86 protein-coding genes (1 of these 86 cut by a window edge) are annotated in these 86,934 nt (G+C 28.8%); 39 read left to right on the top strand and 47 right to left on the bottom strand.

Annotation, left to right across the window (positions count from 1 at the left end; all coding sequences use genetic code 11):
• The 11 genes from truB to CRV01_RS12795 all read left to right on the top strand — a co-directional run.
• A partial coding sequence (truB, locus tag CRV01_RS12845) for a tRNA pseudouridine(55) synthase TruB (RefSeq protein WP_129008741.1) occupies positions 1 to 656 on the top strand: 656 nt, incomplete at its 5' end.
• On the top strand, positions 653 to 1,429 hold the full coding sequence (locus CRV01_RS12840; protein ID WP_129008704.1) for a 4-(cytidine 5'-diphospho)-2-C-methyl-D-erythritol kinase: 777 nt from the start codon (positions 653 to 655) through the stop codon (positions 1,427 to 1,429). The genes truB and CRV01_RS12840, both read left to right, overlap by 4 nt.
• Positions 1,416 to 1,886, top strand: coding sequence for an SsrA-binding protein SmpB (smpB, locus tag CRV01_RS12835; protein WP_129008702.1), 471 nt, complete (start codon positions 1,416 to 1,418; stop codon positions 1,884 to 1,886). Before CRV01_RS12840 ends, smpB begins: the two co-directional genes overlap by 14 nt.
• 167 nt (positions 1,887 to 2,053) lie before the next feature.
• Positions 2,054 to 3,520, top strand: coding sequence for a cytochrome-c oxidase, cbb3-type subunit I (gene ccoN, locus CRV01_RS12830; RefSeq protein WP_129008700.1), 1,467 nt, complete (start codon positions 2,054 to 2,056; stop codon positions 3,518 to 3,520).
• A gap of 16 nt (positions 3,521 to 3,536) precedes the next feature.
• Positions 3,537 to 4,220: a cytochrome-c oxidase, cbb3-type subunit II gene (gene ccoO, locus CRV01_RS12825; protein ID WP_129008698.1), complete on the top strand. Its 684-nt coding sequence runs from the start codon at positions 3,537 to 3,539 to the stop codon at positions 4,218 to 4,220.
• Positions 4,221 to 4,229: 9 nt separating this feature from the next.
• A complete protein-coding gene (locus CRV01_RS12820; RefSeq protein WP_129008696.1) occupies positions 4,230 to 4,454 on the top strand; it encodes a CcoQ/FixQ family Cbb3-type cytochrome c oxidase assembly chaperone in 225 nt (74 codons plus the stop codon).
• Position 4,455: 1 nt separating this feature from the next.
• A complete protein-coding gene (locus tag CRV01_RS12815) occupies positions 4,456 to 5,349 on the top strand; it encodes a c-type cytochrome (RefSeq protein WP_129008694.1) in 894 nt (297 codons plus the stop codon).
• Between the two features lies 1 nt (position 5,350).
• A complete protein-coding gene (locus CRV01_RS12810; protein WP_129008692.1) occupies positions 5,351 to 5,596 on the top strand; it encodes a DUF4006 family protein in 246 nt (81 codons plus the stop codon).
• A gap of 103 nt (positions 5,597 to 5,699) precedes the next feature.
• A complete protein-coding gene (locus tag CRV01_RS12805; protein ID WP_129008690.1) occupies positions 5,700 to 6,326 on the top strand; it encodes a hypothetical protein in 627 nt (208 codons plus the stop codon).
• A gap of 12 nt (positions 6,327 to 6,338) precedes the next feature.
• On the top strand, positions 6,339 to 6,908 hold the full coding sequence (locus tag CRV01_RS12800; RefSeq protein WP_129008688.1) for a FixH family protein: 570 nt from the start codon (positions 6,339 to 6,341) through the stop codon (positions 6,906 to 6,908).
• Entirely contained in the window at positions 6,892 to 9,243 is a 2,352-nt protein-coding gene (locus CRV01_RS12795; RefSeq protein WP_129008686.1) for a PD-(D/E)XK nuclease family protein, read from the top strand. Before CRV01_RS12800 ends, CRV01_RS12795 begins: the two co-directional genes overlap by 17 nt.
• 137 nt (positions 9,244 to 9,380) lie before the next feature.
• On the opposite strand, the gene CRV01_RS12790 is transcribed toward CRV01_RS12795, so the two are convergent.
• From CRV01_RS12790 to plsY, 6 genes are all read right to left on the bottom strand, one after another.
• Positions 9,381 to 10,613 carry a porin gene (locus CRV01_RS12790; RefSeq protein ID WP_129008683.1) on the bottom strand — a complete coding sequence of 411 codons (1,233 nt, stop codon included), beginning with the start codon at positions 10,611 to 10,613 and terminating at the stop codon, positions 9,381 to 9,383.
• 96 nt (positions 10,614 to 10,709) lie between these two features.
• Positions 10,710 to 11,804, bottom strand: a complete 1,095-nt coding sequence (prfB, locus tag CRV01_RS12785; protein ID WP_129008681.1) for a peptide chain release factor 2 — start codon at positions 11,802 to 11,804, stop codon at positions 10,710 to 10,712.
• A gap of 4 nt (positions 11,805 to 11,808) precedes the next feature.
• The gene (locus CRV01_RS12780; protein WP_129008679.1) at positions 11,809 to 12,456 is read right to left on the bottom strand and encodes a cytochrome c; all 648 of its coding nucleotides are present in this window, start codon (positions 12,454 to 12,456) and stop codon (positions 11,809 to 11,811) included.
• A gap of 123 nt (positions 12,457 to 12,579) precedes the next feature.
• Positions 12,580 to 13,791 (bottom strand): porin, encoded by a 1,212-nt coding sequence (locus CRV01_RS12775; protein WP_129008677.1) that lies wholly within the window; start codon positions 13,789 to 13,791, stop codon positions 12,580 to 12,582.
• Between the two features lie 232 nt (positions 13,792 to 14,023).
• The gene (locus CRV01_RS12770; protein ID WP_129008675.1) at positions 14,024 to 14,338 is read right to left on the bottom strand and encodes a dihydroneopterin aldolase; all 315 of its coding nucleotides are present in this window, start codon (positions 14,336 to 14,338) and stop codon (positions 14,024 to 14,026) included.
• Between the two features lie 56 nt (positions 14,339 to 14,394).
• Positions 14,395 to 15,018 carry a glycerol-3-phosphate 1-O-acyltransferase PlsY gene (gene plsY / locus CRV01_RS12765; RefSeq protein ID WP_129008672.1) on the bottom strand — a complete coding sequence of 208 codons (624 nt, stop codon included), beginning with the start codon at positions 15,016 to 15,018 and terminating at the stop codon, positions 14,395 to 14,397.
• A 156-nt stretch (positions 15,019 to 15,174) separates the two neighbouring features.
• Between plsY and nadA the strand changes: the two genes are divergently transcribed.
• The 13 genes from nadA to ribD are packed head-to-tail and all read left to right on the top strand — an operon-like array spanning position 15,175 to position 27,001.
• Entirely contained in the window at positions 15,175 to 16,164 is a 990-nt protein-coding gene (gene nadA, locus CRV01_RS12760; RefSeq protein ID WP_129008739.1) for a quinolinate synthase NadA, read from the top strand.
• A complete protein-coding gene (gene nadC, locus CRV01_RS12755) occupies positions 16,161 to 16,982 on the top strand; it encodes a carboxylating nicotinate-nucleotide diphosphorylase (protein ID WP_129008670.1) in 822 nt (273 codons plus the stop codon). The genes nadA and nadC overlap by 4 nt, the downstream gene beginning before the upstream one ends.
• A 39-nt stretch (positions 16,983 to 17,021) precedes the next feature.
• Positions 17,022 to 18,011 (top strand): bifunctional oligoribonuclease/PAP phosphatase NrnA, encoded by a 990-nt coding sequence (locus CRV01_RS12750; protein WP_129008667.1) that lies wholly within the window; start codon positions 17,022 to 17,024, stop codon positions 18,009 to 18,011.
• Complete coding sequence (locus CRV01_RS12745) at positions 17,992 to 19,365, top strand: M23 family metallopeptidase (protein ID WP_129008665.1); 1,374 nt, start codon at positions 17,992 to 17,994, stop codon at positions 19,363 to 19,365. The genes CRV01_RS12750 and CRV01_RS12745 overlap by 20 nt, the downstream gene beginning before the upstream one ends.
• Positions 19,362 to 20,267, top strand: coding sequence for a UDP-3-O-acyl-N-acetylglucosamine deacetylase (gene lpxC, locus CRV01_RS12740; RefSeq protein ID WP_129008663.1), 906 nt, complete (start codon positions 19,362 to 19,364; stop codon positions 20,265 to 20,267). The genes CRV01_RS12745 and lpxC overlap by 4 nt, the downstream gene beginning before the upstream one ends.
• The gene (locus tag CRV01_RS12735; RefSeq protein ID WP_129008661.1) at positions 20,264 to 20,716 is read left to right on the top strand and encodes a hypothetical protein; all 453 of its coding nucleotides are present in this window, start codon (positions 20,264 to 20,266) and stop codon (positions 20,714 to 20,716) included. The genes lpxC and CRV01_RS12735 overlap by 4 nt, the downstream gene beginning before the upstream one ends.
• Before the next feature lie 11 nt (positions 20,717 to 20,727).
• Positions 20,728 to 21,609, top strand: a complete 882-nt coding sequence (thrB, locus tag CRV01_RS12730; RefSeq protein WP_129008659.1) for a homoserine kinase — start codon at positions 20,728 to 20,730, stop codon at positions 21,607 to 21,609.
• Positions 21,610 to 21,643: 34 nt separating this feature from the next.
• A complete protein-coding gene (locus CRV01_RS12725) occupies positions 21,644 to 21,922 on the top strand; it encodes a DUF448 domain-containing protein (RefSeq protein ID WP_129008657.1) in 279 nt (92 codons plus the stop codon).
• Positions 21,912 to 24,557 carry a translation initiation factor IF-2 gene (gene infB / locus CRV01_RS12720; RefSeq protein WP_129008655.1) on the top strand — a complete coding sequence of 882 codons (2,646 nt, stop codon included), beginning with the start codon at positions 21,912 to 21,914 and terminating at the stop codon, positions 24,555 to 24,557. The genes CRV01_RS12725 and infB overlap by 11 nt, the downstream gene beginning before the upstream one ends.
• A 12-nt stretch (positions 24,558 to 24,569) precedes the next feature.
• Positions 24,570 to 24,929, top strand: coding sequence for a 30S ribosome-binding factor RbfA (gene rbfA / locus CRV01_RS12715; RefSeq protein WP_129008653.1), 360 nt, complete (start codon positions 24,570 to 24,572; stop codon positions 24,927 to 24,929).
• Complete coding sequence (gene rimP, locus CRV01_RS12710; RefSeq protein ID WP_129008651.1) at positions 24,926 to 25,354, top strand: ribosome maturation factor RimP; 429 nt, start codon at positions 24,926 to 24,928, stop codon at positions 25,352 to 25,354. Before rbfA ends, rimP begins: the two co-directional genes overlap by 4 nt.
• A 13-nt stretch (positions 25,355 to 25,367) precedes the next feature.
• Entirely contained in the window at positions 25,368 to 25,994 is a 627-nt protein-coding gene (locus CRV01_RS12705; RefSeq protein WP_129008649.1) for a LysE family translocator, read from the top strand.
• Positions 25,994 to 27,001: a bifunctional diaminohydroxyphosphoribosylaminopyrimidine deaminase/5-amino-6-(5-phosphoribosylamino)uracil reductase RibD gene (gene ribD / locus CRV01_RS12700; RefSeq protein ID WP_129008647.1), complete on the top strand. Its 1,008-nt coding sequence runs from the start codon at positions 25,994 to 25,996 to the stop codon at positions 26,999 to 27,001. Before CRV01_RS12705 ends, ribD begins: the two co-directional genes overlap by 1 nt.
• A 391-nt stretch (positions 27,002 to 27,392) precedes the next feature.
• On the opposite strand, the gene efp is transcribed toward ribD, so the two are convergent.
• The 7 genes from efp to pheS form a co-directional block, all read right to left on the bottom strand.
• Positions 27,393 to 27,956, bottom strand: coding sequence for an elongation factor P (gene efp / locus CRV01_RS12695; RefSeq protein WP_129008645.1), 564 nt, complete (start codon positions 27,954 to 27,956; stop codon positions 27,393 to 27,395).
• A gap of 11 nt (positions 27,957 to 27,967) precedes the next feature.
• Positions 27,968 to 29,551, bottom strand: coding sequence for a phosphoglycerate dehydrogenase (gene serA, locus CRV01_RS12690; RefSeq protein WP_129008643.1), 1,584 nt, complete (start codon positions 29,549 to 29,551; stop codon positions 27,968 to 27,970).
• 12 nt (positions 29,552 to 29,563) lie between these two features.
• Complete coding sequence (locus CRV01_RS12685; RefSeq protein WP_129008641.1) at positions 29,564 to 31,216, bottom strand: 30S ribosomal protein S1; 1,653 nt, start codon at positions 31,214 to 31,216, stop codon at positions 29,564 to 29,566.
• Between the two features lie 72 nt (positions 31,217 to 31,288).
• Positions 31,289 to 32,122: a 4-hydroxy-3-methylbut-2-enyl diphosphate reductase gene (locus tag CRV01_RS12680; protein ID WP_129008639.1), complete on the bottom strand. Its 834-nt coding sequence runs from the start codon at positions 32,120 to 32,122 to the stop codon at positions 31,289 to 31,291.
• A gap of 278 nt (positions 32,123 to 32,400) precedes the next feature.
• A complete protein-coding gene (aroA, locus tag CRV01_RS12675; protein WP_129008637.1) occupies positions 32,401 to 33,681 on the bottom strand; it encodes a 3-phosphoshikimate 1-carboxyvinyltransferase in 1,281 nt (426 codons plus the stop codon).
• Between the two features lie 10 nt (positions 33,682 to 33,691).
• Positions 33,692 to 36,007 (bottom strand): phenylalanine--tRNA ligase subunit beta, encoded by a 2,316-nt coding sequence (gene pheT / locus CRV01_RS12670; RefSeq protein ID WP_129008635.1) that lies wholly within the window; start codon positions 36,005 to 36,007, stop codon positions 33,692 to 33,694.
• A complete protein-coding gene (pheS, locus tag CRV01_RS12665; protein WP_129008633.1) occupies positions 36,004 to 36,996 on the bottom strand; it encodes a phenylalanine--tRNA ligase subunit alpha in 993 nt (330 codons plus the stop codon). The genes pheT and pheS overlap by 4 nt, the downstream gene beginning before the upstream one ends.
• 98 nt (positions 36,997 to 37,094) lie before the next feature.
• Here pheS and CRV01_RS12660 point away from each other — a divergent pair, with 98 nt between their 5' ends.
• Entirely contained in the window at positions 37,095 to 37,427 is a 333-nt protein-coding gene (locus CRV01_RS12660; RefSeq protein WP_129008631.1) for a histidine triad nucleotide-binding protein, read from the top strand.
• A gap of 33 nt (positions 37,428 to 37,460) precedes the next feature.
• Here the strand turns inward: CRV01_RS12660 and accA are convergent, their stop codons facing one another.
• From accA to CRV01_RS12620, 8 genes are all read right to left on the bottom strand, one after another.
• Complete coding sequence (gene accA, locus CRV01_RS12655) at positions 37,461 to 38,399, bottom strand: acetyl-CoA carboxylase carboxyl transferase subunit alpha (protein ID WP_129008629.1); 939 nt, start codon at positions 38,397 to 38,399, stop codon at positions 37,461 to 37,463.
• Positions 38,400 to 38,441: 42 nt separating this feature from the next.
• Positions 38,442 to 39,695 carry a beta-ketoacyl-ACP synthase II gene (locus CRV01_RS12650; RefSeq protein WP_129008627.1) on the bottom strand — a complete coding sequence of 418 codons (1,254 nt, stop codon included), beginning with the start codon at positions 39,693 to 39,695 and terminating at the stop codon, positions 38,442 to 38,444.
• 136 nt (positions 39,696 to 39,831) lie between these two features.
• Positions 39,832 to 40,062, bottom strand: coding sequence for an acyl carrier protein (gene acpP / locus CRV01_RS12645; RefSeq protein ID WP_114839973.1), 231 nt, complete (start codon positions 40,060 to 40,062; stop codon positions 39,832 to 39,834).
• A 62-nt stretch (positions 40,063 to 40,124) separates the two neighbouring features.
• Entirely contained in the window at positions 40,125 to 40,868 is a 744-nt protein-coding gene (fabG, locus tag CRV01_RS12640; protein ID WP_129008625.1) for a 3-oxoacyl-ACP reductase FabG, read from the bottom strand.
• Between the two features lie 85 nt (positions 40,869 to 40,953).
• Positions 40,954 to 41,709, bottom strand: a complete 756-nt coding sequence (locus CRV01_RS12635; protein ID WP_258238413.1) for a 7-carboxy-7-deazaguanine synthase QueE — start codon at positions 41,707 to 41,709, stop codon at positions 40,954 to 40,956.
• Positions 41,696 to 42,229, bottom strand: a complete 534-nt coding sequence (locus tag CRV01_RS12630) for a 6-carboxytetrahydropterin synthase (protein WP_129008623.1) — start codon at positions 42,227 to 42,229, stop codon at positions 41,696 to 41,698. Before CRV01_RS12630 ends, CRV01_RS12635 begins: the two co-directional genes overlap by 14 nt.
• Positions 42,230 to 42,232: 3 nt before the next feature.
• A complete protein-coding gene (gene queC, locus CRV01_RS12625) occupies positions 42,233 to 42,910 on the bottom strand; it encodes a 7-cyano-7-deazaguanine synthase QueC (protein ID WP_129008621.1) in 678 nt (225 codons plus the stop codon).
• Positions 42,903 to 44,129 carry a molybdopterin molybdotransferase MoeA gene (locus tag CRV01_RS12620; RefSeq protein ID WP_129008619.1) on the bottom strand — a complete coding sequence of 409 codons (1,227 nt, stop codon included), beginning with the start codon at positions 44,127 to 44,129 and terminating at the stop codon, positions 42,903 to 42,905. The genes queC and CRV01_RS12620 overlap by 8 nt, the downstream gene beginning before the upstream one ends.
• A 72-nt stretch (positions 44,130 to 44,201) precedes the next feature.
• Here CRV01_RS12620 and CRV01_RS12615 point away from each other — a divergent pair, with 72 nt between their 5' ends.
• On the top strand, positions 44,202 to 44,606 hold the full coding sequence (locus CRV01_RS12615) for a hypothetical protein (RefSeq protein WP_129008617.1): 405 nt from the start codon (positions 44,202 to 44,204) through the stop codon (positions 44,604 to 44,606).
• Positions 44,607 to 45,278 (top strand): 16S rRNA (uracil(1498)-N(3))-methyltransferase, encoded by a 672-nt coding sequence (locus CRV01_RS12610; RefSeq protein ID WP_129008615.1) that lies wholly within the window; start codon positions 44,607 to 44,609, stop codon positions 45,276 to 45,278.
• A 46-nt stretch (positions 45,279 to 45,324) separates the two neighbouring features.
• On the opposite strand, the gene CRV01_RS12605 is transcribed toward CRV01_RS12610, so the two are convergent.
• The 7 genes from CRV01_RS12605 to CRV01_RS12575 form a co-directional block, all read right to left on the bottom strand.
• Positions 45,325 to 45,720 (bottom strand): hypothetical protein, encoded by a 396-nt coding sequence (locus CRV01_RS12605; RefSeq protein WP_129008613.1) that lies wholly within the window; start codon positions 45,718 to 45,720, stop codon positions 45,325 to 45,327.
• Between the two features lie 39 nt (positions 45,721 to 45,759).
• Positions 45,760 to 46,644, bottom strand: coding sequence for a c-type cytochrome (locus CRV01_RS12600; protein WP_129008611.1), 885 nt, complete (start codon positions 46,642 to 46,644; stop codon positions 45,760 to 45,762).
• A complete protein-coding gene (locus tag CRV01_RS12595; protein ID WP_129008609.1) occupies positions 46,644 to 47,891 on the bottom strand; it encodes a cytochrome bc complex cytochrome b subunit in 1,248 nt (415 codons plus the stop codon). Before CRV01_RS12595 ends, CRV01_RS12600 begins: the two co-directional genes overlap by 1 nt.
• A 10-nt stretch (positions 47,892 to 47,901) precedes the next feature.
• Positions 47,902 to 48,405, bottom strand: a complete 504-nt coding sequence (locus tag CRV01_RS12590; RefSeq protein WP_129008607.1) for a Rieske 2Fe-2S domain-containing protein — start codon at positions 48,403 to 48,405, stop codon at positions 47,902 to 47,904.
• A 148-nt stretch (positions 48,406 to 48,553) separates the two neighbouring features.
• Positions 48,554 to 50,032 (bottom strand): threonine synthase, encoded by a 1,479-nt coding sequence (gene thrC / locus CRV01_RS12585; protein ID WP_129008605.1) that lies wholly within the window; start codon positions 50,030 to 50,032, stop codon positions 48,554 to 48,556.
• A gap of 9 nt (positions 50,033 to 50,041) precedes the next feature.
• Complete coding sequence (gene argB, locus CRV01_RS12580; protein WP_129008603.1) at positions 50,042 to 50,947, bottom strand: acetylglutamate kinase; 906 nt, start codon at positions 50,945 to 50,947, stop codon at positions 50,042 to 50,044.
• A 66-nt stretch (positions 50,948 to 51,013) separates the two neighbouring features.
• On the bottom strand, positions 51,014 to 52,837 hold the full coding sequence (locus CRV01_RS12575) for a GGDEF domain-containing protein (RefSeq protein ID WP_129008601.1): 1,824 nt from the start codon (positions 52,835 to 52,837) through the stop codon (positions 51,014 to 51,016).
• Positions 52,838 to 52,945: 108 nt separating this feature from the next.
• Between CRV01_RS12575 and CRV01_RS12570 the strand changes: the two genes are divergently transcribed.
• Entirely contained in the window at positions 52,946 to 55,672 is a 2,727-nt protein-coding gene (locus CRV01_RS12570; RefSeq protein ID WP_129008599.1) for a RecB-like helicase, read from the top strand.
• On the opposite strand, the gene CRV01_RS12565 is transcribed toward CRV01_RS12570, so the two are convergent.
• From CRV01_RS12565 to CRV01_RS12545, 5 genes are all read right to left on the bottom strand, one after another.
• On the bottom strand, positions 55,669 to 56,235 hold the full coding sequence (locus tag CRV01_RS12565) for a thiamine phosphate synthase (protein ID WP_258238412.1): 567 nt from the start codon (positions 56,233 to 56,235) through the stop codon (positions 55,669 to 55,671). The two genes, CRV01_RS12570 and CRV01_RS12565, sit on opposite strands and share 4 nt — an antisense overlap.
• Before the next feature lie 121 nt (positions 56,236 to 56,356).
• On the bottom strand, positions 56,357 to 57,043 hold the full coding sequence (locus tag CRV01_RS12560) for a F0F1 ATP synthase subunit A (protein ID WP_129008597.1): 687 nt from the start codon (positions 57,041 to 57,043) through the stop codon (positions 56,357 to 56,359).
• A gap of 88 nt (positions 57,044 to 57,131) precedes the next feature.
• The gene (gene ilvA / locus CRV01_RS12555; protein WP_129008732.1) at positions 57,132 to 58,340 is read right to left on the bottom strand and encodes a threonine ammonia-lyase; all 1,209 of its coding nucleotides are present in this window, start codon (positions 58,338 to 58,340) and stop codon (positions 57,132 to 57,134) included.
• A gap of 102 nt (positions 58,341 to 58,442) precedes the next feature.
• Complete coding sequence (metE, locus tag CRV01_RS12550) at positions 58,443 to 60,719, bottom strand: 5-methyltetrahydropteroyltriglutamate--homocysteine S-methyltransferase (protein ID WP_129008594.1); 2,277 nt, start codon at positions 60,717 to 60,719, stop codon at positions 58,443 to 58,445.
• Between the two features lie 198 nt (positions 60,720 to 60,917).
• Positions 60,918 to 61,271 carry a hypothetical protein gene (locus CRV01_RS12545; protein ID WP_129008592.1) on the bottom strand — a complete coding sequence of 118 codons (354 nt, stop codon included), beginning with the start codon at positions 61,269 to 61,271 and terminating at the stop codon, positions 60,918 to 60,920.
• Between the two features lie 129 nt (positions 61,272 to 61,400).
• Here CRV01_RS12545 and trmD point away from each other — a divergent pair, with 129 nt between their 5' ends.
• The 5 genes from trmD to CRV01_RS12520 all read left to right on the top strand — a co-directional run bounded on the left by trmD (position 61,401) and on the right by CRV01_RS12520 (position 66,862).
• A complete protein-coding gene (gene trmD / locus CRV01_RS12540; protein ID WP_129008590.1) occupies positions 61,401 to 62,090 on the top strand; it encodes a tRNA (guanosine(37)-N1)-methyltransferase TrmD in 690 nt (229 codons plus the stop codon).
• Positions 62,091 to 62,144: 54 nt separating this feature from the next.
• A complete protein-coding gene (rplS, locus tag CRV01_RS12535; protein WP_129008588.1) occupies positions 62,145 to 62,501 on the top strand; it encodes a 50S ribosomal protein L19 in 357 nt (118 codons plus the stop codon).
• 202 nt (positions 62,502 to 62,703) lie between these two features.
• Positions 62,704 to 65,343, top strand: a complete 2,640-nt coding sequence (locus CRV01_RS12530) for a methyl-accepting chemotaxis protein (protein WP_258238411.1) — start codon at positions 62,704 to 62,706, stop codon at positions 65,341 to 65,343.
• Positions 65,344 to 65,422: 79 nt separating this feature from the next.
• Complete coding sequence (locus CRV01_RS12525; RefSeq protein ID WP_129008586.1) at positions 65,423 to 66,016, top strand: DedA family protein; 594 nt, start codon at positions 65,423 to 65,425, stop codon at positions 66,014 to 66,016.
• Between the two features lie 15 nt (positions 66,017 to 66,031).
• Complete coding sequence (locus tag CRV01_RS12520) at positions 66,032 to 66,862, top strand: hypothetical protein (protein WP_129008584.1); 831 nt, start codon at positions 66,032 to 66,034, stop codon at positions 66,860 to 66,862.
• Between the two features lie 4 nt (positions 66,863 to 66,866).
• Here CRV01_RS12520 and CRV01_RS12515 read toward each other — a convergent pair whose 3' ends face one another.
• Genes CRV01_RS12515 through CRV01_RS12505 form a run of 3 tightly spaced genes read right to left on the bottom strand, consistent with a single transcriptional unit; the run spans position 66,867 to position 68,852 of the window.
• Complete coding sequence (locus tag CRV01_RS12515; RefSeq protein ID WP_129008582.1) at positions 66,867 to 67,337, bottom strand: threonine/serine exporter family protein; 471 nt, start codon at positions 67,335 to 67,337, stop codon at positions 66,867 to 66,869.
• Complete coding sequence (locus CRV01_RS12510; protein WP_129008580.1) at positions 67,337 to 68,116, bottom strand: threonine/serine exporter ThrE family protein; 780 nt, start codon at positions 68,114 to 68,116, stop codon at positions 67,337 to 67,339. Before CRV01_RS12510 ends, CRV01_RS12515 begins: the two co-directional genes overlap by 1 nt.
• On the bottom strand, positions 68,109 to 68,852 hold the full coding sequence (locus CRV01_RS12505) for an SdiA-regulated domain-containing protein (protein ID WP_129008578.1): 744 nt from the start codon (positions 68,850 to 68,852) through the stop codon (positions 68,109 to 68,111). Before CRV01_RS12505 ends, CRV01_RS12510 begins: the two co-directional genes overlap by 8 nt.
• A gap of 209 nt (positions 68,853 to 69,061) precedes the next feature.
• Between CRV01_RS12505 and CRV01_RS12500 the strand changes: the two genes are divergently transcribed.
• Positions 69,062 to 69,298 carry a hypothetical protein gene (locus CRV01_RS12500; protein WP_129008576.1) on the top strand — a complete coding sequence of 79 codons (237 nt, stop codon included), beginning with the start codon at positions 69,062 to 69,064 and terminating at the stop codon, positions 69,296 to 69,298.
• Positions 69,298 to 69,474, top strand: a complete 177-nt coding sequence (locus tag CRV01_RS13765) for a hypothetical protein (RefSeq protein ID WP_164970063.1) — start codon at positions 69,298 to 69,300, stop codon at positions 69,472 to 69,474. Before CRV01_RS12500 ends, CRV01_RS13765 begins: the two co-directional genes overlap by 1 nt.
• Positions 69,475 to 69,486: 12 nt before the next feature.
• On the opposite strand, the gene gshB is transcribed toward CRV01_RS13765, so the two are convergent.
• Both gshB and CRV01_RS12490 read right to left on the bottom strand, forming a co-directional pair.
• On the bottom strand, positions 69,487 to 70,518 hold the full coding sequence (gene gshB / locus CRV01_RS12495) for a glutathione synthase (protein ID WP_129008574.1): 1,032 nt from the start codon (positions 70,516 to 70,518) through the stop codon (positions 69,487 to 69,489).
• A gap of 47 nt (positions 70,519 to 70,565) precedes the next feature.
• Positions 70,566 to 73,334: a transporter substrate-binding domain-containing protein gene (locus tag CRV01_RS12490; RefSeq protein WP_129008572.1), complete on the bottom strand. Its 2,769-nt coding sequence runs from the start codon at positions 73,332 to 73,334 to the stop codon at positions 70,566 to 70,568.
• Positions 73,335 to 73,488: 154 nt separating this feature from the next.
• On the opposite strand from CRV01_RS12490, the gene CRV01_RS12485 reads away from it, so the two are divergent.
• Genes CRV01_RS12485 through CRV01_RS12470 form a run of 4 tightly spaced genes read left to right on the top strand, consistent with a single transcriptional unit; the run spans position 73,489 to position 75,715 of the window.
• Positions 73,489 to 73,821 carry a hypothetical protein gene (locus CRV01_RS12485; RefSeq protein WP_129008570.1) on the top strand — a complete coding sequence of 111 codons (333 nt, stop codon included), beginning with the start codon at positions 73,489 to 73,491 and terminating at the stop codon, positions 73,819 to 73,821.
• A complete protein-coding gene (locus CRV01_RS12480; RefSeq protein ID WP_129008568.1) occupies positions 73,808 to 74,434 on the top strand; it encodes a type III pantothenate kinase in 627 nt (208 codons plus the stop codon). The genes CRV01_RS12485 and CRV01_RS12480 overlap by 14 nt, the downstream gene beginning before the upstream one ends.
• On the top strand, positions 74,412 to 75,029 hold the full coding sequence (hisG, locus tag CRV01_RS12475; protein ID WP_129008566.1) for an ATP phosphoribosyltransferase: 618 nt from the start codon (positions 74,412 to 74,414) through the stop codon (positions 75,027 to 75,029). Before CRV01_RS12480 ends, hisG begins: the two co-directional genes overlap by 23 nt.
• The gene (locus CRV01_RS12470) at positions 75,020 to 75,715 is read left to right on the top strand and encodes a class I SAM-dependent methyltransferase (protein ID WP_129008564.1); all 696 of its coding nucleotides are present in this window, start codon (positions 75,020 to 75,022) and stop codon (positions 75,713 to 75,715) included. The genes hisG and CRV01_RS12470 overlap by 10 nt, the downstream gene beginning before the upstream one ends.
• Positions 75,716 to 75,719: 4 nt before the next feature.
• Here the strand turns inward: CRV01_RS12470 and CRV01_RS12465 are convergent, their stop codons facing one another.
• The 9 genes from CRV01_RS12465 to CRV01_RS12425 all read right to left on the bottom strand — a co-directional run.
• The gene (locus CRV01_RS12465) at positions 75,720 to 77,063 is read right to left on the bottom strand and encodes a diguanylate cyclase (protein ID WP_129008563.1); all 1,344 of its coding nucleotides are present in this window, start codon (positions 77,061 to 77,063) and stop codon (positions 75,720 to 75,722) included.
• Between the two features lie 9 nt (positions 77,064 to 77,072).
• Positions 77,073 to 78,035 (bottom strand): tryptophan--tRNA ligase, encoded by a 963-nt coding sequence (trpS, locus tag CRV01_RS12460; RefSeq protein ID WP_129008562.1) that lies wholly within the window; start codon positions 78,033 to 78,035, stop codon positions 77,073 to 77,075.
• Between the two features lie 65 nt (positions 78,036 to 78,100).
• The gene (locus CRV01_RS12455) at positions 78,101 to 79,378 is read right to left on the bottom strand and encodes a TAXI family TRAP transporter solute-binding subunit (protein WP_129008561.1); all 1,278 of its coding nucleotides are present in this window, start codon (positions 79,376 to 79,378) and stop codon (positions 78,101 to 78,103) included.
• 79 nt (positions 79,379 to 79,457) lie between these two features.
• Entirely contained in the window at positions 79,458 to 80,009 is a 552-nt protein-coding gene (locus tag CRV01_RS12450) for a manganese efflux pump MntP family protein (protein ID WP_129008560.1), read from the bottom strand.
• On the bottom strand, positions 80,003 to 81,181 hold the full coding sequence (locus CRV01_RS12445; RefSeq protein ID WP_129008559.1) for an MFS transporter: 1,179 nt from the start codon (positions 81,179 to 81,181) through the stop codon (positions 80,003 to 80,005). The genes CRV01_RS12450 and CRV01_RS12445 overlap by 7 nt, the downstream gene beginning before the upstream one ends.
• Positions 81,150 to 82,388 carry an MFS transporter gene (locus CRV01_RS12440; protein WP_129008558.1) on the bottom strand — a complete coding sequence of 413 codons (1,239 nt, stop codon included), beginning with the start codon at positions 82,386 to 82,388 and terminating at the stop codon, positions 81,150 to 81,152. The genes CRV01_RS12445 and CRV01_RS12440 overlap by 32 nt, the downstream gene beginning before the upstream one ends.
• Positions 82,385 to 84,163 carry an ABC transporter ATP-binding protein gene (locus CRV01_RS12435; protein WP_129008557.1) on the bottom strand — a complete coding sequence of 593 codons (1,779 nt, stop codon included), beginning with the start codon at positions 84,161 to 84,163 and terminating at the stop codon, positions 82,385 to 82,387. The genes CRV01_RS12440 and CRV01_RS12435 overlap by 4 nt, the downstream gene beginning before the upstream one ends.
• Positions 84,156 to 85,946: an ABC transporter ATP-binding protein gene (locus tag CRV01_RS12430; protein ID WP_129008556.1), complete on the bottom strand. Its 1,791-nt coding sequence runs from the start codon at positions 85,944 to 85,946 to the stop codon at positions 84,156 to 84,158. Before CRV01_RS12430 ends, CRV01_RS12435 begins: the two co-directional genes overlap by 8 nt.
• Before the next feature lie 107 nt (positions 85,947 to 86,053).
• On the bottom strand, positions 86,054 to 86,934 hold the 3' portion of the coding sequence (locus CRV01_RS12425) for a TonB-dependent receptor (RefSeq protein ID WP_129008555.1). Its footprint extends 1,207 nt past the window's final position; only the last 881 of its 2,088 coding nucleotides appear in the window; the start codon falls outside the window, past its right edge; its stop codon occupies positions 86,054 to 86,056.

The following is an 86,934-nucleotide window of genomic DNA, read 5'->3' as shown; positions in this document are numbered from 1 at the left end:
TTTTTAACTATATTAAAAAAACTCCTAAAACTTACAGAGCTGTTATTTGGCTAGGAACTACATCTGAGTCCTTAGATATAGAAAATGTTATCAGTATAAATGATGAAAAAAGATTAGATGTAAATCATATAAAAAAAGAGATTAAGAATCTAGTTGGAATACATGAATATTATCCCCCTAAATTTTCGGCAAAAAAAATAGATGGAAAAAGAGCTTATGAAATAGCAAGGGAAGGCAAAGATGTAAAAATGAAAAAGTCTTCAATGGAAATTTCTGATACAAAGTTTATCTCTTATAATCATCCTTTTATAACTTTTGAAGCAACAGTTAGTGAAGGTTCATATATTAGAAGTTTAGCTCAAATATTACTTGAAAGATTAGATGCAAAAGGAACGCTTTCATATTTAAATAGACTAAATGAAGGAATGTTCTTTTATGATAATGAAAAAGATTTAAATCCCCTTGATTTTATGGATTTAGAAGAGAACATTTATACTGGAGATAAAAGCTTTTTTGAAGATGGTAAAAAGATATCTTTAGAATTTTTAGAAAAAAAAGAAGAGAATACATATATAGTTAAGTTTGAAGAGTTTTTTAGTATAATCCAAATTATTGATAATGAAGTAAAATATCTTCTAAATAAGGTGAAACTTTGATTGTTACAAAAAAGTCATATGCAAAAGTTAATATCTTTTTAAAAATAGTAGGCAAAAGAGATAACTATCATGAATTAGCCTCTAGATTTGTACGGGTACACTCATTATATGACTTAGTATCTTTTGAAGATGAAGCTTGCAAAGAGTTTACTCTTGAAGGAAACTTTGGGTGTGAATTAAAAAAGAATACTATTTATAAAGCTTATTTGCTTTTAAAAGAAGTATCACCAAAAGTTGAAGAGTATTTTAAAAATAAAAAAGTAAAAGTTGAAAAAAATATTCCTGAATTTGCAGGTCTTGGTGGAGGAAGTTCTAATGCTGCTACATTTATACTTATGGTAAATGAAGAGTGTAATTTAGGGCTTACAAAAGATGAATTATGTAATTTAGCAGTTAAAATTGGAGCGGATGTTCCTTTTTTTGTGTATGAGTATGATAGTGCAAATGTATCAGGAATTGGTGAAAAAATTGAAAAATTTGACGAAGAAGTATTAAATATAGAAATAATCACACCAAATATAAAATGTGATACAGGACTTATTTTTAAGGCATTTAGAGAAAAGTTTTATAAAGAATCAACAGATGAAGAAATACTTAAGCTTTTTAGTCAAAAATCAGTAGAAATCATAAAAGAGTATAGCATAAGCGCAGCAAATGATTTATATAAGCCTGCAAAATCAATTAAAAAAGAGTTAGAAAAATTTGAAAAAAAAGATTGGTTTTTTAGCGGAAGTGGAAGCTCTTTTTTTAAGGTAAATAATGTCAAAAAATAAAGAAAAGAATTTAACATTTAAAAATAAAAAAGCATATCATGATTATGAAATATTAGATACTTTAGAAGCCGGAATTGAGTTACAAGGAAGTGAAGTTAAAGCAATAAGAGAAGGTAGAGTAAATTTAAAAGATTCTCATGTACGAATTATTAAAAATGAAGTATATGCCTTAAATATACATATTACTCATCTAAGTACTGCACACACGACCTTTAGACCAGATGAAAGAAGAAGTAGAAAACTATTATTACATAGAAAAGAGATTAATAAACTCTATGAAAAAGTTACTAAAGATGGATTCACTTTAATTCCAACAAAACTATATTTTAATCACAAAAATATGGTTAAAATTCAAGTAGCAGTTGCCCGTGGTAAAAAGCTACATGATAAAAGAGAAGATCTAAAACAAAAGACTCTAAAAAGAGAAGCACAACAAGCATTAAAAAACAACTTTTAATGCTGCTTCAATAATCAATATCATTATGCAAATAAAAGTTTTGCAAAATTAAAGAAAACTTAAAAAAAAAACTAAAATCTTAAGCTTAATTTTATAGCCCTTTAGCTAATATTTGAAGATAAGTGACAAAAAAGTGACTTGTATAAAAAATTAGTAGGAGGAGATTGATGCAAAACGGTGCACAAATCGAGTATGATTACTCAATTGCAAAAGCCTTTACATTTGCAACAATTCTGTTTGGTATCATTGGTATGACTATTGGTGTTGTACTAGCGTTTCAACTTGCGTTCCCAGGTTTAAATAACCTAGCAGGTGAATATGGTACTTTCAGTAGATTAAGACCTTTACACACAAACGGTGTTGCTTTTGGTTTTACTCTTAGTGGTATCTTTGCAACATGGTATTACATTGGGCAAAGAGTTTTAAAAGTATCTTTAAAAGAGTCTCCATTTTTAATGGGAGTAGCAAAGTTACACTTTGTACTTTACTTCATCACTATTCTTTTAGCTGTTGTAACATTATTTATGGGTATTACAACTTCAAAAGAGTATGCTGAGTTAGAATGGCCTTTAGATATCTTAGTTGTTGTTTGGTGGGTATTATACGGTATCTCTATTTTCGGTTTAATCGGAATTAGAAGAGAAAGAACTTTATATATCTCAATTTGGTATTTCATAGCTGGTTTCTTAGCTGTTGCAATGTTATACCTATTTAATAATATGGAAGTTCCAACTTATTTTGTATCTGGATATGGTTCATGGATTCACTCAGTGTCAATGTACTCTGGTTCAAATGATGCTTTAGTACAATGGTGGTATGGACATAATGCAGTTGGATTTGTATTTACAGTTCCAATTATTGCAATGATTTATTATTTCTTACCAAAAGAATCTGGACAAAATGTTTATTCATATAAATTATCAATCCTAGCATTCTGGGGATTAATGTTTGTATATTTATGGGCAGGTGGACACCACTTAATTTATGCAACTGTTCCAGATTGGATGCAAACAATGGGATCTGTAATGTCAGTAGTATTAATTTTACCATCATGGGGATCAGCAATTAATATGCTTTTAACAATGAAAGGTGAATGGCAACAATTACAAACAAATACTCTGATTAAGTTCATGATTTTAGCATCAACATTCTATATGTTATCTACAATCGAAGGACCAATTCAGTCTATTAAATCTGTAAATGCGATTGCACACTTTACTGATTGGATTCCAGGACACGTACACGATGGTGTATTAGGATGGGTTGTATTTATGGTTATGGCAGCACTATACCATATGGCACCAAGAATGTATGGAAGAGAGATTTACTCTAAGTCGTTAATGGATACGCAATTCTGGTTACAAACAACTGGTATTGTATTATACTTTACTTCAATGTGGATTGCAGGTATTACACAAGGTATGATGTGGAGAGCATATGATGAATATGGTTCATTAGTATACTCATTCATTGATACTGTAACTGTTTTACAACCATACTACACAATTAGAGCTGTTGGTGGATTATTGTATCTAATCGGATTCTTTATGTTTGCATATAACATGTATAAAACTGCAACATCAGGTAGAGTACTTGATAAAGAACCAGTAAATGCTACACCAGTAGCGGCTTAAGAAGGAGGGTGTAATAATGTTTCATTGGTTTGAACAAAGACCGTTTTTCTTTGCGGTATTAGTATTTATATTTATTGCATTTGCAGGGATTATTGAAGTTATTCCTGATTTTGCAAAACAAAGTAGACCAACTGTTGGTACAAAACCATACAGTGTATTAGAGTTAGCAGGTAGACATGTATATATTAAAGACTCATGTAATGCTTGTCACTCACAATTAATTAGACCATTTAAATCAGAAACTGATAGATATGGTATGTACTCTTTATCTGGAGAGTATGCTTATGATAGACCATTCTTATGGGGATCAAAAAGAACTGGACCAGATTTAATGAGAGTTGGTAATTATAGAACTACTGATTGGCATGAATCACATATGATGAATCCATCGTCAGTTGTACCTGGAACTGTTATGCCAGCATATCCACATCAGTTTACAAATATAGCTGATTTAGATACTGCATACGCAGAAGCATATACTGTTAAAACTATATTTAATACACCATATGATCAAGATCTAGATGGTGATGGAAAAGTTGACGTAGAGTTAGGTGATTATGAAAGTGCAATTGCAAAAGCTAAAGAAGATGCTAAAGCAATCGCTGCTGACATGAAAAACCAAGCTGTAAAAGATGCCGTTGCAAACGGTCAAGTTCCTGAAATTGTTGCATTAATTGCATATTTAAATTCTTTAAAATAAGAGGTTAAAATGGATCAAGAGACTCTTCTTACTATCCAAGGTTACGCGAAATTTTTCCTAATCTTAGTGGTGTTTATTGTGTTTTATTCGTATGCTTTTTCTATTTATAGAAGACAAAAGAAAGGTGAAAGAGATTTTGAAAAATATTCAAATTTAGTTCATGATGACACAATAGAGTCAGATCCTCTCGAAAATATAAATAAAGAAGAAAAGAATAAAGAGAAGGAGAAATAATATGAAATCTATGGTAATAGGTGGTATTATTCTTATCATTGCTTTAATCTCAGGAACATATTATGTTGCTGGTGATGCTTTTAGCTTTGGTGAGGATTATATTAATGACCTTACAATGTTAGCTGCAGTTGCAATTATTACTATTACAGTATTTGTTGCACTTAAGTATGTTAACCAAATGAAAAATGATACTGCTAGCGGTGAATTAGCAGAAGATAACTGGGATGGTATTGGTGAATATAAAAATCCTATCCCAACAGGTTGGGGATTAGCATTTATTGGTACTTTAGTTTGGTTGTTTTGGTACTGGACAATCGGTTACCCAACAAACGGATTTTCACAAATTGGACAATATAATGAAGAAGTAAATGAGTATAACTCTAGATTTTCTTCAAAGTGGGAAAACCCATCAAATGAAACTTTAGTTGCAATGGGTGAATCTACATACCTAGTACAGTGTGCACCTTGTCATGGTGTTGATGCTGAAGGTATCAATGGTAAGGCTCATAACTTAACAAATAGAATTGCTAAAAATCAAGTTGAGTATGTAATTAAAAATGGTGCAAATAACTTCACTGAGGCATATCCAGCAGGGATGCCACCAATGATGTTAACTGATCAAGCTGATATTGATGCAGTAGCTTCTTATGTAGCAGGTGGCTTCAAAGGTGAACAACCAGCAGCATATTCAGTATGTGCTTCTTGTCATGGAGCAGATGGTAAAGGTATGCCTTACGTTGGTCCAAACATTGTTGAGTATGATAATGCAATCGTATCTACTGTTTTAGAAAATGGTAAAAAAGGTACAATTGGTATGATGCCTTCATTTAAAGGTAGACTAAATCCTACTCAAGAAAAAGCAGTAGCTGCTTATATTAGAAGTTTAGGAGAGTAAGATGGCAGGAAATTCACAAATGAACGAAAATGAAAGAGGGCTTTTTTCTCTTCTTCATGGTATCACGGGAATGTTAATTGCTACAGTTTTACTTCTAACAATTTTAGGAGTATTAACATACGGAGCGATTGTAGTTCAACAAAATGAATCTACAAACTTTTATAAAATCAATCAAGATTTAGATGGATTAGAAGCAAATAGTGCTGATAATAATAAACATTATAATCTTGTTGGTAAACCTCAGTAAGGAGAGATAAAATGGATAAAATTATAGGAATATTACTATTAGCTTCGGCTGCGTTATCTGCATACTTATCTTTCTTTGACTCATCTAGAGTTTTTGTAGGTTAATGAAAAATTTAAACTTTATTAAAGTAGTAGTGTTATCACTACTACTTTTCTTATCTTCAAATTTATATGCAAGCAAATTTGTTTTAAGTTCTGATGGATTAATTGATCAAAGAGCTATTGGAAAAATAGATGAAATTGGTAATGAAACATCTTCGAAATTAGGTGTAAATATATATGTATATGCAAAAAGTACTTTAGGACTTGACCCAAATATATCAACAAAAGATAAAATTAAATATATAAAAGAGTATGAGGCTGAAATTACACAAGCATTACACAAGCCTTATGTTTTACTTACAATGGCAATTGAAGATACTCATGTAAATTTAATTGTATCTTCAAGTTTGAAAGAGACTGTTGATAAAAATGATATTTTGAATAGCTATGTTGTACCATTACTAGCATCAAAGGATAAAAACTCTACTTTTGCAAAAGCTAGTGCAGCTATCTTAAATGGATATGCAGCTATTGCAGATACTATTGCAGAATCAAAAAATATCAAACTTGAAAGTAGTATAGGAAGTTCAGGTAAAGTAGCAGGAACAGTTTGGAAAGTCTTTATGTATTCATTAATTGTAATTGGACTTTTACTTTATGTTTATGCAGTTCTTAGAAGAAAAAAATAGGATAAGAAATTTATGAAAAAAAGAAATTATTGGCCATTATTTTTTGTTGGAATTTTTTCATTTACATTTTCTATGATTGTTTGGACTATTTACTCAGCAGTAAATACTCCAGTACATGAGGATGAAACTTTTTTAAAAAAATATCAATATTTAGATGAACATTATAATGATGTAGTTACATCAAATAAATCTTTCTTGTCAAAATATGATTTCGAGATTGTATTTAATGATAAAAAAGAGTTTGGATTAGTAATTGATGATATGTTTAAAGGGCAAAGGGTTATTGAAAAGACTTCAGCTCATAAAAAAAGTTTTGTAAAAGGCAAAAATAAAGTAGCAATAATAGTAAGAGATAAAGCAGGTAATATTGTTGATAACTTAGGTATTAATTTTAGAGTATCAAGACCTACTAATCATAAGTTTACAATGGATTTTAAAACAGAAGATTTTAAATTTGAAGATGGAAAATATATTAAATATTTTGAATTACCATTAAAAGGTAATTGGAATGTTACTGGAAATTTCAAAGCTTCAGATGATATTGGATATTTATATATAAAGTCTGATGCTACAGAGCAATAAACTATTAATATTTCCTACTTCTAGATCAATAAGAGAGTATTTAGATAAAGATAATCTATCTAATACTCTTCTTCCTTCAATTATTACAATAGATGAATTCTTTAAAAAATCACTTTTTTTTGAAAATAAAAAGATAATAGATGAAGAACAAAGATTTTTATATCTTAATGAAGCTGTAAAGGATGTAAATTTAAATGCTTTGGGAATATCATCTAGCTTCAATGCTTTTTTAAAACAAAGTGATTATATTTATAGGTTTTTTTTAGAGATTTCAAGTGAAAATGTAAGTATAGAATCGATAATTACAGCTGATACATACTCTTATTATGAAGAACATTTAGAAATTCTAATTCAAATATACAAAAACTATTTAAATATTTTAGAAAAAAATAATGCAGTTGATAGAATAAATATGCATTTGCACTTTAAATTAAATAAAGATTTTATAAGTAGATATAAAAATATTAAATTATACTTTGAAGGATATTTTACGCAATTTGAGTTCGAAATCGTAAAAGAGATTTCAAAACTTATAGAGCTAGAGATTGAGTTTATTTATAATGAATATAATAAAAAGTCTATAAAAAAGTTTGTAGATTATGGGTTTGAATTAGAAGAGGGGAGAAAATATATTATAAATTTAAGCTCAAAAACTACAGTTTTTGAGGCTATTTTAGAAGAGTATCTTGATAGTATAGAGATAAAAGGTTTCTCTTCAAGAATAAATCAAATTGCATTTGTAAAAGCTTCTATTGTAAATTTTATCAATAAAGGTCTAAATCCATCTAAAATAGCACTTGTTTTACCTGATGAAGGTTTTGCTAGCTTGTTAAGACTTTTTGATAATGAAGGCTATTTCAACTACGCTATGGGTATTGATATTAAAACTTCAAAACTTTATAAAGCACTTGATGCAATTAATACATCTTTATTTGATGATGAAATAAAAGTTTTTAAAAATATTGAGTATTTAAATATTGATGAAAATTTCTATAAAGAGATTTTTTCAGATGCTTCTAAATCTTATATAACAAAAGAGAAATTTAATAAAATATGCGAATATTTAAAAAGCCTTGAAGATGATAATGAATTACTTGAAAAGTTTGATGAACTGTGCTTTAGATACGAAAAATTAGTTTTTTCTCAAGAGGAACCAATACTTTTAAAAGATGCAATGAAGATTTTCTTTCAAAAAGTATCATCTATTACTTTAGATGATGTTAACTCTGGTAAAATCACTGTCATGGGATTACTTGAAAGTAGGCTTATTAACTTTGAAGCAGTAATTATTTGTGATTTTAATGAGTCTTTAATTCCTAAAAGAAGTTTAAAAGATAAGTTTTTATCTACAGCTTTAAAACAAAAAGTTAATCTTCCCACTTCAAGTGACAGAGAAGATTTACAAAAGTATTATTACAAAAGATTGATTTCAAATTCTAGAAATTTAGCAATTTCATATGTTAAAAATGATTCTAATCAGATATCTAGATTTGCAAATAAGCTATTTGATATAAAAATAGATGAAAAGTTATATGATAATGAGTATAAACATATTTTATACTCTCAAAACAGATTAAAACATTTTAATGAAAAAATAGTTTTAGATATAGACCTTTCAAAATTAGTATGGAGTGCAAGTTCTTTAAAAGAGTTCTTAGAGTGCAAAAGAAAGTATTACTTAAATCATATACTTAAAATAAAAGAACATAATATCTCTTTAAAGCCAAAAGGATATGAATTAGGTAATATCATTCATAATACTTTAGAAGAGTACTACAATCAAGATATGAGAAGTTATGAGATATTACTTGATATTTTTAATAAAAATAGAAGTGAAAATCCATTTTTAAATCTTGATTTAGAAATTTGGAAGAAAAAATTAAAAGATTTTGTACAACTAGAAGAAAAAAGATTTGAAAAAGGTTTTAAAATTTTAGCATTAGAAAAACCATTTTTTTGTGAATATGAAGGAATTAAACTTCAAGGTAAAATTGATAGAATTGATATTTTAAATGATGATTATTTTGTATTAGATTATAAAACATCATCAAATTTAAAAGTTAGTACAAAAAGAACTTATGAAAAAGCAGTTGATTTTCAACTAGAATTTTATTTTTTAGGTGTAGAAAGTTTATATAAGTCTAATAATATAAATACTTTTTATTATGATTTATATAATATGAAACTGCTAGAAGAAGTAGTATTAAATGAAAAATTAGAGTTACTTAAAAATATATTTTCAGAGTTTAAAACAACAAGTGTAAATTTTGAAAAATGTGATAATAATCAAACTTGCCAATACTGCATTTATAAGACAATTTGTGATAAAGAATAGTTTTTATACAGTTTAGTAATATATTATTTGTGATTTACTGATAAAATATAAGTCTCTTAAGTTTACAAATTTGACATAAAAAAAGGCTTTGGTTTAAACCAAAGCCTTTTTTATTTGTACTATAATTTTCTAAATGATTAGAAAGAGTATTGTACGTGAAGTCTTCCCATAGAACCATCTTCTTGGTCACCAGCATTATCAACATCTAACTCACCAAATCTTACATAAGTAGCTAAGTTTTTAGACATTTGATATTTAACTTGTGCATAGATTTCATCAGTATCTTCACCAGCTGCAGAATCTTTGTAGTCAGCTTCAGAGTAGAATAAACCTACATTAATTTTATCAGTTACATCTGCAGTTGCATGTACATATAAGTATTCAGTATCAGCAGAACCATCAGCAGTTACTCTCCAGTGGTAATCCATATTAGTTTTAGCCCCTGAATCTAAGTAAACCATACCACCATCTTTTCCAGCTTCACCATATGCAGCGAATGCAGAGAAGATACCCATTTTAGCACCTAATCCAATTTGCCATAATTCTTGATCATCAGTACCAATTACAGATGCAACTAAACCATTTCTATCAGCTTCTAATTCAGAGTATCTTGCAAATGGAGATAATTTAACACCACCTACTTCGTAGTTAGCAGATAAACCAATAGTATATGAATCAAACTCATCTGCTAAGTCAGCATAGAATGCATCAAGAGTAACACCTGAGAATGTTGCCATTCCACCAAGTACATAAATATCAGCAGCACCTAATGCAGAAGCAACTGCAGCAATTTCATTATCATTGCTTCCACTTGCATCAGTATCAGCAATATTATCTAAGTGACCTTCACCACTTACAACATCACCTAAGTTAGTTTGGTTAAAGTAAGCACCAACTAGAGTTGCAGGACCAACATTATATACTGCAACAGCACCAGTACCAGTTGCTTCATTACCCATAGCATCTCTATCAATAGTCCATGGAGTAGCAATAGCTTGTTTACCAACAGTAACAGATAAGTTTTCAACACCAGTATAAGTGAAGTTTACTTCTGAAAGTTCAGCATCAACATTTGCATCACCAGTAGTTGAAGTTCCAAGACCTACATTACTTGTAGCAGAACCCATAATAAATCTAGTGTTTGCAGTAACATCATCATTAACTTTAGAAGATAAGTTTACACCAATTTTATAATTATTAGTTGCACTGTTCTTTGCATCACCAGCTTGATCTTCATAGTCATTATATCTGTATGCTACTGTACCAGATACATCTACATTTTTAATAGCTTCTGCTAAAGGTTGTGCAGATGCAGCAGTTCCTGCAACTGCCAATGCAGCTACTAAACTCATTTTTGCGAATTTTTTCATTTTGTCCCTTTTTATTTAAAATTGAATTTAATTATACAAGAAAATTATTAAAAAATTATTAAAAAAGTGTAAAAAAAATATACAGTTAACAATTTGTTAACTTTTTTGAGATATTAAAACATCTTCTATGATTTTTGTGATATCTCCATCAAGTATTGCATCAACATTTGAGTATCCAATATTACTTCTTGTATCTTTTACTTGTTGATAGGGTTGTAAAACATAAGATCTAATCTGATGACCCCAGCCTATTTCACTTTTTTCTATTCCACTTTTTTCTGCTTGTTGTTTTTCTAGTTCTAGTTCATAAAGTCTTGATTTAAGCATTTTCATAGCACTTGCTTTATTTTTATGTTGAGATCTATCATTTTGACATTGCACTACAATACCTGATTCAATATGGGTTATTCTTATAGCACTTTCTGTTTTATTTACGTGTTGTCCACCAGCACCACTTGCTCTATATGTATCAATTCTTATATCTTTATCTTCAATTTCAATATCAATATTATCATCAATCTCTGGACTCACCATAACAGAAGCAAAAGAAGTATGTCTTTTGGCATTTGAATCAAAAGGAGATATTCTAACAAGTCTATGTATTCCATTTTCAGCTTTTAAATAGCCATAGGCATTTTCACCTTTGACTATAAAAGAGACATCTTTTATTCCAGCTTCTTCTCCATCTTGATAGTCAAGAAGTTCGATTTTGAAGTTTTGTCTTTCTGCCCATCTTAAGTACATTCTATAAAGCATACTAGCCCAATCTTGTGACTCAGTACCACCAGCACCAGGATGTATAGAAACAATTGCATTTGAAGAATCATCAGGAGAACTTAACATTACAGCAATTTCAGTTGATTTTACTAACTCTTTTAACTCTTCTGCTTCTTCAAATAGAAGTTCAAAAGTATCTTCATCATTCTCTTCATTTGCTAATTCAAAAAGTTCCTTACTACCACTTAGAGCATCATTTGCTTTATTAAACTTACTTAAACTACTAAGTATTCTATTTTTTTCAATGCCTATTTTTGTAGCTTGTTCTACATCAGACCAAAAGTTTTGGTCTGCTTCTAATTCTTCAATCTCTTTAATTCTATTTTCTAGCTCTTTTGGCTTTAAAATATTTTTTATATTTTCTAACTTGGTATTAAGAAGTTTTAGTAATTCAGAGTATTCATAATTATCCATATAATTACTTATTTTCTCCAGTTGATTTTTCTTTCTTTTCTTTTAAGTTTCTTAAATATACATATACATTTTTTACATCTTTGTCACTCATAAGTGTTGCATATGGTCTCATTACAAATGCCATACCTCTATCATATGTACCATTGTTATAGCTTTGAATTGAAAGCATGAAATCTTGAAGATTTAAACTATTAATTGGTCTAGATATACCTTTTGCTTTTAACTCACCATTTTTACCATGACATGAAACACATTTAGTATTATAAAGTTTTTCTCCAGATTTACTTTTTCTAATATAAGCTTCTTTTTTCTTTATCGCAATTTCTTGTTTTTTTCTTTCTTCAAGCCTATTTAAAATTTTTTCTTCTAAAGCTTTTTCATTTATTGAAGATAAGTTAGCTTCCTCTTTTTTAAATACATAAATATAGTTTGTCCCATTTTTTGTTTTATCTATATTTATATCTGCAACAGACCAACCCTCTTTTTTCATGTCTTGAACTGATTTTTGGTTTTTACATTCTCCGCCATTTAACGCAGTAGTTTCAATAGTAGCCATTGATTTATGGTTTTCTTTAAAACACATTGTTGTTTGTGCAGTTGCAATAGTTGCAGTTAAAATAGAAGTTAATGCAATGCTAGATAGAAGTTTCATTTATATCCTTTTATTAAATTGAGGATATTATAGCAAAGATAAGATAAATAATAATTTTAAGATAAAAAAAAAGCTAGAGAGAAACCTCTCTAGCTTTAGGAAAAAGTATATTAAACTTTCTTATTAGAAAGAGTATTGTACTTGTAATCTTCCTCTTACATCATCGATGTCATCGTTTCCATCAATTTCTTTTTCAAATGTACCATATCTTACATATGTAGAGAAGTTTTTAGACATTTGGTAAACAAATTGTGCATATACTTCTGTTTCATCTACATCAGTTGTTGTTTCATAATCCATATCAGAGAAGTTAGCAGAGATATGTAATGATGGTAATGCTTGAACACCAATAGAAGCGTTTACAAAGTCTGCATCTTTTTTACCGTTTGGATTCATATTCCAAGTTTGGTATGCAGTTTTTGCGTCGTTATCAAGTGCTACTAAACCACCTTCTGAATCAGTACCAGCAAAACCTAATTTAGCATCAAAGATACCTGCTTTTGCAGTTAAGATAACTTTCCATAACTCATTGTCAACACTAGAATTATCTAAATCTAAAGAAGTATATCTTGCTTCGATACCTAATTTAGCAGCATCCATATCAAAGTTAGCTTTTGCTCCAACTGTAAATGTATCAAATACATCATCCATATCTAAATACCAACCGTCTAATGCTACAGGACCAATATTACCCATTAATCCTACAGTTGCAACATCAGTTGCTCCAGTTGCATTATTAACTCTAGCATTAGCTTCAGCTTGAGTTTCTGCACCAACTGGTGTAGCATCATCTACTTCTAGATTTGAAGTACCTAAGTTAGTTTGGTTAAAGTATGCAGCAGCTACAGTTACAGGTCCTAAATTTGTTAATGCTAAGATACCAGTACCAGTTTGCTCATTTCCATCAGCGTCAACAGCTACAGTCCATGGAGTAGTTAAACCTTGCTTACCTACGTTAACTGTAGTATTAGCAATTCCAGTATATGAGAAGTAAACATTTGATAATTCCACATCAACATTTCCATCTCCACCATTTTGAGTGTTTAATGAAGCAAAACCATTATCTGCTCCACCAATAATAAATCTAGTTACTGCAGTAACATCATCATTTACTTTTGCTTTTGCAGTTAAACCGATTTTATAGTTATTGCTTGTTCTTGAACCGTTGTTTGAAGCAGTAGCTGAAGTATCATCATTGTTATAATCATTGTATCTATATACAACAGTACCAGATACGTCAACATTTTTAATAGCTTCTGCTAAAGGTTGTGCAGATGCAGCAGTTCCAGCTACAGCTAATGCAGCTACTAAACTCATTTTTGCGAATTTTTTCATTTTGTCTCCTAAGTTTACAAATTTGTAATCAGTTAGCCGGACGCGCGAACAATCTACTAGTAGACCTTTCCGGATCACCGTTGGACAAATTTTACTGCACTAAAAATAAAAGTTTTCTTAAATTGGTCTTTTACTGACCTATTGGTGGTAAATTTAAGCTTATTTTCAAATACATATAAAAATTATATTTTTTTATAAAAAATAATTATTATACATCTTGTAAAATTATATTTTAATGTTCAATAGAAACTATGCAATTTTTTAAGATATCTGGTTTAGAGATTTTAATTTTTAAGTTCTTTATAGGATAATTTTTATTTAGATATTTATCAACGTTAATTACCGCATTTTCAAGAAGTTCAAATTTTTCTTTTTTCATGAATTCTTCTACTTCTGAAGAAATTTTAGAGTAATCAATAAAGTTTTCTTCATTTAAAAAATCATATTCAAAAGAGATATCAATAACAACTTTTTGTTCATTAGTTCTTTCGAAATCTAGTATGCCAATTATGCATTCGAATGTCAGTTTTTCTATTGATATTTTCATGATGTAACCTTTTTGTAACCTTAAGTAAATTTAAGAATAATGAAGAAAAAAGTAGATTAAACTACTCTTTTTTCTTCTCCCTTGATTAATCTTACAATATTTGGGATATGTTTATAATAAATGATAACTGCAATTAAATACATGGGTGCATTACTTCCAACATTTAGCCCATTATTTAAAAATAGTGCTGCAATAACAACTGCTGTAAGACCTAGTAATGATGATAAAGATGATACTTTAAGTACCTTTGCACAAAAAATCCAAACAATAGCACCAATAAGTGTTGGAATAGGAATAAGGATTAAAAATACTCCAAGCCCTGTTGCTACGCCTTTGCCTCCTTCTAATCCTAAAAAGATAGAATAACAATGACCTAAGATAGCTAATACAGCAATAGCCCAAAGTGTAGAAGCACTTGCATCAAGCATCATTGCAATTAAAAGAATAATAGTTCCTTTTAATGCATCTAAAATAACAGTTGTTACACTTAGCTTCTTTGCTAAAGAAGGATTTGTTTCTTTTACTACTCTTAATACATTTGTTGCACCAATTGAACGACTTCCATGTTCTTTGATATTTACACCTGCAAAAACTTTTGCAAGTAAAAGTCCAAAAGGAATAGAACCAGCTAAATATGCAACAATATAAAATAGAATATTAAAATTAAATAGAAAATCCATTAAAAACCTTGAAATTAAATTTGAAGCTGAATTATACCTAAAGTTTGTTTAATCATTTTTGCTTTAATAAGTTATAACAAAAATTTTGATATATTCCCATTAAATTATTTACAGATACATTATAGATAAAATAAAAGGCAAAAGTTGAACTTAAAAATGGATTTAAAAGAAGAAATCTTAAAACTAAAAGAAGAGTTAGATGTAACTTTAGTAGCGCACTTTTATCAAAGAGATGAAGTTTTTGAATTAGCTGATATTACAGGGGACTCTTTAGAATTAGCAAGAAAAGCAAAACAAACAGATTCAAAATATGTAGTATTTTGTGGTGTAGGTTTTATGGGAGAGAGTGTAAAAGTTCTTAGTCCTTCAAAAACAGTATTAATGCCAAAGATTGCCTGTTGTGCAATGGCAAGAATGATTGATGAAGGTTATTATGAAAAAAACCTAAAACAAATCAATGAAGCGGGAATACCAAATGAAGATATTCTACCAATTACTTACATCAATTCAAGTGCAGCCGTAAAAGCAAAAGTTGGTGAAATGGGAGGTATGGTTTGTACTTCTTCAAATGCTTATAAAATTATTGAAAAAGGTTTAGAGTCTGGAAAAAAGATTTTCTTTGTACCAGATAGATGTCTTGGTCAAAATTTTGCAAAACAGATGAATCTAAAATCAGCAGTTGTTGGTGATGGAAGTGATTTAAAGCAAGCAGATATTATTTGTTATAATGGTTTTTGTTCTGTACATCAGTTATTTACTGTTGATGATGTAGAGTTCTATAGAGAAAAATATCCAGATATTTTAGTTGCAGTTCATCCAGAGTGTGATCCAAGTGTTTGTGATGCAGCTGATTTTGTAGGTTCTACTTCTCAACTGATTCAATATATCAAAGATTTACCTCTTGAGCAAAAAGTGGTTGTGGGAACTGAGTTTAATATGGTTAATAGACTAAGAGAAAAAAATACTTATATCTTAAGCTCTACAAAACCAGAATGTCCAACAATGAATGAAACAACATTAGAAGATGTTTATAAAACATTAAAATCAATTAAAGATAATAATATTAGTGAAGAGACATTAATAAAAGTAAATGATGAAACAATTAAATGGGCAAGAGTTGCTCTACAGAGGATGCTTGAAGTATGATAAATATTAAGAAGTTTGTTAAAAATGCCATTATAGAAGATAATGGAAGAGGGGACTTATTCTTTGATGTAGCTCCTAAAGGTAAATTTACTGCAAAGGCTATTGCAAAAGATGATGGAATTTTAGCAGGTGAACTTTATGCAAAAGCCTTAGCAAAAACTGAAAAGTTTGATTGTAAATTTTTAAAACATGATGGTGATGTTTTAAAAAAAGGTGATGTAATAGCAAAACTTGAAGGTAAAGCTTCAATTCTTTTATCAAGTGAGCGAACTTTTTTAAATATGCTTCAACATGCATCTGGAATTGCAACTATGGCAAATAAATTTGCTAGTAAGATTGAAGATTTAGATGTTGCTTTACTTGATACTAGAAAAACAAGACCACAGCTTAGAGATTTTGAAAAATATGCAAGTAGAATAGGTGGAGCTATTAACCACAGACTTGGGCTTGATGATTGTTTAATGATTAAAGATACTCATATGAGAACTATTACAGATTTAAGTGAGTTTATTAAAAAAGCAAGAAAAAGAATCTCTTGGGTAACAAAAATTGAGATTGAGTGTGAAACTTTTGAACAAGTTAAAAATGCAATGGAAGCAGGAGCTGATATTATTATGTGTGATAATATGGAGCCAGCACAGATAAAAGAAGTAGTTAAATTTAGAAATGAAGAACATCCTCATGTTTTATTAGAAGCTAGTGGAAATATTAATCTGGAAACTGTTAGGGATTATGCTTTAACAGGAGTTGATGCTTTAAGTTCAGGAAGTATTATTCACCAAGCAACTTGGCTTGATTTTTCAATGAAATTTGACTAATTTACTATTGGTTAACAGTTTAAGAGTATAGTAACAAACATGAAAAAAGACTTTATCCTTAATAATAAAATCAATATGACAGATTATGCAAAAGCATTAGCGCTTATTGAAAAGAGTAGATATATATTAATAGTTACTCACGTAAATCCAGATCCAGATTCAATTGGTTCAGCTTTAGCATTGTCAAATTTTTTGCAGGAAAATAGAATTAAACATAAAGTATATAATGTTAGTTCTGATCTTCCTCAAAATTTAGATTTTATTCCAAGGTTTGAAAAAATCACAGACCAGCTCCCAAAATTTTATGATTTGGTTATTTCTTGTGATTGTGGAACTTATGCAAGACTTGGTTTTGATGTTCCAAAAGATATCCCAATTATTAATTTTGACCATCATCAGTCAAATAATAATTTTGGAAAAATAAATATTGTTGATCCAATGAAAAGTTCAACTGCAGAGATTGTTTATGATTTTTTCAAACATAATGGTCTTTATATTACAAAAGCTAGTGCAACAGCACTTTATGTAGGTATTTATGATGATTCTTTGGCATTTTCTTTAGGAAGATGTGATGAACTAACTTTTGATAAAGTTAATCATCTTGTTGAGTTTGGAGCAAGCCCTTCTGAAATAGCAAATAAACTTCTTAGACGTGATTCTTTAGCAAAATATAGAATTATTCCAAAAGTTTTAGAAAGTCTAGAGCTTTATAAAGAAGGTGAAGTTGCTTCAATTTATGCAAAAACAAAGTGGTTTAAAGAAACGGGAGCTCATAATAGAGATTGTGAAGATGCTCTTGATATGATTATGAGTATGCATATTGTAAAAGTTGCATTTTTTGTAAGGGAAGTAAATGGTGTATCAAGAATCTCTTTAAGATCAAAGGGAAAAATTGATGTATCAAAAGTTGCAGGAAAATTTGGAGGTGGCGGCCATTTTAATGCAGCAGGTTGTACTTTAGATACAACTGATATAGAAAAAGCCAGAAAAAAAGTTTTAAAGGAAGTTTTTGAGACGACAAAAAAATAGTTTTGGAAAAATAGTTATCTTTTTAGTTTTAGCAGTTGTTGCAGCAGGTGCTGTATTTGTATTTTTATCTCCACAGTTTGAGAAACAAGCTCCAAAGATTATTTCAGAGAGTAGTCTGTTTTGGAATGGTAAAGATAAGATAACAATTTCTTTATCCGATGAAAGTGGAATCAAAGAGTATAGTGCTTATTATGTTGGAAATAATGGACCAGTTGTAATTAATAGTCAAAAAATATCTTCAAAACAAACAAATGTGACTTTTAATTTAGGTGATATTAGATTAAACCCAAATGCTAAAAGTGTAAAGATTATTGTAGAAGCTACTGATAGAAGTAGTTGGAACTTATTTCAAGGTAATACTGTTTCAAAAGAGTTTATCTTTGATGTTGATAGAAAAAGACCTATTGCAAATGTTATTACAAACTCATACAATATTAGAAAAGGTGGTAGTGCCGCTGTTGTTGTTGAAGTAAGAGATGAAAACTTAAGTGATAAGTATATAACTTTTAATAATGAATATAGGTTTGAATTAATTCCATATAAAAAAGAGAATTTTTATGTTGCAATTATTGCTTGGCCTGTTTGGGAAGAAGATTTTTCAAGGGTAAATTTAGTTGCAGTGGATAAAGCAAATAATACAACAATTTCAAAAGTTCCTCTTTATATAAAAGATTTAAAAATTAAAAATGACAAAATAAAAATTAGTAAAAACTTTATAGAAAGAAAATCAATTCCTGTATTACAAAGAAGTGATTTTGAAGTTCCAACAGCAGATGCTGATATTTTTATAAAACAAAATAGAGATTTAAGAGTTGATAATGTATCAACTATTAGAAAAGCTAGTTTAGAAAATATGTCAAAAGAGATGGTAGGTGATTTTGACCTAAAACCATTTAGAAGACTTAGTGGTTCTAAAACTTTTGCAGGTTTTGCAGAAAGAAGACATTATTATTATGAAGGCAACAAAATTGATGAAGCTTGGCATTTAGGAATGGATTGGGCAAGTATAAAACATGCTACAATTAAAATATCAAATGATGGTAGAGTTATTTTTAATGATTATTTGGGAATTTATGGAAATACTTTAATCATCGATCATGGGTTTGGAGTACAATCTTTATATGCTCATACAAGTAAATCTTTTGTGCAAAATAGTGAAGATGTAAGAGCAGGAGATAAGATTGCAACAACGGGAAGTAGTGGAGCTGTATTTGGAGATCACTTACATTTTGGAGTATTAGTTCAAGGAATTGAAGTAAATCCTTTAGAGTGGATGGATAGAAATTGGATAAAAACAAGAATTTCAAATATTCTTCAAGAAGCAGATTATGCAATTAAAAGTAGTAAAAAATGAAACAACGTACAATAGCAAATAGTGTAGAAATAGTTGGAATAGGGCTTCATAAAGGAGTCCCTGTAAAAATGAAGCTAGAACCTTTAGATTCTGATATGGGAATAGTTTTTTATAGAGAAGATGAAGGTGTTACAATCCCTCTAAAAATAGAGAATGTTGTTGATACAAAAATGGCAACGGTTATAGGAAAAGATGGAGTTGTTATTTCAACTATTGAACATTTATTATCTGCTGTTTATGCCTATGGAATTGATAATTTAAGAGTTATTATTGATAATGATGAGGTTCCAGTTCTTGATGGTAGTTCGTCTGGTTATTGCATGCTTATTGAAGAAGCAGGAATAAAAGAGTTATCAGCTTCAAAAAAAGCAATTAAAATAAAAAGAGATGTTGAGATTACAACAGAAGATGGGAAAAAAGTTGCTTTAAAACCTTCAAATCATATTATTTATGATTTTTCAATTGACTTTGACCATCCAGTTATTGGAGAACAAGAGTTCAGGTTTGATTATTCAATTGAAGAGTATAAAGAGAATATCAGTAGAGCTAGAACTTTTGGCTTTTTACATGAAGTTCAATATTTAAGAAGCCAAGGTTTAGCACAAGGTGGAAGTTTAGAAAATGCTATTGTTCTTGACCAGTCAAAAGTTCTTAATCCAGAAGGTTTAAGATATAGTGATGAATTTGTTAGACATAAAATCTTAGATGCAATAGGTGATATGGCTTTACTTGGTTATACTTTAGTTGGTGAGTATGGTGCTCATGCAGGTAGTCATTATTTAAATCATTTACTTACGAAAAAAGTATATGAAAGCGAAGAAAACTATGAAATACTAGATTTAGAAGAAGCAAATGAAGAAGCACAAGTATTTGAAATGGCATACTCTAAGGTTCAAGCTTGACAGAAGTTTTAGTTATTAGTATCTCAAATCCTCTTTTATTAGGTGTTTATGAAGATAAAAAGTTAATAAAAGAGTTAGAAATAGAAGGTATGACTTCTGATGTTTTGCCTGTAACTTTTGAAAAAATAATTAAAGAGTATGAAATAAATAGAATAAGTTATGTTAATACGCCTGGCTCTTATATGGCTATTAAGGTGGCATATGTATTTTTAAAAACATTAGCAATTACAAAAAATATAGAATTTAGAGCTTGTAGTGGCTTTGAATTTAATGAAAACAGCCCCATAAAAGCATTGGGTAAAAAATACTTTATAAATTCAAATGAAGGTATTAAAGTAGATTTTTTAGATAAAGATACTAAAATTGCAGACTTTAAATTGCCAAAGCAACTAGAAAATATTATTTTTAGTGAAGAGACTTTGCCAATATATAATTTACCTGCGGTATAAAAGGAAATAGATTGAGAATTAGCGTTCCAGCAACAAGTGCTAACTTAGGACCAGGGTTTGATACTCTAGGATTAGCAATATCGTTACACAATCAAGTAACAATTAGACCTTCAAAATTTCACAGTGTGTCATTAAGAGGTGAGGGTTCAAATAACCCAGTATTAAAAGATAACAATATGTTTATTGCTATTTTTAATGATTTTTATCATAATCTATCTAGAAAAAAAAGACATTTTAGATTTGAGTTTACAAATGAAGTACCTTTATCAAGAGGATTAGGAAGTTCATCAGCAGTAATTGTTTCAGCAATTGCAAGTGCATATGCAATAGAAGGTATTAAGCTTGATAAACAAAAGCTTTTAAATCTAGCATTAGCTTATGAAAATCATCCAGATAATATTACTCCAGCAGTAATGGGTGGATTTAATGTAGCTACTGTTCAAGATAATGAAGTTAAATTTATAAGAAAAACTTTACCAAAATCTTTAAAAGCTATTGTAGTAATTCCAAATAGACCAATTTCAACACAATTAGCAAGAAAAGCTTTACCATTTAAGTACTCTAAAGAAGATGCAACTTTTAATATTTCTCATTCTTCTTTATTAACGGCAGCCTTTATGACTGAAAATTGGGATATGTTAAGAACTGCATCATTAGATAAAGTACATCAAAAATATAGAATGAAACAGATGCCCGAACTGTTTGATGTACAAAAAACTTCACTTAAACATGGTGCTTTAATGAGCACTCTATCAGGATCTGGTTCAACACTTTTTTCTATGTGTTTAAGAGAAGATTGTCAAAGAATTGAGTCTGAACTTAAAAAAAGGTTCCCTCATTTTAAAGTTCTATCAAGGAATTTTGATAATGATGGTGTTAGAGTAGAAGATTAAAAATAATAAGTTTAAGTAAAAATTAGGTATTATATTGACTATTTTGAAAAAACCCATTAGAACATGTATTGTTTGTAGAGGTAAATTTGAACAAAGCTTGTTACTAAGATTTAAATGTAAAGATAAGAAGATTCAAGCCTTTGACAATATGGGAAGAAGTTTTTATATCTGTAAAGAGTGTATTTCATTTTTAGAAGATGAAGACATTAATTCTAAAAATTTAAAAAAACTTGAAAAGGCACTTTTTAGAGAGTGTAAAAATAAAGATAACTACATAGGACAACTTAAGGAGATTTTAACGCATGTCAGATAACGTAAGAGTATATGAAATTGCTGAAGAAGCAGGAGCTAGTAGCACAGAAGTAATTGCTAAAGCTAAAGATTTAGGGATAGAACTTAAATCACCTCAAACAGCAGTTTCTTTTGAAGATGCAGAAGAGATAGCAAACTACATTATGACTGGTAAGAGTTCAAAACTTGCAAAAAAACCAGCAGCTAAAAAAGTAGTGAAGAAAAAAGAACCAGTTAAAAAAGAGACTGAGTCTAATAAAGAAGAAGAAAAAAAAGAAGAAGAGGCACCAAAAGAGACTGAGGTTGCAGAGAAAAAAGTAGAAAAAGAAGAAGAGACAAAAAAAGAAGAGCCAAAAGAAGAAAGCGTTAAAAGTGTGGCTCCAAAAAGAGTTGTTCCAAAAAGAAGAGGCTTAAAAATCATTAAAAAGAAGAAACCAAAAGAAGAGACAACTACGTCAATTCAAACTTCTTCTTCAGATATTGATGGTCAACCTAAAAAAGCAATGAAATCGCTTAGTGAAATTTTAGGTGGAAATGAAAAGCAAGAAGACAAAAAAGAGACTGCAGCTCAAAAAGCAGCTAAAAAGAAAGAGAAAAAGAAACAACCTCCAAAAGCACATGACCATGGTAAAGTTATTGAATTAGAAAGAAATTCTCAATCTGATTTCTCTAATGCAAGTGATGAATCATTACTTGGGGAAGAAGTTGTTTTATTAGATATGGACTTATCTGAACATTCTAAATTCTTAGAAGAGAATAAACCAAACAATAATAATGATAAAAAACAAAGTAGATCTTCTAGACCTGCTGCATTTGGTAATAGACCACAAGGTTTAAAAAGAAAGAAAAGAAAGAAAAGAATTAAAAGAACTGAAGAAGAAGTAGAAATTACTGAAGTAACAATTCCAGAAGATGTAAGGGTTTATGAGTTTGCTGAAGCTTGTGGAAAATCAGCATCAGAAGTAATCACAGTATTATTTGGTCTTGGAATGATGGTTACTAAAAATGACTTCTTAAAACAAGATGAGTTAGAAATTCTTGGGGAAGAGTTTGGTATTGAAGTAACTGTTAAAGATGCTTTAGAAGATGCAAACTATGTTGAAGATTATCAAGAAGAAGAGATTGATGAATCTAACTTTGAAACTAGACCTCCTGTTGTTACTATTATGGGACACGTTGACCATGGTAAAACTTCATTATTAGATAAAATTAGATCTTCTAAAATCGCTTCAGGAGAAGCTGGTGGAATCACTCAACATATTTCAGCTTATACAATTGAACAAAATGATCAAAAAATCACTTTTGTAGATACTCCAGGTCACGCCGCGTTCTCTGCTATGAGAGCAAGAGGTGCTGAAGTAACTGATATTGTAATTATTGTTGTTGCAGCTGATGATGGTGTTAAACAACAAACTGAAGAAGTAATTTCTCATGCAAAAGCATCTGGATGTCCTATTATTGTAGCAGTTAACAAGATTGATAAAGAAGCAGCAAATATGGATATGGTTAAAGCTCAAATGGCAGAGAGAGAAATGACTCCTGTTGATTGGGGTGGAGATATTGAATTTATTGGTGTGTCTGCAAAAACAGGAGAAGGAATTGATGATTTACTAGAAAACATTCTTTTACAATCTGAAATTCTAGAACTAAAAGCTGACCCAACTGCAAAAGCAAAAGCAACTGTGGTAGAATCATCTTTAGAAAAAGGTAGAGGACCTGTTGCAACTGTTATTGTTCAAAATGGTGAACTAAAAGTTGGTGACAATATTGTTTGTGATACTACATTTGGTAGAGTTAAAGCAATTACAAATGATATGGGAAAACAAGTAAAATCACTAGGACTTTCTGAAACTGGTTCGGTTTTAGGTTTAAATGATGTTCCAGCAGCTGGTGCAATTTTAGTAGCACAAGAGTCTGATAAAGAAGCAAGAGAAATTGCTACAACAAGAGCAGAACATGCAAGAGCTAAAGAGCTAAGTAAATCAACAAAAGTATCATTAGAAGAGATGAGTGGATTAATTGCAGAAGGTAAGATCAAACAACTTCCAGTAATTATTAAAACGGATGTTGGTGGTTCTTTAGAAGCAATTAAAGGTTCATTAGAAAAAATCCAAAATGAAGAAGTAAAAGTAAAAGTAGTTCACGCTGGTGTTGGTGGAATTACTGAGTCTGATTTAATTCTTGCTGGTGCATCAGATGGATGTATTATTTTAGGATTTAATGTAAGACCAACTGGTTCTGTTAAAAATAAAGCAAAAGCTGATGGTATTACTATTAATACTTACTCTATCATTTATGACTTAATTGATGATATTAAAGATACACTTTCTGGTATGATGAGTGCAGTTATTAGAGAAGAAAATACTGGACAAGCAGAAGTTAGAGATACATTTGTTGTTCCAAAAGTTGGAACAGTTGCAGGATGTTTTGTAACTGATGGTAAAGTTATCAGAGGTGGACATGCAAGAATTATTAGAGACGGTGTTGTAACTTACACTGGTAAAATTTCATCTCTTAAAAGATTTAAAGATGATGTTAAAGAAGTATCAAATGGATACGAGTGTGGTATCATGTTTGACAAATTCAACGATATCAAAGTTGGAGACTTCATTGAAACATTTATTCAAATTGAAGAAAAAAGAGAAATTGAACTGTAAAAAGGCAGCTTAATGAAAAGTATAAATCTTCAAAGAACTGAATCATTATTGATGGAGCTTGTACCTGAAGCTCTATCAACTATGAGTGATGAAAGAATTAGATCTCTTCCTATTACTGGAATTAATTGCAAAAATGGAAAATATGATGCAATAGTTTATTTTGATGGAAGTGATTTCGAAGACAAAGAAATACCAGGTGTGGTTTCTGCATTAACTAAAGCAAGTGGTAGAATAAAATCATATGTTTTAAGTGCAACAGGTTGGTATAAATGTCCTAACTTTAAATTTGAAAATGATAAATCTTTAGAAAAATCAAAAAATATTGAAGATTTATTTAGAAAAATTGAAAAAGATAAAAAGAGTAAATCGTGAATTTAGAAGAATCAATTGAAATTGCAGTACAAGGTTGTGATGCAGAAGTTTATGATATTGTATCTTTAAAAGAAAATGATATGAATATCTTTAGAGTTTATGTTACATCAAAAGAGGGCATTAACCTTGATAAATGTGCAGAAATTTCTAGAATGATTTCACCTATTTTAGATTTAGATGAACCAATGAATGGAAAATATAATTTAGAAGTTAGTTCTCCTGGAATTGAAAGAAAACTAAAAAACCCAAGACACTTTAAAGCATCTATTGGTGAAAAAGTAAAACTAAAAGATTTTGAAAAAAATATTATCAAAGGTGAATTAGTAGAAGCTGATGATAATGAAATAAAAATTAAAACTGAACATGGTGAAGAGATTGTTGCTTATGATGAAATCTCTTCAGCATCTACTTATTTTGAATGGTAATATAGGTTAAAAAATGAGTTTAGAAAGCTCTTTAACCTTTTTTCTAGCAATATTAATATTTGGAATAACTCCTGGACCAGGTGTCTTTGCTCTTCTCGCAAGAGGTATGACACTTGGTGCTAAACAATGTATCCCTCTAGCTTTTGGTATGACAATTAGTGATGTAATCTATTTAATTTTTGCATGTTTAGGATTAGCTACAATTGCGCATAATTATGCTTTTTTATTTGAAGTAATTAGAATTTTAGGTGCAATATATTTATTTTATCTTGGATATAAAATGTTTACATCTCCAATAGAAATTGAAGAAACTCAAAAGAAAGAAAAGGTAAAAAAAGATTTTGTATTAGCTTTTATTCAAGGTTTTCTTATATCTGCTTCAAATCCAAAAGTTATACTTTTTTATATAGCTTTTTTACCAACGTTTTTAGATATAAAATCATTAGAATTGAATGATATTGTTTGGGTATCATTCTTAACAATTGTTGCATTGATGATAGGATTAATGTTTGTATCAATTTTAGCTAACAAAGCTAAACAACTATTAAAATCAAAAAAATCACTTAAAAGATTAAATTATACAGCTGGAACAATTATGGTTGCAGCAGGTAGTTTTCTTTTATTTAATAAGCAGTCATAATGAAAATAGATGATAACTTTTATATGAAACTTGCCATTGATGAGGCATGGAAATATCAATTAATAACTTATCCAAATCCAGCTGTTGGCTGTGTTGTTATAAAAGATGGAGAGATACTTTCTATTGAAGCTCATAAAGAAGCAGGAATGCCTCATGCTGAAGTAAATGCACTTAAAGCTGCATACCTTAAAAAATATCCAAATGATATTTTAAAAGCAAAAACATCAAGCCATGATATCCATGATTATCTAATAAAAAATCATAAGGGTTTTTTTGAAGACTGTACAATCTATGTGACCTTAGAACCATGTAATCATATTGGCAAAACTCCTGCTTGTGCAAATTTATTAAAAGAAATAAAACCTAAAAGAGTTGTAGTTGCCCAGGAAGATATAAATAAAGAGGCAAAAGGTGGTCTAGAAACATTAAAACATGCAAATATAGATGTGAGCCTTGGTTGTATGAAAAAAGAAGCCTATGACCTCTTATATCCATTTATAAAGTGGACAAGTGGAACTTTTATTTTTTATAAGATGGCTCAAACTTTAAATGGATGTATAGATGGTAGTATATCTTCAAATATGGCTAAAGCATATGTCCATACATTAAGAAATAAAATTGATTTAATGCTTATTGGTGGAAATACAGTAAGAACTGATAAACCAACTTTAGATGCTAGATATATAGCTGGACGAGCCCCTAATATTATGATTTACTCAAAAAACAAAATCTTTGATAATAATATTCCACTTTTTAAAATACCTAATAGAGATGTAATTATTAGTGATGATTTATTTAAACTATTAGATTATAAGTTTGTAATGGTTGAGGGTACTTATAACTTGATGAATAAACTAAAAGAAAAGATAGATTATATTGTTTTACTTGTAAGCCCTAAGATTAGAAAAGGTGCAAATGCTTTAAATGATATTGATATGGATTTTGAGATTGTGCATGAGAATTATATAGGTGAAGAGAAAATTATCTATCTAAAAAGAAAAGGCTAGAAAAAGCCATCTTTTTAGCAATCTCTTCGTCAAATAAGAAAATTTAATCAGTCATTTACTACAGTAAACTCCTTTATAAATTTCCTTCTCTTCCTTGACCTTAGTTAAAATATGACTTTTTAAATCTATAGATTTTATATTTAAATTTGTATAAAAATATTTAAAATTGTAATATGAAAATTATAAATATTTTTGTTAGAAAGAAGAGAAGGGTTTTTATAGGAGTATAAGTTTTAAGATAGTTTATCTCACAATGTCTTGCTTCGTTTCACTCAGCTTCGACAATACGCTCTAGCGAGCTAGTTCACATCTGCCTTTGTTGTGTTTTCTTAAAACACAAAACAAAGTCTAAAATAGTTGAAAAAAGAGAAACTATTCTCTTTTTTCTAAACTATTTTACTTTCTCTAAATACTCACCAGTTCTAGTATCACATTTGATAATATCACCTTCTACTAAGTGGAAAGGAATCTGTACAACAGCTCCACTTTCTAAAGTAGCTGGTTTTTTACCACCTTGTGAGTCACCTTTGAAGTTAGGTGGAGTTTCTACAATTTTAAGTTCAACAGTCATTGGTGGTTCAACAGTAATAGCATTACCATTAAAGAACATCATATCAACGTTCATTCCATCAATAATCCATTTTTCAGCATCACCTACTTGGTCATATGTTAAACCAATTTGTTCATAAGTATTTGCATCCATAAATTGTAGCATTTCACCATCATCATATAGGTATTGCATAGTTTTTTGTTGTAAATCTGGAGTAGTACATTTGTCTCCTGCGTGGAAAGTTTTTTCAATAACTTTTCCATTTAAGAATGATTTAATTTTACATCTAACAAATGCAGCACCTTTTCCAGGTTTTACATGTTGGTATTCAGTAATTTTATAAGGAACACCATCAAGTTCAATTTTTAAACCTTTTTTTAGTTCACTCATTGAAATATTTGCCATAGTTGTTCCTTTTATACTTCTGCATAAGCTACAGAAATTGCAGCTTCTAAAGTTTTAATTTGATCTAATATTTTATGATTAACTGATTCATCTACTAAGATAACTGCTAAAGCAGAATCTTTTCCTCTTGCTAATCTAAAGTCAGAGATATTAATTTTGTTATCACCTAATAATTTACCAACTTCTCCAATTACACCAGGAACATCGTTGTTTCTCATAAGTATCATTTTACCTTTTGGTTCAATATCAAAATCAAATCCATCAAGTTCAACAATTCTTTGCACATCTTCATCAAATACAGTACCAGAGATAGTATTAACTCTTTTTTCTGTAGTGATTTTGATTGTAACTTTATTGTTGTACCCAGAACAATGATTTACTTCACAAGTATCAAATTTAATACCTTTTTCTTCAGCAATAAATTTTGCATTTACATAGTTTATTTCATCACCTGCAGAAACAGCTAAAGCTCCAACTGTAGCAAATGTAGCTAAAGAGTCAAGATACCCTTTTATTTCACCATGAGCGCAAACAGAGATAGATCTAATAGCAGATTTATCTAATTGTGCAGCAAGGAATGCCATTTTTTGAGTTAACTCAATGTATGGTTTTACAAATGTAGGAATTTTACTCTCATCAATTGGTAAGTTAAGAGCATTTGGATATGCAATTCCTCTTGCAGACTCAATTGCATTTTCTGCTGCTTGAGTAGCAATTTTCTTTTGAGATTCTTTTGTATTTGCACCTAAGTGTGCAGTTACAGTTACATTGTCTAAATCTAAAAGTGGGTGATCAGTTGCAGGCTCTTTTTTGAATACATCAATACCAGCCATTGCAATTTTTCCAGATTTTAAGTTATTAACTAAGGCTTCTTCGTTGTATAAACCACCTCTTGCACAGTTAATTAAAATAACACCATCTTTCATTTTAGCAATTTCTTCTTCACCAATCATATCAAGAGTTTCTTGATTTTTTGGAGTATGAATAGTAATAATATCACAAGCTAAGATATCATCAAAGTTTGTAGTATATTTAATACCTAAATCAGTTGCTTTTGTTGAAGGAATATAAGGATCGTATGTAACAACGTCCATTTCAAAAGATTTAGCTCTTAATGCAACTCTATGTCCAATGTTACCAAAACCGATAACACCAAGTTTTTTACCATAAAGTTCATTACCATACCAATCTTCTCTTTTCCAGATTCTATCATTTTTAAGTTGGTTATGTGCATAAGGAAATTTTCTCATACAAGACAGCATGTGAGCCATAGTAAGCTCAACTGCTGCAATTGTATTAGCAGTAGGAACGTTCATAGCAATGATTCCTCTTTTGCTACAACCTTCCATATCTACGTTATCGTATCCTACACCAGCTCTAATAATTGCTTTAAGATTAGTTGCTGCATTTAAAAATTTTTCATCAACATCAGTTGAAGATCTAGTAATTGCAACATCTGCATCTTTAATAACATCTAAAAGTGCTACTTTATCAATGTCTGCTGCATATACATAGTTGATATCTTCAGTGTTTTGTAAAATGTTTAAACCATCTTCATGAATGTGATCACAAACTACGATTGTATGTTTACTCATTACTACAAATCCTTATTTAATTTGGTCTTTTAGTAAATCACCTAATGTCATAGACGTATCATCGTTAACTGCTTTTAGAACTTCTCTTTCTTGTTGTTGCTCTAATCTTTTTACAGATAATCTTACTCTATTTTTCTTAGTGTCGATATTTACTACTACTGCTTCTAATTCGTCACCAACATTAACTTCTTCAACATTTAATGGACCAAAGTCTTCATTTCTGATTAGACCATCTAAGTTGTCATCTAATTTAATGAAAATTCCGAAATCTTTTTTATCTTTAACAGCACCTTTTACGATGTCACCAATTTTGTGTTCATTTTGGAATTTTTTAGCTGGAGATTCAGAAATTTCTTTAACTGATAAAGAGATGTTTTCTTTTTCTCTATCAACTTTGATAATCTTAACTTCAACTTCGTCACCTTTTTTGTAAAGTGATTTACATTTAGCATTTGATTCCCAAGAAGCTTCTTCATTGTGTAATAATCCATCTACTTCACCAATTGTAACGAAAGCACCAAAATCAGTTAATGTTGCAACTTTACCTTGAATAACATCACCAACTTTGTTCTCTTTTACAAATTTAGCAAATGGTTTTTCTTGTAGGTTTTTTAAAGATACTCTTAATCTTTTTTTATCAACATCTAGTTCAATAACTTCAACATTAACTTCTTCACCTAATGTTAATAAATCCTTTGGATTTTTTAAGTTTTTGTTCCAAGAAATTTCAGAGATATGTAGTAAACCTTCAATATCATTTCCTAAATCAACAAATGCACCATAAGATTCAAAGTTAGAAACAGTAACAGTAATTGTATCACCAACTTCTAATTCGTCTTTGATTTCGTCCCAAGGATTTGGTAACGCAGCTTTGATAGATAATGATAAGTGTTGTTTTGCTTTATCGTAAGATAATACAACAACAGATACTTCATCACCTTCGTCATAGTAATTTGCAGGGTTTACAGGCCCTTTGTAAGAGATTTCATTGTAGTTTACTAAACCATCAATTCCACCTAAATCAATAAACATACCATAAGAAGTGATTTTTTTAACGATACCATTTACTGGTTCGTTTTTCTCTAAGATTTCATTTACTTTAGAATCTTTTTGCTCTTTAGATTCTTCAATAAGTTTTTTTCTAGAAACAATGATTGAGTTTTGAGCTTCGTTTACTTTTAAAACTTTAGCTTTAACTTTTTTACCAATTGCTCCGTGAGTTTTTAAGTAAGATTGTGCCATTGGCATGAAGTATTCTAAACCAGAATCATCTTCAATAATAAATCCACCTCTGTTTTTAACAGAAATGATTTTACCTTCAATTGTTACATCTTCAACATTCTCACCATGTTCTTTTACAAAGTTATCAAATTTTTCTTTTTGTAAAACTTTTTTATAAGAAATATTTGGTCTTTCACCTTTATTTCCCATTAACATAACAGAGATTGTATCACCAGCTTTAAATTGAACTTCACCACCAATTGTGATTTCTGAAAGGTTTAATTTACCTTCAATCTTTTGTCCAACATCAACAAGTACACTATCATTAGTAATTTCTACAATTACACCATCAACTACAGAGTTATTTTCAGCATTCTCAAAAGACTCATTAAGCATTTTCTCAAAATCAAAGTCTTCACCTAATTCAATATCATCGATACCCATTTTATTCCTTCGTATTAACCGTTTTATTATAAATGGCTATGATTATATCTAAATTTTTCTTAAACAACTCGCTTAATATTTTTCTATTTCATCAACAACTTGCTGAATAATCCAGTCAGGAGTACTCGCCCCTGCTGTTATACCACAAAGGTTTTTATTTTTGAACCATTGAGGATCTAATTCATTTGCATTTTCAATTAAGTATGAATCTTTACAATTTTCTACACATATATGATGTAATTGTTTAGTATTTGAAGAGTTTTTACCTCCAATAATTACCATAACATCTACTTCTTTTGATAGTTCTCTTGCGGCATCTTGATTTTCAAAAGTTGCATCGCAAATAGTATTAAAAACTCTAACTTCTTTATTTTTTAAAATAAGTTTATTGACAATTTCTAAGTAAATCTCTTTCTTTCTTGTTGTTTGTGCAACAGTTGCAATTTTGTCATATTTAAAGTTTACATTATCAAGCTCTTCTGCACTTAAAATAACATGTACATCATCTTGGTCTTCCCCATAAGATTTTACACCTTTAACTTCTGGGTGATCTTGATCTCCAAAAATTAGAATTGAGTAATTTTCTTTTGACATTTTTTTTACTATTTGTTGAGGAGTTGTAACAAATGGACAGGTTGCATTTATAACTTTTGCGTCTTTTTTTCTTAAATCTTTTAAATCATTTTTTGGAATACCATGGGTTCTAATAATAATTGTATCATTTGGTTTAACATCAGTAAGATTGTTATATAAACCTACATTATAATCAGTTTTTAATCTATCAATTTCATTTTGATTATGAATAAGTGGACCCATTGTTGCAGAGTTTTCATACTTTTGGGCAATTTCAATTGCTCTTTTTACTCCAAAACAAAAACCATAGCTTGAGGCTAGTTTTACTTTCATAAATATTATCCTTTAAAAATGTTCCCATTTTTAAAGGGAACCAAATTTTATAACTTCTTTTAACATCAAAAATAAATTTTGATTAAAGAAGCAAACCCTAAAGAGAGTAACAATTTACTCTTAATAAATGTTCCCATTTTTAAAGGGAACCAAATTTTATAACTTCTTTTAACATCAAAAATAAATTTTGATTAAAGAAGCAAACCCTAAAGAGAGTAACAATTTACTCTTAATAAATGTTCCCATTTTTAAAGGGAACCAAATTTTATAACTTCTTTTTAAGAATATAAAGAATCAAGGATTTCTTTGAAGTTTGGAAATGATGTTAAAATACAATCAACATCATTTATTTCCATATCACATAAAGTACCAGCAATTGCAAAACTCATTGCAATTCTATGGTCTCCATGGGAGTCAATAGAGGCTTTATTTATTGTTCCTCCTACTATTTCATATCCATCTTCAAATTCAGTGTAAGAAACACCACATTTTTCAAGGTTTGAAACAACAGATTTAATTCTATCTGACTCTTTAACTCTTAACTCTTTTGCATTTTTTACTAATGACTTTCCATTTGCAATTGACATAGCAATTGAAAGTGCTGGAAGTTCATCAATTAACCAAGAGATATTATCTTCAACCACAACACCATTTAGTTCTTTGTGTTTTACTTCAATATCTCCAATAGGCTCATAAATATTCTCTTTTTCTATAAAGTTAACCTCTGCACCCATTCTTTTTAAAATTTGGTATGCTTCAATTCTAGTTGGGTTTAAAGATACATTTTTTATTACAACTCTTGAACCTTTTGTAATAGCTGCTGCTACTGCAAAAAAGAATCCAGAACTTGGATCAGTTGGAACTGTAATATTCAATGGCTTTAAATGTCCTTTTAAAGGATGAATATTTATAAAGCCTTCCTCATCTGTCTCTAACTTAGCTCCCATACCTTTTAGCATTCTTTCTGTATGGTCACGTGTTAGTTCATTTTCTTTATATTTTGAAATACCATTAGCTCTTAAAGCAGCTAATATCATCGCTGATTTTACTTGCGCAGAATCTACAGGTGAAATATAAGTAAAAGGATCTAACTCTTTAACTCCTCTAATAAATAAAGGAGCCTTATTCCCTTCTTCTCTACCATCAATTTTTGCACCAATACTTCTTAGTGGGTCTGCCACTCTTTTCATTGGTCGCTCTTTTAGGTACTTATCTCCTGTTAATGTAAATGCCCCATCAATAGAAGCTAACAGTCCACAAAACAGTCTCATTGCAGTTCCTGAGTTACCACAATCAAGAATATCTTTTGGTTCAGTTAGTTTATTTGTTGGTGTGATTTCTACAGTAGAACCATTTCGTGTGATTTTAGCACCTAATTGTTCTACTATACTTAAAGTATTTAATGTATCTTCTGCTGTAAGGTAATTTTTAATATATGAAGTTTCATTAGAAAATAGTGAAAACATTGCACATCTATGTGATATTGATTTATCACTTGCAATTGAGTCAATTTCTATATCAAAAGGCTTAGATAGTTTTTTAATGTCAAATGTTTCCACTTTATTTTCCTTATCTTAATTCAATATTTAATTTTTCTTTTAATGCTTCTAAAATATTATTCATTGCAGAAGTAATATCTTCTTCTTCAAGTGTTTTGTCATCGTTTTGAAGAACAAATCTAATAGTTAAACTCTCATTTTCACCTAAGTTTTCATCATTGTAGATATCAATTAGATTGTATTGTTTAATAGTTTTGTTTCCTAAAGAATCTATTACTTCTTTAATCTTTTTAAATTCCATATCTTTTGGAACCATAAGACTTAAATCTTTTTTAGAAGCTTGAAATTTAGAGTAGCTTTCTACTTTGATTAAATTGTTTGCAATTGCTTCAAAATCAATCTCTGCAATAAAGGTATCACTTAAATCGTATTCAGAAGCTACACTTGGATGTAGTTTTGAAATAAAACCTACAGTTTGACCATCTACAATTACATTTGCACTTTGATATGGATGAATTAAATCATTAGGGACTTTATTCATTTGTTCTAACTCAAACTTTCCAACTGTATTTAATACTTTTTTAGAGAAAGCAAAGAAGTCAATATTTTCTGGTTTTCCTGAATTTGAAATATCTTCAAACTCTTTTTGCCCTGAAAATACAAAAGAAACAACAGTTTTTTCTTCTCTTTTTAAGTTGAAAACTTTTCCAATTTCAAAGAAAGCTGCTGATTTAAATCCTAGTTTAGTATTATTTGAACAAGCTTCAATAAGGTTTAATGAAATAGTTGTTCTAAATGTGTCTAATTCTTTAACAATAGGATTTAATAAATCTAAACTCTCTTGAACTGTTGGAATAGAATATTTATTTAATTTTTCTTTATCAGCAAAAACATAAGTAACTGTTTCAAAGAAACCATTTTCAATAGCTTTAGCTCTTAATTTATTTTTCTTTACTAAATCATATGAAGTTTTATTTACTCTATTTACTTCATCAATTGCTAAAGGTTTTGCTTGGATATTGTCAATACCAATAATTCTAACAACTTCTTCTGTTATATCTGCAATATTTTTAATATCATGTCTATAGTGAGGAACTTTAATAGATAAAACATCTGAAGAGTTGTCTTTTACTTCAAAACCTAAACCACTTAAAATATTATCAATTTTTGCTTTTTCTACTTCTTGACCTATAATTGCATTAACTTTTTTAACACTTACATCAATAGTAATTTTTTCTTGATAATCAATTAATGCTTCATTTCCATTGTAAACTTCAGCACCACTTTGAGAAATTAAAGAACAAAAAGATTTCATACCAGTTTCAATATCTGGTTCACTTCCTCTTGAACTTCTGTAATAAATATCGCCAGTCTCTTTTTTTGTTTCAAAAACTTTTTTTGATAAAAGTTCTGGATTTATATATGAAGCTTCAATTATGTACTCAGAGTCTTGAGCTACTTCACAGTGTTCAACACCAACAGTACTTAATTTCTTTTCTCCAATAATAACATCAAAACCTTGCTTGTCTTTTTGGATATGAATTGTTGCTAAACCTTTTATATCTTCAGCATCTTTTTTAGCATATGCATTTAAAATTACACCAGTTGAGTGAGTAATGTATGTTAATGAGTCAACTAAATCTTGTGCTTTAAATTTATCAATAGCTCCCACTCTTAATTTTTGTAATACTGGTAAAGTAAAGTTTTCTGAATTAATTACTGTATAAATATATGTAGATTCAATAGTACTTAAACTTTCTACTTCAAGAACTTGCCCAATTCCTAAATCATTATAGTTAATATTAAATTCTTGTTCTTTAAAAGCAATAGAGTAAAATGCAGATAATTCTCTAGCAACTCCATTGATACTTAGGCAGTCACCTCTATTTGCAGTTAACTCAATTTCAATAATATCATCATTTAATAGTGGGTATTCTTTTAACTCTTTACCTACTTCTAGTTTGCCAATTGATTCATCAAGTTCTAAAATTCCATCATTTAATTTTGGTAAACCTATTTCAGTTGAAGAACAAATCATACCATTTGATTCTACACCTCTTAGTTTTGCCCTTTTAATCTTGAACCCTTCACCTAAGTTGCAACCAACAACTGCTACTGGAACAAATTGCCCCGCATCTACATTTTTTGCACCACAAACAATTTGAACAGTTTCATTTCCAATATCAACTTGACAAATATTTAATTTATCAGCATCAGGATGTTTTTCTTTTTCTAAAACTTTACCAACTACAACTTTAGAAGGTATTCTTTGCTTTTCAACACTATCAACTTCTAGACCAATAGCATTTAAAGTTTTACAAATATCTTCTGTTGATATTTTTGAAATATCTATATATTCTTGTATCCACGATCTTGTAATTATCATTTGAACTGTCCTAATAATCTTAAATCACTTTCAAATAGAGATCTTAAATCTCCAATATTGTGTGTTAACATTGCAAATCTCTCAACACCTAAACCAAAGGCATATCCAGATTTATTTTCATATCCAACTGCTTTGAATACATTTTGATCTACTACTCCACAACCAAGTACTTCTAGCCATCCTGTGTGTGAACAAACTCTACATCCATCACCTTTACAGAATACACATGAAATATCAACTTCAGCCGATGGTTCTGTAAATGGGAAAAATGAAGGTCTAAATCTAACGTCAACATCCCCAAACATATGTTGTAAAAATTCAACTAAAACATGTTTTAAATTAGCAAAAGAAATTTTATCTGCATCATCAACTACTAATGCTTCAACTTGGTGAAACATTGGTGTATGTGTAATATCATAATCTCTTCTAAAAACTGTTCCTGGTGCAATCATTCTGATTGGAGTTTGTTGACTTAACATTGTTCTAATTTGTACAGGAGAAGTGTGTGTTCTTAATAAAGTATAATCTTTATTGTAGAATGTATCTTGCATATCTCTTGCAGGGTGATATTTTGGAAGGTTTAATGCTTCAAAGTTATGGAAATCATCTTCTACTAATGGACCTTCTTCTACTGCAAAGTTAAGGTTTTGGAAATATTGAATAATTCTATCCATTGTTAAAGAAACAGGGTGAGCTGCACCACATGTTAATTCATTGTTGAATTTTGTTACATCAATTTTTTCTTCTTTTAATTTAGCTTCTAATGCTTGTTGTTCTAAAATCTCTTTTTTAGTTTCAAGTGCCTCAGTGATTTGAGTCTTCTGCGTATTTAAATTCTCAGCAAAAGCTTTTTTTTCTGGGCCTGGAATATCTTTCATTTTTGCAAATTGTGCAGGGATAATACCTTTTTTACCTAAAGTTTCAATTCTTAAATTTTCTAGAACTTCAAGTGAATCAGCATTATCAATTTTATCAAGCCATTCTTTCACTTTTATTCTCCTGTTGTTTATTTATAAAGGTTTGGATTATACTTTAAAATTTATTAGAGTTTGGTTATAATATTTTTTAAACTAAAAAAGGTAAATATATGTGTATTTTTTGCAAAATAGTTAAGGGTGAAATTCCTAATCAAACTATCTTAGAAGATGAAAATTTCTTGGCTTTTAATGATATAAATCCAGCTAGAAAAGTTCACGTTCTTATTATTCCTAAAGAGCACTATGATTCATTTGATGTAGTTCCTCCAAAAATTATGGCAGGGATGACTGAGTTTATGCAAAAAGTTGCTTCTAAACTAGGTATTAGACAAAGTGGATATAGATTAATTACAAATATTGGAGATGATGGGGGACAAGAAGTTCATCATTTACATTTTCACATGATTGGTGGAGAACCTGTTGGTAGGCTAGTTAGAGATTAAAAGTTGTAGGTTTTCTACAACTTTTAAAGAAGTTTATTTTTCTTCAAACTTTCCTAAGTTCATAAGTTTTTCATACTTCTTCTCATATCTTTGTGCAGGTGTTAATTCTTTTAATTCAGCAAGTGAAGTTAGGAAATAATCACCTAAAGCTTTAATTGCATCTTCTTTTTTTCTATGTGCACCAATTAAAGGTTCATTTATAACATCATCAACTAATCCAAGTTCTTTTAATGATTCTGCTGTAATCTTAAGTGCATTAGCTGCTGTTTCAACTTTTGCTGGGTCATTCCATAAAATTGCACTACAACCTTCTGGAGAAATAACTGCATAAACTGAGTATCTCATCATCGCTAATTTATCAGCAATTGAAATAGCTAAAGCTCCACCAGAACCACCTTCTCCAATTACAACTGAAACTGTAGGTGTTTTAAGTTCAGAAAATTCATAAAGATTTCTAGCAATAGCTTCAGATTGATTTCTCTCTTCAGCTCCAATTCCAGGATATGCACCCGGAGTGTCCACAAGCATAAGAATTGGTAAGTTAAACTTTTCTGCTAATTTAGCAGCTCTTAAAGCTTTTCTATATCCTTCTGGAGAAGGCATACCAAAGTTTCTTTTTAACTTATCTTTTGTTCCTCGTCCTTTTTGCTCTCCAATAACTACTACTTTTTCATTTCCAATATAACCTAGGAAACATACAATAGCATTGTCATCATCGAAGTGTCTATCCCCATGAATTTCATAATAGTTAGTCATAAGACCTTTAATATAATCCATTGCATATGGTCTATCAGGATGTCTTGCTAATTGAAGTTTTTGATAATCACTAAGGTTTTTAAATGTCTTTTCAACCTCTTTTTCTAACTTTTTATCCAGTATTTCTACTGCATGTTCGTCATTTCTTGTTTTTGCAACTGTGATATCTTCTTCAATTTTCTTTATTTTGTCTTCAAAATCTAAGTAAGTTGCCAAATAATTTCCTTTTTGAAAAAGTGTTTAAACTCTAATTTACTTTTATATTTTTCTGAATATTACAGAACCGTTAGTTCCACCAAAACCAAAGTTATTACTCATTACAGTCTTTAACTCAGCTTTTCTTGCAGTGTTTGGAACATAGTCTAATTTACACTCTTCATCTTGGTTTTGCATATTAATTGTTGGAGGAATAATTCCTTCATTTAATGCTTTAATTGTAAAAATTGCTTCAATTGCACCAGCTGCACCTAAACAGTGTCCAACTTGACCTTTTGTAGAAGTTACAGGAGGACAATTTTCAAGCCCATCAAATAATTCAACAATAGCTTTTGACTCATTTACATCTCCAACAGGTGTAGATGTACCGTGTGCGTTAATATAGTCAATTTTAATATCTTCACCAGTATGTGATTTTGCCATTGCTAAAGCAGCTTTCATAGATCTTAGTGGACCATCCATAACTGGTGCTGTAATATGATTAGCATCAGCAGATTCACCAAATCCAATTACTTCACAATAAATTTTAGCACCTCTTTGTTGTGCTGATTCTAATGTTTCAAGTACAAGTGCACCAGCACCTTCACCCATTACAAAACCATCTCTATCTTTATCAAATGGTCTTGAAGCACTTTGTGGATCATCGTTTCTTGTAGATAAGGCTTTCATTGCAGCAAATCCACCAATTCCAGCACCACAAATAGCACTTTCTGCACCAACAACAAGTACTCTATCAGCACCATTTGTTGCAATAGTTTTAACTGCATCTGCTAAAGCGTGTGTTGAAGCTGCACAAGCTGTCACGTGAGATAATGAAGGACCTTTTAATCCATGTTCAATAGAAATAAATCCACCTAACATATTTACTAACGATGAAGGAATAAAGAATGGTGAAATTCTTTTTGGTCCTCTATTAGCACAAGTTACTGAGTTTTTCTCAATTGTTGATAATCCACCAATTCCTGAAGCTGAAATAACTCCAAATCTTTCAGAAATAGACTCATCAACTGTTTTTTTCTCAGCATTTATATATCCTGCGTCATCCATTGCTTCATAAGCCGCTTTTATTCCTAATTGAATAAATCTATCAGCTTTTTTAACTTCTTTTTTATCCATTACAGTTGTTGGGTCAAAATCTTTAACCTCTCCTGCAAATTGAACAGAATATTCACTAGCATCAAAAAGTGTGATTTCATTGATTCCACATTTACCGTCAACTACGGCTTTAAAAGAATCCTCTACATTGTGACCTACTGAGTTAATTGTTCCTAAACCTGTTATAACAACTCTTTTCATTAAATATGCTCCAAAAATAAGTATTTAAATAATTCAATTCTTAAAATATTTATTAAAAATTCAACAATTTAAATAAAAAATGTTAAAAAAAAGCCAGTATAGAATACTGGCTTAAGTTATAAGAATAGCGTATTAATTACGCGTTATCTTCGATGTATTTGATAGCATCAGCAACAGTTAAGATACCCTCTGCATCTTCGTCTGGAATCTCGATATCGAATTTCTCTTCTAACGCCATAACTAATTCAACAACGTCTAATGAGTCAGCACCTAAATCTTCAATAAATTTAGACTCTTCCTTAACTTCTGCAGGATCACAATCAAGTTGCTCAACTACTACTTCTTTTACATCATCAAATAATGCCATATTCTTTTCCTTTTTTAAAATTATCGCCAAATTATACCATAAAAAGATTTAATAAATCTTTTTTAAACGTATAATCCACCATTTACTTTTAGTATTTCACCCGTAATATACGATGAATGATCACTTAATAAAAATGCTACTGCATCTGCTATTTCTTTTGGTTGACCAAATCTACTTAACGGAATATTTCTTTCATATTCTGCTTTAACTTCATCTTTTAATTCATCAGTCATATCAGTTTGAATAAAGCCTGGAGTTACTGCATTGTATCTAATACCTCTTGATGCAGCTTCTTTTGCAAAAGATTTAGTCATTGCATTTAAGCCACCTTTAGAAGCAGAGTAGTTTGTTTGTCCTGGATTACCCATTTCTCCAACAATTGAAGAGATATTTACAATAGAACCAAACTTCTTTTTACCCATTGCTTTTAAAGCACCTTTACATCCAATAAATGCAGATGTTAAATTTGCAGCAATAACATCATTGAAATCTTCAACTGACATTCTTAATGCTAGTTTATCTTTTGTGATACCAGCATTATTAACTAAGTAAGAAAGTTCTCCATCTGCATCTACAATTGTTTTAATTGCAGCTGTAAACTCTTCTTCACTTGTTACATCCGCTTTAACTATTGCAGCTTTTCCACCAGCAGCTTCAATCTCTTCTTTAATTTTTTCAGCAGCTTCGGCTCCACTTCTATAGTTAACCCAAACTTTTAAACCAAAACTAGCAAGAGTTTTTGCTATTTCTGCTCCAATTCCTCTACTAGCACCTGTTACTAATACATTAGAACCTGTAAAATTCATAAATATGTCCTTTTAATTGTTCCCCAATTAAAAGGGAACAACGAGTTGTTCTTTAATATTGAAGCACGATTATAGCTAAAATATTTTAAACACCTCTTTTATTGTCCCAAACTCTTATATGAAGCCTATCACAATATTTATATCCATTTTCAATTGCAAGGTTAATAACTGCCTCACTATTTTTATTTATTTGTTTTGCAGTATCTCCCATAGGCATTAGGTACACATCTACCTTTGGAAGTTGAGAAATAAGCTCTTTTATCTCATAACTTGCCTGTTCTTTAAAGTCTTCATCTATAACAAATTTTAAGTATGAACCATCAGTTTCATTTATAATTTTTGTTAATGTATTTATGTTAATTCTTTTCTTTAAAGGTTCTAATGAGTTTGATAATTTTACACTCATTGAAAATAGTAATTGTTTCTGGTAAGTTTCATTTAAATCTATATTTAGTGAGCCATTAGTTTCAATAGTGACTTTATAATTATTCTGCACATAATACTTTAACAGTTTTTGAAATTCTTCATTTTTCCAGTATAAAAGTGGTTCTCCACCAGTAATAACAATATCAATTTTATAGTTAGGTTCTAATTGTAAAACATCATTGATTACATCTTGTGCATTCATCTTTTGCCATTGATCTTTAAATGCCATATCAACTGCATAATATGAATCACATGAACACTTTTTTACACCACTTGGAGTTTCATACTCTACATTAAAACCTTTACATTTAAAGTTACATTTGCCAAATCTTATAAAAATAGAAGGTGTTCCAACTAATTTACCTTCACCTTGAATAGTTGGACCAAAAATTTCATTAACTTCAAGCAAAGACATGACTTTTGCTTTTTGGAGTTTCTGCAAACTCTACACTTGAAACTTTTACTCCAAGATTTTTCATTTTTTTACTTGCAATTTCTAAAAACCAAGCAGATAGATTTTCGCTTGTAGGTACAAAATCAACTATTACATATCCTTCATACATCTCTTTAATATGTGTTGGTTCATTTTTAATTTTATTCATGTCAGGAATATAATAACCCTCTTCAAAATAAATCAAATCTTCTTTTTCTACATGAGGAAGTAAAGTAGGGTATAGTGGATCATTTATATCAAGAATAAATTTATGGTCTAATACATCATCTAAAAACTGTTTAAACCAATTTAAGTGTTTAAAATCTGTTACCATTCCATCTTTTAATTTTTGAGCTTCTAAAAAAATTACAATTTTTCCTTGGTGCCCATGTAAGTGCCTACATTTCAAACAAGGGTCAAGTGAATATTCACTGTCTAAAGTTTGAGACCAAACTCTGTGTCCATAACAAAAATCAAATGATTTTGAAATTTTCCAAGTCAAAATTTATTCCTTATATTTTATTGGATCTGTAGCGTTTGCTTTTTTAAACCCATTTAATCTTAATCTACAAGAATCACATACTCCACAAGCAGCAACTTCCTCTTGATAACATGACCAAGTATGTTTTAATGGAACATCTAACTCTAAAGATTTTTTTACTATCTCATCTTTCATTAGGTGAACTAAAGGAGTTTTTATCTCTATTTTTGTTGATTCTTTTGTTCCTTGATTAATTGCAGACGTCATCTTTGAAATAAATTCATCAGTGCAATCTGGGTAACCTGAACTATCTTCTTCAACAACTCCAATATATAAAGCACTAGCTTCTTCTTTTTCTGCAATAGCACTTGCTATTGAAAGAAAAATCCCATTTCTAAATGGTACATAAGTTACAGGAACACCTTCTTCTACTCCATTAACAGGAATATCAATGGTGTTATCTGTAAGAGCACTGGCTCCTATTTGTGTGAAGAAAGGAATATCTATTTCATATTTTTCTTTAATTTGTAAATCTTCACAAATGTCTCTAAAAGCTTTTAACTCTCTTTTTTCGGTTCTTTGTCCATAGTTAAAGTGAACAGCAATAATTTCATATCCATCTTTTTTTGCTATATATGAAGCTAAAGTAGAGTCCATTCCTCCACTTAAAATACAAACTGCTTTTTTTGATGTTTTACTCATATGTTAAAAAATCCTTATAATCTTTTCTAAAAAACTTCCAATTTATTGGTAAAAGTTTAACTTCTGCTTCTTTTTGTAAAAATGAAACATCTTCATTAAGGGCTATCATGCAGTTACTTTTACTTAAAGTTGATACCATTCCTGGAAGTCTTTTGTCTTCGGGAAAGAAATACTCTCCATCAAATAAACCTGGAATTATAGTAATTCTTCCTTTTTTATTTTTTAAATTGGTTCCTAATTTTGCATTTATAGTTTTATGGTGTATTAAATTAGAACCTAATAGTTTCTGAAGTAGAACTTTTCCAAAAACTTCAAAAATTAAAGCTGAAGCAAGAGGATTACCTGGTAAATTTAAAATATATGTATTCTTTATCTTCCCAAAAATTGTTGGTTTACCTGGTTTTATTTCTATACCTTTAAATATTTGTTCAAACCCTAAATTCAAAAAGGCTTCATTTGTAAAATCAGCATCTCCAACTGAAACACCTCCTGAAGTGACAATTAAATCAGCATCAAGGGAGTTTGTTATTAACTCTTCAAGTGATTTGATTGAATCCCTTGCTTGTCCAATAAATGTTACATCACAATTGAATTCTTTACATCTTGTTAAAAGAGTAGGGGTATTTGAATTATATATTTGATGGTCTTCTATTTTTTCATAATGAAGTTTCAACTCTTCGCCACTTGAAAAAACAACAATCTTTGGTCTTTTATAAACATTGATGTATGAAATACCTTGTGAACTGAGTAAAGTTACATTAGCAAAGTTTATTTCATCACCTTTACTTAATACTTTGTCTGAAATATTAACATCTTCCCCGACAAATCTTATATGAGAATACTCTTTTAGATTTTTATCTTTGACTATAATATTTCCATTTTCTAAAATTTGGCAATTTTCTTTAGGGGCAATTACATTAACATCATCTGGAACAACAGCTCCTGTCATAATTTTAATACATGTTGCTTCTTGCAGGTTAATATCTTTGTTATCTCCTGCAAATACTGAATCAATAACTTTGAGCTCTTTTTCTATATCTTGAAGTTTAAAGCCATAGCCATCCATTGCTGAGTTGTTAAATCTTGGAAGTGCTAATTTTGCTTTTATATCTTGAGCACAAATTCTATTGATTGATTCTTCAATTGGAATGATTTCAAACTTTGGATTTACTGATAATTCTGAGATTATTTTTAATGCATTATTTACGCTTAATGCCATGGAGATCCTTTTTTACTAATACCTTATGACAATTAAGCTATAATACCCAAATTTTTTAAAAGTGAGTTTAACATGGAATTAATGAGTGATGCAGTAGTCACACACGTATTTGCAGTATATTTCTTTTTAGCAGTAATGCTATTTAATTTATATTCAGTATCAACTGCAAAAGAGTTTCTACCCTTAGCAAAAAGATTGAAGTTTATGACCCCATTATATCATCTTACAAATGCAATTGTAATGTACACAGGTGCAATTGTATCTGCTTATGCACAACACTTTTCATTTACTGTTGTTATCATGATTGCAGCAGCAATATTTTTATTAGTAATTGAGATTAAAAGATATAAAAAGATGAGAGTTATTAAAACTACTGATACTAAGTTACAAGAAGAGTTTATGGTATATGCAAAAAAAATATATACAATTGAAATTGCAATTTTAGTTGCAGTTTATATTATTTCAAAGATATTTTAGATGCAGTTTACTTATCACGAAGAGGCTTCACAAGAGTTTTTATCTGTTGATAATGAAACTTATAAATATTTATTTAAAGCAAGACGGCAAAAGATTGAAGATGAAATATATTTTAGAAATTTAAAAGATAAAAATATATATCTTTATAAAGTTGTAGAGATTAATCGAAAAGATGCAAAGCTACAACTTGTATCTTTTGAAGAAAAAATTATTGAAAATGATAAAAAGCTACACCTTGCTTGGTGTGTTATTGACCCAAAGATTGTTGAAAAAAATATTGCTTCTTTAAATGAATTAGGTTTAGAAAAGATTACATTTATATATTGTGAATATTCACAGAAAAACTTTAAATTAAATCTTGACAAACTAGAAAAAATTTTACTTAACTCTTCTTCTCAATGTGGAAGAAGTTCTATTATTAAACTTGAAACTTGTAACTCTTTAGATGAGTTTTTATCTGTAAATAAAAATGTTTATCTTTTAGATTTTTCACAACAAAATATTGAAACTAAAAAAGATGAAATAGAAATCTTGTTATTAGGATGTGAAGGTGGGTTTTCAAAAAATGAAAGAGAAAAGTTTGATTCTAATAAAATAGTTGGATTTAATTCAAATTTGATTCTAAGAAGTGAAACAGCTGCTATAAGCGCTGTATCTAAAGTTATTATTTAAAGTTTAATAAAAAGATAAACATTTAAGTTTATCTTTTTATTTTAAATTACCAAGATCTAACAATAGAGTGACATCTAGCACATGCATTCATCATATCAGAATATGCGTTTGCTGCATCAATGTACGCTTTGTTATCTAGATTTAATTCTAAAACGTTAGCATCAAGTTTAATTCTTTGTGCTGCATTCTCTGCAATGTTTACCATATGTTTTTTATTTTCTGGTAAATATTGAGAAATTACTTTTTTGTCAGAAAATAATTCATTACCTTTTCTAACTTTTGCTGTACCACTTTTAATTAATTCTACAGAGTTATTTAAAAAACCTTTTTGAATCTCACTCATACCTTCTTCCATGATATTCATTGATTTTTGCATAACATCTTGAGCAGAAGAAATACTTACTGTAAGTGCTACTGCTGCTAAAATTTTTAATAATTTCATTATAAGCCTCTCCTATGAGTTTATTAAAGAAAGAAGTTCTTAGTGAACTTCTCTCCATTTACTTGCTTTCCATAACCAAGCGAAAATTGCGAAAATAACTAAATAGATTAAGAATTTAGGTCCTAAAGCTTCTCTTTCAGCTTTTTTAGAATCACCAACTTCTTCCATATATGCAATAACTTGATCTTGAGATTCTTCAGTTAATCCAACTCTAGGCATAGCTGTACCTTCTAAGTGTTTTTGAGGATCATTGATAAATGTATGTAAGTAATGCTCACCTCTTGATCTAATGTATTGTGATAAATCTGGAGGTAATTTACCCATATATGCTTTGATATTTTCATCTGGAGTTTTAGCAGCCATAGAACCACCTTTCATATCTCCATATTTAATACCATGACATCTTTGACAAGCATCTACAAATACTTCTTTATTAGTCATTTCTTTTGGAGCAATAGATTTTAAATATGCTACCATATCTGCAATCTCTTGTGGTTGCATCCAACCATAAGCTGGCATTGGATGAACTCTTCCATCTTGGAATTTATGAGCAACTTTAGAAGCTTCTACGGGATTTTTAATAAATGCAGCTAAATAATCAGCATTATAGATTCTTCCAGCAGTAGATAAATCTGGTGGAACAACTCCATAAGCTGCTGCAGCGCTAGCATTATCCATTAATTGAGGAAAACCTTCTTTTTCAATAGAGTGACAAGCAGTACAGTTTGCTTGAACTAATCCTGCTCCATTTTGAGCATTTCCAATTAAAGCTTTAACATCTTTAACATTTTCTTGAACATCAGCAAATTCATAATCAGCTGGTTCTACATGTGGATGCATTTGAGAGTGAGCGAATGGCTCAACACCCCAGTAAGTAATAAGAGTAAATGCTACTACTACTGCTAAAATCTTTAATTCTCTCATTATGCACCTCTCTTTTTAGCATCTAATTTAGTAATAAATGGTAATGCTACAAATAATAAAATAAATAATGTAGCTGAAGCAAATCCAACCCAAGCATTTATACCTGTTGGAGGTAATTTACCATAAACAGTTAAAACAATTAAGTCAACCATTAATATCCAGAACCATACTCTAAATCCAGGTCTTTTATGAGCTGGTAAAATTGCAGGATCTCTATCTAACCATGGTAATACTAAGAAAATAACATTTGCAAAACCAAATGCTGCTAAACCAATATCAAATGCTTTAATAGGACCAACATCAAAGAAGAACCCTCTTAACACTTCATATGACCATAAGAAATACCACTCTGGGTAAATATGTGCAGGAGTTACCATGTTGTCTGCAGGATCAAAGTTAACTGGATCCATTGCAAAGTTATAATGGAAGAATACTAAGTAGAAATAGAAAATTAAGAAAATACCTAAAATAGCAAAGTCTTTAGAAATAAATACTGGCCAGAAAGGAATAACTTTAGATTCTTTTTTGTTACCAGATAAATATTTTTCTGCTTCTGCATCATAATCAATATCTGCACCTTCTTGGTTATTTACGTGAGGAATTCTTAATGTATAGAAGTGTAATCCAATAATACCCATAATAACAATTGGTAATAAGAAAACGTGTAACATGAAGAATCTAGTTAATGTAGCATCAGCAACGTTAAAGTCACCTCTAATCCATACAACTAATGCATCTCCAATAACTGGAACACCACCAAATAGGTTTGTAATAACCATTGCAGCCCAATAAGACATTTGTCCCCATGGTAACATATATCCAGAGAATCCAGCAGCTGAGAATGTCATAAATAATAACATACCAGAAATCCAAATCATTTCTCTACCTTGCTTATATGAACCATAATAGATTCCTGTAAACATGTGGATATAAATAATTAAAAATACAACAGAAGCTGCAACACCATGCATATGTCTAAATAACCAACCATATGCAACTTCTTGCATGATTGTATAGTTTACAGAATCAAATGCTAAGTTTACATCTGGTTTGTAATACATCATTAAGAATAAACCTGAGATTACTAGGATTTTAAACGTAACTGCTAAAAGTACACCCATTGCCCATAAGAAGTTGATATCTTTTGGAATCCAATACTCCGTCATTAATACTTTAGTTAATGCTGTAGTATTAAGTCTTTGGTCTAACCACTCACCTACAGAGTTAGCTTTTTCAAATTTTGCCATAAACTACTCCTTATGCCGTTGCCATCGCGCCAGCGATTTTTTTGTATTCAGGTCCTTCTTCACCAAGAACAAGCTGAGAACCTTTAACTGCGAATGGTGGTAAATCAAGAGGTCTTGGAGGAGGTCCAAAAATTTGTTTACCACTTGCATTAAACTCACCACCGTGACATGCACATTTCCACTGAGTTTTTTTCCATGCTGGAATACAACCTAAGTGAGTACAAAGACCGATTGCAATAGTATATCTATCTTCACCAACAATTAAATCTCTATCTGATGATTCCATCTCTGCAGTTTTTTTAAGAACAAAAATAGGTTTTCCTCTCCACATTACAGTAAGAGGCTCCCCAGCTTTTATTCCACTAAGTTCAACATTCGTGAACCCACTAGCTAATACACTTGGTAATGGATCCCACGCTTGTTTCATTCCAACAAGTGAGGCAGCTCCACCAACTGCCGCAACAGCTGCAAATGTATAACCTAGAAAATCCCGTCTATTTGTTTCGTTAGACATTTAGCTTCCTTATTTTAAAATTAAATCTTTACATTATATAGTTAATTTTCTTAAAAAATTATGATTAAGGTCAAAAAAAGGGGATTTATTGAGAAGTGTGTAGTTAAACTACACACTATTATTATAAGCTTAGCTTATTTATTATATATTAGTTTCTAATAAATTTCACTATTTCTTTTTCAATATCTTCTTTTTCAATAATAGTATTATGATTTACTTTTGATTCAAAAAGAGAAGAGATTGATTGAGGTAAATTAGCAGAATATTTTGATGATATTTTTTCTAATGCTTCTTTATCCGGATAAGTTTTATTATCTTCATTTAAAGCATTTAATACAGTAGGAGAGAATTTTGTCCACTCAGCAGTTGAATATATAACTGTTTTTAGTTTCTCTTCTCTTAAGTCTTCATATGCCTTTATACAAGTTGCAGTATGTGGATCCATTAAATATCCATCATCTAAATATGACTTAATAATTTTTGAACCATAGGCGTCATTAGAATTTACAGCTGAGAACTCTTCTTGTAGAAGTTTTGTTTCATCTTCTGTTAATGTGAATATGTTATTGTCATTTAAATTATCAAATAACTCTTTTGTTCTTTGTGCTCCAAATAAACAGAACATAACTCTTTCAATATTTGAAGATTTTAAGATATCCATTGCTGGAGATTTTGTAAGAATAAGTTCTTTATCTCTAATATCATAAACACCAGTATTAATCCACTCAGTTAAGATATTATTTTCATTTGACGCAACAAGTAGTTTTTGAATTGGAACACCCATATGTTTTGCATAGAATCCACCAAGTACATTTCCAAAATTACCAGATGGAACAACTAAATAGATTTTCTCTCCAAATTTAATTTCATCTTGTTTAAGAAGTTGTATATATGACCAGAAGTGGTAGATAATTTGGAATATAATTCTTCCAAAATTTACTGAATTTGCAGCACTTAATTTGATACCATCATTTTTTAATTCTTCAATAAATGACTGCGAACTAAGAAGATTTTTAAGTGCATTTTGTGCATCATCAAAATTTCCTTTAATACCAATAACTTTTTGATTTTCTCCATCTTCACATACCATTTGAAGTCTTTGAACATCTGATGTCCCTCCGTCTGGGTACATACAAGCAATTTGAATATTCTCTTTATTTTTAAATGTATTTAATGCAGCAGGTCCAGTATCTCCTGAAGTTGCAGCTAAGATTAAATATTTCTCATCTCTTTTTTTAGCAATTGAAGAAAGAATTGAACCAAAAGGTTGTAAAGCCATATCTTTGAAAGCTCTAGTTGGTCCATGATATTGTTCATGTACAAATAAATCATCTTTTACTTTTACTACTGGACAAGGGTTTGATGCATCATCAAAATTATCATAAAGATCAAGTGCTTTTTTTATTTCCTCTTCTTCAATATCAATTTCAAAAGCTTTTAAAATATCATATGCAAGCTCTTTATATGAAGAATTAATATGGTTTTGTAAAAAGTTTTCTTCTAATTGTGGTAATTCTTTAGGTACATATAATCCACCAAAAGATGCACTTGGACTTAAAATTGCATCTGAGAAGCTAACTTCTTGTGGTTTGATACCATCATTTCCTCTTGTTTCTATAAAATTCATTATATTTCCTTACTCTTCGTCGTTTAATAATTTTTCCATATCTATGCCATTATTGGGATTGTCTTTCCTAAGAAATTGTGTACCAATTCCATCACTAGTAAATAGTTCAAGTAAAAGTGAATGCTCAACTCTTCCATCAATAATGTGTGCTTTGTTAACACCGTTATAAATTGCATCTATGCATGAATCAACTTTAGGTATCATTCCACCTGCAATTGTTCCATTTTCTTTATATTCATTAACATCCTCTTTGTCAAGTGAGTTTAAAAGTTCACCATTTTTATCTAAAACGCCAACTGTGTCAGTTAAAAACAGAACTTTTTGTGCTCCAATTGCTTGAGCTACTTTGCTTGCAGCAACATCTGCATTGATATTGTATCCAGGATGATTTGGTTTTGCACTATCTGCAATAGGAGCAATAACAGGAATGAAACCTTCTTTAATAAGATTATTAATTAGTGTTCCATTTACTTCAGTAATAACACCTGTGTATCCAAATTTTCCATTCTCTTTTGGAGTAGCTTTTATAATAGCCGAATCTTTACCTGAAATACCAATTGCTTTTGCTCCGTGATGATTTAACAAAGAAGTGATATTTTTATTGATCTCACCACTAAGCACCATTTCAACTACTCTCATTGTCTCTTCTGAGGTAACTCTATGTCCATCAATAAACTCTGAGTGTATTTCTAATTTATCAAGAAGTTCAGAAATTCTAGCTCCACCACCATGTACAATAACTGGTTTAATACCAACAAGAGATAAAAGAACAATATCTTCTGCAAACTTTTCTTTTAATTCAGGACTTGTTTGTGCTGAACCACCATATTTAATAACAATAGTTTTTCCATAGAATTTTTTAATGTGAGGTATTGCGTCAAGAAGGGTTTGTACCTTATGTTGTTTTTTTTGCATAGAAGTTCCCTAAGATTATTATTTTTAAGGCAAATATTTTACCTAAAATAATCTTAAGGTTATAATTTAAACTAAAGACATATCAAATCTAATTACTTTATTTCTTCCACTATTTTTAGCTTTATATAATGCAAGGTCAGCATATTTAATTGCTTCTCCTAAATCTTCTGTATCTTCAGGGAACATAGAAACACCAATACTCATTGTCTTTTGTAAAATTGTACTTCCACCAGTTGGAATCTCTTTTTTAGAGAAATTTTCTCTTATTTTTTCTGCAACATCCATTGCACCTTTTTCATCACAATTATATAACAGGACAATAAACTCTTCCCCACCATATCTTACGGCAGTATCTGATTCTCTAATATTTTCATTTAAAGTTTCAGCAACAATCTTTATTGCATTGTCTCCTATATCATGACCATAAGTATCATTTACCATTTTAAAGAAGTCTATATCTAAAAGAAGAACTGCATAAGCTATACCAGAACGTTTTGTTTGCGAAGTAATATTTGGAATAGCATCTTCTAAGTATTTTCTATTTTTAAGATTTGTTAGTGCATCTGTTTGTGCATTATGTTCTAAAATATTCATAAGCTTTTTACTAACAATAACAGTTTTAGCTGCATCAACATAATCTTGAATATAAGGAATCATTTCTCTTACTTCTATTGTTTGATTAACAGTATCAGTATAAATAGAGATGATTAAGTCTAATTCATTTGAAATAGCATAAGGAACACAGAAGTAATTTGTTTTTTCACATGAAGTGCAAGCAGGACAAATATTTTTAAATTGAGTAGAATCAATAGTAGTATTTGTTCTATCTGCTCTACAACCTTGTTCAATAATATTACAAATAACTTTTGCTTCACTATGTACTAGATTGATTTCATTTGTTAGTGTACTTACTTCAAAAAAGTTAAACTTTGTAATACCTATTTTTATTTTTAAAACTTCCGCAAGCCTATTATATACGTCATTTATAGTCTCATCATATTCAATAGTTTTTCTAAACTTATATACATCTGATAATCTATCAACTGTATTTTTTACATTGATTAAATGATCTTTATCAGTTACTTTGTGATGTTCTGATAAGAATATTGATATTTTTGAATCTATTGCTTCAAGTGTAATTTCAAGTTTTTCAAGTAATCCATTAATCCATAAAGCAACATCTTTTGCTTCTTTACCTTTAGGGTTTTGTATTCTATATGAATAGTCACCTTGCTGTGCTTTATTCATAACTCTTTTAATTGAATCAAAAAGTGATAGGAAAGGAGAAATAATAAAGTTAAGTAAGAAAATAATTACTATCATTAAAACTAATGCTATTAAAAGTGTATCTGTAATAGCTCTTATACCAATTTGTTTAGAATCATCAATTGACATTTCAATTGAAATAGCACCTAATGTATCACCTTCTTGTGCGTTAGAGTGGCATGTCATACAATTAATTTTGCCTTTGCTTGTAGCATTATATGGAATAGTTATTCTATATGTACTTTGAGAAAAAATTTTGTCATTTACAACTTTTTTTGTTTCTCCTGTTTTTAATACTTCTTTATCAACTTCATCTCTTGCGATTTCATTGTTAAAGCCTTTTCCATACATATCAATTACTTTTTGACCTCTACTTAACCATATTTTATCAATATTTGGAATATCTTCTAGTTGGCTTAAAAAAAGTTCTCTATCATCAATAACTCCGCTTACCATTTGTGATGTCAAGGAGTGTTCTACTGTCTTTGCAACAGCTTTTGCTTTGTCATCAATTGATTTAATACCATAGTTTCTAAAGTTATATACCATATCAATAGTAATTAGAAAAAAAGTAAAGGAAATAATTGAGATAACAAGTATAATAATCTTATTTTTTGTTTGCATTGATTAATTTCTTTCCTGATAATAATCTTAAAATATATTATAACAGTAAAAATCTAAAAAAACTTATAGTTATATAGATATAAATGATTATTTTTGTATTATTCTTTTATGAAAAAATATTTAGCATTAAAAGCAAGTGCAGGAAGTGGTAAAACTTTTGCACTAACAGTAAGATACATAACATTATTATTAAAAGGTGCAAGCCCTAAAGAGATACTTACTCTTACATTTACAAATAAAGCTGCAAATGAAATGAGTGAAAGAATATACAAAACACTTTTAACTTTAGGGGAAGATGAAGGGTATTTAGGTGCAATACAAATTCAATCTGGATTTTCAAAAGAAGAGATATTAAGCAGAAAAGAGCAACTTGTAGATATCTTTTCAAATGCTTCTTTATCTATTTTTACTATTGATAAATTTGTAAATAAGATTTTAAGAGAGTTTAGTGGTTATGCTGGAATTAATGATGACTTTGAAATTAAAGAAGATGATGTAGAAAAACTAAGTAGCAAGTTTCTTCAATCTTTAGATATAGACAGTTTTGATAAATTAATAGATTTCTCACTTTTTGAAAATAAAAAATATAATTCTATTTTTGAAATATTTAAAAATATTTTTGAAAAAGGCGAAACAGTTGATGTTGTAAATATTGACCTTTCACTTATAGAGATACAAAAAAAAGAGGCTTTAACTGAAGGTTTAAAAATAAAAGAGTTTATTTTAAATTGTCCAAATGCTTCAAAAAGTGCAATAAAAGCAGTTGAGTATGAAAACTTTGAAGAACTTATTTCTAAAAAATGGCTAGAAAAGAATAGTGCAGGGGAATACTCATATTTTAAGAAATGTGCAAATGAAACTTTAGAACAATATTTTGCAAATACAAAAGAGCAAGTAGGAAATTATTATAAGTTAAGGTCTGCTTTTTCTTTAAGTAGGTTATTTGAATTATATAATCTTTTTAAAAGTTATAAAAGGAAATATAATAGTTCAAAAAACTATTTACACTTTGATGATATTTCAAATATCTGTTATGAATTGCTAAGTACAAAGGTTGATAAAGAGTTTTTATATTTTAGATTAGACTCAAACTTCTCTCATATATTAATTGATGAGTTTCAAGATACTTCACTTTTACAATATAAAATCTTACAGCCCTTGATTGAAGAGATACTTGCAAGTTCTGAGTTTAAAACCTTTTTCTATGTTGGAGATACAAAACAATCTATTTATAGGTTCAGAGGTGGAAAACGAGAACTATTTGATTATGTATTAAAAACAAATCCTATGGTAAATGTTGAGGTATTAAATACAAATTATAGGTCATGTGAAGAAGTAGTTAATTATGTAAATCAATCTTTCAATAAGTTAGTTTCATATGAGTATCATGATCAAGTACCAATTCATAATGGTGGATATGTAGAAGTAATTGAAGATGAAGTTTTATTGGAAGATGAAAAATATGAAAACATAGCTAAAAAAATATCTGAACTAATGCAAAAGGGTATAAATAGTAATGATATTGCAATATTAACATACACAAATGATGATGTATTAAACCTATATTCATATTTAAAAAAGATGTTCCCAAGTCTAAAAATTAGTACAGAAATGACTTCTAAACTTATAAATCAGGAAAATGTTAAAGCTGTTATAAATGCAATAAAATATCTATATTTTAATGAGAAGATTTATAAAGAAAATTTAAATGCAATTATTGGAAAAGCACCAGAAACTCCTTTTACTTTAGATATTGATTTGAAATACAAAAGTGTGCAAGAGTCAGTATTAAAAATAGCACAGGCTTTAAATGTAACAGATGACAATGTAATAAAGTTTGTAGAGCTTTGTTCTTCATATAAAAATGTAGTTGATTTTGTATATGAAATTGATGAGTTAGATGCTTCTATAGAAAACTCTGAACAAATAGGTTTACAAATTCTTACAATCTTTAAATCAAAAGGTTTGGAGTTCCACACTGTTTTACTTTTAGATAGAATAAAACAGAAAGTAGCTAATAGAGACTCTTTATTATTTGAGTATGAGGATGTAAATTTAAAAAATATTTATTATAAAATTGGTGGTTTGGATAATTATAGTATTGAGTATAAAGAGGCTTTAAAAAAAGAGAAATCCCTAGAGTTTGAAGATGAATTAAATATTTTATATGTTGCTATGACAAGAGCAAAAAAGAATATGATAATATTTAAAAAGCCTGAAAAGTCAGTTTTTGATTTATTGGATTTGAAACCAAATATTTTAGGAGAAATAGTTATAAGTGATAATAAAACTAAAAACTATGAAAAAACCTCTAAGATATCTTATCAAGGACTTAATTTAGGAAAACAAGATAAGCCAATTGCTGTAGAAAATGATGATGAAGAATACACTTTACATGCAAAATATTTTGGTATAGCAACTCACTATTGCTTAGAAATGATGAATAGTTTTGATGAAAGTTCATTAAATTTAAGTATTAATCTTGTAAAAAATAGATATTCAAACTATTTAGATGATAATGATATACAAAATATTAAAAATAGAGTTTCAAATCTTTTATTAAATAATGAATTTATGGAGTTAATAAAAGAGGGTAACTTTAGTAAAGAGCAATCTTTGATTTATAAAAATGAGTTAAGGATTATAGATTTACTTGTAGAAAAAGATAATAAGTATTTTATCTTTGATTATAAAACTACAAGGTCTCAATTACAAGAACATATTCATCAAATAAATTATTATAAAGAAGCTATTAAAGAGATAGTATCTTCCAATGAAGTTTACACTTATATTGTATATTTAAATGAAGATATGGCTAATCTTAAAAAGGTTTAAATAAAATACCTTATTGAAGCAAAACCATAGGCTTCTGTTTTAGCAATAAGTTTTAAATTTTCTTCATTAATAATTCCACCAAGGGCAATTACGTCTAAGTCTTCATAAGATCTAATAATTTCTCTTAATTTCGATATTCCTTTAGGTTCACCTTTATTAGGAGTATTAAATATAGGAGAATAAGTAATTGCATTAACATGTTTTTTCTGCGCATTCTCTATATCAGTAAAGTTATGACAAGAAATAATGGTATAAAGATCTAAGTTCTTTGCCTTTTGTATATCATCAAACTGTTTTGAAGTAAGATGTACTCCATTTGCTCCAAGTTCAAAGGCTAGGTTGTAATGTTCGCTAAGTAAAATACTTTCTATTTTAAACTCTTTGCAAGTATTTACAAATATTTTTGCTAATTCTTTGTAGTTTTCTGAAGTTTTATCTCTAAAACAAGCCATATTAACTTTTTTTGTTTTTAAAACTTTTTTTAGATTTTTTTCAAATAAAATTAAATCATTTGAATAGTATTTTGGATCAGTTATTAAGTAACTAATCAAGTCATCTTTCATTTTATTTATTCCTTTATTGTAACGAAAAAAGGGGAAAGAGTAAAAGCTCTTTCCCCTTCTTAAGTTTTACGAAAATTAATTAGTTCTTTCGTCTTACAAAAAGTAAGATTTACTCAACTTACTAATGATCTTCGTGCTCCATCATAATTGAACCTGCAATATATACATAAGTTAAAATCATGAAAATGAATGCTTGTAAGAAACCAAATGCAGTTAACATAAAGAAACCAGCTAATGGAACTAACCAAGGTACTAACATTAAAAGTACCATTAAGAACATATCATCACCTCTAATAGAACCGAAAAGTCTGAATGATAAAGAAACGATTCTTGATAAGTGAGAAATAATTTCAATAGGGAACATTAATGGAGCTAATATTGGCATTGGACCCATAAAATGTTTGAAATAGTTTACAAAACCATTTTTCTTGATACCTAAGTAATTGTAGTAAACAAATACAATTAGTGCTAATGATAAAGTGAAGTTAATATTAGCTGTTGGTGATTCAAAACCTGGAATAACACCTGTCATATTACTGATGAAAATTACTAAACCTAAAGCACCAATTAATGGTAAATATCTTCTAGCATTTTCTTCTCCCATTGTATCTGCACCCATTGATACAACACCTTGAATGTATGCTTCTAAAACATTTTGTGTACCAGTTGGAACAAGTTGCATTTTTCTAGTTGCAGCTCTAGATAGTAAAAAAATTACTCCAACTACTAGTACAAAGTGTGATAAAATGATCCACTCTTGCCCGTGACCACCGATCGCACCCAAGAATGTAAACAATCTTCCTTCCATTTTCTTCCTTTTTTTTCGTTTGTGACTAAAATATATCGCACATTATATATTTTGTTTACTAAAAATTTTATAAATGTCAATTACAAAACTAAATTTGTTTAAATCTATAACCGTTCTGTTTCAATTTTTCACTTATTGTTTTTTGGTGTTCTTCACCTTTTGTTTCAACAGATATTGTGATTTGTGCTTCTCCAAACTCTAACTTAACAGAGTCTCTATCATAATCAATTTGTACAATATTTGCACCACAATCTTTAAAAATATCACTTAAATGAGTTAATGAACCTGGTTTATCTCTAAGTTTTATAATTAAATTCATTTTTCTATATGATTTAACTAAACCTTTTTCAATAATTTGAGAAAGCATAGTTACATCAATATTTCCACCACTAATAAGTGCACAAACTTTAGAATCTTCTATATTATCAATTTTGTCGTGCATAATAGCAGCAGTAGCAACAGCTCCCGCTCCTTCAACTACAAGTTTATGTTTTTCAAGTAAAAATAAAATCGCATTTGCAATTTCATTATCAGTAACTTCTACAATGTGATCTACATAATCAATAATAATATCTAATAGTTTTGGTGTTACATCACGTACAGCTATTCCATCTGCAATAGTTCTAACACTAGCACTATCAATTGGAGTTTGAGATTTATAAGATTCTTTCATACCTCTTGCACCACTTGCAACAACACCAATAATTTTTATATCTGGATTAATAGCTTTTGCAGCAATTGCAATACCTGAAATAAGTCCACCACCACCAATTGGCACAATAATTTGTTTTAAATCAGGAATTTGTTCTAATATTTCTAAAGAAATAGTTCCTTGTCCAGCAATAACATCATCATCTGCAAAGGGATGAATAAATTCAACACTATTTTCTTCTTTATACTTCATTGCAGCTGCATATGCTTCATCAAAGTTTTCCCCAATAAGAACTACATTCGCTCCATGGGATTTAACACCACTTACTTTTGTTAAAGGAGTTGCTTCTGGCATAAAAATAGTTGCATTACAACCAAATTGTTTTGCTGCATAAGCTAAACCTTGTGCATGATTTCCAGCACTTGCTGCAACTACACCTTTGTCTTTTTTATCTTGAGGTAAATTAGCAATTCTATTGTATGCACCTCTTACTTTAAAGCTTCCTGTTAATTGAAGATTCTCTTTTTTAAAGTAGATTTCACTTCTAAAAGTTTCACTTAAAATAGGAGCTAAAGTTAATGGAGTATTTTGTGCTACATCTTTTAAATTTTCTTGTGCTTCTTTTATATTATCTAACGTAATCATATTTTTTCTTTTCATTTAATTTCCTTGCAATATTATCTAAAAAGAGTTTTTAGAATTATAAAAAACTCTTTTTAGATAGTTTTAATAGATAGAGCATATGCTCTATCTATTTTCTTCTCTAATCTCTTTTACTGCTTGAACCATATTTTTTAAACTTGGAACTACTTCTTCCCATTTTCTAGTTTTTAATCCACAATCAGGATTTATCCACAGTTGTTCTTTTGGAAGAACTTCAAGTAAAAGTTTGATTTGTTTTTTTAACTCCTCTACACTTGGAATTCTAGGACTATGAATATCATAAACTCCAGGTCCTACTTCTTGTTTATATCCTACTTCTTTAAATATTTTTAATAACTCATTTCCACTTCTTGCAGTTTCAATTGATATAACATCTGCATCCATATCTTCGATAGTTTTAATAATGTCATTAAATTCACTATAACACATGTGTGTATGAATTTGAGTTTGAGGATATGCACTACTAACTGAGATTTTAAAATCTCTTGTTGCCCAAGATTCATAATCTTTTATATTCTCATTTCTTAAAGGATATCCCTCTTTAAATGCAGCTTCATCAACTTGAATTATCTTAATACCACTTTTTTGTAAATCATCTATTTCATCACTTAAAGCAACAGCAATTTGTTTTGAAACTTCATCTCTTGGTTTATCATCTCTAACAAAAGACCAGTTTAAAATAGTAACTGGACCTGTTAACATACCTTTCATGATTTTATCTGTTTTACTTTGTGCATAAGTAATCCAATCAACAGTCATTGCTTTTGGTCTTGAGATATCTCCATAAATAAATGGTGGCTTTACGCATCTACTTCCATAAGATTGAACCCAACCATTTTGTGAAAACCCATAACCTTTTAGTTGCTCTCCAAAGTATTCAACCATATCATTTCTTTCTGGTTCTCCATGAACTAAAACTTCTATTCCACACTCTTCTTGAAAAGCAATACACTCATCAATATATTGTTTCATTTGTTTTTCATAATCTTCTTTTGAAATTTCATTATTTTTAAAATCTCTTCTTGCTTTTCTAATCTCTAGCGTTTGAGGAAAAGAACCGATAGTTGTTGTTGCTAAGTCTTCATATTTTAAAAGCTCTTTTTGTATTTTGATTCTTTGCTTAAAATCTTTTTCCCTTGAAAGTTTAGTAAAAGTTTCAACTCTTTGTTTTACTTTTTTATCATGAATAACAGTTGAAGTTTTTCTACTTTTATTTGTTTTTATATTTTTTTCTAAATCTTCTGTTTCTATCTCATTTAAACTATTTTTACCGTGAAAAAACAGTTTTGAAATCAAATAAATTTCATCAAGTTTTTCTTCTGCGTAACTTAACCAAGATTTTATCTTTTTATCTAGTTTTTCTTCATATCGTAGTGTAAATGGTGTGTGAAGTAATGAACAAGATGAAGAGATTAAGATATCTTCTTTTTTAACTTCTTGAGAAATCTTTTTTAATATTGAAATGGTTTTTTCAATATCATTTTTCCATATATTTCTTCCATCAACTACTCCTGCAATAAGTTTTTTATCACTTTTTGCAATTAAATTTAAACTATTAAAGTTTTTCTTTCCATATAGAAAATCTAAGGCTAAAGCATAAATAGGAGTGTTTACTAAAATTTTAGTAGCCTCATTAGAGTGTTCAAAATATGTTGCAACAACGATTTTGATATTTTCACTTACACTTGCTAATTTGTCATAAGTTGGTTTGATTAAGCTTAATATTTTTTGCTCATTATCTTTTACAAAAATAGGCTCATCAATCTGTACTATAATTTCATCATCAAGTTTTGAAATTTCTTTTAAAAGCTCTTCATAAATAGGTAAAATTTTAGAGTGAAATTCATAAGTATCACCTCTATCAACTCTTTTTGAAAGACCTAAAAATGTAATTGGTCCAATAAGATTGATTTTTGTTTTTACTCCGTACTCTTTTGCTTCTTTATATTCATTTAATATTTTTGAAGCATTTAATTTATACTCATCTTCTGTTGAGAGTTCAGGAACTATATAGTGATAGTTTGTATTAAACCATTTCGTCATTTCCATTGCTACACTAGTTTTATTCCCTCTTGCCATAGAGAAATATAACTCTTCATTTTCTAAGTTTTTAAATCTTTTTGGAATAGCATTTAATAAAATACAAGTATCCAAAACATTGTCATAAAATGAAAAGTCATTTGATGAAATATATTTTATTCCTGCATCTTTTTGATACTTCCAGTGTCTTCTTTTTAAAATACTTGCAACTTCTTTTACTTCTTCAAAGGAACAATTCTTTGACCAATATTTTTCTAATATTTTTTTTAATTCTCTTTGTTCTCCAATTCTTGGAAAACCTATTACATATGATTTTGACATTATTTTAACCTTAAAAATTGTCCCAAAATTGGTGCCTAAAAAAATAATCAATTTTTTAAGGGTACCTTAGGAAGGGACCTATAATTATCTGTCTTCTTTTTAAAGTAATTTATAAAAAATTACAAAAGAAGCCTGTTGTAACTCTCTGTGAGAAAAACTAAAGAGAATAACGAGTTATTCTTTTTCTGCATAACTTAATTATTTATATTTTAAGATTGTTAATGGTGGATGTACCCCTGTTCGTCTAAACGCAAAGAACTTGCAATAAAAAGGGCAACGAGGTATGAATTTGAAAAGAGAGACTGCTAATTTTGTTTTTCTTTTAAAAAAACAATCACAGTGACAAGGTTTACTATTATTTATTTGTAAACATAAGGTGACTTCTTCTAGTGGAGGGTCATTTTCATCAAACTCATCATTTTCAGAAGATAGTTTTTTCTGTAATGTATGTTTTGCCTTTATTACAAGATTTTGCAATTTTGATTCAACAGTATAAGCTAAAATGCTAGCAAATGTAAAATAGTTTTTTCCAAAACCTTTAGGCGCTTTCACTTTTATTTCTCCTTTATAAATTTGAAATTGAAAGTTATCTAATATAAGCTTAATTTTCATATTAAAAAAAAAGTTAAATAGTTTAAATGAAAATAGGTTAATATTTCAAAAAATATTTAAGGTCAATTTTTGAAATTTACTTTTGTAACTTTGTTTCCTAATTTAATAGAACCATATTTTTATGATTCAATATTAAAAAGGGCAATAGAATCAAACTTTATATCTTATGAGTTTTATAATCCTAGAGATTTTACTACAAATAAACATTTAAAAGTAGATAAACAAATGATTGGTGGTGGAGCTGGAATGCTAATGACTCCTCAACCACTTTTTGATTGTTTAGATGAAATTAAAAGAAAAAATCCTAATGCTTATATTATATTTCCCCTTGCTGCTGCAAAACCTTTTAAGCAAAACGATGCAAAAAGATTAGCAAAAAAAGAAAATATAGTTTTTGTTTCAGGAAGATACGAAGGTATTGATGAAAGAGTTATTGAAAAGTATGCAAATGAAGTATTTTCAATTGGAGAGTTTATTTTAACTGGTGGAGAACTACCATCTTTAGTTATGGCTGATGCAATTTCAAGAAATGTTAATGGAGTCCTTGGTAATGCCGATTCTTTAGTTGAAGAGAGTTACGAAAATAATCTTTTAGAAGCACCTTCTTTTACTAAACCAGAAAATTTTCAAAATTTAAGCGTCGTTAAAGAATTCTTAAAGGGAAACCATAGTAAAATTGCCACCTTAAAATATAACTTGGCTATGTGCAAGACAAAATACTTTAGACCAAGTTTAGTAAAAAATAAAAAAACAAAATAAAAGCGTGATACCCCGCGTCTTGCAAATGGCGGGCACTTTCACCAAAGGGAACACATGAAAAATAGATACATTGCAAGCTTTGAAGCAGCGCAAATTTCGGAAAAAGAAATTCCACAGTTTAGAGCTGGTGATTCAGTAAGACTTGGTGTTGAGATTAAAGAAGGTGAGAAAAAAAGAGTTCAAACTTTCGAAGGTGTTGTAATTGCTAGACAAGGTAACGGTGTTGATGCAACATTTACTGTAAGAAAAATTGGAGCTAACTCTGTTGGTGTTGAGAGAATCTTCCCATTATACTCTGAGTCTTTAAAGTCATTTGAAGTAACAAGAAGAGGTAAAGTAAGAAGAGCTAAGTTACATTATCTTAGAGGACTTACTGGTAAAAAAGCTAAAATTAAAGAACTTAGAAAATAATTTTAGTAAAAAGACTAAGACTTTTGTCTTAGTCTTACTTTATTTTAAAATACTACTTCAACTTTGCTTTATTTTTTAAAGCGTAATTCTTATTAAACTTTTTTAATTTCAAATACCAATGAAAAAATGAAAAGTAATTTTCGTCACTATTTCAATACTTTTTTTTGTTATACTCATTTAAGTTTTTTTCAAGGACCTATAAATGAAGAATTTAACAATTAATACAAAGTTAATGATACTTATTATTGGGAGTTTAATTTCACTTTCAATAGTTATGTTATCAATTAGTACAAATGAAAGTATTAAGCATTCAAAAAAAGAGAAGCTTACTCAATTAAAGTCTATTGCTGAGGCAAAAAAACAACATCTTTCTCAATATTTTAATACCATTGATGGGTTAATAGTTTCTACAGCAAACTCAGCTTCAACGCAAGAAGCATTTAAAAACTTTGTTAGAGGATTTTATACAATCTCTAATCAATCAAGTGCTGAAGTAGATATGGCTAAAGTAAAAGAAGAGATTATTAATCATTATGAGAAATTTTATTTAAACAAAATAAATTTTGAAGTACCAAATGTAGAATCTAAAAAGCCTACTGTAGATTATTTGCCAAAAGATGAAAATGGTCTTTTAGCACAATATATGTATATTATAAAAAATGAGGCAGCAATTGGTGAAAAAAATAAATTAACTCAATCAAATACTTTTTTTAATAACTATGCTTTTGCCCATGTTAGATTTCATGAAACCTTTAATACTATTTTAAATAAATTCTCTTTATATGATATTTTCTTAGTGGATATGAATGGTACAGTAATATACAGTACCTTTAAAGAAAAAGATTATGCAACAAATTTGAAAAGTGGACCTTATTCAAAAAGTGGCTTAGCTTTAGTTAATGAAAAATCATATGGACTAAAAAAAGGCGAAGTTGCATTTTCTGATTTTAAACCCTATGAACCAAGTTATAATACTCCAGCTTCTTTTATTGCAACACCTGTATTTAATGATCAAAAAAGAAGAGTGGGAAATTTAATAATGCAGTTTCCTATCAATGTGATTAACAGTATTATGAATTTTGGTGATAAGTATGAAAAAGCAGGACTTGGAAAAACAGGAAATGCATATTTAGTTGGAAAAGATTACAAAATGAGAAATGACCATAGGTTTCTTAAAAATATTGACAACCCTTATGTTAAAAGTTCTGGTACAACAATTGCCACTTATGAAATTAAAACAGGTTCAACAAAAGCTGCATTAGAAAATAAAACTGGAGCTCATATAATTGACAATGAAAAAGGTGAAAAAGTTCTTAGTGCTTATACTGGATTTAAGATATTTGATGAGCAGTGGGGAATTATAGCTGAACTTAATAATGATGAAGCATTAGAGGATATTGTTAAGTTAAATATGATTTTAGGAACAATCTCATTTTTTATGTTAATTGTTATTATAATAGTTTCGGTTCTTATTTTGAGAAATTCTATTATAAAACCAATAAGAAAATTTGAAAACGGACTTATGCAATTTTTTAAATATCTAAATAATGAAACAAAAGAAGTTATTTATTTAGATGATTCAAAGCAAGATGAAATAGGAAAGATGTCAAAGGTTGTAAATGAAAATATTCATAAGATAAAAGATGAATTTGAAAAAGATAAACAGCTTATAGGTGAAACTGTAAGTGTATTATCTGAATTTGAAAGGGGAGATTTATCTAAAAGAATAACTTTAGATTCTTCAAATCCTTCTTTAAATGAATTAAAAAATGTGATAAATAATATGGGAGTTCATTTAGAAGCAAATATTAAAAATATTTTGAATGTATTAGAAACTTATTCAAGTTATAATTATATGCAAAAAGTTGATTCAAAAGGACTAAAAAAACATCTTTTAGCATTAGCAGATGGTGTAAACTCTTTAGGAACTTCAATTACTGAGATGTTAGTGGAAAATAAAACTTATGGAATGCAATTAGATTATAGTTCTGATGTTTTATTAGATAGTGTTAAAGTTTTAACAAACAATTCAAATGATGCAGCAGCTTCAATTGAAGAAACTTCTGCAGCAATAGAGCAAATAAATGGAAATTTAATCTCAAGTAATGAAAATGTTAAGAAGATGTCAAATTATGCTCAAGAGGTGACTAATTCTGTTAATGAAGGTCAAAAATTAGCAAATAAAACTACTTTAGCAATGGATGAGATAAATAGTCAGGTTAGTGCTATTAATGAAGCTATTACAGTGATTGATCAAATAGCTTTCCAAACAAATATTCTTTCACTTAATGCAGCTGTTGAAGCCGCAACAGCTGGAGAAGCTGGTAAAGGATTTACTGTTGTTGCTGGAGAAGTAAGAAACCTAGCAGCAAGAAGTGCAGAAGCTGCAAAAGAGATTAAAACCTTAGTTGAAAATGCTAATTTAAAAGCCAATGAAGGTAAAAATATTGCTGATACTATGATTGGTGGATATTCTGTTTTAAGTGAAAATATTACTAATACTATAGAATTAATTGAAGCAGTTTCTACTGCCTCAAAAGAACAACAAGAGGGTATCTCTCAAATAAATGAAAGTATAGCAAGGCTTGATAAACAAACACAAGAGAATGCTTCAATTGCACAAGATACAAATGAAGTTGCCCTTGAAACTGATGTAATATCAAAAACAATAGTAAAAAAAGCAAATGAAAAAGAGTTTAAAGGCAAAAATGATATAAAAATTGAAAAGGAAACTTTAAAATCTACAAAAAAAGCAAATGTAGAAACTAAAGAAGTGATTCCTTCAAAAAAAGCTTCTTTTAAATCTAATAGTAAAAATGACGATGATTGGGAAGCTTTTTAAGATAGTATTTTCATAGAATACAAAATAGATAAATTAACTATAGTTTTGTTAAACTCACAAAAATTAAATAAGGTGATAGATGCTACATGATATAGTTGATTTTATTGTGCAAACTGTTGGAGACTTAGGTTATATTGGAATATTTATAATGATGTTTTTAGAAAGTTCATTTTTCCCTTTTCCTAGTGAAGTAGTTATGATTCCAGCTGGATACTTAGTTTATAATGGTGAAATGAATATGTTTGCAGCAATTTTTGCAGGTATTGCAGGTAGCTTAGCAGGAGCACTATTTAACTATTTTTTAGCAATAAAATATGGAAGAGCTTTTTTAATAAGATATGGAAAATACTTTTTTATTAGTGCCGATACTATTGTCAAAGTAGAGCTTTTCTTTAAAGACCATGGGCATATCTCAACTTTTTCAGGAAGACTTATTCCAGCAGTAAGACAATACATCTCTTTCCCTGCTGGATTAGCAAGAATGAATCTTTTAACTTTTTCTATTTATACAAGCTTAGGTGCTGCTATTTGGGTTGTTATTTTAACAATGCTAGGATATTTCATAGGGGGCAATGAGGCTTTAATCAAAGAGTATTTAAGATATATTATTATTGCAATTTTAATAGGTCTTATAATAATGGCTTATTGGTATTATAAAAGAAGAAAAAAATAAAAAAGAGGCTTTAAGATGAAAAGCTTTATTATTAAAAATTGGAATAAACTTCTATTATCTGTTTTTACAATAGGTGCAGTTATTATTGCAATAACTTTTTCTATTGATACATCAGCTAAAACTTTAGTTGATAACTCTTTTTCTCAAGCAATTATTGTTTTTGGTAGTGCAAAAGCTTTAAATGCAGTTATCTCTCTAGCACAAGGTACTGAGCTCTCACTCCCTTTTTTTGTAGTTGCTATTGGAGAAGTTCTCGATCCAATAAATGATTTAGTAGAACAATTTTCTCTTGTCATGCTTGCTAGTATGACATCCCTTGGAATTCAAAAAATCTTTTTAAATTTTGTGACTAATGAAATATATAATTATTTGCTATTTGTATTAGTAATTATTTTAAATCTATGGTTATATAAAAGATTTAGAAATGATCATAAACTAAGAGACATCTTCTTTAAAGTAGTATTTGTATTACTATTTTTACGTTTTGCAATTCCAATGATAAGTTATGTAAATGATATTTCATATAATTATTTTGTAAAAGAAGAGTACAATATTGAAAGACTTAATGAAAATATTGTAAAAGTTAAAGAAGATGTAAGTAGGGTTAATCAAGAAACTTTACAAGCAAAAAAAGAGATTTCTTTCTTTGATAAGGTAGTAGAAAAATTTGATAGTGAATATTATACTAAAAAGATTGAAGAATATACCGTAGCCGTTGATAATTCAAGTGAGTATATTATTGATTTGATTATAGTTTTTATTTTTCAAACTATATTTTTGCCTATTTTATTTTTATTTATTTTATATGGGTTTATAAAATCTATTTTTAATATGAAAAAGGCCTAATTATTTAAATAATAGGCCTATTATATCTCATAAATACAAGGGAAGGAATAGCTAAGCCAAAGCCAATTCCACTTAAAATAATAACTGCTTTTAAGCCATTATCAATAAACATAGTAATTAGTTCAGGTGAAACTCCTTGAGCATTCATTTGAAGTAAGTTTATAATAGCTGTAAAAGCATATGTTCCAGGAAGTAAAGGAATTATAGAAGCAATAGTATAAACAGGTCTTGGAACTATATATTTTCTTGACCAATATAAAGCAATAACTCCAATTAATGTTGAAGCTAAAAAAGTAGCAAGTTCAATTGGCATATTTAAATGCATAAGAGCATACCTAGTAGTATATCCAACTGCTCCACCAATTGCACAATAAACTAATGCATTTCTTGGAACATTAAAAACCATTGCAAAGCCAACAGCAGGGATTGCTGAAAAAATAGCATTTAAGATGTATGTAGCTAATAAACTATCCATTACCAACCTCTCATGCTAAGAAGTGCAAAGGCTAAGATAATACCTATAGAAGTAGCAATACTTAGTAAAAGTGCTTGCATCCAACGACCCCAACCCATAGAAAGATATCCTTTTACTGCATCTAAAACTGAGTTTACAAAAGGAAACCCAGGAGCTAGTAAAATAATACTAGAAGTCATAACAATATTTGGTGTTGAACTTAATTCAAATATTTGTGAAGTACTAGCTATTAGTGTTGCCACAAAAGCAGTAAGTCCAAAACTAATAATTAAGACAAACTGTTTTTTAGCCATAACATGTCTTACATACATACCAACACTAGCTGCTACAAATGTGATTAAAAAACCATTTAAATCTGCTCCATAAAGATAAGAAAAAGAAGCACATGATAATCCGACCATAAAAACAACTAGCCACCTATTATAGTGATTTGGTTGAATCTCTTTTATTGTAGTAAAAACATAATCAACGTCTTTTTTATATTTTTCAACATCAATACACATCTTTTGAACATCACAAACAATAGACATATTTATTGGTTTGTGGTGGGCTCTTCTTGTAGTAGTTACTGATTGTGTTTGATTATTGCTTAGTGTACTTAAAACAATAGCTGAAGGAATAAGTGATACTTCAACAGAGTCAACTCCTAAAGCTTTTCCTATTCTTTGTGCTGTATCTTCAATAAGTTTGCTTTCTGCTCCAAATTCAAGCATTAAAACAGCTGCTTTTATTATGGCTCTTGTAATTTTTGTTTGTTCTTCGTATGTAATATTATTCATCTAATTTTAGTTTTAAAATTTTTCCCTTATCATCTGCAATATAAAGATTCCCTTTTTTATCAAAAGTTATTCCTTCTTGTGCATACTTTTTTGATAACTTATACTCTTTTACTACTTTTTTTGAATTTATATCATATTTAATTAACAAATTGGCATCATCGCTTACTAAATATAAAAAATCATTGTAAAAGCAAAGTCCTGCAATATCTTTATATCCATGGTCTATTATATCTTTTATTTTTAGTTTTTTATTACTTTTGTTGTCTAAAATAACAACAACTGATGAGTCTTCTTTCGGGTATGGTTTATTAGATTGGTTTGAAACATAGATTTTATTTTTATAAAGAGTAATTCCTTCGATTCCATTTTTACCCCTTTTAAGTACTTTTACACCTTTATAGGTGTCTTTTATCTTAATTTTTTTGATTATTGAAAAGTCTTTTTTATTTAAAAAAATGATTTCATCATCTTCTTCATTTGCAAGTAGTAATATATTTTTTTTCTCATCTAGAGTTATACCTTCTAAATCATAATCACCTAATTTTTTTTCTCTTTTTATTTTTCCTTTTAAAGATAATTCATAAATAGTACCTTCATCATTTACTACAAAAAGGGTATTTGATTTTTTGCTATAAACTATACCTGAGGCTTCTGGAATTTTTGCTATTGTTTTTTCTTTTGCATAAAGGTTTGCACAAAACATAGCAAGTATTAAAAATAAAAAGAGGTTTTTCATATTTTTTATTGCCTTATTTTTTGGAATTTTATATTAATTTTTATAACGAATGAATTAAACCTAGTAAAATCAAATTTAACTGTTACCTTTTATAATACCATAAATAAGGCATTGCATAAATGTAATATTGTCTTAAGGTATGTTTTAGTTATAAACATTAGTATATATACTATAATAATAAAAGAATATTTTATTTTTTGGATTTTACTATGCAAGAATATTTAACAAATACAATAAATACTTTTAATGAAGATTCTAAAATTAACAAAATTGTTTATAATATTATTACTGTTATTAAAACAACACATGATTATGAGTCTGCAATAAATCTTATAAAACAAAACAATATAAAACTTGAAGATATTGTTTCAAGAAGTATAAGATTACCTCTTGCTGATTTAATTCATCTAGCAGATTTAATGATTTTAAAAAAGGGTAATAAGTAATGAATGAAGTAATTAGTAAAATTGTTTATCTTATAAAAAAAGAGGTAAACTTTGATGAAGCTGCTAATTTAATGATTCAAAATAACTTAACAATTGAAAAGCTTTCTCAACAAACTTTAAAACTATCTCAATTAGACCTAGCAAGATTAGCTGATAAAATATTACAAAAAAAGTAAGCTAAGAGAAAATTAATCTCTTAGTTCACTTAGTCTTTTTAAAAGATATTCTAATTCAGCTCTTTTTTCAACTTTTTCATGAACCTTTTCTTCTAGAAAGTCCACAACACTTTTATGAAGTTTAACTTTTGAAAGTCTATTAATATTTGTGATTCCTCCTGGATTTAAGACATTTACTTCTAAAATCTTATCTCCAATCATATCTAAACCTGCAAAATATATACCATCAGAAAGAAGTTTCTTTCCAATCTTATTACAGATAGTTTTTTGAGATTCTGTTAAAGTATATTTATGAGCACTTCCTCCTGTTTGGATATTTGCTCTTACTTCACCATGTGCAGGTTTTCTATGATATGCTCCTATTGCTTTACCATTTAGCATCATTACTCTTACATCACCATCTTCAGCACCATGAATATACTCTTGTAAAATAACATAGTTTTCACCTGAGCTATCTATATAAAAATCAAGTAAAGAGTTGATATTTGATTTCGCATTTTTTTCTAAAACGATAACACCTCTACCACCTGAACCATCGAGGGGTTTTAAAATCATTTTCTCTTCTTGTGATTCTTCAATGATTTTTTTAATATATTTTTTACTTCCTGAAACATGAGTTTTAGGTAAATAACTATTTGTTGGATCATGAAAAGTTGTTGTATATAGTTTGTTGTTTGCTTTTCTAATACCATCTACATCATTAATAATTATTGTTTCATCTTTTACCGAATCTAAAAAGTTAAATGCAATAGGTGAAATAGGTGGGTCTTTTCTTATCATAATACAATCAAAAGCATGTAATGCTTTTAGCTTAACTTGGAATTCACATTTTTTATAAAATGATGTTACTGAATCTGGAATCTTACCTTCAAATACAATAGTTTTAGCAAAACCATGAACGATATTATTTCTTACGGTTAAATCGTTAGTATAAAGTATAGATACTTTGTGTCCTCTTTGCATACACTCTTTAATAATCGCAAGAGTAGTACTTTTTACTGGTTCAATATTGTTCCAATGTTCAATAATAAACGCAACATGCATTTTTTTATCCTTTGTAAAAATTAATCTATAATTATACTCTATGTTAGCTATTTTTCAGGAAAGATAATTTTGAAATCGGCTCCAAAATATGTGTTATTATTTAAAATAAATTGCTCATTTGATAATTTGATTGTTCCATGTAGATGTTTTGTAATAATTTGAGAAGACATATAAAGACCTATTCCTGTTCCTTGGCTTTTATGTTTTGTTGTGAAATAAGGTTCAAATATTCTTGTTTGAAGTTTTTTAGGAACTCCTCCTGCACTATCTTTGATAGATATAACTATGTTATTATTCTCTTTATAGACTAAAATATATAACTGTTTGTCTTCAATATCGTTTTGATTTAATGCATCAATTGCATTATTAAATATATTTAATAAAACTTGCGTTAACTCACCTTCTAAAGTTGTAATACTAATATTATCAATTTTTTTAGTTAAATTTATTTTTGATGACTTGATTTTTGAAGTGATTAGATGTAATGATTTATCAATACAAGATGTTATGTCAAAAAGAGTTTTTTCTTTATTTGGATTAAAAAAGTTTCTAAAATCATCAATTGTTTTAGATAAATATTGGGTATGCTCATTGATTGCTCTTACATTTTCTATCAATTGTTCTTTTGGTAGTTCATTATCTATTTCAAGGTTTAGTTGCATCCCTGTAGAAACAGTAGAAATAACAGAAAGAGGTTGCCTCCATTGGTGGGCAATATTTTCTAACATCTCACCCATTGCTGCCATTTTTGATTGTTGAGCTAAGATTGTATCTTTTTCTCTTTTTTCAAGTTCAAGTTCTTTTATTTTTGTTATATCTAAAATAGTTCCAATTATTAGAAGTGGATTATTTTTTTCATCAAACTTAGTAATTTTTGAAGTGATTTGTAAGTATTTAATTGTTTTTTTGTTAATTATTATTCTAAACTCATTTACAAACTTATTTTTAGTGGAAACTAATTTATTAAGATGACTTTTAACAATTTTCTTATCATCTTCATGGACATAAGATAATAATAAATCAATAGTAGGTTTTATTTGATTTGGATATAAGCCAAACATTTTAAAGTGTTCATTACTCCAATATAACTCATCTTTTTTTATTTCATATTGAAAACTTCCCAAATGTGCAATTTTTTGTGCTTCATCTAGAAGATAATTGGCTCTTTTTAATTCTTTTGTTTTATCTTCTATTTTCCTTTCAAGGGATTCATTAAGTTGTTTTAATTCCTTTGTTCTTTCTTCAACTTTTTCTTTTAAAAGTTTATTTTTTGTTATATTTGATTGATTCTTATATATAAGGATTATAACAATCGCAAAAATTATAAATAATGCAATCCATAGTTGGTTATAGTTAAAATTATCTTCAAATTGAATATTATCCCATCTATTAATTATAGTTTCAACTTTTTGGGGATCTAAAGAGTTAATTGCTTTATTTAATGCACTATGTAAAAGAGGGTAATCTTTTCTTATCATTATTCTTAGCTCAAAACTTAAATCTGTATTTCCTGTTATTTTAAGAGATTCAAAACCTAGTTTTTCAATATTATATGTAAGAGTTGGCTTAATATCAATATATGCAAAAGCATTTTCATTTTCAACAGCAATAAGCCCTTCTTTTGCATTTTTCACCAATAATAAATTTAGATGTGGGTACTTTTCTTTTAGTAATTTATGAGTAGTAAAATTTTCTCCTACTGCAATTTTCTTGTTTTCAATTTGTTTTATATTTTCAATAAAGTTTTCATCTTTTAATGTAACTATAGAAATAGGAAAAGAGACATAAGGTTTAGTAAAAGTGGCATACTCTTCTCTATCTTTTGTTTTTCCTGTACTAAAAATAATATCTTGTTGTTTTTCTTTTATGCTTTTTAGTTGTTTTGTGAAACTGTTAAAAAAAGTATATTTTGTGTTTAAGTTTAATTTTTTTTCTAAAAGTTGCCATATTTCAGAAGAGATTCCTACAGGAGTATTCTCTTTTGCTTTAAATATAAAAGGTCTCCAATCTCTTGTGATAGAAACATTTAATTTTGTATTTTTTATAAAATCTAGTTCTTCTTTTGTTAGATTTACATCTTTTATCTGATTATAAAATTTAAAGTTTTCATTTATGATCCATTTGCTTTCAATATCATAAAGTTCTTCTTTTGATAATTTACTAAAGCCTTTATTAAATATATCAATTAAGCTATTTTCTCGCGCAATAGCTTGTATATTTGATAATTTAGAAAGTAGTTCAATGGATTTTATTTTGTGGAATTGTCTTTTTTGTAGAGTATAAAATTCCACAGCGATTTTATCATCATATAAAAGGTCAATTTTTTTCGAAATCAAATCTTTTACTGCATTATCATAATCTTCATAGACAATAGTCATTGAGTTTGGGAAATTTCTTTTCATATCTTCTTCATAATCATTTCCTATTATTCCAATTATATATGAAGCATCTTTTTCAAAACTCTTACTGTTGTCTTTGTGGGTAAAAAGAGCAGTTTTACTTTTATAGAAAGGTTTTGAGCCTTTCATCCAAGTTTCATAAACCTCTGTTCCTAAAAAAAAATCTACTTTTTCATTCTTTACTAAATTAATTGAATTTTGCCAGAGTTTACCATTTATAAATTTTATATTATAGTTGTTTTTTTCTGCCCAAAGCTTCCAATAATCTATCAATAGTCCTTGGGGTTGTTTATTTTCTATATATGAAAAAGGTGCATAGTTTGGGTCAAAAGAGATAGTGAAACTTTTTTTAAGTGGTTGTGCCCATAAAAAGCATGAAAACAAGAAAAGAGTAAATACTGTTTTAAATCTCAACATTTTTAATCCACTGTAATTTATGTGAAAGTATTATATCAGAAAAAGATAACTAACTAATAAATGCTTGTTTACAAAATAGTATTATTTTATATTCAATAGATACTAAATATCCTTTGTATATAATATATTCAAATAGAAATATATAAGGGAAATTTTGAAAGATATTACAAAATACTATTTAAATAAAGATATTTTATTTAAAGATATTGAGGAAGTAAGTCCAAAAGAGTTAAAAAGTAGAAAAAAAATAAAAATATTTGTGGCAACTTCTACAAATAAAGACTATTATGCAATATTTATAGTAGATTCAAAAAGTAGATTCATAAGAAAAAATGCAGAAGACTTAATGCAAATGGAAGCTTTATTAGCACAGTATAAAGAGCATAATTTTAAGAAAAAAGAGTTAATAATATCGTCTCCTCTTTGTTCTAAAGCTAAAAAATTACTTGAAGAGAATAAATGGAGAGTAAGAGTTGATTTTATGTGATATTGGAAATACAACTTTTCATTTCAATGTGGATGGCAAAGAACAAAGATATTTAGTAAATTCTCATATTCCTGATTTTGAGCAAAGAGTTTATTATGTCTCTGTAAATGAAAATGCAACGGCAAAATTAAAACTTACAAATGATGATATAGTTGATTTAGAACCATATATAAAATTTAAAACAAAATATGTTGGTATGGGTTTAGATAGAAAGATTGCCTGTTGTTTTATTGAAGATGGGATTATAGTTGATGCAGGAAGTGCTATAACTGTTGATATAGTAAAAAAAGGTAAGCACAAAGGAGGATTTATCCTTCCTGGACTAAAAGCTTATAAAGATATTTATCCTCAAATTTCTCATAAGTTAAATGTTGATTTAAATACAAAGGTAAATTTAGATAAAATCCCACTTTGTACTAAAGATGCAATCTCTTATGCTATACTAAAATCAATTATAGAACCAATAAAAAAAGTAAGTAAAAAAAAGCAGATTACTTTTACTGGTGGAGATGGAAAGTTTTTAAGTAAATTTTTTGACAATAGCATCTATAAAAAAGATATAATTTTTGAAAATATGAGAAGGATAATTAATGCTAACGATTGCATTACCTAAGGGAAGAATAGCAAAAGAAACTCTTGAAAAGTTTGAAAAAGCATTTGATGAAGAGTTTGTTTTTGAAGATAGAAAACTTATTTTAGAGAAAGCTGGATTTAGATTTTTAAATGTAAGAAATCAAGATGTACCTACTTATGTAATGCATGGAGCAGCAGATTTAGGTGTTGTTGGGCTTGATGTATTAGAAGAAAAAGAGTATGACTTAATTAAGCTACTTGACTTACAACTAGGTTTTTGTAAAGTTGCCTTTGGACTTATCAAAGGACAAAAACTTGATATGACAAAAAGTAAAATCACTGTTGCTACAAAACATGAAAAAATTGCAAAAAGATATTTTGAAGAAAAAGCAATGGCCGTTGATATTATTAAACTATATGGTTCTATTGAATTGGCTCCATTAGTTAATCTTGCAGATTGTATTGTTGATATTGTAGAAACAGGAGCAACAATGAAACAAAATGGTTTAGAAGTAGGACCTACAATTATGGAAAGTTCTGCCCATCTAATTGCAAACAAAAATGCTTATTATGCAAAAAAAGATAAGATTTTTGATTTAAAAGAAAAATTAGAAGCTGTTATTCAATGGGATTAAATTTATACTCTAAGATAGAGCCTTTTCTAGACTTTTATGATGAGGTATATACTTTACATAATGAATTTATGTCAATTGTTTTTAATAAAGACTTGGACAATGTTTTAGATGTAGGTTGTGGACAAGGTTTTTTTGTAGAAAGCCTAAATTTAAATCAAAAAAAAGCATTTGGAATTGATCTTAGTAGTGAACAAATTGAAGCTTGCTATCACAGAGGTGTTGAAAATGTTGCTTGTATTGATCTAAAAGATGTAAAAGAAAAATATGATTGTGTAACTGCTATTTTTGATGTAATAAATTATATTCAAAAAGATGGCTTAAAAGAGTTTTTTGAAAATGTTTATAACAGTTTAAATGACAATGGATACTTTATCTTTGATGTAAATACTCTTTATGGTTTTGAAGATATAGCACAAGGCTGTATTACTATGGACTTTGATGATAAGTTTATTGCTATTGATGCTATTTATGAAGACGAAAAATTGATTACTGATCTAACTTTATTTATTAAAGAAGAAGATGAATCTTTTAAAAAAGAAAAAGATTTTATAACTCAATATTATCATAGTAAAGATAGATTGAAAAAGATGTTAAAAAAAGCTGGCTTTAAAGTTGAAGAGTTAAGAGACTTTAGTCTTCATAGTGATGAGAAAGCTGATAAACAAATTTATATCTGTAAGAAATAGAAGTTTAAACATTACAGCTTAAAACTTCTATTTCTATTCTATTTCTTCCAAGAGCTTTTGCTTTATATAAAGCATTATCTGCTCTATTAAAAATCTCTCTTCTCGTATCATTTTTGTGATATTGAGAAATTCCTACAGAACAAGTTAAAGTAAGGTTGTCTTTAAAATCATGTATTTCAACTGTTGAACGTATTTTTTCTGCAACTAAGATTGCTTCTTCAATACTTGTATGTGGAAGTAAAACTATAAACTCTTCTCCTCCCCATCTAGCGACAACATCACTTTTTCTTGAGCTAAAATTTAAAATTTTTGCAAAATCTTGCAGTACAGAATCTCCTTTAAGATGTCCATATGAATCATTTACTTTTTTAAAGTGGTCAATATCCACAAGCAAAATTGTAAAAGCACCATTGTCATATCTATCAAGTTTTTTTATTTCATACTCTAAAAATGACTCAAATTTTTGTCTATTATAAATTTTTGTTAAGTAGTCAGTTGTTGCAAGTTCTTCTAATTCTGTTTGAGTTTGAATTAGAGCTTCATTTGTTTTAGAGATTTTATTTCCCTCTTTTTTCATAAGCTCAATCCATTTATTATAAACAATTCTTAAAAGCTCTTTTTGAGAGATTATTCCAGTTACATTGCCATTGTCATTTTCAATAATAATTCTTTTAAATTTTTGTTTTCTAATAAAAGCTAAGGCATCTGCAATTGTAGATTGTTCTTTTAATGTTTTTATAGGACTTGTCATAAAGTTTGAAATTTTTTGTGTTAAATCACAATCTAAATGAATAAGATTTATAAAATCTTTTGAAGTAAAAATACCAATGGCTTTTTCATCATTGTCTTTAATAATGACTGCATCATTTCCACTATGTTTAATAAGTTTAACTGCATGAAGTGCTGATGAATCTTTATATGCAAATACTGCTTGATAATTTAAAATTAAATTACCTATTGTTTGTCTTTCCATTAGCATTTGAGGGTCAATATTATTGATTATATCAGTATATGAAAGAATACCTTCTAGTTTATTGTTTTCATCAACTATTACCATATACTCTTCAGTTGAACTTATCTCGTTTAGAAGGTTGATTAGATTAAGATTTTTACTTATAACTTTGACTTCTCTTAATCCTAAATCTTTAAGCTTAGTTGAATGCTCTATTTTTTCTAATTTAAAATCAATTAATTGAGTTGTTGTAAGAATTTTATAAGATGAAGTATCAGTTATAACTATTGTTCTAAGATTTGAAGCTGCCATTTTTTTTATAGCTTCTTCTAATGTTTTATTTGAATCTAATGTAAGAATATCTTTTATTGCTATATCTAGTACTTCAGGTATCATTTTTTATCCTTACAGACCAACAATTGATCTAATTTTATCCATCTTAGCACTTGCTATTTTTCTTGCTTTACTTGCTCCAAACTCTAAAATCTCTTTTACTTCTTTTGGATTATTTAGTAAGTGTTCTCTTCTTTCTTGATATGGAGCAAAGTGTTCATTGATTTTATCTAATAAAGTTAATTTGAAATGTCCATAACCTTCCCCAGGAGTAGCATATCTTTGTTGTAAATCTTTTAGTTCATCATCATTCATAAATAGTTCACAAAGTTTGTAAATATTGCAGTTCTCCCATTCTTTTGGTTCGTCAAGCTCTTTAGAATCAGTTACAATTGACATAACTTGCTTTTTTACACCTTTTTTGGTTCCAAACATATCAATAGTATTTCCATAAGATTTAGACATTTTAGCTCCATCCGTTCCAGGAACTGTTGCTACAACTTCATCAACTTTTGCTTCTGGCATTACAAAGATATCTGTGTTGTAGTGGTGATTAAAGCTATTTGCAATATCTCTTGTCATTTCTACGTGTTGGATTTGGTCTTTCCCAACAGGAACGATATTTGAATCATAAAGTAAAATATCAGCAGCCATTAAAACTGGATATGAAAATAATCCATGATTAGCATTAATTCCTTTTGCTATTTTATCTTTGTATGAATGTGCTCTTTCAAGAAGACCCATAGATGTATGGTTTGATAATATCCAGTATAACTCAAGTACCTCTTTTACATCACTTTGTACCCAAAAAGTTGATTTTTCAGGGTCCATTCCTAATGATAAAAAGTTAACTACTGCTTCAAAAATGTTTTTTTCTAAAAGCTCTTTTTCTTTAACTGTTGTTAAAGCATGGTATGATGCAACAAATGCAAATAAATCACCTTGGTCTTGTGACTCAACCATTTTCTTAATTGCTCCGAAGTAGTTACCAATATGTAAAGTTCCACTTGGTTGAATTCCAGATAATATTCTCAATTTATACTTCCTTAAATTTTTTAAAAAATGTATTATATCTAAAGTAAATATAATAGCTTTTTAAACTAAGAAGAAAGCTTTTTTTCTATTTTTTGTTCTATTAAATCAATATGTAGTTGCAAATTGTAATATTCACCCATAAAAGATAGAGGAACTTTTGTTTCTTTTTGAGTTTCTTGTTTTAACTCATTTATGGTTATTAGTTCTTTTTCTAGTTCCTTTTTAGATAAGGTGTCAATTCTATTATCTAAATCTTTTACTTCATCATACCATTTATATATTTTTGATCGCATCGTCCAAGTATATAATGGGAAAAAACCTTTAAAAAGAGGGAATAATAAAGTAAGCAAAGGAATAATAAATAGTTTTAATCTATCTATATTTGATGCTATCCAATAAGGAAAAATCTTTTCAAGCCAAGTATCTCCATATTCAAAATATCTTTGTGCTTCTTCATGTATTTCAAGTTGCATATTTAAATCATTTGGAAACTGTTCTGCTTTCGCAAATAAATCTTTTTTACTATGAACTTCTTTTGCCTTTTTTAGAACAAGTCTTATTAACTCTTCGGAAAATCCATCTTTAACTGCTAAGTTTGCAGTAGTTGATAAAAGATTTATATCTTCATCAGGTAAGTTTTTATATAAATCTAAAGTTCCTTCATAAAGATTTAGTGCTTCTAAAAATGGATACTTTCTACTATAAGCTTTTGCTCTTTTAAAACTTAACACATTTATATTTGGGTTAGAAAGTAATTCTTCTATTGTCTTAGATTCATGAGCAGAAACAACAAACATTGCATCAATATTTCCTTTTATTAACTCTTCTTTTGCTTTTTTATCATCATAATTAAATATTGTAGAATTTGTACTGTCTATACCATTATCTTTTAATATTTTTGAGGTTAAATCTTTTGTACCGCTACCTTCTGCTCCTATTGATATTTTTTTAGAAATTAATTGAATAATATAGTTTATAGAAAAACCCTCATTTCTATAAAATACCCATAAAGGTTCATAATATATTGAAGCAAGAGATTTTATACCTTCTTCTTTGTTTTTTGTTGTTCCATTTTGAATAAAAGCTATATCTGCTTTATTCTGTTTTAGCAAGTTTATATTTTCAATAGAACCAGCAGAAGTTAAAAGATTTACTTTTACATTCTCTTTTTCTAATAGTTTTTTATAAATTAAGGCTGTTTTATAATAATTGCCAGTTATAGAACCAGCTGCTATTGTTATTTCTTTTTTAGGAGGTGGTTTTATAAATTTAGACGTTATATAAAAAGAAGCAATAATTAATAAAAAAATTGGTATTGAGATGGTAAAAAATTTATATTTCATTTGTATTTCACTTTATTATTTTTATTATTATAACTTAGAAATACAAAAATAAGAAGAGGAAAAAATCTCTTCTTATTTTTTATATGAATAGGTTTTGTAGAAGAATTTTAAATCCAATGATGATAAGAATAACTCCACCTAAGATTTCAGCTTTACTTTCATATTTAGCTCCACCTTTTGCACCAATTAAAACTCCAATGATACTAAAGATAAAAGTAGTAATACCTATAATTGCTAAAGATAAATATACATTTAGATTAAATAAATGTAAAGAAAAACCTGCTGCCATAGCATCAATACTTGTGGCTATTGCAAGTGTTAATAATATTTTGTGAGAAACTTTTGTAATCTCTTCTTCAACTGGTTCCAAAAAGGCTTCATAAATCATTTTTCCACCAATTATTAGTAAAAGAATAAAGGCAATCCAAAAATCATATCCACCAATTATATCTTGTAAACCAACACCACCTGCATAGCCAATAAATGGCATTAAAGCTTGAAAAACACCAAAATAAAGACCAGCAATAATTGCAAGACTTTTTATTTTTTCTTTATTTTTAATACCTAATCCAATAGAAACAGCAAATGCATCCATACTAAGTGCAATGCTTAAGATAATAACTTCTAACATTTAATAATTTCTCCTCTTTTATAAGAAAGTGAGATTATAGTTAAAAATAAAAAAGTAATTGCTGAAAACAAAAATGGTGTTTCAGGAGCTATTCCATAAAGCATAGTACTTAATAATGGACCTACAATTATTCCTAAACCTTGGGCTGCTGAAACTGTTCCTGCTGCAACTCCTTGCTCATGTTCTTGTACACTATTAGCAGTAATAGCTAAAAATGCAGGCATAAGCATACCTAAGCCAACAGTTCCTATACTAAATGAAATAGTAAGTTGAAACTGATTTGTAATGATGCTAATTAAGAAATAACCAAAAGTACAAAGAATTGAACCAATTGTTAACCAAGTATATGATGAAATATTTTTTAATTTAGAAACTACAATTTGAGTTAATATAAAAACAACTCCAATGATTGCTAAAATATATCCTGTACTTTTTGCTGTTTCAATTTGCGTTAAATGAAACTTATCAAGTATAAAGAAACCAAGACAAACTTGTGAAGTTACAATACTATACATAGTAAAAAATGATGTAATCATAGGTAGTCTTAATCTTTTATCTAAAAAATGAATGGGTTTTTCTTGTGTCTTTTCTCTTTTTTTACTTGGTTCTAAACTAAAATATATGATACCAACTGCAACTAAAGGTAAAATAGCTGCAAAATATAAAGGTGTTGTTAATCCATATATAGCAAGTGCTCCACCAACCATTGGTCCTAATACCATGCCAATTCCATTTGCAGCTCCTAAGCTTGCCATATAAGAAGTTCTTTTTTTAGGTTCCACTTTATCTGCAATAAAAGCATTTGAAACAGGAGGAATAGCAGAATAAAATACCCCAATCATTACTCTTGCAAAAACTAAAGCACTAAGTGAAATAATAATTGTAGGTGGCGTTATTATTGCATAGTTTACAAATACTGCTAAAAATAAGTAAGAAAGGAAAAATCCAAATATTGTAAAAACTAAAATATTTTTTCTTCCATAATAATCACTTTTTTTACCCCAAAATCTTGAGAGTAATACCCACGCAACTCCTGCAAGTGCTACCATAAGACCAGCATGCCACTCTTGTAGGTTTAAACTTCTAATTATAGGTCCTACAACAGCTAAAAAAGCCATCATAGAAGAAACACATAAAATATTAACTGCCATTAAAGGCTTGATTTCTTTCATTTTTATTCCTTTTTATAATAAATTCAATTTTTGTTGAAAAATAGATTGATATTAAGCCTATAAAGGCACAAATTATAATTATCTTTTCGTAACCTAAAATTCCAGATAAAGAAACAGATATGGAACTAAAGAAAATCCCAGAGAACATGTAAATACTATGTTGTATCGCAAATTGTGAAGCAGGGGATTTATTTGAAGATAAATCCATCATTAATGTTGTCATTAAAACTTGTGAAGGAGTATAGAATAAGAATACAAATCCTATTATTAACATTACAATAAGTTCATTTTCATGATGTTCAAAAATTAATAGAAGCATCAAAATACCTACAATTTGTCCTAATGCAGCAATTATTAGAATATTTTTTTTACCAAATTTACTTATTAAGAAAGAAGCAGTAAAAGAGGCTAAAAAACCTATTCCATATCCTACTATATGAACAGAAAAACCTATTTTGTCTAAACTCCAATTTAAATCTACAAGAAGAGGTGTAATCATTCCAAAAGCAGAAGAGATAGTAGCTGGATAAAAAAGAAGCAAAATAAACCACAGTTTTTTCTTTTTTGTTTTCCAAAAAGTAAGATATTGTTTATAGTCTACTTTTTCAATAAAGTTTGAATGTTTCATTTTTGGTTCAGTATAGATAAATATTTGAAGAAGTGAAATTGATGTGAAAATAGCCATTACAAATAAAGTATATTGCCAACCAAATTTAGAATAAAGAATTAAACCAAAACCTCCACCTAGAACCATACCGACAAGACCACCTCCTGCTTTTATTCCATTAATTAAAGAACGCTGTCTTTTAAAAGTTACTTTAAAAGCAAAGGCATCTAAAGCAATATTTTGTGAAGCTGCAAAAAAAGCAAAAAACATTGATAGATATATTATTAAAGCAAGATTGTCTTCTACATTTAATAGAGCAATAATACAAAGGGTAATAACCATCAAAGATTGGAAAATAAGAATCCAAGCCCTATAATGTCCCATTTTTTTAAAATATATTTTATCAATAAAAGGTGCCCATAAAAATCTAAATACCCAAAAAAGCCCTAACATATAAATAAAGCCAAGGTTTTCTAAAGGAACACCATTTTGTCTTAAAATACCAACAAAGGCTTCTACAAAAAAACCTAAACCTAAAAATTGAGTTGTATAAAGACTGAATAGCAATATTATGGTAGTAAAAGTTAATTTCTTTTTCATACTAAACTACTCTTTACATCCCATTTTTTAACTCTTTGTTGTGCTTGAAACATAGAATAATATTTATCTTTTTTATTAATTAATTCTTGGTGTGTACCATGTTCATTTATAACACCATTCTCTACTACTAGGATATTATCCGCATGGGCAATAGTAGAAAGTCTATGGGCTATAACAATTACAGTTTTGTCTTTGATAAGTTCATCTAAAGCATTTTGAACAGCTACTTCACTTTCGGTGTCTAGTGCTGAGGTAGGTTCATCAAGGATTACAATTGGTGCGTCTTTTAAGATAGCTCTTGCAATTGAAATACGTTGACGTTCTCCTCCACTTAAACTACCACCAATTTCTCCCACTTTTGTTTCATAGCCATTAGGAAGTTTTGAAACAAATTCATGACAAAATGCAGCTTTAGAAGCAGCTAATACTTCTTCCTTACTAGCCTTTGGTTTTCCCATACGTATATTATTTAAGATAGTATCATCAAATAAGTAAACATCTTGAAATACCACAGAGATATAGTGCATCAAAGTAGTTTGCTTCATACTTCTAATATCTACATCACCAATCTTTATTACTCCCTTTTGTGGGTCATCATATCTCATAATAAGTTTTGTAATTGTTGTTTTACCACTTCCTGATGGCCCAACTATTGCAGTAAGTGATTTATCTTGTATTTGAAGGTTTAGTTCTTTTAAGACACTCTTTTTGTTCCCTTCATATGCAAAATTTACATTTTTAAACACAATATCAAATTTTTTGGGTTTTTGTTTTGGTTCTTTTATAAAAAACTCTTTTGTATCTAAAAGTTTTTGAATCTGTTTGAAAGAAGCTTCCATAATATCTAATACCCCTGCAACAGCTAAAAAGTTTGCCAAAGGTTCAGATAATCTTCCTAAAATAATAAGTAGGGCAATTAAAGCTCCTATAGTAAAATCTGCTTTTGTAATTAATAAACTTCCTAAAACAAGTACAAATAAAAATATAAATTCAATTAAAGTATTCATTATAATCATAGGAATAGTTGAGGCAAAAACACCTTTTTTCTGTACTTCTCTTAAATTAATAATAGATTTTTGAAGGTTTTGTGCATTTTCACCAACTTGATTTACTGCTCTTAAAATAGGTAAGCCTTGAATGTATTCAACTGTATTAGCTTCAAGTTCTGAATGTGCTTTGACTCCTTCTGTTTTGTCCCATTTTGTTTTTTTTCTACTCCAATAATAAATAGGAACGGCAAAAGGAAGAGCAATAAGAAGTGCAAGTGCCATATTAGGGTTTATAAAAAAGGTTGCAATAATTATTACAAGAGGTACTATAAGAACTTCAAAAAACATCCCTGAAACTATTCCCATATGAAGAATTGATTCATCTACATTTTGTGCTAAGATAGAGTTTAATTCGCCTGTTCTATATTTATATAGACTTTGTAAAGGCATGGTTTTTATTTTTTCACCAAGTTTAATTCTGAGGTCATGGGTTATTTTTATGATATCTTTTGAATATTGAAAACCTGAAGCTAACCATCTAAAAAAGAAAGAAATTAGACTAAAGATACAAACTGCTCCAAACCAAAATAGAGTTTCTTTAATATTAAATTCTGTAGCAAAAATATTATTTAGAAGAGGAAAAAATAAAGCAAAAGCTAAACCTTGAAAGATATAAGCAAAAATAAAATATAAAAAACTTCTTTTTACTAGCTTAGCATTTTTACCTGCTATATTCATAGTTGTCTGATAAGATTCTTTAAATGAAGATATTTTTTCATTATTCATTTGTTTTTCCTTTTTCTAGATTCCATTGACTTGCTTGTTCATAGTTTTCCCATAATTTTTTGTAGATACCTTTATTTTCAAGTAGTTTTTCGTGTTTGCCTATTTCACTTATCTCTCCTTGGTCAAAAACAACAATCTGGTCAGCATTTTTAATAGTTGAAAGACGATGGGCTATCATAATAACTGTTTTATTTATAGTTAAATTTGCTAAGGCTTTTACTATCTCTTCTTCATTTTCAGGGTCTGCAAAAGCAGTTGCTTCATCAAGTACCACAATAGGAGTATCTCTTAATATTGCACGTGCAATTGTAATTCTTTGTTTTTGACCTCCTGAAAGATTAGTTCCTCTATCTCCAGCTTTTGTTTCATAAGCATTTGGAAGGCTTTCTATAAAATCATGTATTTGTGCTGCTTTTGCTGCTTCTATAACTTCTTCTTTACTTGCGTTTTCATTTGCAATTTTAATATTGTTGTAAATTGTGTCTTGAAAAAGAAAAGTATCTTGAAATACAAAAGAGACTGTATTCATTAAAACATGAGGTTCAATATTTTTAATATTAATTTCACCTATGCAAATCTCTCCTTTACTTGCATCCCAAAATCTAGGAATAAGTTTTGCAATGGTACTTTTACCCGCACCACTTGGACCTACTAAAGCTGTAACACTTCCACTTTCTATTTTAAAGTTTATATTTTTTAGAGCATAGTTTTCTTCTACATTTTCATATTTGAAAAATACATTTTTGAATTCTAGTTCAAAAGTAGTAGGAATTTTTGCATTTTTTGAAATAGGTAAAGTTGGAACATCTAGTAGTTCTTGAATCTTTAAAGCAGAGGCTTGAGATTTTTTTATAAAGTTTTGAAGCCACATAATAGGCATCATTGCATCCGCCATTCCTGTACTTAAAAAAAGTGCACAAATCAAAGCAAAAAGTTCTAAAGAACCACTATTTAAAAGCAAAATACCTATGAATAAAACTGTTAGAAGTGTGGGAAGAGGGCTTAATATTATCATTCCAAGTTTTGCAGGAACTGCACTTATTTTCATCCAATTAGTTAAATTTTCTTTATAAGCATAAAGTGCACTATTATATCTTTTGAAAGAGCTTGTTCCATCATCAAAAGTTCTTACTACAGGCATAGCTTGTGCAAATTCAATTACTGCTTTATTTATATCACTTTGGCTTTGATCATATTTATCTCTTAATTCTTTTGAATCTCGCATAGCATAAGCCATTGCAAGCCAACCAAGAAGTAATATACAGATACTAGCAAGTGCTAATCGATAATCTATGATAAAAAGTATTATTAAAGTAGTAATTGGAGCAACAATACTTTTTGCTAACATAGGAATACTATCTGCTACAAAGGTATGTAGATTTCTTACATCATTTTGAATAACTTTTTTAAGTGATCCTGAACCATTTGAAATAATATAACCTAAAGGAATTTCTGCTAAATGTTGCGTTAATTTTGTACGTAAAATTTGTTCTAATCTAAATGCTCCTAAATGAGAAACTACAAAAGCATAAAATCTTGATAAAAAAGCAATAGCTGTCAAAATTGCTAATAATATAATTGTATTTATTAGGTCAAGTTTTATATTAAAAAGTTCTAAAGGAGTGCCTTGCATAATATTTGTTAAAGTAAGAGATAAAATTAAAAGTGAAGCAATTAAAGATAAGCTACCGATTGCTGATAAAACCATAGCTAAACGTATCTCAAGCATCACAGGTTTCATAATGGTCCAAAGACCATGCTTTTTACTTGTGTGTTTATTCATCATTGATTCCTAAGTATGATTGGTATTTATTGTAAATTATATAGATATTGATAAGAACTATCAATATCTAATGTATTCTTTAAGGATTATTTTTTATTTGAAAAGGATTAAAAACTATATTTAACGCCAACTCCAAATCTTCTAGGTTCATTAAATCCAACCCAAGACACACCTGGTTTAGACATATAAGAACTTACATAATCTTCATCTGTAATATTATTGACATAACTAAATACATCAAGGTTTTTAATTTTGTATCCAACTTTTATATTAGAGGTGATTCCTCCATTGGCTTCAACTAAATCATCATTATTTGCTCCATCAATAAAAGTTGTTTTTCCTTTAGCATGAATATCAACTCTTCCATATAGACCTTTTTCTTGCATATATGCAAGACTCAAACTTGCTGTATATCTTGGTGTGCCTTCTATTCTTTCATCTTTGTAATCTCTTGTTCCATTGTTGTATTCATCATATTTTGCATCAATGAAACCTAAGGCTGCTGATAATTGTAAGTTGTCAGTAATATAATATGAACCATCAAGTTCAATACCTTGTGAATAGGCTTTTTCTGCATTACTTGTGGCAAATATTGTTCCACCCATTAATTGTTTATAAACATGAATATCTTTTATATCCATTCTAAATAGAGCAAGATTAATTGCATAATTTTCTCCTAAGTGTTTTAATCCAAGTTCATAATTAATTGATTTTTGCGCTTCAAAACTATTTTCAGAACTTTTGTCACTAGAAGGGTAGAAGTTAAATCCTCCAGGCATATATCCTTTTGAAACAGAGAAGTAAGTAGAAGTATCTTTATTTAAGTGATACATTAATGCAAGTTTTGGAAGAAATGTATTCCATGTTTTTTCATCTTTGTAATTAACATCAGGATTAGAAGTACCTGCCCAACTAGATTTAGCAATTACATCAATATCTTTTTTTATTCTTTGATATCGACCTCCTAAAGTTAATTCAAAATCTTCAC

It is taken from the genome of Arcobacter sp. CECT 8983 (assembly GCF_004118855.1).
GTDB lineage: Bacteria > Campylobacterota > Campylobacteria > Campylobacterales > Arcobacteraceae > Halarcobacter.
Note: the sequence above shows the minus strand (reverse complement) of the source record. Positions and strands in the feature narration are given on the sequence as shown.

What these genes read in the sequence shown, in the direction of transcription:
- CRV01_RS12780 (WP_129008679.1), bottom strand. Translation starts at nt 12,456, where the DNA reads ATGAAACTTCTATCTAGCATTGCATTAACTTCTATTTTAACTGCAACT.
- CRV01_RS12590 (WP_129008607.1), bottom strand. Translation starts at nt 48,405, where the DNA reads ATGTCTAACGAAACAAATAGACGGGATTTTCTAGGTTATACATTTGCA.
- rplS (WP_129008588.1), top strand. Translation starts at nt 62,145, where the DNA reads ATGAAAAATAGATACATTGCAAGCTTTGAAGCAGCGCAAATTTCGGAA.
- metE (WP_129008594.1), bottom strand. Translation starts at nt 60,719, where the DNA reads ATGTCAAAATCATATGTAATAGGTTTTCCAAGAATTGGAGAACAAAGA.
- CRV01_RS12685 (WP_129008641.1), bottom strand. Translation starts at nt 31,216, where the DNA reads ATGGGTATCGATGATATTGAATTAGGTGAAGACTTTGATTTTGAGAAA.
- ilvA (WP_129008732.1), bottom strand. Translation starts at nt 58,340, where the DNA reads ATGATTACGTTAGATAATATAAAAGAAGCACAAGAAAATTTAAAAGAT.
- CRV01_RS12615 (WP_129008617.1), top strand. Translation starts at nt 44,202, where the DNA reads ATGGAATTAATGAGTGATGCAGTAGTCACACACGTATTTGCAGTATAT.
- CRV01_RS12470 (WP_129008564.1), top strand. Translation starts at nt 75,020, where the DNA reads ATGGGATTAAATTTATACTCTAAGATAGAGCCTTTTCTAGACTTTTAT.
- CRV01_RS12455 (WP_129008561.1), bottom strand. Translation starts at nt 79,378, where the DNA reads ATGAAATATAAATTTTTTACCATCTCAATACCAATTTTTTTATTAATT.
- CRV01_RS12820 (WP_129008696.1), top strand. Translation starts at nt 4,230, where the DNA reads ATGGATCAAGAGACTCTTCTTACTATCCAAGGTTACGCGAAATTTTTC.
- CRV01_RS12635 (WP_258238413.1), bottom strand. Translation starts at nt 41,709, where the DNA reads ATGTCTTTGCTTGAAGTTAATGAAATTTTTGGTCCAACTATTCAAGGT.
- queC (WP_129008621.1), bottom strand. Translation starts at nt 42,910, where the DNA reads ATGAGTAAAACATCAAAAAAAGCAGTTTGTATTTTAAGTGGAGGAATG.
- prfB (WP_129008681.1), bottom strand. Translation starts at nt 11,804, where the DNA reads ATGGATAATTATGAATACTCTGAATTACTAAAACTTCTTAATACCAAG.
- CRV01_RS12530 (WP_258238411.1), top strand. Translation starts at nt 62,704, where the DNA reads ATGAAGAATTTAACAATTAATACAAAGTTAATGATACTTATTATTGGG.
- CRV01_RS12800 (WP_129008688.1), top strand. Translation starts at nt 6,339, where the DNA reads ATGAAAAAAAGAAATTATTGGCCATTATTTTTTGTTGGAATTTTTTCA.
- nadA (WP_129008739.1), top strand. Translation starts at nt 15,175, where the DNA reads ATGGATTTAAAAGAAGAAATCTTAAAACTAAAAGAAGAGTTAGATGTA.
- CRV01_RS12650 (WP_129008627.1), bottom strand. Translation starts at nt 39,695, where the DNA reads ATGAAAAGAGTTGTTATAACAGGTTTAGGAACAATTAACTCAGTAGGT.
- CRV01_RS12575 (WP_129008601.1), bottom strand. Translation starts at nt 52,837, where the DNA reads ATGCAAACAAAAAATAAGATTATTATACTTGTTATCTCAATTATTTCC.
- CRV01_RS12560 (WP_129008597.1), bottom strand. Translation starts at nt 57,043, where the DNA reads ATGGAAGGAAGATTGTTTACATTCTTGGGTGCGATCGGTGGTCACGGG.
- acpP (WP_114839973.1), bottom strand. Translation starts at nt 40,062, where the DNA reads ATGGCATTATTTGATGATGTAAAAGAAGTAGTAGTTGAGCAACTTGAT.
- CRV01_RS12595 (WP_129008609.1), bottom strand. Translation starts at nt 47,891, where the DNA reads ATGGCAAAATTTGAAAAAGCTAACTCTGTAGGTGAGTGGTTAGACCAA.
- CRV01_RS12680 (WP_129008639.1), bottom strand. Translation starts at nt 32,122, where the DNA reads ATGAAAGTAAAACTAGCCTCAAGCTATGGTTTTTGTTTTGGAGTAAAA.
- ccoO (WP_129008698.1), top strand. Translation starts at nt 3,537, where the DNA reads ATGTTTCATTGGTTTGAACAAAGACCGTTTTTCTTTGCGGTATTAGTA.
- CRV01_RS13765 (WP_164970063.1), top strand. Translation starts at nt 69,298, where the DNA reads ATGAATGAAGTAATTAGTAAAATTGTTTATCTTATAAAAAAAGAGGTA.
- CRV01_RS12520 (WP_129008584.1), top strand. Translation starts at nt 66,032, where the DNA reads ATGAAAAGCTTTATTATTAAAAATTGGAATAAACTTCTATTATCTGTT.
- rbfA (WP_129008653.1), top strand. Translation starts at nt 24,570, where the DNA reads ATGAAAAGTATAAATCTTCAAAGAACTGAATCATTATTGATGGAGCTT.
- nadC (WP_129008670.1), top strand. Translation starts at nt 16,161, where the DNA reads ATGATAAATATTAAGAAGTTTGTTAAAAATGCCATTATAGAAGATAAT.
- CRV01_RS12805 (WP_129008690.1), top strand. Translation starts at nt 5,700, where the DNA reads ATGAAAAATTTAAACTTTATTAAAGTAGTAGTGTTATCACTACTACTT.
- hisG (WP_129008566.1), top strand. Translation starts at nt 74,412, where the DNA reads ATGCTAACGATTGCATTACCTAAGGGAAGAATAGCAAAAGAAACTCTT.
- serA (WP_129008643.1), bottom strand. Translation starts at nt 29,551, where the DNA reads ATGAGTAAACATACAATCGTAGTTTGTGATCACATTCATGAAGATGGT.
- CRV01_RS12435 (WP_129008557.1), bottom strand. Translation starts at nt 84,163, where the DNA reads ATGAATAATGAAAAAATATCTTCATTTAAAGAATCTTATCAGACAACT.
- CRV01_RS12505 (WP_129008578.1), bottom strand. Translation starts at nt 68,852, where the DNA reads ATGAAAAACCTCTTTTTATTTTTAATACTTGCTATGTTTTGTGCAAAC.
- pheT (WP_129008635.1), bottom strand. Translation starts at nt 36,007, where the DNA reads ATGATAATTACAAGATCGTGGATACAAGAATATATAGATATTTCAAAA.
- argB (WP_129008603.1), bottom strand. Translation starts at nt 50,947, where the DNA reads ATGCAAAAAAAACAACATAAGGTACAAACCCTTCTTGACGCAATACCT.
- CRV01_RS12660 (WP_129008631.1), top strand. Translation starts at nt 37,095, where the DNA reads ATGTGTATTTTTTGCAAAATAGTTAAGGGTGAAATTCCTAATCAAACT.
- CRV01_RS12620 (WP_129008619.1), bottom strand. Translation starts at nt 44,129, where the DNA reads ATGGCATTAAGCGTAAATAATGCATTAAAAATAATCTCAGAATTATCA.
- CRV01_RS12790 (WP_129008683.1), bottom strand. Translation starts at nt 10,613, where the DNA reads ATGAAAAAATTCGCAAAAATGAGTTTAGTAGCTGCATTGGCAGTTGCA.
- CRV01_RS12770 (WP_129008675.1), bottom strand. Translation starts at nt 14,338, where the DNA reads ATGAAAATATCAATAGAAAAACTGACATTCGAATGCATAATTGGCATA.
- ccoN (WP_129008700.1), top strand. Translation starts at nt 2,054, where the DNA reads ATGCAAAACGGTGCACAAATCGAGTATGATTACTCAATTGCAAAAGCC.
- CRV01_RS12570 (WP_129008599.1), top strand. Translation starts at nt 52,946, where the DNA reads ATGAAAAAATATTTAGCATTAAAAGCAAGTGCAGGAAGTGGTAAAACT.
- lpxC (WP_129008663.1), top strand. Translation starts at nt 19,362, where the DNA reads ATGAAACAACGTACAATAGCAAATAGTGTAGAAATAGTTGGAATAGGG.
- CRV01_RS12775 (WP_129008677.1), bottom strand. Translation starts at nt 13,791, where the DNA reads ATGAAAAAATTCGCAAAAATGAGTTTAGTAGCTGCATTAGCTGTAGCT.
- plsY (WP_129008672.1), bottom strand. Translation starts at nt 15,018, where the DNA reads ATGGATTTTCTATTTAATTTTAATATTCTATTTTATATTGTTGCATAT.
- CRV01_RS12525 (WP_129008586.1), top strand. Translation starts at nt 65,423, where the DNA reads ATGCTACATGATATAGTTGATTTTATTGTGCAAACTGTTGGAGACTTA.
- CRV01_RS12815 (WP_129008694.1), top strand. Translation starts at nt 4,456, where the DNA reads ATGAAATCTATGGTAATAGGTGGTATTATTCTTATCATTGCTTTAATC.
- CRV01_RS12465 (WP_129008563.1), bottom strand. Translation starts at nt 77,063, where the DNA reads ATGATACCTGAAGTACTAGATATAGCAATAAAAGATATTCTTACATTA.
- fabG (WP_129008625.1), bottom strand. Translation starts at nt 40,868, where the DNA reads ATGAATTTTACAGGTTCTAATGTATTAGTAACAGGTGCTAGTAGAGGA.
- CRV01_RS12605 (WP_129008613.1), bottom strand. Translation starts at nt 45,720, where the DNA reads ATGAAATTATTAAAAATTTTAGCAGCAGTAGCACTTACAGTAAGTATT.
- CRV01_RS12750 (WP_129008667.1), top strand. Translation starts at nt 17,022, where the DNA reads ATGAAAAAAGACTTTATCCTTAATAATAAAATCAATATGACAGATTAT.
- CRV01_RS12510 (WP_129008580.1), bottom strand. Translation starts at nt 68,116, where the DNA reads ATGAATAATATTACATACGAAGAACAAACAAAAATTACAAGAGCCATA.
- infB (WP_129008655.1), top strand. Translation starts at nt 21,912, where the DNA reads ATGTCAGATAACGTAAGAGTATATGAAATTGCTGAAGAAGCAGGAGCT.
- CRV01_RS12500 (WP_129008576.1), top strand. Translation starts at nt 69,062, where the DNA reads ATGCAAGAATATTTAACAAATACAATAAATACTTTTAATGAAGATTCT.
- CRV01_RS12445 (WP_129008559.1), bottom strand. Translation starts at nt 81,181, where the DNA reads ATGAAAGAAATCAAGCCTTTAATGGCAGTTAATATTTTATGTGTTTCT.
- CRV01_RS12565 (WP_258238412.1), bottom strand. Translation starts at nt 56,235, where the DNA reads ATGAAAGATGACTTGATTAGTTACTTAATAACTGATCCAAAATACTAT.
- ribD (WP_129008647.1), top strand. Translation starts at nt 25,994, where the DNA reads ATGAAAATAGATGATAACTTTTATATGAAACTTGCCATTGATGAGGCA.
- CRV01_RS12795 (WP_129008686.1), top strand. Translation starts at nt 6,892, where the DNA reads ATGCTACAGAGCAATAAACTATTAATATTTCCTACTTCTAGATCAATA.
- smpB (WP_129008702.1), top strand. Translation starts at nt 1,416, where the DNA reads ATGTCAAAAAATAAAGAAAAGAATTTAACATTTAAAAATAAAAAAGCA.
- efp (WP_129008645.1), bottom strand. Translation starts at nt 27,956, where the DNA reads ATGGCAAATATTTCAATGAGTGAACTAAAAAAAGGTTTAAAAATTGAA.
- CRV01_RS12440 (WP_129008558.1), bottom strand. Translation starts at nt 82,388, where the DNA reads ATGAAAAAGAAATTAACTTTTACTACCATAATATTGCTATTCAGTCTT.
- CRV01_RS12810 (WP_129008692.1), top strand. Translation starts at nt 5,351, where the DNA reads ATGGCAGGAAATTCACAAATGAACGAAAATGAAAGAGGGCTTTTTTCT.
- CRV01_RS12600 (WP_129008611.1), bottom strand. Translation starts at nt 46,644, where the DNA reads ATGAGAGAATTAAAGATTTTAGCAGTAGTAGTAGCATTTACTCTTATT.
- CRV01_RS12705 (WP_129008649.1), top strand. Translation starts at nt 25,368, where the DNA reads ATGAGTTTAGAAAGCTCTTTAACCTTTTTTCTAGCAATATTAATATTT.
- CRV01_RS12490 (WP_129008572.1), bottom strand. Translation starts at nt 73,334, where the DNA reads ATGTTGAGATTTAAAACAGTATTTACTCTTTTCTTGTTTTCATGCTTT.
- CRV01_RS12450 (WP_129008560.1), bottom strand. Translation starts at nt 80,009, where the DNA reads ATGTTAGAAGTTATTATCTTAAGCATTGCACTTAGTATGGATGCATTT.
- CRV01_RS12610 (WP_129008615.1), top strand. Translation starts at nt 44,607, where the DNA reads ATGCAGTTTACTTATCACGAAGAGGCTTCACAAGAGTTTTTATCTGTT.
- CRV01_RS12515 (WP_129008582.1), bottom strand. Translation starts at nt 67,337, where the DNA reads ATGGATAGTTTATTAGCTACATACATCTTAAATGCTATTTTTTCAGCA.
- gshB (WP_129008574.1), bottom strand. Translation starts at nt 70,518, where the DNA reads ATGCATGTTGCGTTTATTATTGAACATTGGAACAATATTGAACCAGTA.
- CRV01_RS12430 (WP_129008556.1), bottom strand. Translation starts at nt 85,946, where the DNA reads ATGAATAAACACACAAGTAAAAAGCATGGTCTTTGGACCATTATGAAA.
- thrC (WP_129008605.1), bottom strand. Translation starts at nt 50,032, where the DNA reads ATGAATTTTATAGAAACAAGAGGAAATGATGGTATCAAACCACAAGAA.